This window comes from Xanthobacter sp. NM-59 (genome assembly GCF_021401125.1).
In the GTDB taxonomy this organism is placed as follows: domain Bacteria; phylum Pseudomonadota; class Alphaproteobacteria; order Rhizobiales; family Xanthobacteraceae; genus Xanthobacter.
The window spans coordinates 57,414-172,756 of sequence record NZ_JACBFQ010000006.1; the positions used below are offsets into that span (position 1 = coordinate 57,414).

The following is a 115,343-nucleotide window of genomic DNA, read 5'->3' on the forward strand; positions in this document are numbered from 1 at the left end:
ACCGCGCCGCAGGATCGTCGGTGCAACGGCAATGCTCTCGACATTATTGACCGTGGTCGGGCAGCCGTAGAGGCCCATGTTCGCCGGGAACGGCGGCTTCAGCCGCGGCATCCCCTTCTTGCCCTCAAGGCTCTCCAACAGCGCGGTTTCCTCGCCACAGATGTAGGCGCCGGCACCATGATGCACGTAAAGGTCGAACGGATAGTCGTGAACGTTGTTCTTGCCGAGCAGGCCGGCAGCGTAGCACTCGTCAATCGCCTGCTGCAGCCGCTTGCGCTCGTAGATGAACTCGCCGCGGACATAAATGTAGGCCGCGTGCGCACCCATGGCGAAGGACGCGATCAAGCAGCCCTCGATCAGCGTATGGGGGTCATTACGCAGGATCTCGCGATCCTTGCAGGTGCCGGGCTCGGACTCATCGGCGTTCACCACCAGATAATGGGGGCGCCCGTCCGACTGCTTCGGCATGAACGACCATTTGAGGCCAGTCGAGAAGCCTGCGCCGCCGCGGCCGCGCAAGCCCGAGGCCTTCATCTCATTGATGATCCAGTCGCGACCCTTCTCAAGGATGCCCTTGGTTCCGTCCCAATGGCCGCGCGCCATCGCGCCCTTCAGGCTGAAATCCTGCAGGCCGTAGAGGTTCGTAAAGATGCGGTCCTTGTCGGCGAGCATCGGCATCACTCCCCGGAGGTCGGTGCGGAGGTGGAGGACGCGTCCTCCTGCTTCGTGCGCGGCGCGTAGAGGCCGGGATCGGTCAACGCCACAGGGCCCCCGACCGGCTCGCAGCCATGACGGCCGTTCTGCGGACCGACTTTCACCGGCCGCCCGGCCGCCAGATCGTCGAGCAGCTTTTCAAGGCTCTCAGGGGTGAGATCCTCGAAAAAGTCGTCATTGATCTGAACCATCGGCGCGTTTGTGCAAGCACCAAGACACTCGACTTCCAGCCAGGAGAAATTCCCATCCGCCGAGACGTGGCTCTGTTCGCCGATCCTGCGCTGGCAAACGGACTTCAGGTCGTCCGAACCCCGCAGCATGCAGGGCGTGGTGCCACAAAGCTGCACGAAGAACTTACCGACCGGCGCCAAATTAAACATCGTGTAAAAGGTGGCGACCTCGAGAACCCGGATGTGCGCCATTCCGAGCCGGTCCGCGACGGCACGCAGAGCTGGCTCGGGAAGCCAGCCGCCGGCCACTTTTTGCGTTTCCCAAAGCAGTGGCACGACCGCAGAGGCCTGCCGGCCCTCCGGATACTTCGCGATCAACGCGTTCGCGATCTCCTCCAACTCGGGAGTGAAGGCGAAGCTTTCCGGCTGCTCGGCAGCGAGACGACGAACGGTCATTTCAGACCCCCTGTCCGACGGCGGAGCGTGCCGCATTGCGGCGCTCACGCATGGGGATGATGGCGAGGAGGCGACGCATCAGCGATCCACCTCGCCGAACACGATATCAAGCGAGCCGAGGATGGCGGACACGTCAGCCAGCATGTAGCCGCGCGAGAGGAAATCCATCGCCTGCAGATGGGCAAAGCCCGGAGCGCGGATCTTGCAGCGATACGGCTTGTTGGTGCCATCGGACACCACATAAACGCCGAACTCACCCTTCGGCGCTTCCACTGCCGCGTAAGCCTCACCTGCCGGAACGTGGAAGCCCTCGGTGTAAAGCTTAAAGTGATGGATGAGCGCCTCCATGGAGCGCTTCATCTCCCCGCGCTTCGGCGGAGCGACCTTGTGGTCCGACGTATGGACCGGGCCAGATTCCTTCAGCAGCCGCTCGACACACTGCTTCATGATCTTCGTGGCCTGCCGCATCTCTTCCATGCGCACCACGTAACGATCATAGCAGTCGCCATGAACGCCGATCGGGATATCGAAATCGAGTTCCGAATAGCACTCGTAGGGCTGAGCGCGGCGCAGGTCCCATGCCGCGCCGGAGCCGCGCACCATGACACCGGAGAAGCCCCAGGCCAGTGCGTCCTCCAGCGACACGACGCCGATATCAACCGTGCGCTGCTTGAAGATGCGGTTGCCAGTGACCAGCCGATCCAGATCATCCAGCACCTTCGGGAAGGTCTCGCAAAAGGCGCTGATATCCTCGACCAGCGCGCGCGGCAGATCCTGGTGCACACCGCCCGGCCGGAAATAGGCCGCATGCATGCGGCTCCCGGACGCGCGCTCATAGAACACCATGAGCTTTTCGCGCTCCTCGAAACCCCACAGCGGAGGAGTTAGGGCGCCCACGTCCATGGCGAAGGTGGTGACGTTAAGAATATGCGAGAGCAGCCGGCCGATCTCGGAGTACAGCACGCGGATGAGCTGCGCGCGCTTGGGCACCTCAATTCCGAGCAGCTTCTCCACCGCGAGGCAGTAAGCGTGCTCCTGGTTCATCGGCGCGCAATAATCGAGGCGATCGAAATATGGCACCGCCTGGACGTACGTCTTGGATTCGATGAGCTTCTCGGTGCCGCGGTGCAGCAGGCCGATATGCGGATCGACGCGCTCGACGACTTCGCCGTTCAGCTCAAGCACCATGCGCAGCACGCCATGGGCGGCGGGATGCTGCGGGCCGAAATTGATCTTGAAGTTGCGGACCTGATCGGCCGGCTTCAGCTCTTCGACGTCGGTTGCGAGTTCCTGTCCCATGTTCGCTCCCTCAGCCGGCCTTCGATGCCTTCTCGTCACCCGGCAGGACGTATTCCACGCCCTCCCACGGAGACAGGAAGTCGAAGTTGCGGAATTCCTGGGCGAGACGAACCGGCTCGTAAACCACGCGCTTCAGCTCGTCGTCGTAATGTACCTCGACGAAACCCGAGGTGGGGAAGTCCTTCCGGAGCGGATGGCCATCGAAGCCGTAGTCCGTCAAGAGGCGGCGCAGCTCCGGATGCCCCGTGAAAAGGATACCGTAAAGGTCGTAGGCCTCGCGCTCGAACCAGTTCGCGCCCGGGAACACTCCACAGATGGAGGGCACCGGCGTCTCTTCGTCGGTCTCGATCTTGAGGCGGATACGCACGTTCTGCTTCAGCGACAGCAGGTGGTAGACCACATCGAAGCGCTTCTCACGCTCCGGATAATCCACCCCGCACACATCCACGATGCACTGAAAGAGGCACGCCGGGTCGTCCCGCAGGAAGGTGGTCACCTTCACGATCTGCCCCGGCTCCACCTCGAGGGTGAGCTCACCGAACGCCACCTTCCAGCTCTTCACCGCGCCCGCGAGGACACCGGTGATGTGAGCGGCCAGATCTGTCAGCGTCTCGTCCATCTCAACAATCCCGTCCTGGGCCCAAAGGCCTCAGCGCTCGATGGTGCCGATTCGGCGAATCTTCTTCTGCAGCAGCAGCACGCCATAGAGCAGCGCTTCAGCAGTAGGCGGACAGCCGGGCACGTAGATATCCACCGGCACCACGCGATCACAGCCACGCACGACCGCGTAGGAGTAGTGGTAATAGCCACCACCGTTCGCGCAGGAACCCATGGAGATCACGTAGCGCGGCTCCGGCATCTGGTCGTAGACCTTGCGGAGCGCGGGCGCCATCTTGTTGGTCAGCGTGCCAGCCACGATCATCACGTCCGACTGGCGCGGCGAGGCGCGCGGCGCGAAGCCGAAGCGCTCCACATCGTAGCGCGGCATCGAGACCTGCATCATCTCCACGGCGCAGCAAGCCAGACCGAAAGTCATCCACATGAGCGAGCCCGTGCGCGCCCAGGTGATGAGATCGTCGGCGGTGGTCAGCAGGAAGCCCTTGTCGGCGAGCTCCGCGTTGACTTCCTTGAAGAAGGGATCAGTCGCGCCCACCGGCTTGCCGGTCGAGGGGTCAATGATGCCCTTGGGGGCCGGAGCGATCTCCGGCCGCGCCGCAGAAGGGGTCAGTCCCATTCCAGAGCTCCCTTGCGCCACTCGTAGATGAAGCCGACCGTCAGCACGCCCAGGAAAATCATCATGGACCAGAAGCCGAGATCGCCGAGCCCCCCGAAGCTGACCGCCCAGGGGAAGAGGAACGCCACTTCAAGGTCGAAAATGATGAACAGAATCGACACCAGATAGAAGCGCACGTCGAAGGTCATGCGGGCATCGTCGAATGCATTGAAACCGCATTCGTAGGCCGACAGCTTCTCCGGATCGGGATTGCGGTAGGCCACGATGAAGGGAGACACGAGCAGCGCGAGCCCGATCACCAACGACACGCCGATGAAGATCACCACCGGCAGATAATCCATGAGCAAGGCGTTCATGTTGCCCGCACCTCGGGACGCATGGGCGATACGCTCGAAAGCGCTATCGCACCGGCCTCGGTTGGAGAAGTTCGAAACGACGCCGCAGCCTTATCTCAGCCCCTGGTGGGTGGCAAGTGCGCGGTTAGGTCAAGATCAGGCTCGGCGGCCGCCCGTGACGGCAGGAGAGTCGTTGGAAATGAAGGGGCGGACTGGCCTTTGGGGCGAGCGGTACAGTGTTGCGCATGGGCAACAAAAAACGGGTTCCACAACCGGAAACCGGGCTCTGAAAAAGACCGGCCGGCACCATAGGGGCCGGCCGGTCACACTTTAGACAGAGACTCGATTCTCAGCAGCGCCGCACCGCCCTAACGGAAGCGGTGGCGCGGCGGAGCCGTACTGGCGCCCTCACAGAAGACGCCTCCAGCCCGCCGCTCCCATCATCGGCGCCGGACGGGGGCGTGCCGGCCCCCGCCGCCGCGCGGCGTCACCTTGGCGCCGCCCCGCGACGGCGCCCGCATCTGCGCCGGGCGCGACCGCGATGGCGCGTGCATGGCGGGAGATCTGCCCTTTGGCGCCCGCATCTGCTGCGGCTTGCCCACATTCGGCGGCCGCACATTCGGCTTCTTCATGCCTTGCGGGTGGCTCTGGGGCTTTTTGACCTGCGGCTTCTTCACAAAGCCGGGGCCCTGCCCCGCTCCCCCGGTCATGCCGGGACGTCCAGGAGTACCGGGCTTACCGGGGCCAACCGGATGCACGGGCCCGCCCGCGCCACCAGGGCGACCGGGACCACCGGGCCCGGGCTTGCCGGGGCCGATGGGGGCCACGGGTCCTCCCGGGCGGCCGGCGCCACCCGCACCTCCCGGTCCGATCGGCTGCACCGGGCCACCGGGGCGACCGGGGCCTCCCGGTCCGATGGGATGCACCGGACCGCCTGGACCGCCAGGGCCCACCGGACGGCCAGGGCCGCCCGGCCCAATGGGATGCACCGGACCACCCGGGCCACCTGGACCGCCAGGGCCGCCAGGAACGCCCGGACGGCCGGGACCACCTGGCCCGATGGGATGTATGGGACCACCAGGCCCCCCGGGGCCACCGGGACGGCCGGGACCGCCCGGATAGCCGGGACGACCTGGGCCCGGATGCGGACGCCAGGGCTTCAGCCCACCCCCGGGACCGGGGATCGGCGCCGGACCTGGAACCGGAGGACGCGGGCCGGGGCCCGGCCAGGGACCAGGACCTGGCGGACGCGGACCGGGGCCCGGCCAGGGGCCAGGGCCTGGCGGACGCGGACCGGGGCCGGGCCAGGGGCCAGGGCGCGGCGGCGGCGGGCGCCAGCCCGGATAGCCGGGCCATACCGGCGGATAGACCCATCCGCCCCCCCAGTTCCACGAATTGTTCCAGGCGCTGCCCACCAGCACGCCCGCGCCGAAGCCCAGGAGGCCCACGCCGGCCGCAGTGTAGATGGACGAGTAGTCGTACTGCGGCACGTACACCACATCCGGCTGGGCCGGGGTGATGTAGATGGTGCTCGCCCCGCCGCTGGAACCGCGCTGGGTTGTCACCACCTGCTGCGGCGTGGTCTTCAGGTTGCCGGCCGCTTCCGCCTTTGCGCGCAGGGCCTGGATGGCCACGGCGACGTCCTCAGGCTGGTTGGCGAAGGCATAGCCGATGGCGGTGGTCGATTCGAGGTTCTGGTCCAGCTGGCGGACCACATCGGGAAAGCGCGCGAGCGCCTTCACCGTGGGGTCCCACTTCTTGCTGTCGATCCCGGAGAAGTCGCCCTTCGCCACGGCCTTCTTGTGCGCGTCCAGCCAGCGGGCGGCCTCCACGATCTGCAGCGGGAAGGTGGTCGCCGGAAGCATCTGCGAGAGCAGCGTATCCGGGTAGAGCGCGTAGGGGGCGAGGAACTGTTCCAGCTCGCTCACGGTATACAGATTCGCGGCGGGAGCCGCGGCGGTTCCGTTTGCCGGCGTGATGTCGGCGGCGGCCGGAGGCGGAGCCTGCTCGCCGGCAGGAACCGGGCCAGGCTGTGCAACCGGAGGTGCCACAGCGGAGGCGGCCGGTTCAGGCGGAGGTGAAGCGCTGGCCGCCGGAGCAACCGCCCCCGCTTCCGCAGGCGCGACAGCCGGCGCGGCGCCATCGGCAGGCGGAGCGGCGGCCGCGGGCGGCGCAACCTCGGGCGAGGCGGTGGAGACCCCAGCCGCGGGGGTTTCGGAGGTCGTTGTTCCCGTCGTCGGCGCGCCTTGCGCGAAAACCGGTCCGACGGTGGATGACCAGCCGAACACCAGAGCCACGGCAAGCCGTGACCAGCCAGCCGGCCCGTCACTTTTGAGCGGCGGCCCCGCCGCCCCGCCTTTGTGCTTGCGCTGCCTCATCTGCCGCCTCCCAATTTCCCCAACCGCATGGAGATTAGAAGAAGTTGCAGCGGATTTGGACAGCAAATTGCTGGCTGCGTGGCAGTTTTCAGGCACCTCCGCCAGCCGGACGCAAAAGCGCCCCGCCGGCGGCACCGGAACGCGCCGCGCGCGCCCTCACTCCCCTCCGCGCAGGGCGGTGTTGACGGCCGCCACCAGCTGCTTCAGCGAGAACGGCTTCGGCAGGAAGGCGAAGTGCTCGGAGGGCGGAAGGTTGCGCGCGAAGGCCTCCTCCGCATAGCCCGAGATGAAGATCACCTTCATACCCGGATCGCGGGCCCGCAGCTCCTTCAGCAGGCTCGGGCCGTCCATCTCCGGCATCACCACGTCGGAGATCACCAGATCGACAGGACGCGCGCCGGACTGCTCGCCCTTTTCCAGCAGCTCGAGGGCCTCGACGCCGCTGGCGGCGGTGAGCACCTCATATCCCCGGGCGGAGAGGGCGCGGCTGGCGAAGGCGCGCACCGCATCCTCGTCCTCCACCAGCAGGATGCGGCCCTGCCCGGTGGAATCACCCATCTTCACCTCGGGCTCGGCGGGCCGCTGGGGCTCCGGCTCGGCGGAGGGCACATAGCGCGGCAGGAACACGCGGAACACGGTGCCCTTGCCCATCTCGCTGGCGGCGAGAATGGTGCCGCCGGTCTGCTGGACGATGCCATAGACGGTGGACAGGCCGAGCCCGGTGCCCTTGCCCACTTCCTTGGTGGAGAAGAAGGGCTCGAAGATCTTGTCGATGATTTCGGGCGGGATTCCGGTGCCGGTATCCTCCACCTCCACCACCACATAATCGGCCGGCGTGAGGTTGCCGGCGCCATAGGCCGCGCAGGCGCTTTCCGGAACATTGGCGGTGCGCAGGGTCAGCGTGCCCCCGTCCGGCATGGCGTCGCGGGCGTTCACCACCAGGTTCACGATCACCTGCTCGAACTGGTTCACGTCGACCTTCACCGGCCACAGGTCACGGGCGTGCTGCACGTCGAGGGTGATGCGCTCGCCGATGAGACGGCGCAGCAGCTCCGACACGTCGGAGATCACGTCGGTGAGCTCCACCGCCTGGGGCCGCAGCGTCTGGCGCCGGGAGAAGGCGAGCAGCTGGCGCACCAGGGCCGCCGCCCGGTTTGCGTTCTGCTTGATCTGCATGATGTCCGGGAAGGACGGATCGCTCGGCCGGTGCTTGGCCAGCAGCAGGTCGCAATAGCCGATGATGGCGGTGAGCACGTTGTTGAAATCGTGCGCCACACCGCCGGCGAGGTGCCCCACCGCCTGCAGCCGCTGGGATTGGGCGAATTGCGCCTCCAGCGCCTTCTGCTCAGAGGTATCGATGGCGCACAGCGCGATATCGCCACCGCTCGCGTCAGCGCCGCCGAGCGGTGCCGCGTAGAGGCGGGCAGAGCGGCCGCCCGCGCCGGTCGCCGTGACGTCACAGGGGCCCGAGGGCTGGGTGCCCGAGCGCGCCGCGCCCAGGAAGCCGTCCACAGCCGCCGCGTCGCGCTCGGAAATCACCGCGCGCAACGGCTGGCCGGCGGTGGCCGCCTCGGCGCCGAACAGCCGGGCGAAAGCCGCGTTGGCGGCCCGGATGCGGCCTTGGGCATCCAGCAGCGCCAGAGCCACCGGAGCGCGCAGGAAGAAACGATCCACATCGGCGCGGGCCGGCGCCTGCCCCGGCGCGGCGGCGGCCGGCTGCGGCGACGCCTCCCCAACTTCCGCAGACCGCACGACCGGCGCCGGCGCGACGCGCGCGGCAGCGGCCGGCGCGGCGGCTCCCGCCGAAGGAGCGGCAACACCGACGGTGGGCAGTACCGTACGGGGAAGAATGACCGCCGTCGCCTCGCCGGCGGCGTCGCTGACGCCCAGGCGCAGGAAGACCGCCAGCGGACGCCCGTCCTTGCGGGTGAGGTCCAGCTCAAGGCTCGCCGCCCCCCGTCCGGGGCCGAGCGCGCCGCGCAGATCAGGCACATAGGCCGGAGCGATGACCTCCTGCAGCGCCATGCCCTCGGCCGGCCATTCGGCCAGGCCGTAGCCGAGCAGGCGGCAGAGGCTGGCATTGGCCAGCACCACCCGATCACGTCCGAAGCGGGCGACACCGGCCGGCGCGCGCTCCCACGCCTCCAGCAGCGCGGAAGCCGTCTTGTCGTCCAGGGCCGCGAGCGGGGCGAGCTCGGCGACCGCCTCCACGGTCGGCAGCACCGACGCTACCGGCGCGGGGGCGGGCGGCGCCTCGATCACGCGCAGCGACCACAGGACGCGTCGCCGGCTCTTGAGCGGCTGAACGGAGATTTCAAGCTGACGGCCGCCGCTTCCCGAATCGAAGCTGATGCGCCGCGTGAAGGCCTTGCCGTCCGCGACCGCGCCGAGCAGCTCGGACATGGCTGCCTGGGTGCCGGGCACCCGCGACAGGAACCGTTCGGGGCTGGGCGGCTCGCGCCCCTCGCTGCGGCACAGGGACAAATAAGCGGGGTTGGACTCAACCACCCGCTCCCCATCCTCGACCACCGCCATGGCATCGGGCGAGGCCTCCAGCACGACCGGCCCGCTGGCTTCCACCGGCGCGGGCTCGCCACGGAACGAGCGCCAGACCATGGAGGCGGCCCAGAAGGCGCCGAACGCCGCGAACCCCCCGATGATGCCGGACAGGAACGAGCCGGACGCCCCCGCGAACAGCAGGGTGGCCACGATACCGCCGACCAAGGCCATCGCGGCCACGGCCACCATGCGCAAGGGGTCGCCCCCAAGCCCCCGGGACATGGACCGCGGCGCGCGCGCTGCCGCATTCGTCTTGCTCATCGCAAACCCTTCCTGCTTCCGCGTCGCAACGACCGGTCACCGTCCCGGCGACGGCTCATGCATACGCGCAGATTCGTCACCGACTGAAATCCTGCCATGATTATCAACAAAAGCTTAAGGGGTGACCCCTAACATGCAGACGCAGAGTCATCCGCCCGCTATGACTCGATACCCGTAGGCTGCGCGACGGAGGCGTGATGTTACAGCAGTTGTTTGGCGCGGAGCTCGATCTTCCGGTTCGGTTGGCGATCTCCCTGATCGTCATCGCCGCCTTGCTCGGCGTCACCATCCTGGTGATGCGCAAGCTGAGCGGGGGCATGCCGGGACGAGCTTCCGGGCGAGGCCGCGCCGGACCTCGCCTCGCGATCGTCGACGCCATCAGCATCGACCCCCGCCGCCGCCTCGTGCTGGTGCGGCGCGACGATGTGGAGCACCTTGTGCTCACCGGCGGCAACAACGACGTGGTGGTCGAGCAGAACATCACCGGCAGCTACGTCGCTGCCACCGGCCTGCGTCCCGCCATGCCCATGGAGCGCGAAGCGCAGCACGGCGGGCAGGCCCCCGCCGCCCGGCAGCCGATCGCCGCGCCGCGCGCGGAGAGCCCGCAGCTTCCCCCCACGCCGCCTCGCCCGGAGGCACTCGCCGCCAGCGCAGTCGCGGCGGCGCTCGGCGCCCCTGTGGACGACGCTCAAGCGGCGCGCTATGCTCCGCCGCCCCGACCGGCCCCGGAAGCCCCGCCCGTCGCCCCGGCTCGCCCCACGCCGGCGCCGGTCAAGGCAGCCCCAGCAGTCAAGGAACTTCCTCCCGCGCCTCCTCGCCCGCAGCAGCCGGCATCGGCCGCCCCCGAGGAGCCCGAGTCGCCGCCCAGCCGCCTCGGCGAGCTCACGGAAGCCCTGGCGCGCAGCAAGGCACAGAGCGCGACCCTGCGTAAGCGCCTTCCCTCCGTGCCGGAGGACAGGAAGGAGGCCGCGCTTCAGAGCATTCGGCGTGTCGAGCATCGAGTTGACCGTCTGCAGCGCGAAATCGAGCGGCTGATGGAGGAAGAGGAGCCGGCGGCTGACGGCGCAGCCCGCAAGGAGCCGCAGCGCTCCGACGACGCGGCGCAGCGCGGACTTGCCCTTCTGCTCGGCAGCGACCGGGAGAGCCGCGCCACCGCCGCGCCAGCGCAGATCACCCAGGACGCCGGAAAGCCTGATTCCGTCACCCGCGCTCAGCAAAACGCTCCGGCGGCCGAGAAAGCCGCCCCCGAAAAGGCGGCCGCCCAAAAGGCTGCAGCGGAACGCGCGGCGGCTGAGAAGGCGGCCGCGGAGAAGGCTGCGACCCAGAAGGCTGCGGCCCAGAAAGCTGCGGCGGAGCGTGCCGCAGCCGAGAAAGCCGCAGCGGACAAGGCCGCTGCTGAAAAGGCGGCAGCTCAGAAGCTAGCCGCAGAGAAGGCTGCCGCTGAAAAGGCCGCGACTGAGAAGGCGGCCGCCCAGAGGGCCGCAGCGGAACGCGCAGCCGTAGAGAAGGCCGCTGCGGAGAAGGCAGCAGCCCAGAAGGCCGCCGCCGAGCGCGCGGCCGCCGAGAAGGCAGCTGCGGAGGAAGCCGCAGCCCGGAAGGCAGCTGCGGAAGAAGCCGCGGCCCGGAAGGCCGCAGCTGAGCGCGCGGCTGCCGAGAAGGCTGCTGCGGAGGAAGCCGCAGCCCGGAAGGCCGCAGCTGAGCGCGCGGCTGCCGAGAAGGCAGCTGCCGAGCAGGAGCTGGCCGACCAGATCGCAGCGGAGATGGCGGCCGCGCTGCAGGAGCATGAGCTGGCCGCCCCCCCGGCGCCTGCTGAGGCGCCGCCGGCGCGCGCGCCCCGCGCGCCTGCCGCGCGCACGGCGGGTGGCGAAAGCGCCCATCCGGCTCCCGTGGAGCCCAGGCTTCGCGAGATGGCACAGCGGCTCGATGCCGCCCTCTCGCGCCCCTCCGATGACAGCCTGCGCCTCTCCCTTTCCGACCTGCTGGAGGACATTGAGGGCACCACTGCGGAAGTCAGCGTTCCGGTCGAGCCTGAGCGGCCGCGGCTGCCGCTGTCTCCCCGCCAGCCGGTGGAGCCCGTCGTTCCGCGCGCCGATCCGAAGGCCCGCTCCCTGAAGCCGGCTGACTATGCCCGCTTCATCTCCGACGCCCCCACGGACTCGGCTCCGGCGACGGAATCGGCGGCGCGCACCCAGGCGAAGGAGCTTTTTGCCGATGGCTGGATGCGTGCCACCCGGCGCAGTGAACAACGCACCGTGGAGCCTCCGCCCGCCGCCCCCGAGGTCGCAGCGAACCGCGCGGCCCGCACTTCCGAGCCGGCCGCGCCGACCAAGCGTGAGCCGCTTCTCAGCGCCCGTCGGACCGAGGCTGCGCCTTTGGTGAACGTGCTTCCGAAGATGGAGCCCGAGGTCAAGGCGCCTCAACCCGAACCGGAATCGCCGATCAACATGGACGACTCATTTCTCGATGAGTTCGATGCGGAGATGGCGACCCTTCTGGGACGCAAGCCGTCCCGCTGAGCATGAACGGGGGAGGCGCATCGCCGCCTTCCCCGCCGCGCAGCCGAGCGAGCAAAGAAAAAGGCCGACCCTCGAAAAGGGCCGGCCTTTTTCAATTCCCGTCCGATGGACGATGCCCACCGAACCTGCCCGGAAGCATCCGGAACCCGGATGGACCGCCGGACGGCGCTTAATCGTCGCGATAAACCCGCTCGCGGCGCTCGTGGCGCTCCTGCGCCTCGACCGAAAGGGTCGCGATGGGGCGAGCCTCCAGCCGCTTCAGCGAGATGGGATCACCCGTATCCTCGCAATAGCCGTAGCTCCCGTCCTCGATCCGCTGAAGGGCGGCATCGATTTTCGAGATCAGCTTGCGCTGACGGTCACGGGCCCGAAGCTCAATGGAGCGATCGGTCTCCGACGACGCGCGGTCGGCAAGGTCGGGATGGTTCTGATTCTCGTCTTGAAGGTGCTGCAGGGTTTCACGCGCTTCCCGCAGGATGTCGTCCTTCCACTTCAACAGCTTCAGCCGGAAATATTCCCGCTGCCTGTCATTCATGAAAGGCTCGTCCTCGCGGGGCCGATAGTCATCGTCGAGTTGGATCGACATCAGCCGTGTCCTCAAAAAAGCGTCGTTGATCCCCGCGGTGCAGGATCCGCCGCCCGGCCTCCGGCGGATGCGGCCTCGCCTGCCCCGTCGACGAACTGGAGCGGCCTCCCACCATCGAGCGCGGCGAGGCGACCTTTCCCGGCAGGAATGACGCTCCAAGGTCGCCGCGCTTATATCCACGCTCTCCGCCGTCGACAACCACCATTGGCGGTTCCGATGACGGTTCCGCGCTTCCGCGGGACTTGACGAAGGGGCTGCGGGTGTCGACCCTACCGCGACGCAGCAGCCGCCGCAGGGCACTCGGGTTGACACGGGCTGCGCCCGATAGCCGCAACCCATGGCTGAAGCGCGCAGGGTGCGGCAACGCACGGGAACCCTGTCGTCGGCCGAAGAAGGAAGTGAGCATCCATGCGTTTCGAGGGCACCGACAGCTATGTCGCAACCGATGATCTCAAGATCGCGGTCAACGCCGCCATCGTCCTGGAGCGCCCGCTGCTGGTGAAGGGCGAGCCCGGCACCGGCAAGACCGTGCTGGCCCAGGAGGTGGCGCAGGCGCTCGGTGCCCCGCTCATCGAATGGCATGTGAAAAGCACCACAAAGGCCCAGCAGGGCCTTTATGAATATGACGCCGTGGCCCGCCTGCGCGACAGCCAGCTGGGCGACCCGAAGGTGCACGACATCGCCAACTACATCCGCAAGGGCAAGCTGTGGACCGCCTTCTCCGCCGAACAGCGGCCGGTGCTGCTCATCGACGAAGTGGACAAGGCCGACATCGAGTTTCCCAACGACCTGCTGCAGGAACTCGACCGCATGGAGTTCCACGTCTACGAGACCGGAGAGCAGGTGAAGGCGCGCCAGCGGCCCGTGGTGATCATTACCTCCAACAACGAGAAGGAGTTGCCGGATGCCTTCCTGCGCCGCTGCTTCTTCCACTACATCCGCTTCCCCGATGCCGCGACCATGCGCGCCATCGTCGAGGTCCACTTTCCCGGCATCAAGCAGCGGCTGGTGAGTGAGGCGCTGCGGCTCTTCTACGACCTGCGGGACGTGCCCGGCCTGAAGAAGAAGCCGTCCACCTCTGAGCTTATCGACTGGCTCAAGCTGCTGCTGGCCGAGGACGTGGAGGCCGACACGCTGCGCGAGCAGGACCTGCGCAAGTCCATCCCGCCGCTCCACGGCGCGCTCCTGAAGAACGAGCAGGACGTGCACCTGTTCGAGCGACTGGCCTTCCTGGCACGCCGCGAGGCCCGCTGATCGTGGACGTTTCCATCATTCTGCCGCTGCTGGTCGCGCTGGTGCCCATCGCGCTGTTCTTCGCCTTGGTGCACCGTCGTCGCGCGCCGGACCGGCGCGAGGCTGTGGCTTCCGTAAAGCCGGCGATACCTCCGGCGAGTTCCGAGCCCCCTTCGGATTTCGGGCTGGCCCGAGAAATCGATTCGGGCGAGGCCCCCGCCTCCGCCGAAGCGGCCAGCAGCAGCGCGGGCGCTGCTGCGGCCGCAGGCGGCGCCATCATCCTCGGCTATGGAGCCGCCCACCGTGGTGAGCGCGACGGCGATAACGCACCAGACGGTGACGGCGCCTCGGGCCAACGGGGCAGCTAGAGCCCGCCCGCGCCAAGGGGAAGCCGGCCCGCGCGGACACGGCACGTGAGCTCAATGAACTGAAGGAGGGGGAGGCCCCTCGTCCTTCCGCCTCGCCCTCCCCCCTCGCCTTGGCTCGCAGCCGCAATTGGCTCGCCGCGGTCTTTGGATCGCAGACAGCTTCCAGCGGAACGTAGAGCGTTTCCTCCGCTCCATGGCGAAAGGGAAGGCATATGCTTTGCTGATTTAGCGCGGCTTCTTCGTGCGAATCGGTTTCCGATCGCTGAAAGGCCCCCACCGGTCGCGGCCGGTCTTCAGGCATCCACTGGGCCAGCGCCCTTGCCGCGGGGCCTGAGCCCACCGGGTGCGGGTGAGCAGCCGAATCTGGACGCGGGCGCCGGCTGCGCCTTACAGCGCAAGCGTCCGCCCCATCCACGCTCCATCGCCCGGCCCATCAAAAACGGCCGGCCTTGAGACAGCCGTCCGGATACCGTCCGCCGACCGTCAAGCCCGGAGTGAAGTCTCTCCACGCGGGAGAACAGTCACCACCAGGACTTGCCGATGTTGAAGGTGTAGCTCAGCGAAATGCCGGTGCGGAACTGGTTCTTGTCGCTGGTCAGCGGCGAGGATGCGGCATCGCCCAGCAGGTAGCCGTAGCCGCCATACACGCCGGCCTCGAAGCCGTTGCGGAAGTTATAGGTGAGCTGGCCCGTCACCCCCACCAGATCGAATCCCGCGCCCGCGTCATAGACCGGCAGCGGATTGCCCAGCAGCGTCGCGGTGAGCGACTGGACCGGCGTGATACCGAAATAGCTGCTCATATAGCCGGAGCCGGCATAGGAAAGGCGCGGGCCCACGGCGAAGCGCCAGCGGTCCATGGTGTAGATGGCGTCCGCCGCCAAATCGCCGGTGAAGCCGGAAAAGCCGCCGACGCCATAGCGCAGCTCGGCGCGCAGGCGCAGCCAGTCGAACGGATACCACTCGGCGAAGCCGCCCCCCTCCACGCCCATGCCGATGTCGCCGAGACCGGTCAGGCGATCGGAGGCGTCTTCGTCGCGCCCCCAATCCAGCTTGCCCACGGCACCGATGCGGAACGCGCCGGTATCGAAGAACGCGATGGAGGGGTTGTCGTCCACACTCCGGAAAACGTTGAGCTGGCTCGCCTTGGCGATGGAGAAGATGCCGCGCGGCCTGATGGCATAACTGTCGGCGCCCGGATAATCCGGCTCGACCCGCCCGGAAATGCCGATGGTGACGTACCAATCCTCAGTGGTGGCGGGCTGCGCCGTTCCATTCCCGATCGTCACATCCGCCGCCATGGCCCCGCTCGCGCACCCGAGCGCGACCGACGCAAGACATGCCGTGAGAAGACCCCGCCCCAACGCCACCATGGAACACCTCGACGAGACCTTCGCACCGCGGTCCATCCGTGACCGTCGCGCCCCTCGGGGGCTGCCGTCGGTTTCCGTCTCGAATGGGACCGGGACGCGCCCGAATCAACTGATCCCCCACAAGAGCATGGGGGTTATAAAATTTAGCCGCGCCGGGCCCTCCGGTGGTGGCAAAAATGCCACTCCAGCGCGGCGCCACGCGAGCTGGAAGGCGCAGCGCCTCATCACCACCGCGCGAGCGCGCGACGGCGCCCCTTGACCCCGACACGCGATGGTCTTCCATGCTGCAGTTATCTGGAAGTACAGTTGGACGTTCAGATTCGCGAAAGCCTATCGGGAGCCTCTAAAAATCGCTGGGGACCGCGCAAATGATCGAAATTCCTACGGCAAGGCTCTTCCGGCCACCCGCCTCTGCGGCAGCGCTCTTCATTGTTCGGTACAATAAAACCTCCACAAGCCGGAACAGCGGCGCGCAATACCGCATTGCCGCATCGCGGATGCTTGACATGCCGTAAAGCGGACGTCGTGCGGATGCTCCAGGATGAACGTGCAGTGCTTTGTTCACCTTGCGTCAGAAGGATCATGTCATGACCGCAGCAGCCCCCGAGCAGCATGCCACTCTGGGCGACGAAAGCTTCATGTCGGCCGATGACTTGCGGACCTACATGCAGGAGCTGGAGCAGGCGAAGCTCAGCAAGGAGCTCGCCGCCATGGATCGCGAAGAGCAGGCGCGCGCCGCGCTGGTGAAGACGCTGTCCACGCCCCTCGACCTCAACCCCGAGGTGCTGCACGCCATCGCCGAGAGCCTCATCAGCAAGATGAAGATCGCCGCCCAGCGGGGCGAGACCGAGATCATGGTGATGCGCTTTCCCAACACCCTGTGCACCGACAAGGGGCGCGCCATCAACAATGCGGAGGAAGGCTGGCCCGACACCCTCACCGGCCGGCCGCGCCAGGCGTTCGAGCTGTGGCGGGACCATCTGCGGCCCGCGCATTACAAGCTGAAGGCGATGATCGTGGATTGGCCGAACGGCATGCCCGGCGACGTGGGCTTCTTCCTCAGCTGGGCCTGACAGCGCGCGACCACGAAGCCCCCGGCCGGCACCGCTGGCCGGGGCGTGTTTCCATCAGGCATCGGCGCGGGAGGCACCGTCATGGGCAAGAAGAACAAAAGCGGCGGCCACAAGGCCGACAGAGCGGCGGCGGACCTCGCCAGTCCCGCCCCCGAAATGTCCGAGGACGGCGCGGCTACCCCCATGAAACGCAAGGCCTATGAGGCCCGGCTGAAGGAGCTCCACGCGGAGCTGGTGAAGCTTCAGCTGTGGGCGAAGCAGACGGGCGCGAAGGTCTGCGTCGTCTTCGAGGGACGCGATGGCGCCGGCAAGGGCGGCGTCATCAAGGCCATCATGGAGCGTGTCAGCCCGCGCATCTTCCGCGTGATCGCCCTGCCCCCGCCCACCGAGCGGGAAAAATCCCAGATGTTCATCCAGCGCTATGTCCCCTACTTCCCTGCAGCGGGCGAGATCATGATCTTCGACCGTTCCTGGTACAATCGCGCCGGGGTCGAGCGGGTGATGGGCTTCTGCACCGAAGAGCAGGCGCAGAAATTCCTCATGGGCACGCCGCTGGTGGAAAAGGCCATGGTCGAATCCGGCATCATCCTGCTGAAATACTGGCTGGAGGTGTCGGAGGAGGAGCAGACCCGGCGCATGGAGAGCCGCATCGACGACCCGCGCAAGGTCTGGAAGCTCTCGCCCATGGATCTGGAATCCTATTCCCGCTGGTATGAATATTCCCGCGCCCGCGACGAGATGTTCGCCGCCACCGATACGGAATGGGCACCCTGGTACGTGGTGCAATCGGACGACAAGAAGCGGACCCGGCTGAACATCATCTCCCACCTGCTGTCGAAGATTCCCTATGAGGAACTCCCGCGGGAGACGGTGAAGCTACCCAAGCGCGACAAGCCCCACGGCTACGCGCCCTCCGACCGCCCCATGCGCGTGGTTCCGGAGCGCTTCTGAGGCGCGGCCCACTGGCCGCCGCCGTGGTGGTGACGACGCGCGGCGGCATTGGCCTGCTTCCGCCCGGAGGCGCGTTATTCCGCTGCCGCGCGGGGCTTTGGCGGCAGGGCGCTGGCCTCGCGGGCCGCGTCCTCCGCCGCCTCCTCCTCCTGGTGGCGGCCGGAAATGGCGTAGTGCACCACCTGGTCCAGCCGGTCGAGATAGAGATAGACCACCGGCGTGATGAACAGGGTGAGCAGCTGGGACACCAGCAGGCCGCCCACCACCGCCACGCCCAAGGGCTGGCGCAGCTCCGAGCCCGCCCCTGCCCCGAGCGCGATGGGCAGCACACCGAAGATGGCGGCCAGCGTCGTCATCATGATGGGGCGGAAGCGCAGCAAAGCCGCAGTGCGGATGGCCTCCTGGGCCGGAAGCCCGGCGCGCCTGCGCTCCAGGGCCACGTCGATCATCATGATGGCATTCTTCTTCACGATGCCGACCAGCATGATGATGCCGATGATGGCGATGACCGAAAGCTCCATGCCCGCCACCATCAGGGTGATAAGCGCCCCAATGCCCGCCGACGGCAGGCCCGACAGGATGGTGAGTGGGTGCACGAAGCTCTCATAGAGCACCCCCAGCACCATGTAGATGACCAGCACCGCCGCCAGGATGAGCAGCACCTGATTGCCGACCGCGTCCTGGAACACCTGAGCCGTGCCCTGGAAGCCGGTGATGATGCTTGCGGGCAGCCCCGCCTCCTGGGTCGCCTTCTGGATTTCCGTCACCGCCTGCCCCAGCGAGGTGCCGGGCGCGAGATTGAAGGAGATGGTGACGGAAGGCTGCTGCTGCTGGTGGGCCACCTGGAGCGGCCCCACCGTGCGGCGAATGTCGGCTACCGTCTCCAGCGGCACCACCGTGCCCGAGGCGGTGCGCAGATAGACGCGGGACAGGTCGGCCGCATCCCTCTGGAAGCGCGGCTGCACCTCGGCGATGATCGCGTACTGGTTGGTATCGGTGTAGAGGGTGGCCACCTGGCGGGTGCCGAACTGGGTGTAGAGGGCATCGCGCAGCATCTGCTCGGTGATGCCGAGGGCGGCGGCCTTGTCCTTGTCCAGATCGATGGTGAGCTGGGGGCTGGTGATCTGCAGATCGCTGGTCACGTCGCGCAGACCCGGCAGCTTGGCGATGGCCGCCTCCATGCGCGGCGCCACCTCGTAGAGCGTCTTGGAGTCGGAACTCTGCAAGGTGAACTGATACTGGCTCTTGGACTGCACCCCGCCCACGGAAATGTTCTGCACCGGCTGGAAAAACACCCGCACGCCGGGCACCTGCGCCACCCGCTTGCGCAGCTCCTGGATGACGCCGTTGGCGGACAGGGTGCGCTCATCACGCGGCTTCAGCGCAATGAACAGGCGGCCCGTATTGGTGGTGCGGCTTGAGCCGGTCGCGCCCGCCGTGGAGACCAGATAGACCACGTTGGGGTCCGCCCGCACCGCCTCCGCCACCCGCTTCTGCCGCTCGACCATGGCGTCGAACGAGGTATCTGTGGCCGCCTCCACCGTGCCGGTGATGAAGCCGTTATCCTCCTGCGGAAAGAAGCCCTTGGGGATGATGACGTAGAGATAGGCGGAAAGGCCCACGGTGGCGAACGTCACCAGCAGCATCAGAAAACGGTGCCGCAGCACCGCATCCAGCGCCACCCGATAGGCCCCGAGCCAGGCCTCGAACATGCGCTCGGTCAGGCGGAAGAACAGGTTCGGCTGCCGCTCGTGATCGGGCGCCTGGAACACGCGGGCGCATAGCATGGGCGTGAGCGTGAGCGAGACGAAGCCGGAAACCAGGATGGCCACCGAGATGGTGACCGCGAATTCCCGGAAGATGCGCCCCACCACGCCGCCCATGAACAGCACCGGAATGAACACGGCCACCAGCGACAACGTCATGGAAATGATGGTGAATCCGATCTCCCGCGAGCCCAGTATGGCGGCGCGGAAGGGTGTCATGCCGCTCTCGATGTGGCGGTAGATGTTCTCCAGCACCACGATGGCGTCATCCACCACGAAGCCGACGCACAAGGTCAGCGCCAGCAGCGTCATGTTGTTGATGGAGAAGCCGAACAGCCACATGGCCGCGAAGGTGGCGATGATGGAAAGCGGCAGCGTCAACGACGGCACGATGGTGGCGCGCACATTCCGCAGGAACAGGAAGATTACGAGCACCACCAGCACGATGGCCTCGAACAGGGTCTTCTGCACATCCGCCACCGCCTCCCGGATGGAGACGGAACGGTCCATGAGCACATTGATGTCCACCGAGGCGGGCAGCTGCGCGCGGAAGGCCGGCAGGTGGGCCTTCACCTCGTCCACCACCGCCACCGTATTGGCGTCGGGCTGGCGCACCACGGCGACGATGATGGAGCGGTCGTCGTTGAACCAGCTCGCCACCCGCTCGTTCTCCACCCCGTCGGTGACGCGGGCGATCTCGTCGAGCCGCACCGGCGCGCCATTGCGCCAGGCCACCACCAGCCGGCGGAAATGGTCCGCGCTGGCGCTGGGCGTGCCCATGTCGATGGTGAAGGTCTGCTTGGGGCCGGAGAGCACACCGATGGGCGTGTTGGACGCCGCCGCCTGCACCGCCCCCTGGATATCCGCCGCCGAAATATTGCGCGCCGCCGCGGCTGCCGGGTCCACGCGGATCCGCACGGCATATTTCTGGCTGCCATAGATCTGCACCTGCGCCACGCCCGGCAGCTGGGAAATCTGCTGGCCAATCAGGGTGTCGGCATATTCATTCACCGCCGAGAGCGGCAGCGTGGCCGAGGAGATGGCCAGCAGGATCACCGGCGCATCGGCTGGATTGACCTTGCGGAAGCTCGGCGGCGTGGTCATCTCGTCCGGCAGCTGGCGCTGCGCCACCGAAAGGGCGGACTGCACGTCGAGGGCCGCATTGTCGATATCGCGGTTGAGGTCGAACTGAATGGTGATGGAGGTCGAGCCCTGGGTGCTCGACGAGGTGAGCGAGGAGATGCCCGCGATTGTGGCGAGCTGCCGTTCGATGGGCGTGGCCACCGCCGTCGCCATGGTTTCCGGGCTGGCGCCGGGCAGGGTCGCGGTGACGGTGATGGTGGGAAAGTCCACTCGGGGCAGCGCCGCCACGGGAAGCTGGCGATAGGCGAACAGGCCCGCCACCACCAGCGCCAGCATCATCAGCGTGGTCATCACCGGCCGGCGGATACACAGTTCGGCCAGCATCGCCTCAGCTCCCCGTGGCCGCGGTGGGCACGCTTTTGATGCTCACGGGCGTGCCATTGCGCAGAGCCAGCTGGCCATCGGTGACCACCGTCTCGCCGCCCTCGAGGCCCTTGGAAATCACCGCCTCCCCATCCACGGTGCGGGCCACCGCCACCGGCCGCACACGGGCGACGCCGTCTTCCACCAGGAACACGAAGGAGCCGTCCTGCCCCATCTGAATGGCCTCGCTGGGAATGGCCACCCGGTCGGCCTCCACGCGCAGGGTCACGGTGACGGCGCCAAGCGTGCCGGGCCACAGGCGCTCGTCCGCATTCTCGAATAGGGCGCGCACGGCGATGGTTCCCGTCTGCGGATCGACCGTATTGTCGATTACCGCCACCTTGCCGCCGGCAATGGTCTCGCCCGAGCCCTGAAGGGTGATGGCAACGCTGGCGTCCTTCTCCCGGCGCAGCTCGGCCAGATAGCGCTCGGGCAGGCCGAAGGTGACGTAGATGGGCTTGAGCTGGCGCACGGTGGCCAGGGTGTCGTCCACCTTGATGACCGCGCCGGCGCGCACCGCCGATACGCCGATGCGGCCGCTGACCGGCGAGCGGATCTCGTAATAGCCGCGCTGCACCTGGAGCGAATGCAGGTTCGCCTCGTCCTGGTCCACGGTCGCCTTCTGCATGTCGGCCGTGGTGCGGGCATCGTCCACCTGCACCTGGGACACCGCGTTGCGGGTGGCGAGGCCGGAATAGCGCTCCACGTCGCGCTGGACCTTCACCAGCTGGGCCTGGTCCTTCGCCAGCGTCGCCTCCGCCTGGCGGATCTGCGCATCGATGACGCGGGAATCGAGTTCGAACAGCAGGTCGCCGGCCGCCACCACCGCGCCGTCCGCGAAGCCCACCTTGTCCACCTCCGCCGCCACGCGGGAGCGGATGGGCACGGTCACCATGGCTTCCACGGTGCCGAGGGCCTCCACGCGCACGGGCATGGGCTTGCGCGCCGCCTTTGCCGCCAGCACCGCGGCCGCGCGGGGCTGCGCCTGCGCCGCGGCCGCCGGGGGCTTCGCGGCCCAAGGCTTCTGCTGCCACGCCCAGACCCCCGCACCGGCCGCCGCCAGGCAGGCGATGGCCACCACGACCCGCCCGCCGCGCCTTCGCCCTTCGCTCGTCATGCCATCCTCAATCTCGCCCGCCGCCGCGCCGGCCGTGAAGTCGCTGCGATGCAACGCCAGTTGCACCAGCGCGTCCAATTACGGTTTGGACAGATTTGAAGGCAAATGCGCGGCGTGACGCCGCCGCCACACCCTATCCTACCATCCGCCGCGAAATCAGGCCCTCAGGCGCAGATGCGAGAGCCGCTCCAGGGCCTTGTCCAGGGTCGCGTCATTCTTGGCGAAGCAGAAGCGCACCACGCTTTTCACCGCATCCTGCGCGTAGAAGGCCGAGACCGGAATGGCGGCCACCTTGTGGCTCTTCACCAGATCCAGGCAGAACGCCTCATCGTCGGGCGCATTGGTGTGGGCGGAAAGATCCACGGTGAGAAAGTAGGTGCCTGCCGCCGGCAGCACCCGGAAGCCGAGCTTGCTCAGCCCTTCCGTCAGCCGATCGCGGGAGCGCTGGAGGCCCGCCCGCATGGTGTTGAAATAGGCGTCGTCCTTGCCGAGCCCGTAGGCCACCGCCGCCTGGAGGTTGGGCGGCGTGGTGAAGGTGAGGAACTGATGGGCCTTGGACACCACCTTCATGAGCGCCGGGGCGGCGAACACCAGGCCCACCTTCCACCCCGTCATGCCGAAGATCTTGCCGGCGGAGGAGATCTTCACGGTGCGATCGCGCATGCCCTCCAGCGCCATCAGCGGCTCGAAGCGCAGGCCGTCGAACACGATGTGCTCCCACACCTCGTCGCACACCGCATAGGCGCCATAGCGCAGGCAGAAATCCGCCAGCAGCTGCAGCTCCTCGCGGGAATGCACGGTGCCGGTGGGGTTTTGCGGATTGTTGAGCAGCACCAGCTTGGTGCGGTTGGAGAAGGCCGCCTCCAGCTTCTCCTGGGTGATGGTCCAGTAAGGCGGCTCCAGGCGCACCAGCTTGGCGATGCCGCCCGCCCGCTGCACCAGCGGCAGGTAGGCATCATACAGCGGCTGGAACAGCACCACTTCGTCGCCCGGCTCGATGAGGGCGAAAAGGGCGGCCGCCAGCGCCTCGGTGGCGCCGGAGGTCACCATCACCTCGGTGTCCGGGTCGAGATCGAGGCCCTGCCAGTGCTTGAAATGGGCGGCGGCGGCCTGCCTCAGCTCCGGCAGGCCCATCATGGACGGATACTGGTTCCAGCCGTTCAACACGGCATCGGCCGCCTTCTCGCGCACGTCGAGGGGGCCGGGATCGTCCGGAAAGCCCTGGCCCAGATTCACCGCATCGTGGGTGCGGGCGAGCTGCGACATCACCTCGAAGATGGTGGTGGGCAGAGCCGAATAGATGGCGTTGAGCGGACGCAGCGGAACAGAAGAGGTCATGGAAGCATCGTCTTCAGAGGAACGGAGCCCCGGCGGCGCCGGCCGCATGCCGTTTAGACCCTTCACCGGGGCAACGAAAGGGCCTCGGCCATCGATCCGCCGCGCGGCGCGGCTCACTGCCCCCGTTCGGGGCCCTCCAGCGGCTTCAGCGCCGCCAGCAGCGCCTCTTCGGTCACCTGGGCCATGGGGCACAGCACCTTCGCCGCCTCGGTGCGCCGGCCGGGACGCATCACCAGCACCACCGTCTCGGCGCCGCCACAGGCCGGGTCCCCGCAGGAGATCTCGGAAACGGAAACGGTCGCCGCCTCCTCCAGCTGCAGCACCGCGCGCACCCGGTCCGCAAGGGCCCTCGCCGCGTCGCGCGTGGAATCCGCCTCGCCCCGCCGACGCATGAACAGTCGCATGGATCACCTCCCACCGTCACGGCGCCGTTCTGCCCGCGCCCCGCGGCGGCAAGATGGCCGCCACCGGCTTGCCGTTTCGCAAACGCGCCAGGCACCGCGGCCCCTCCCCGCGCCGGTTGGACAACACCTTGGCGTGAAGAGCGCCCGCAGCTTTAGTCGACGGTCGGAGCAGTCGCCTCAATCCTCCTCGGCCTCCTGCTCGGGCAGACCCAGCAGGCGGCGCAGCCAGCGCAGGCCACGCTTCAGCCGGCTGCTCTCCAGCCGCAGCACCGCCCAGGTGGCGCGCCCGTCATCCACGTCGCGCACCTCGATCACGGCCCGTCCATAGGTAATGTGCATGCCAGGGGCCACCCGGTCGCCGGCCCGATCCGCAAAAGCGTCGGCAATGGACAGATTCCATTCTTCCTGCGGCACCGGCAATCCATAGAGCCCCGCCAGGTCCCCGAGCCGCACCTCGCCGACAAAGGGGAAGGCGGCCACATTGCTCACCACCACCGCCTCGCGAGGCCGGAACAAGCGGTCGAGCCCGTGCACGCGCTGCGGCGGCGCCAGGACATAGGCATAGTCGCCCGCGCGCATGGCGCCCGCCGCCTCGGGGGTCAGCGTCTGCCCGCCGCGCACCACCATCATCAGCCGCGCCCAGGCGGGCAGCGTGCCGGGCGTGCTCACCGGCGCCCCCTCCGCCACCGGATAGGCCACCAGCTCCACGTCCATCTGCCCGGGAAGGTCGATCTCGAAACGTCGCGCCGACGGCACCGGATCGGACAGCGCCACGCCCGACCGTCGCGCGGCCACGACCATGGTCCAGCCGTGCAGCACCAGCGACACCAGCACCACGGCGAAGGCCACGTTGAAATAGACTTCCGCTTGGGGCAGGTGCGCCAGCATGGGAATGGTGGCAAGGAAGATGGACACCGCCCCGCGCAGCCCCGCCCAGGAGACGAACGCCTTCTCCTTCAGCGAAAAACGGAACGGCGTGAGGCACGCGAACACGGCCACCGGCCGGCCCACCAGGATGAGGAAGGCCGCAACCCCCAGCGCCGGCAGGGCATATTCCAGGATCTTCTGCGGCGAGACGAGCAGCCCGAGCATTACGAACATCACGATCTGGCAGACCCAGGTCACGGCATTCAGGAAGCTGGTGATGGGCGCGATGGCCCGCACCGGCCGGTTGCCCATGACGAAGCCCGCCAGGAACACGGCCAGGAAGCCCGAGCCGTGCAGCAGCGCGGTGAGCGCGAACAGCAGCACCGCAACCGCAACCGCCAACACCGGATGAAGCCCCGCCGGCAGATCCAGCCGGTTCATAAGCGCCGTCAGCAACAGCCCGCCGGCCACGCCGAAGGCCGTGCCCACGGCCAGCTCGCGCCCGACCCCCAGCAGCATCATGAAGCCCGGATCGGACAGGTTGGACGACAGCAGTTCAACCAGCAGCACCGTGAGGAACACGGCCGCGGGATCGTTGGTGGCCGATTCCAGCTCGATCACCGATCCCACGCGCCGGCCGAGATGCAGCCCCTGCGCATGCATGAGGAAGAACACGGCCGCGGCATCCGTTGAGGCCACGATGGCGCCCACCAGAAAGCCTTCCATGAGCGACAGGTTGAGCAGCGGAGCGGCCACCAGCCCCACCAGCGCCGCAGTCAGCACCACCCCCACCGTGGCAAGGGTCACCGCGGGCGCCACGGCGCCGCGCATCGCCCCCATGCGCATGCGCAGGCCGCCATCGAACAGGATCACGGCCAGCGCCGCCGACCCCACCATGTAGGTGGCCCAATAATCGTCGAAGTGGATGCCGCCGGGCCCGCCTTCCCCCGCCAGCACCCCCACCAGCAGGAACAGCAGCAGGATGGGCGCCCCGAAGCGTGCCGCGAGCAGGCTGGAAAGGGTGCCCGCCACGAGCAGCGCCGCCACCACCAGCAGCACCGCATTGGAAACGACTACAGCCCCCATACCGCCCCGTCGCCTCCGCCAACAACTCACGCGATGCCCACAAGCAACAGTAGCGCCTCCGGCATTCACCGCGTAAGGTCTTTCAGGTTGCGGAAATTCTCGGGCGGTTTTGGGGGCACGCCAAACGCGTTCGCAAGGATTCTGGAAATGCCGTGGCGCGGCAAAGCCTGTGCTTACCTCGTCGTCCCCTTCGCCCTCTCTGACGATGGGATGTGGGCGAGACAGGCGGAAACCATCTGCTTCGATCACGATCTAGCCGTCGACATCGCAGAGACGGAAAGTGAGCACGCAGCAGGGGTTGGCATCTATCCCCTGGGCGCTGACGGGTGCTATCTCACCTGTGCACCCATTGCCTGGTATGGTGCCATACAACCACCGATGGAAGCCGGCAATAGCACGGCCCTCGCGCTCTCCAGCACCATCAGGCTGGATTGCCTTGCCGCGTCGAGCCTCGGCGCCCTTCAGCTGCACTGACCCATGCCGCGACGACACGCCTCACACGGGGTCGGCCCCGTGGCGGCGGGGCGTGGCCGCTGGGCCGTATACCCTTACCAACCGGCAGGCCATAAGGGGCGTTTCTGGCGCGCAAGGGCCGCGGCCAACCGCCGCAGTTCGCGCGCGCTTTAGTGGAAATACTCGAATATACCCGCCACGGTTCAGTAATCCCACTGTGCGCCGATACCGACTGAAGTGTTGCCATCGGCGCCCGTGGCGCCCTGCAGGCGGATATTCTTGGTCACATCCACATCCACGGTCACCTGGCTGGAATTGGGCGTCGTGCCCTGGCGCACGCCCATATAGATGTTGTTGTTGATGCGGCGGCCAAGACCCACCTGCCCGCCGGTTCCCGCTGCGTTGGTGCCCACGTCCAGGCTGTCCATGCCGAGCGAACGGCGCATTTGGTCCAGCACGCTCCCGCCGCCGGAAAACTGGGCGATGGTCTGCGCGATCTGGAGCGACTGCGCGGCCGTAAGGGAGCCGGCGTTGCGGCCGAACAGCAGGCGCGCCAGCACCTCGTCCTGCGGCAGGGTCGGTTCCGAGGTGAACGTGATCTCCGGCTGCGAGGCGGGGCCCGTCACCAGAATGCGGGCAGTGATGTCGTTCGCCGTGGTCTCGGCGATGAAGTCGAGATCGGGATCGGTGTTGCCGGAAAAGGTGATTTTGCCCCGGGTGAAGGTAAGGCGCTTGCCCAGAATGTCGAACCGGCCGCGCCGCATGTCGAAGCCACCCTGGGTCACCGGCGCCCGGCTGGTGCCGCTCACATGCAGCTCTCCGCCAAGCTCGGCCTCCATGCCCATGCCGCGCACGAAAATGTTGTTCTGCGCCGCCACGGTGAGATCGAGGGTGATGCCGCCGCTCGCACCGCCCCGCTCACGCCGCGCGGGCGGCGGCGCCATGCGTGCGGCATCGCGGCCGCGCCGATCGTTCACATTGCGCACCGGCATGGACTGCACGCCGCCGGGCATGCGCTCGGCAATGTTGACGTCCATGGCGCGGATGTTGATGCGGCCCGTCACGTGGGGATCGTTGGTGAACTGGCCTTCAACCGCGATGCGCCCTTCGGTCACGAGGCGGATCAGCTCGCTGTTCACGAGGCCCGCATTCTCCATCGTCACCTCGACCCGGCCGGGGAAATTGGCCGCGGGGTCAAGGCCCACCGAGCCGCGCGCCGAAAGGCTGCCGCCATTGGGGGTGCGCGCGGTGAGGGAATTCACCGTCACCGAGCGATCCGTGCCGGCGATCACCCCTTCAATGCGGTCGAGGGTGATGCCGTTCACGCCGTCATTGTAACGGGCGCCACTGATGCGCACGCTGCCGCCGGCGCGCGGTGCGGCGGCGGTGCCGCGCACGGTGGCGTCGATGGCGGCATTGCCGGTGAGCTGGCTGCCCATGGCCGCAAGGGACGCATTGGCGATGCGCAGATCCACCCCACCCCGCAACGCAAGATCGAGGTCCCCCGCCCCCAGCGGCGCCGAGCCGGTGATGGCCACATTGGACAAATGCGTCCCGGAAATGGTGGTGCGCGTCGTCACCCGCCCACCGCCGAGCGCACCGGCGGAGCGGATATCGAACGGGCCCGCGCCCGCCTTCGCGAGGTCCGGCGTGCTGAGGCGCGAGACCTGGATGTCATAGGGCCCCTCGGGCCGATCGGCCGAACCGCGCACGCGGGCGGTGCCGCTTACGGTGCCGTTGAGGCCGAGCCCCGGCGCGGCCAGCTCCGCCAAAGCCAGCGGCAGGTTGCGCAAGTCGACACTGAGATCGAGGCTGCTGCCTGCGCGCCCGGACACGGCCACCGAGCCGCCTCGGCTCGCCAGCGCCAGCCGGTCGATGCTCACCTCACCGCCCTCGATGGCGATATTAGCCGGCGCGGAGGTGGCGAGCGTAGTGCCGCCACGGGCCACGCTGAAACGATCCAGCCGGACGCGGGAGGTGGAGCCCTGATGGTTGAGCTGAGCCGTCGCCGCGACATTCGCACCGTTTACCTGCGCATCCAGGGTCAGGGCGCTGCCCTGACCCGCACGGCGGGCCTGCAGCGAGGCGCGGGGAATGGAAACGCCCGCCTCCACATTGGTGAGGTTCACCGTGCCGTCGAGAACCGGCTGGCCCGTGGGGTCGGCGACCGTGAGGTTGATCCGCGCCCCGCCCACGCTCTGGCCGGCGGCGCGCACATTGTCGGCGGTGGCGTTCACCGCCACCGTCTGGCGCCCATCGGCCGTGCCGAGGTCGAGCCGGGCATCGAGCTTGCCGGCCAGCTCCGTCAGAGCCAGGGCCGAGAGGTCCGCAAGGTTGCCCGCCGCCACCGCCAGCTGGCCGCCGAAAAGGCCGTCCGCCTGGCGCGCCACATGGCCGCGCGCCGTCACGGAGCCGATGGCGAGGTCAAGATCATCCAGCCGCGCGGCGCCCTGGTCGGCCAGCGCGAAGGCGCCGCCACCGGTCGCGGGTTTGCCGGCCACGCGTCCGTCGAGCTTGAAGCTGCCGGAAGGAAGACCGGTGAGGTTCCGGGCATCGAGACCCAGGGTCAAGCCCTCAATCTTCTGACCCATGGCCGTTCCTTCGGGCACGGCGACACGCGCGGCCACCGCCAGCGCATCCAGGCTGCCGGAGAAGGCCGCCGAGCTTTCAAGCCGGCCCGACAGGCGCGGCTCTACCCGCTTCAGGTCGTCCAGGGTGAGCCCGGCCTTCAGATCCGCGAGCCGGGGCGAAAGGGTGCCGTCCACCTTCAGGTCGAGCCCGGTGGCGGCAAGCGTCAGGTTCTCCACCGTGAACGCCTTCTCCCCCGCCCGGCTGAGGGTACCGGCGAGCCGGCTGGTGGCGCCGAAGATGCCGTCCACGGCGGTGATTCCGGTCTTGATGCCCTCGGTGCCGCCGGAGAGCTTCAGCGTCAGCTTTCGGAAACCGTCAGCGCCCTGCACGTCGGCATCCAGCCGCGCGGTGCCGGCGAGGGGCTGGCCCACCAGCGGGCCAAACGCGGCAAGGTCGAGCCGCTCCAGTTGCAGGGTGCCCGCCGCAGCCGCCGCGCTGGCGGTGCCCGTGAAACGTGCGGAGAGGGCGGCAAGCTGGGCGGAAAAGCCGGTCAGGGCCGGGTCGCCGCGCGCCGGCACCAGAGCCGTGGCCGTCACCTGCGCGGTATCGCCCAGGGCGCTCTTCACCTTGGGGTCCGCCGCCGTCAGCCCCTTTGCATTGGCCTGCAGCGAGACATTGAGATTGCCGCCCTCGGGCGCGGTCTTCACCTCCGCCACCACGGAGCCGGCCCCGTAGCCGGCGCCGGACAGGCCCAGCGCGTCGAGGCGCGCGGAGACGGCGGGCGTGGCCAGCAGGCCCTTCAGGCTGCCTTCCAGCTTCACCGATTTCCAGGCCGCGCCAGGGGCCAGGGCGGCGAAGCGGTCGGGCTCGCCCGCCACCGCGCTGAAGGCGAGATCGGCGCTGGGCCCTTGCGGATCCACCTTACCCTTGGCCGCGAAGCCGAAACCTGCGGCGCGGACGCTGAAGGTCTCCACATCCACCGTGCCCGCCGGCTGGGCGAAGGCGATGGCCGAAAGCTCGGTGCGCTGCTCGAACATGGGCGCCACGGCCGGCGGCAGCAGCTTCGCCACGTCGGCATCGAGCGCGAGGTTGATGCGGTGGCCGCCATTGGCCGCGCGCACGCCTGCGGCGCCGGTCACATGGGCCACATCGCCGGCGGACAGGGAAAGCTGGCCGTCCCAGGCGTCGATCGGCCCCTTGCCGTTCACCCGCGCGTCGAGGGGCGGCAGGCCGTCCATGCCGGCGGCCCGAGCGACCAGCCCGCCGGCCGGCTCGCTGGCGGCGATGTCCACATCGAGGAAGCGGGTGTCCGGGGTGTAGTGCACCTTGCCCTTCACCGACCCCGGGGCGTCCTTGCGCTCCAGCGCGAAATCCGCCGAAAGGCCGGGCCCCGCCGCCATCAGATCCGCCGAGGCGGTGAGCGAGAGCTGCGCCGCATGGCCCAGCACCGGTTCGCCGATGACGATGTCATCCACCGCGAGGCGGCCAAGCCGCACCGGCATCATGAAGGACGAGCCGCCGCTCGTGGCGGGCGCGGGCTCCGAGGCCGGCAGCTCCGGCAGTCGGTTCACCGAGATGCGGCGCGCCTCGACGGCGTCCACGTTTACAACGCCGGACAGCAGGGAGAGCGGATGCCAGGCCAGGCGCAGCGCTTCCACCTCCGCCACTGGGCCCTTGGCATCCGCCACCGCGATGCGGCCGATGCCCATGTTCCACGGCACGCCGCCGCTGATCTCGGAGATCGAGACCGAAAGCCCCGACAGGGAGGCGAGTGAGGAGGCGACACGGGCGAGCATGGTCTTGCCCGGCCCGGTCTGCAGCGCCGCGAACAGCGCCACCAGAACCACAAGGACGCCCGCCAGGGTGTAGCCGAGGCCGCGCAGGATGAGGGAGAGGATGCCGCGCCCAGCCATCAGAACGCCTGCCCCAAGCTGACATACACGCCATAGGAGCCATCGTCCGGCCCCGGATTGAGCGGAATGGCCAAATCGAGCCGCAGCGGGCCGATGGCCGTGTAGTAGCGCAGGCCCAGGCCGGCGGAATATTTCATCACGCTGAAGTCCGGATATTCGGTGGCGTAGGCGGCGCCCATGTCCAGGAACGGCACGATGCCGATGGTGTCGGTAATCCGCACCCGCATCTCGGCCGAGGCCTCGAAATAGCTGAGGCCGCCGATGATGACCCCGAAGGCGTTGCGCGGGCTCACGGACTGGTAGTCATAGCCGCGCAGCGAGCCGCCGCCGCCCACATAGAAGCGCCGCTGCGCCGGCACGGCGGTGAGATCCGCACCGATATAGCCGCCGGTGGAAACCCGCCCCGCCAGGATGTAGCGCTTGTCCTCATCGAAGGCGTGGTAGGCGGACAGGGTGGCCTTGGCCATCACCGGCCCCGCCCCGTCGTCGCCCAGATAGGCGAACGGCTCCACGGTGGCCGCCAGGCGCATGCCGCGAGAGGGATCGAGCGGCGAATCCGTATTGTCGAAGTTGAAGTTCACCGGCACGCCGAAGATGAAGTAGTCGCCGGTGCCGTCCGCGTCCTGGACTGTGGAATCCTCGAGATCGACACCCAGCTGGGCGGAGAACTGGTCGTTGAACCGGCGCCGCACGCCGGCAACGAAGGTGCCACCCTCGCGCACATAGGCGTTCGTCACCTCGCGCAGGCCGGCGACCTCCGCCACCAGATCGTCATTGGCAGTGATGATGCCCGGCTTGGTGAAGCTGGCCGCCACCTTGTAGCCGAAGGGATCGGCATCGGGCACCGCCTCCGACTTCTGGCCGAACCAGGACACGCTGGCGTCGAGGCGCAGGGTCTCGCCGCCGCCGAACAGGTTGCGATGGCCCCAATAGCCGTTCAGCGAAGAGCCGTCGGTGTTGGAATATTTCGCGGAGAACCCCACATAGCGCGGCGCCCGCGCCGTCACCTCGATGGTGATGGGCAGTTCGCCGTTGGCGGTGAGATGGTCGGCCTCGCGGATCCGGATGCTGGAAATGGCCTCGATCTTGGAGAGCCGCGTGCGCAGCGCCGCCAGCCGCTGCGGCGAGAACGGCTCGCCCGGGCGGATCTCGATACGCTCCTCGATGAAGCCGGGCGGAAGGAAGTCCGCGCCCACGACCGTGAAGTCGCCGAACGTCGCCTGACGCCCGGTGGCGACATAAATGGTCACGTTCAGCTTGTTTGTGGCGTGATCGGCGACCACCTGCTTGTCGGCCACCTTGGCGAAGGGATAGCCCAGCTCCCGCAGATGGTTGGACAAGGTGGTCTCGGTCGCCACGATGGCGTCGGCACGGGCGGGCTCGCCGGACTCCATGCGCAGCGCGCGCAGGGAGGGCACGTCCGGCAACGGCTGGTGCGTGGTCGCATCGACGATGCGCACGGTGCCGAAGGTGAACTGGGGACCGGGGTTCACCACGATCTTCACCGGCACCGGGCCACGCTTGCGGCTCGCTTCCACGATGTCGAAGATATTGGGCGTATCGACGCGGTTGCCGGAGATGGTGATCTCCATGGTGCCGCCGTAAAAGCCGTTGGAATACAGCGCGGCGATGATGCGCTCGCGGTCGGTCGTCACCCGGCGCACCAGGCCCGCGGCCCCGGCGGGCGGCCGGTTCTTCAGGCTCTCCAGCGTGGAGGCGTCGAGCACGGCGTTGCGCACGCTGCGGTCCGCATCCACCACCTCGATATCGACGGTGTAGGGCACGGCGTCGATGACCGGCCCCTCGTCCTTCTCACGATTGGGATTGAAGAAATTCAGGATCGGGTCGAGCAGCCCCCCCTCGTCCGCCTGCGCCGGCAGCACCCCGAGCGCCGTCACCGCCGCGGCGATGGCGAACGGGCGCAAACAGGACATGCAGGAAAATCTCGCCGGGTTCGCCATATCCACTCGTGTCTCAGCTCAGCGCGTGTCTAACAAACGTTCCCCGCGCTGCGAAGGCAGAAGAGTGCAGGGCCCTGCGCCGACAAGATCGCCGGCTCTTGCATCTGACGGTAGGGGCCGACCGTAAATTTCGCCTTATGACACCTCCCGCGATGCCCCCGACTCCACCTCTGGCTGTCGCCGCGGAGTTTGGCATTCTTTGCTCGTGAAGGCGAGCTAAGCTGCTCACCCGCCAGGAGGATACACGCACCCCTGCGACATTCCCGCAAATCTCCCGGCAAGAGTCTGTTTACCATGATTGGCGGGTTTTTCCCCAGCGGCATGCGCGCGGACAGGCTCATGGGCCGGGCGGCTGCCCACCGGTTCCGCCGGCCAGCCGCGCCACCGCCCGCACCGCACCGCGAAATGCCGCCGCCACGGCGCCGAGGCCGCGTGGAGACGGAGCCGCGCCAGCATCAGCCTGCGGCCCTTCGCCCGCAGGACCGGCAGGCGAAGCCCCGGCCGGCAGCTCATCGGCCACATGTCGCCGCCAATAGCCCGCGATCGCGCTCAGGCGCGACACTGGCTTGGTGCCCGCCGGCTCCAGACCGAAAGCACTGAACAGGCGGATGCTGTCATCCCGGTCCAGAATCGCACGTCCGATCAGGTCCGCGCCCAGGATGCCGTGGGCCAGCTCGTCTCCCCCAAGGGTGACACAATACCACACCCCCTTTTCTCCCTCCTGGATGAGAGGCATGCGGCGCCGGGTGGGCGCGAGGGTGACGCCGTGGCTGCTTTCGGCAAGGGCCTCGCGAATGCCGGCCGCCACCGCGACGCCGTGGCGGCGCAGCACCCGCGCGGCGCCGCTGCGGCTGCGCACCCGCGTGGCCGTTTCTGCAGCGATGGCGAGGCGGTCCTTGTCCCAATGCCAGCGCAGGCCGGTGCCGCCCACTTCCTCCACCACGCCGGCATAGGCCACGTCGGCGCCGGAGACGTGGAAACGGCCGCTGACCCAGGGCGTGGGCACCAGGCTCGGCGCCAGCTCAGGAGCGAGGCGGGCCAGGGCCTCCGATCCGCTGAACACCACCTGGAAGGCGCGCACCTTCAGCTGCGGCGTCGTCACATATTTCCGCAGCCCGTGAACATCCGCCGCCAACGCCGTGGGCCGGGGCATGATGGTGAGCTCCCCCTCCCCCGCCGCGGCCGCGAGCGCATCACGGAAGGCGGCGGCATCCAGCCGGTGGGCGGGCACCAGCCCCAGCCCGGAAACGAAGGCCGGCGTGCCCAGCAAGGCGTGCAGGTCCTCCGCCCCCAGCAACACGCTCGAATCGGACACCAGGGTTTCGCGCGCCGCGTGTTCCGCGGCCATCCACCCCGCCTCGTGGGCGCGCGCAACCGCCATCCGCCCCTTGGGGCCGAGGGACAGGCCGGCCTCCTGCGCGATCAGCAGCCCGCGGCGAACCGCGTTAACGGAGAGCGCGTAAATCTCCGCGGCATCGGGCTGGCCCACCCGCGCGATGAGATCGAGGGCGGAAAGGCCGAAGCCCGGCGCCAGCGCCGCATCCAGCCCCAGCGCCCGCGTCTCGCCCGGGGTGGGGAAAAGCACCACCTCCTGCCCGCGTGCCGCGAGGTCGCAGGCCAGGAGCAGGCCCGCCGCATCGTCGCCGACGATGCACACATCGCAATCGCGCGTGGGCATGAGGGCGGCGGCCCGTCCCGGCTTGGATGCCGGCGACGCGGCGGCGGACTGCGGATCGGATCCCATCATGACACCTCGCGGATTCGGACCGTCAGGGAATCTTCGCCATCGGCGGACGTGCGCCCCCACAAGCGGGGTGGCGCAGACGCGGCGAGGGGCTCGAAGTCTGCCCCAATTCTCCCGCGACTGCCTTGAAAAACCCTTGCCGCCGCTTCGGAAAGGCGTGGATTGGCCGAGCGTTACCACAGTGCGGCACCGCGTGACGCTCGGGCGCGGGCGGCGTGGGTTGCGGTGCAACGGAAGGCCCGGCATAAGGGGCCCAGTCCAAAAGTCGCTGGTCGTCACATGCGCCGTCTCATCCTGCTGCGTCACGCGAAGTCCGACTGGCCCGACGGGGTCGCCGACCAGGAGCGCCCGCTGGCGGCGCGCGGCCGCAGCGCCGCGCCGCGCATGGGCCTCTACATGTCGCAGCAAGGCCTGGTCGCGGACCGGGTCCTCATTTCCCCCGCCCGACGCACCCGCGAAACCTGGGAGCTGGTGAGCGCGCAGATGCCGCCGGTGCCCACGGTGGCGAGCGAGCCGCGCATCTATGATGCCAGCGCCACCCGCCTGCTGGCCCTGGTGCGCGAGCAGCCCCGGCAGATCCACACCCTCATGCTGATCGGGCACAATCCCGGCCTCGAGGATCTGGCCGCCACCCTGGTGGCCAACGGCGCTTCGCCAGACATCGAGAAGCTGCGGGAGAAATTCCCCACCGGCGCCCTGGCTGTCATCGACCTGCCAGTGGATGACTGGGACGCCACCGCCCCCGGCAGCGGCCGGCTCGACCGCTTCATCATCCCCCGCGACATGTCGGGAGGCGCCTGACCCGATGCTGGGCCTCACCCGCGCCATCGAGGACGCACGCATCGCGCTCGCGACCCTGGCCGACCGGGTGGAGGGCCTCGCGCACCCCACGCTGCGCCTGGGCGTCACCGGCCTCTCGCGCTCGGGCAAGACCATCTTCACCACCGCTTTGGTCCACGCTTTGATGCATGGCGGGCGGCTGCCGGTGTTCGAGGCGCTGCAATCGGGCCGCATCGCCCGCGCCGCGCTGGAGCCGCAGCCCGACGATGCAGTGCCGCGCTTTGCCTACGAAGCCCACCTGTCCACCCTCTCCACGGATCGCGCCTGGCCCGCCTCGACCACGCGGGTGAGCGAGCTGCGCCTTGCGCTGCGCTATGCGCCGCCGCGCGGGGGGGAGCGCACTTTGACCCTGGATCTGGTGGACTATCCCGGCGAGTGGCTGCTGGACCTGCCGCTGCTCGACATGACCTATGCCGACTTCGCGCGCCAGAGCCTCGATCTGGCCCGCGCGCCCGCCCGTGCCAGCGTGGCCGGCCCCTTCCTGGCGGCGGTGGAAGCCAGCCGCGCCGATGCGGTGGCCGACGAGGCGCAGGCGCGTGAGCTGGCAGCGCGTTTCACAGCCTACCTTGCCGCCTGCCGCACTGAAAAGCTGGCCATGAGCCTTTTGCCCCCCGGCCGCTTCCTCATGCCCGGCGACCTTGAGGGCTCGCCGGCCCTCACCTTCGCGCCCGTGGACCCGCCGGCCCTCGGCACCATGGCCACCGGCTCCCTGGGCGCCATGATGGAGCGGCGCTTCGAGGCCTATAAGAACGCGGTGGTGCGGCCATTCTTCCGCAACCACTTCGCGCGGCTCGACCGGCAGATCGTGCTGGTGGACGCTCTTTCGGCGCTGAATGCCGGCCCGGCGGCGCTCGCGGACCTTGAGCGTGCGCTCGATGGAATCCTGGCGGCCTTCCGCACCGGCCGCAACAGCCTTGTCAGTGCCCTATTCCGGCCGCGCATCGAAAAGGTGCTGTTCGCCGCCACCAAGGCGGACCATCTCCACCATTCCAGCCACGACCGGCTGGAAGCCATCCTCTCGCGGCTCGTGGAGCGCGCGCGGGAGCGGGCGCACGAGCACGGCGCGGCCCTCGACGTGGTGGCCCTAGCCGCCATCCGCGCCACCCGCGAAGCCCGCGTGCGGCGCGATGGCGACGAGCTGGACGCCATTGTCGGCACCCCGGAGAAGGGGCAGGAGGTGGCGGGCCACGTGTTCGATGGCGAGGAAGAGGTGGCGGTTTTCCCCGGCGACCTGCCGGAAAACCCGGACACCCTCTTCGACCCCGCCGGCACCGGCTTTCGCGGACTCGCCTCCGCCCAAGTGGATGAGGCCGACTTCCGCTTCCTGAAGTTCCGCCCGCCGGCCGGCATTGGCGGCGGCGGCCCCATTCCCCATATTCGCCTGGACCGGGCGCTCGAATTCCTGCTGGGGGACCGACTGGCGTGACGGCCGGGAGCCGCGCCCCTTTCGCGACGCGCCGAGCCCAGAGGGAGAGGAAATGACCGACGAGAGCGCGAGCCCGCAACGTCCCCAGCGCAGGCCGCAGGTCTTCAAGCTCGACGACAATGCCACCCGCATCACCCTAGCCGCGCCCGAGCCGGAACCGGACAACGGCGCCACGGAGGGCCTGCCCGAGCCGGCGCGTGGCCCCGCCCGCCGCGCCTCCCGTTTCGGTATGAGCCTTGGCGGGCTGTTCTGGACCGCAGCCGGCGGCGTCGCGAGTCTCGCCCTCTATGCGGGCTTGAGCCGGCTGGTCAGCGATCTTTATGCGCAGTCGCCGGTGCTGGGCTATGTGGCCCTGGCCCTCGCGGTGGCGCTGGTGGCGGCGGGCACGGTCATCCTCGCGCGTGAAGGCATCGGCCTCGCGCGGCTGGCCCATCTCGACCGGGTGCGCGAGAAGGCGGCCGACGCGTTGGCCCGCGACGATCGGGCCCAGGCCGAAAGCGTCGCCCGTGACATGCTCCGCGTGACGGCCGGGCAGCCCACCCTGGCGCGCGCGCGAAACGAGCTGGAAGGCCATCTCGGCGGCATCATCGATGGTGCCGACCTGGTGCGCCTCACCGAGCGCACGCTTCTGCCCGCCCTCGACGCCCGCGCCCGGCAGATGGTGTCGGAGGCAGCCAAGAACGTCTCCGTGGTCACCGCCGTTTCGCCCCGCGCGCTGGTGGATCTCGCCTTCGTGCTGTTCACCGCGGTCTCGCTCATGCGGCGGCTGGCGCAGCTCTATGGCGGGCGGCCCGGAGCGCTGGGCATGGTGCGGCTGGTGCGCCACGTGCTCGGCCATCTCGCCATCACCGGCGGCATGGCGGCCGGGGACACGCTGGTTCAGCAGATCATTGGGCAAGGCTTGGCGGCGCGGCTCTCGGCCAAGCTGGGCGAAGGCGTGGTGAATGGACTGCTCACGGCGCGGCTGGGTCTTGCCGCCATCGCCGTCACACGCCCCCTGCCCTTCACCGCCCTGCCGGCCCCCCGCCTTGCAGACGTCGCCACGGGCCTGCTGCGCAAGGCGGAAGAGGAAGAACGCAAGGCCCAAGGGTAACCGCGCGGCTTTGCCTTGCCCGCGCCCCCCTCACGGACCTTGTCACAGATCAGCCAGTCGAAGCAGCAAGAGGGAAAGACCCCGGCGAGGCCGCCGCTCGCCGGCACCGCCGTTCCACACGCCGCCGGTCGGCGTCCCGCCAACGCCACGCCTTTGCGAAAGTGACTAAAGGCCGCTGCGCTGGGCGGGAGGCGAAGACCGCAAGACCCCAGTACATGGCGATGATGCCCCTTGCCGGCGCCGCCAGCCCGCGCCCGTCCCTTCAGCACCCTGCCGGCATCACGCCTTGCCGATGTGACCGCCGGCCTGCGGCGCAAAGCAAAAGAGGAGGGCACCAGGGTTGAATGCGACGCGGCGGCACCAGCATTGCCAATGCACGCCCGGGTGCTTCGCCGTCCCCTGTCGCGCGGAGCTGGCGACGAGCCGGATGCTTCAGGCGGAAGGCGAAGAATGCAAAGCTCGGGCACCGGCGCGAGGCCGGGGGCTTGCCATCACTGCCGTCAGCGCTCCTGCCGCCCGGCGCGCTGTCGACGCCCCGCCGCGCGAGGCAGGGGGAAGAGCGTTGAGCCCAGGGGAACGGCAGGACTGAAGCTTGCCGCCATCTCCGACACGCCGCGGCCCTTGGCCCACCGGACACTGCCACGAACCTCGACAGAGGCCGCAGCGCGAGACCAAAGGCCAGGTACCACGCTCAGGCATAACGACGCGGCCGGGGCCTACCGGCAGCGCCACTCCGCCTCGCACCGGCCCTCCGTCGTCATTTGGCGTGCGCGCCGAATACACTGCCACGCCCTGCAGATGCGGAAGCGTGAGGCCCCAGGGACGCTCCCTCCGGCGCCTTCGATGGCCGCAAAGCTGCGGGCGGGTTCGGCCGCTTGGAAACCAGCGGCCACGGATGCCATGGCGTGTGAGTTGGCGTCCTCATCGCGCGCGAGCCGGTGTCGCCTTCACTCGCAGCAGCTCGGCGGCCGTGCTCAAGCCAACGACGGCTCGCGGCGCACCCATCGGGCGGGGGGGCCATCAGCCCGGCAGCAGATGCGCCGGCAGCGCGTCGAGCCGGTAGCGCAGGGGGCGGTTGCGCACCAGCGTCTCCAGGGTGGGCCAGGCCACCACGACGGATAGCAGGCCGATGATTCCCGCCGTGCTCCATTGCCCCTGAAAGGCCGCGAAGCCGACCACCACCAGCAGGCCGACCGCCGCCACCAGCCCCAGCCCCACCATCAGCCCCCAGCGCAGAGGGCCATATCCGCCCCGGCACTCCACCGGAACCTTCGCCGCCTCGAGCGCCCCATGGAGCGCCCGCACGAAGCGGGTGTAATCGGGCCCCTGGTCCCGCACCGCCGTCAGCGAGGTCCGCGAGGCGGAAGCCGCCACCAGCCGCGAGCCCTCGCGCCCCAGAATCTCCAGCTCGAACGTGGCGCTGGCGAATTTGGCCGGCTGGAAGCGCAGGTTCAGCCGCGCGATATCCGCGAGCCGCAGCCGCCCCTCGCGCGGGCCAACCAGCCATTGCAGAGTATCATCCGCCAGCGTCAGCTGAACCCCAGCGCCACCGAGGCGGGGATGATAGGAATAGGTGGTGGGTTCGGACGACCCGCCGCACACATCACTCATGGCTTACTCACGCCCCTCCCTGTGCCGCCTGTTTCCGCGAATGGCGCCGTGAGCGCAAGGGCGGACCGAGGAAGATCCAGCCTGCCGCGCCGTTGCGCGACACCTCGGGCCAGGCGCTCCGGCGGGCAGCATGTCTTTCCGCGCGCCGCGCTGCCCCAGGGCGTGGCCAGGGCGACGGTTTGCGCGGTTCGCCTGCAATGGGAACCGCCCCGTTCGCAGCCGAATACCCCAGCGCAAGCCTGCTCTTTCGCGAAGGTCCAGGGGTTCCCGGAAACAAAAGCGCCGCGCCCCCGAGGGGAGCGCGGCGCGCGGGCTCGAAAGACGACGGGCCAGAGATCAGGAGCGTTCCTTCACATAGCGGCCCGGCGCGTCCTCGATGGCGGTGAGGCGGCCACCGCCGACCTCGCGGGCGGGAACCTCGTCCGGGTGCCAGGACGAGAACCAGTTCAGCCAATCCGGCCACCAGGAACCCTTATGCTCCTGCGCGCCCTCCATCCACAGGTCGAAATCGGGGCCGATGGGGCCGTCGGACCAGTATTGGTACTTGTTCTTCACCGGCGGGTTTACCACGCCGGCAATATGGCCCGAGCCCGCCAGCACATAGCGCACCGGACCGGACAGCAGGTTGGCCCCCACATAGACCGACTTCGGCGGCGCGATGTGGTCTTCGCGCGTCGCCAGCGAGTAGACCGGGATCGTCACCTTGTGCATGTCCAGCTTCACGCCCGCGAGCTCGGCCTTGCCCTTGGCGATGTTGTTGGAGAGGTAGCAGTTGCGCAGATAATAGGAATGGTTCGCCGCCGGCATGCGGGTGGAATCCGCATTCCAGTAGAGCAGATCGAACGGAAACGGCGCCTTGCCCTTCATGTAGTTGTTCACCACATAGGGCCAGATGAGGTCATTGGAGCGCAGCATGTTGAAGGCGGAGGCCATCTTGCTGCCCTCCAGGTAGCCCATCTGCTTCATCTTGCGTTCCATGACCGCAAGCTGATCCTCATCCACGAAAACCTTGAGATCGCCCGCATGGGTGAAGTCGATCTGGGTGGTCAGGAAGGTGGTGGAGGCGATGCGGTCGTCGCCCGTCTCGGCCATATAAGCGAGCGTGCAGGCCAGCAGCGTGCCGCCCACACAATAGCCCACGGTGTGCACACGCCGCTCGCCCGAGGCGATGGCGACCGTGTCCAGCGCGGCCATGATGCCGTCGCGCATGTAATCGTCGAAGCCCTTGGCCACGAGGCGGGCATCGGGATTGACCCAGGAGATGGTGAAGACCGTAACGCCGTGGTCCACCAGCCACTTGATGAGCGACTTCTCGGGATTGAGATCGAGAATGTAGAACTTGTTGATCCAGGGCGGCACGATCAGCACCGGCGTTTTCTTCACGCTGGCCGTCGTGGGCGAATACTGGATGAGCTGCATCAGCTCGTTTTCGAAGATCACCTTGCCGGGGGTGAGCGCCAGATTGCGCCCCACCTCGAAGGCGGTCATGTCGGTCTGGCGGATCTTCAAGGTGCCGCCACCCTCGTTGAGATCCTCCGCCAGGTTGCGCATGCCCTTCACCAGGTTTTCGCCGGAGGAGGACAGGGTTTCGCGGATCAGCTCGGGATTGGTCAGCACGAAGTTCGATGGCGAGACCGCGTTGGAGATCTGCTTGACCAGGAACTCGGCCTTGTGGCGCACATGGGGGTCGAGGCCCTCGGCCTCGTTCACCATGTCGTTGGCCCAGTTGGATGTCACGAGATAGGCCTGCTTCAGGGCGTCGAAAATGGGGCTCTCGCGCCAACCCTCGTCCTTGAAGCGCGCATCCTTGGGGTCGGGAGCCGCCACCGGCTGGGGCTCCTCGCCCGCCAGCTTCTTCATGGTGTTGGCCCACACCGACAGGTAGCCACCCATCAGGCGCGTCTGCGCCTCCACCACCCGCTGGGGATCGGCCATCCAATACTCGGCCACGTGGCCCACGGTCTTCAGCGCGTCGGCGATGTCGTCGGCGAGATCATCGGCGCGGCCGGCCTCGCGCGGGGCGAGATAGGCCGCCACCGCCTTGCCGCTCTCCTCCACCAGCTGGGCAAGGTTGTGGGCGAAGACCTCCACATTGAGGCTCTTCTCCCCCTCGCTCGCGGGGGCGGCGGGCTTCGCCGGCGGGGCCGCGGGCGCAACCTCCACCGGCGGCGCGGACGAGGCCGCGCCGGGAGCCGGCTCAGAAGGCGGTGCGGACGGGGCGGCTGAACTGGTCATGTCACGCTCCATGGGGCTGCATCCCTGAATTGCAACCATTGCGGGAGAGACGTGGAGGCCGGAACCCGGAGGCTCCGTTACGGCAATCGAATCCGCGCGCGCGCCTGTGGAAGGAGGCTCGCGGACCGGCGATATCTTGATTCTTGGTGTTCCCTCGCCTGCGGACATTCCTCCATCCCCTTATTGCGCTCCGCTTTTTTAGCGGACTTCGGTGTCGCGTGTTTCGCGTTTTGGATTTTTGCGCATATTAGCGGACGAACGGACCCGGATCGAGCCTCGCGGGACTACGGAGGCCAGCAACAACCCCAGGGATTCGCGTGCATTCATGTCCATGATGCGTCCCCGCAAGCGGACCTGCCCATCCCTTCGCTCCCCCGTGCGGCCGGCTTTCGGCCTTCTGGCGCGGAGCGCCTTCGCGGCGTCCATGCTGGCGGCGGCCGCCGGGCTGAGCGCCTGCTCCGGCGACTCGACGCTGACATTGCCTGTTCCGCCCCATCCGGACGTACCGGAAGTTGCCCATGATTCCTACCCCACCATCGGCGCCACGCCCCACACCGGAAGACCGGCCCTGAACGAGGCCCAGAGGGCCCGCCTGCAGGGCGACCTGGAGCGTGCCTCCAAGACCAACTCAGCCAAGGCGCAGGCCGCCGCGCAGGCGTCCACGCCCGCAGCCGAGCCCCAGCCCGCCACCAACTGACCCGACCCGATTTGACCCGACACGCGCATCTTCGCCCCGAAACCATCGCAATCATTGCTTCTTGATTTCGCGAAGAGTGCTAAAACACCCGTCCGCCGCGCCGGGAGACACATGCTGCGCGGCACCCTGGAGCCAATGAGATGACCACCGATTTCCACCGCATTCGCCGGCTGCCGCCCTACGTGTTCGAGCAAGTGAACCGTGTGAAGGCCGCCGCTCGCAATGCCGGGGTGGATATCATCGACCTCGGCATGGGCAATCCGGACCTCGAAGCGCCGGCGCACGTGATCGAGAAGCTCAAGGAAACCATCGGCAAGCCGCGCACCGATCGCTACTCTGCCTCCAAGGGCATTCCCGGGCTGCGCAAGGCGCAGGCCGCCTATTACGAGCGCCGGTTCGGCGTGAAGCTCAATCCCGATACCCAGGTGGTCGCCACGCTGGGCTCGAAGGAAGGCTTCGCCAACATGGCGCAGGCCATCACCGCGCCGGGCGACGTGATTCTCACGCCGAATCCCTCCTACCCCATTCACGCCTTCGGCTTCCTGATGGCGGGCGGCGTCATCCGCTCCGTGCCGGTGGAGCCGGGGCCGGAATTCTTCCACGCCATGGAACGGGCGGTGAAGCACTCCATCCCTAAGCCCATCGCCGTGGTGCTGTGCTATCCCTCCAACCCCACGGCGTGCGTGGCGGATCTGGAATTCTACAAGGACGTGGTGGCCTTCGCGAAGAAGAACGAGCTGATCGTTCTCTCCGACCTCGCCTATGCCGAGCTGTATTATGACGGCAACCCGCCTCCCTCCGTGCTGCAGGTGCCGGGCGCCATGGACGTGACGGTGGAGTTCACCTCCATGTCCAAGACCTATTCCATGGCCGGCTGGCGCATGGGCTTCGCGGTGGGCAATGAACGGCTCATCTCCGCGCTGTCGCGGGTGAAGTCCTATCTGGACTATGGCGCGTACACGCCGATCCAGGTGGCCGCCACCGCCGCCCTCAACGGCCCGCAGGAGTGCGTGGCCGAAATGCGCGAGACCTATAAGAAGCGCCGGGATGCGCTGGTGGATGCGTTCGGCCGGGCGGGCTTCCCCGTCCCCTCGCCGAAGGCCTCCATGTTCGCGTGGGCGCCCATTCCCGAACCGTTCCGGGCAATGGGCTCGGTGGAATTCGCCAAGCTGCTGATCGAGAAGGCGGAAGTGGCGGTAGCGCCGGGCGTGGGCTTCGGTGAGCACGGCGACGACTATGTGCGCATCGCGGTGGTGGAGAATGAGCAGCGCATCCGCCAGGCGGCGCGCAACATCCGCCGCTTCTTCGACCAGGCCGGCCACACCCTGCACAATGTGGTCCCGCTGAGCGCCGCGCTCTGAAAGAGCCCCCGCAGCCACTTATCCAGACATCACGCCCGCCTCGCGCGGGCGTCCTGTTCCCAGGAAAGAACCGGTCCGATCCATGAGCGATTTGAAAGTGGGCCTCGCCGGCCTTGGCACCGTCGGGGCCGCCGTCATCCGCATGCTCGAACGGCGCGCGGGTGACCTTTTCGCGCGCACCGGCCGCGGCATCAAGGTGGTGGCCGTCGCCGCGCGCGACCGGACCAAGGATCGCGGCGTCGATCTCTCCGGCGTGCGCTGGTACGAGGACCCGGTAGAACTGGCCCGCGATCCGGACATCGACGTGTTCGTGGAGCTCATGGGCGGGTCGGACGATCCGGCCAAGGCTGCGGTGATCGCGGCGCTGGAGTGCGGCCGTCCGGTGGTGACTGCCAACAAGGCCCTGCTCGCCAAATGGGGCGCCGACCTCGCCCGCATCGCGGAAGCCTCCGGCGCCAGCCTGCATTTCGAGGCGGCGGTGGCGGGCGGCATCCCGATCGTGAAAACCCTGCGCGAATCGCTCGCGGGCAATGTGGTGGAGCGGGTTTCCGGCATCCTCAACGGCACCTGCAACTACATGCTCACCCGCATGGCCGACGAGAAGATCTCGTTCCAGGACTGCCTGGCCGAGGCCCAGCGCCTGGGCTATGCGGAGGCCGACCCCACCTTCGACATTGACGGCTTCGACACCGCCCACAAGCTGGCCATCCTCACCTCGCTGGCCTTCGGCACCCAGGTGGACGCCGACGCCATCTATGTGGAGGGCATCCGCCAGCTTACGCTGGAGGACCTCGAGGCCGCCGACGACCTCGGCTACAAGGTGAAGCTGCTGGGTGTCGCCCTGCGCACAGAGACCGGCATCGAGCAGCGCGTGCATCCCACCATGGTCCCCAAGCACTGGCCCATCGCCCAAGTTTCCGGTGTCACCAACGCGGTGGCGGTGGACGCGGACGCGGTGAGCCTGACCCTGGTGGGCCCCGGCGCCGGCGGCGATGCCACCGCCTCGGCGGTGGTGGGCGATCTGGCCGATGTGGCCCGCGGCGTGGCCGGCTTCGTGTTCGGCATGCCGGTGGCGACCCTGATGAAGCCCGAGCGGGCGCCCATGCAGCGCCATGAAGGCGGCTATTACATCCGCCTCTCGGTGGTGAACAAGCCGGGCACCGCCGCCACCATCGCGCGCCGCATGGCCGACGAGGGCATTTCGCTCGAATCGATCGTGCAGCGCCGTCCTGAAGGACAGCAGGGTGAGGCCGCGCAGGGGACGGCGCGCGTCATCCTGATCACCTACGCAACGTCGGAAGAAGCCGTGCGGCGCGCCATCGCCGCCATCGAGGCGGATGGGGTGGTGAACGCACTGCCGCAAGTGATCCGCATCGAGAAGGATTGAGGCCAGAAGGACAACACCATGTGCGCCGCCCCCCTGCACGAGAGAATGCCTCAAGTCCTCGATCGCCGTCTGGCCCTCGACCTTGCCCAGATCACCGAGCGCTGCGCCGTCGCCGCCGCGCGCCTGCGTGGCCGCGGTGACGAACAGGAAGCCGACCTGGCGGCCATGGCGGCCTGCTGGCGCGAGCTGCAGACCGTTCCCGTCAACGGCACCGTCGTCATCGGCGAGGGCGCGAAGGGAGAGGTCGAGCACCTGTTCGTGGGTGAGACCTTCGGTGCTGGCGGCGAGGGCGACAACGCCACCGTGGACCTCGCGGTGGATGCGCTGGAAGGCTCCACCCTGTGCGCCAAGAACATGGAGGGCTCCATCTCGGTGCTCGCCATCGCGGAAGCGGATTCGCTGCTGAAGGTGCCGCCCGTCTATATGGAGAAGCTGGCCATCGGCCCCGGCTATCCCGACGGCATCGTCTCCCTCTCCCGCCCGCCCGAGGAGAATGTGCAGGCCCTGGCCGAGGCGAAGGGCGTGCCCACCTCGGAAATCACCGCGCTCATCCTCGACCGCCCCCGCCATGCGCCCCTCATCGAAGCGGTGCGCAAGACCGGCGCGGCCATCAAGCTCATCACCGACGGTGACGTCGCCGGCATCATCCACACCACCAATCCCGAGGAAAGCGGGGTGGATATCTATCTCGGCCTCGGAGGCGCGGCGGAAGGCGTGCTGGCGGCGGCGGCGCTGCGCTGCATCGGCGGCCAGATGCAGGGCCGGCTCGTGCTGGACACAGAGAGGAAGCGCGAGCAGGCCAAGGCGCTGGGCATCCGCGACGGCTCCAAGATCTATCACCTCGAGGAAATGGTGCGGGGCGATTGCCTCGTCTCCGCCACCGGCGTCACCGACGGCGCGCTCCTCAAGGGCGTGCGCTTCGACCGCGAGGTGATCGAGACCGACACCATCGTGCTGCGGGCCGCCACTGGCACCGTGCGCCGCATCACCACCGAGCATCGCGACTTCCGCAAGTTCCGCTTCGCGGAGTAGAAGCGAGCCCCGATACCGCCGGCCGGCGGGTGTCTTTTCCCTGATACGGGATGGGTGTAGAGACCGTCGCCGCACGAAAGCCGCCCCTACCGGGGCGCGCGGCGATGTCAGGAGAGGAAGATGGCGGACGCAAAGGCAAGGATCGCGGTTCTCGGTGCCTCTGGCTACACCGGTTCCGAGCTGGTGCGCCTGCTGCTGCGCCATCCGCGTGTGGAGATCGTCGCCCTGACCGCCGACCGCAAGGCCGGCCTGTCCATGGCCGACGTGTTCCCGCAGTTCGCGCCCTTCCCGCTGCCCAAGCTGGTCACCATTGATGCGGTGGACTTCAGCGCGGTGGATCTCGTCTTCTGCGCCCTGCCCCACGGCACGACGCAGGAAGTCATCAAGAAGGTGCTCGAAAGCTCCTCCACGGTGAAGGTGGTGGACCTGTCCGCCGACTTCCGCCTGAAGGACCCGGGCGCCTACGAGCAGTGGTACGGCCACCCCCACAGCGCCCTCGACCTGCAGCAGGAGGCGGTGTTCGGCCTCGTGGAGATCTATCGCGACGACATCCGCAAGGCGCGGCTGGTGGCCAATCCGGGCTGCCACACCACCACGTCGATCCTGCCGGTGGTGCCGCTCTTGGAAGCCGGCGCCATCGACCCCGAATCCATCGTGATCGATTCCAAGACCGGCATGTCCGGCGCCGGCCGCTCGGCCAAGGAAGCCATGCTGTTCTCCGAGGTGTCGGAGGGCATCCACGCCTATTCCGTGGGCTCACACCGGCACATGGCCGAGCTGGACCAGGAATATTCCAAGGCCGCCGGGCGGCAGGTGGTCCCCATGTTCGTGCCGGTGCTGGCACCCATGAACCGGGGCATCTACGCCACCATCTACGTGCGCACCACGGGCGCCACCGCCGAGGACCTGCACAAGCTCATCTCGGCCTATTACAAGGGCGAGACCTTCGTGCACGTGCTGCCCTTCGGCGCGGTACCACAGTCCCGCCACGTGCGCGGCTCCAACATGGTGTTCATCGGCGTGGTGGCCGACCGGGTGAGCGGGCGCGCTATCATCCTTTCCACCCTGGACAACCTGGTGAAGGGCGCCTCCGGCCAGGCGGTGCAGAACATGAACCTCGTTCTGGGCTTCCCCGAAGCCATGGGGCTGGAGCAGATTGCCCTCATGCCGTGAGTCTTCTCACGCATCTCTGACCTTACGACAACCGCCCGCGGCCATGCCGGGGCGGTTGTTTCGTCTTCAGCAGGCAATCCCAAGGGGCTCTTGCCGTGCGGAATCATTACCAAATCGTAAATATCCCGGTGGATATCCACCCAAAGCGAGTCGCTGCCCGATTTATGGCAGGGTAGCTTCCCCATGCTGGTGCATGCACTGGCATAGAGGTTCGACGTTCCCTCCATTCTTTTGCTGGATCCAACGCCGATGAGCTTCATCATCTGCCTTGCGGCGCTCTTCTTCCTGATGTTCGTGGCCTATCGCGGCTTCAGCGTCATCCTGTTTGCCCCGGTCGCCGCCATTGGCGCGGTGCTCCTGACGGACCCTGGTGCGGTTCCGGTCATCTTTTCCGGCCTGTTCATGGAAAAGATGGTGGGCTTCATCAAGCTCTACTTCCCCGTGTTCCTGCTCGGCGCCGTGTTCGGCAAGCTCATCGAGCTGTCGGGCTTCTCGCGGTCCATCGTGTCCGCCATCGTGAAGCTGCTGGGCCCCTCCCGCGCCATCCTGTCCATCGTGCTGGTGGGCGCGCTGCTCACCTATGGCGGCGTGTCGCTGTTCGTGGTGGTGTTCGCGGTCTATCCGTTCGGCGCGGAGATGTTCCGCCAGGTGGGCATTCCGAAGCGGCTCCTGCCGGCGGTGGTGGCGCTGGGCGCCTTCTCCTTCACCATGGATACGCTGCCGGGTACCCCGCAGATCCAGAACATCATCCCCACCACCTTCTTCAAGACCACCGCCTATGCGGCGCCGATCCTCGGCTTCGTGGGCACGGCCTTCATTTTGGTGGTCGGCCTCTCCTATCTGGAGTTCCGCCGCAAGCAGGCCCAGAAGAAGGGTGAGGGCTACGGCACCGGCCACATCAACGAAGTGGTGGTGGACGAGAGCGTGCCGCTGGTGTCCCCCTGGCTGGCGCTGCTGCCGCTGGTGGTGGTGGGCATCGCCAACCTGGTGTTCGCGCGCCTCATCCCCACCTGGTATGAGGCCACCGCCTCCGTCACCCTTACCGAGGGTGGCCATGCGGTGAGCGTGTCGACCGCCAGCTGGGCCGCCATCTGGTCGGTGCAGGCGGCATTGCTGCTGGGCATCGTCACGGTTCTGCTGTTCGCCTTCAAGCCCATCGCCGGCAAGTTCGCGGGCGGCTCGAAGGATGCCGTGGGCGGCGCGCTGCTCGCCAGCCTGAACACCGCCACGGAGTACGGCTTCGGCGCGGTCATCGCGGCGCTGCCGGGCTTCCTGGTCATCAAGAACGCGCTGTCCGCCATCCCGAACCCTCTCGTCAACGAGGCGATCACGGTCACCACCCTGGCCGGCATCACGGGTTCGGCCTCGGGCGGCCTGTCCATCGCGCTGGCGGCCATGTCGGAGCAGTTCATTGCCCAGGCCCATGCCTATGGCATTCCGCTGGAAGTGATGAGCCGCGTGGCCTCCATGGCCTCCGGCGGCATGGACACCCTGCCCCATAACGGAGCGGTCATCACCCTTCTGGCGGTGACGGGCCTCACCCACCGCCAGTCCTATGGCGACATCTTCGCCATCACCATCATCAAGACGCTGGCGGTGTTCTTCGTCATCGGCTTCTACTGGTTCACCGGCCTCTACTGAGCCTGCCGACCCCCCAAAAGGACCCCGCGCGCCACCCGGCCCGCGGGGTTTTTCTTTATCCGGCCGCCGCTTTCTCCCGATCCGCCGGCAGGCAAAAGATCTCCGCCACCGCCACCAAGGGCGGCACCAGCATGCACCACATGCCCACCATCAAATAAAGGAAGGCCGCGAGCCCGCACCCGCCCACGAAGCCGAGGAAATTGGCGCCGAACCGCCGCAGCCGCTCGCGGTGCACATGCCGCTCGGCGCCGGGATGGGGCCAGAGCAGATTGGAGCCGTCTACCAGCAGCTGGGTGACGGTGCCGGTGACCATGGTGGAGGGTGGCAGATCCTTCAGATGGGTGCGATGCAAAGCGTTCTGCACCGCCATGGCACTCACCAGAGTCATGCCCGTCATGAGGGCGCTCGGCGCACTGGGATCGGGAAACGGCCCGATCACGATGGCTACCAGGGCCGCATGGGCGAGCAGCACCAGCTTGCCCGCCATCAGAATGCGGAAATCGCTCTGCCCCCGCACGGCCATGGCCCGGCCCAGCAGATGCGCCGCCACCACGACGATGGCGAAGACCGGCATGGCGATGACCTTGCCCACCTCCGGCGCATGCCCCTGCGCCAGCGCCGCCGAGAAGGTGACGATATTGCCCGTGACATGGGCCGTGAACAGGCCACCCAGGGCGACGAAACCGGCCGTATCCACGAAGCCGGCATTGAAACACAACAGGATCGGCAACCACCGGCTCACGCTGGCATCCCCCGGGAATCGCATCACGGCGCATGATGCACGGCCGGCACGGGATACAAGCGACGATCTTTGGTGCCATCCCGCCGGAGGAGCCGGCAGCCGACCTCGGCCACGTCCTTGATCCATAACGAAACGCGTGCTTCGCCCGGTCAGGCCTCTGGCTCCAGGGAACAGGCCGCATGCAGCGGCCACCAGCAGAGCCCACCGCCGCCCTTCAGCCCTGCTCCGGGATGTCCGTGATGCGCAGGGAGACGCGGGTCTCGCCCTGCCAGGTCTCCGGCTCCAGGGAACCGACCACATGCAGTCCCGCCCGCGTGCCGCCAGCACGGCTCGGCGCAACAGCAGATTTTGGGATCATCCCGGAGGGCGGCGGACGCCCTGTGGCCCAGCTCCGGGACGTCATAGATATGCAGGGAAACGTGCGGCTCGCCCTGCCACAGGTTGCCGGTCTTTGGAGCGAGCGATATTAAAGTAGCGCCTGCCTGTCCCCCCCCCCCAGCAGAGCCCAGCCCAACGGCAGCTTTCGGCGCCATCCCGGCGCGTGGCAGGCCGGCAGCCGCCCTTCAGGCCACTTCCGCCACGTCCTTGATGCGCAGGGAGACGCGAGTCTCGCCCTGCCAGGTCTCCGGCTCCAGGGAACCGGCCACATGCAGCGGCCGCCCGCGGGCCGCCAGCAGGGCCCGGCCCAGCGGTTCGTCCGCCACGCGGAAGGCGATCGCCTTCAGGCTCGACCCATCGCCGGACATCAGCCGCGCCCGCACATGGCCGGCGCCGAAGCTCTCCACATAGGAGAGCTTATGGTTGGGAAAGGCGAACACCGGCTCCGGATTGCCAGCGCCGAACGGGCCGGCGCGGGCGACAGTTTCGGCCAACGCCGGCGTCGCCGCTGCGGCGGTCAGGGCACCGTCCACGGTCAGGGCCCCCTCGGCCCGCGAGCGCTCCACATCGGCACCGAGCCGCTCTTCCAGATGGGCGCGCAGATCGCCGAGCCGAGCGCGCTCCACCGTCAGGCCGGCTGCCATGGCGTGGCCGCCGCCCTTCACGAGAAGCCCCTTCTCCACCGCCTCGCGGACGGCGCGGCCGAGATCCACCCCGGGCACGGAGCGGCCCGAGCCGGTGCCGGTGGCGCCATTGAGGGCGATGGCGAAAGCGGGGCGCTGGAAACGCTCCTTCAGGCGCGAGGCGACGAGGCCCACCACGCCGGGGTGCCAGCCCTCCCCGCTCACCACCACCACGGGGCCCTCGTCGTGAAGGCCGAGGGCCGCCTGCGCTTCCGCCTCGGCGGCGGCGACGATGGCGCGCTCCACCTCCTGGCGCTCGCTATTCAGGCGGTTCAGCTCGGTGGCGATGGTCTTCGCCTCCATGGGATCCTGGGTGAGCAGCAGCCGCGCGCCAAGCGCCGCATCGCCGATGCGCCCGCCCGCATTGATGCGCGGGCCAAGGATGAAGCCGAGATGATAGGGCCGCGGCGGCCCATCCAGCCGCGCCACGTCCATCAGCGCGGTGAGGCCCAGCCGGCCACGTCGGCGCAGGGCGATAAGGCCCTTGGTGACAAACGCCCGGTTGAGGCCGGTGAGGGGCACCACGTCCGCCACCGTGGCCAGGGCCACGAGGTCCAGCGCCTCCAGCAGATCCGGCGCCGGCCGGTCGGTCCCGAAATGCCCGGCCTGCCGCAGCGCCCGCACCAGCCCCACGGCGGTGATGAAGGTGAGCCCCGCAGCGCACACATGGCCGAGACCGGAAAGGTCGTCCTCCCGGTTCGGATTCACGATGGCCTGGGCGGGCGGCAGCGCCTCGCTCGCCTGGTGATGGTCGATCACCACCACGTCCATGCCCAACCGGCGGGCGGCGGCCAGCGGCTCGATGGAGGTGGTGCCGCAATCCACCGTCACCAGCAGCTTCACGCCCTCGGCGGCCAGGGCCTCGATGGCCGGCACATTGGGGCCGTAGCCTTCATAGATGCGATCAGGAATATGAAAGAGCGGGTCGAGCCCCGCCTGCCGCAGCAGCCCCACCAGCAGCGCCGTGGAGCATGCGCCATCCACGTCATAGTCCCCGAACACCGCCACCTTCTCGCCGCGGGTGACGGCATAAGCGAGCCGCGCCACCGCGGGGGCCATGTCGGTGAGGGTATCGGGATCAGGCAGAAGGGTGCGCAAAGCGGGATCGAGATAGGTCTCGACGTCCTCCAGGGCGACGCCCCGCCCGGCGAGCACGCGGGCGAGCAGGTCGCTCACACCGTAGCGCTGGGCCATGGCGAGGGCCGTCTGTGCGCCGCGCACATCCAGCCGCTCCCGCCAGGCGCGGCCGGTGGCGGATTGGGAGACGTTGAGGAAGGGTCGATTCGTCAGGGCGATATTCACCGGCTCATGAAGCCAGAGCATCAGGGCGTCGTCGAGGCTTCAGGGCGCAAGCCCTCCATGCGCGAGCTCGGCAGCGCTCAGAACAGCCGCAGCGCCAGCAGCACCACAAGCGCGGCGAGCGCGGCGATGAGGGTGGCGACCGCGAAGCGCACCGTGAACGCCCGCGTGCCCCCGGCGGCCGCGAACAGCACGCGACCCACGCCATTCATGCCCAGGGCGATGAGGATGCACAGGGCCGCCCCTTCCATGGAAAGGCCATTGCCGGCGAGCCGCGTCGCGTTCAGGGACGGCACATCCACGTCCACGAGGCCAGCCACCGCGCTCACCAGATAGAGGCTGTCCGGCCCCACCGCCTTCAGCAGGAACCCGCTCAGCAGCGACACGGTGCCGAACAGGGCCGCGAACGCCGCCAGCGGGCCAATATCGATGGGATTGCCGAGATTGGCCTCGCCCCGCGCACCGGCGCCCCGCCGCATCATCACCGCCCCTGGAATGCCGAAGCCGGCGGCCGCCGCCAGGGCCGGCGGGCCCAGATGCAGCAGCAGTTCGGGGCGCACCACGGCGCAGATGACCAGCACACGCAGCACCGAGACCATGGCCGCCAGCGCCGCGCCTCCCGCCAGCAGACCCGAGGGCTCACCCGCCGTGGAGCGCCGCGCGAAGGCGATGGCAACCGCTGTGGATGACACCATGGCGCCGCCCACGGCGGAAAAGAGAATGCCCTTCTCGGGCCCCGCCACCTTCACCGCCACATAGCCCGCAAAGGAGATGGTGGCCGTGAGCACCATGAACAGCCAGATTTGGCGCGGGTTCAGGCTGTGGAAGGGGTCGATGGTGTGATCCGGCAGCAGCGGCAGCACGATGACGGTCATCACCAGCAGCAGCAGCGCGGAGCGCAGCTCGGGCCATGTCAGGCGCCGCACCAGGCGGTGCAGCCCCTCCCGCTCCGCCAGCAAGGCGGTGACGGCAATGGCGCCGGCGGCGGCCACCTCCGTATCGTCCACCACCGCGAGCGCGCCCAGCGCGAATACAAGGATGGCGGCGACGATGCCCGTGATGCTGTAATCGTTATCGCGCAGCATCTCGCGATATTTGAAGACCGCGAACAGCGTGCTGGCCGCGAGGCCCGCCACGATCAGCAGCGCCGGGCTCTCCAGCGCCTGGGACAAGGCCGCGCTGACGCCGCCGAGCAGGCCCACAAGCGCATAGGTGCGGATGCCGGCGGTGCGGCTGCCCTCCTCCTCCTTGCGCTCGCGCCACCCACGCTCGACCCCCACCAAGAGGCCGATGGCAAGGGAGACGGCGAGATGGAAAATCAGGTGGTCCATGGTGTCCGGCCCATTCGCGCGGCGACTCCGCCCGGCGCGATCCTAGAGAGTTTTCCGGCGAAGTGGACACCGGTTCACATGAAGAAAACGCGACAGCCCAATAAGCTAGGCCACGCCCACGCCCCGGGAACCGGGAAACGAGCCGGCCGCCTGCCCTGGCGCGGAAGGTCCGCCTCTCCGCCCTCATCGCACGCTGTTTCGCAGATGTGGCGGAGGCGGACATGTTGCCATTCTGTTCCCCTTCCGCTCCAGCTCTGGCAAGATGGGCCAATCCTGGCCGCGGGCCGCGCACGATTCGCGTGCGCGCTCGCTTATGCTCTGCTATCGACCATCCATGTCCGATACCGATGATCTCTTCGGCTCCGCCGGCCGTCCGCGCTCCTCGTCCAAGGCTTCCGGCCGGACGAAGGCCACCACCGTCCCCACCATGGCTTCCGACTACACCGCCGCCCACATCGAGGTGCTGGAGGGTCTGGAACCGGTGCGCCGGCGGCCGGGCATGTATATCGGCGGCACAGATTCCAAGGCGCTGCACCATCTGTTCGCCGAGGTGGTGGACAATTCCATGGACGAGGCGGTGGCCGGCCACGCCTCCTTCATCGAAGTGCAGCTCGCCACCGACGGCTACCTGACCGTGATCGACAACGGGCGCGGTATTCCGGTGGAGGACCACCCCAAGTTTCCCGGCAAGTCGGCGCTGGAGGTCATCATGACCACCCTGCATGCCGGCGGAAAGTTCGACAGCAAGGTCTACGAGACCTCCGGCGGCCTGCACGGCGTGGGCGTGTCGGTGGTGAACGCGCTCTCCGACCACCTCGAGGTGGAGGTGGCGCGCGACCAGACCCTTTATCGCCAGCGCTTCTCCAAGGGCGTGGCCGAAGGGCCGGTGGAGAAGGTCGGGCGCATCACCAACCGGCGCGGCACCAAGGTGCGCTTTCACCCTGACCCGGAAATCTTCGGCCCCGGCGCGCATTTTGATCCCGGCCGGGTGTTCCGCATGGCGCGCTCCAAGGCCTATCTGTTCGGCGGCGTGGAAATCCGCTGGTCGTGTGATCCGGAGCTGCTGAAGGGCGTCGATGGCGTTCCGGAAAAGACGGTGTTCCGCTTCCCCGGCGGCCTGCGCGACTACCTCGCCTCCGACCTTGAAGGCCAGACCCTGGTGCATCCGGACATCTTCTCCGGGCGCATCCAGAAGCCCGGCGGCCACGGTTCGGTGGAATGGGCGGTGGCCTGGGTGGCGGACGGCGACGGCTCCATCGCATCTTACTGTAATACCATCCCCACGCCGGACGGCGGCACCCATGAGAATGGCCTGCGCGCGGTGCTGCTCAAGGGCCTGAAGGACCATGCCGAGCGCTCCGGCCAGGGCAAGCGCGGCTCGGTCATCACCGGCGACGATGTGAGCACGGGCTGCGTCGCCATGCTCTCGGTGTTCGTGCGCGAGCCCGAATTCCAGGGCCAGACCAAGGACCGGCTTGCCACGACGGAAGCCGCCCGCATCGTGGAAAGCGCGCTGCGCGACCCCTTCGACCACTGGCTGGCGGCCAATCCGAACCAGGCGAGCCGGCTGCTCGAGCACGTCATCGACCGGGCAGAGGAACGCCTGCGCCGCAAGCAGGAGCGGGAGATTTCCCGCAAGACCGCGGTGCGCAAGCTGCGCCTGCCCGGCAAGCTGGCCGACTGCTCCAACACCGAGGCAGCGGGTTCCGAACTGTTCATCGTGGAGGGCGATTCGGCCGGCGGCTCCGCCAAGCAGGCGCGCGACCGCAAGACGCAGGCAGTGCTGCCCCTGCGCGGCAAGATCCTGAACGTGGCCAGCGCCGGCCGCGACAAGCTGGCCCAGAACCAGCAGATTTCGGACCTCACCCAGGCGCTGGGCTGCGGCACAACATCAACTTACCGTGATACCGACCTGCGCTATGAGAAGGTCATCATCATGACGGACGCAGACGTGGACGGGGCGCATATCGCCTCCCTTCTCGTCACCTATTTCTTCCGGCAGATGCCGAAATTGATCGAAGGCGGCCATCTTTATCTTGCGGTGCCGCCGCTCTACCGCATCACCCAGGGCGCCAAGACCCTTTATGCGCGCGACGATGCCCACAAGGAAAAGCTGCTGAAGAAGGAGTTTACCGGCAAGGGCAAGGTGGAGGTGGGCCGCTTCAAGGGCCTGGGCGAAATGATGCCGGCCCAGCTCAAGGAAACCACCATGGACCCCAAGACGCGCACGCTCCAGCGCGTCAGGATCGAGGACGCCGAGCGCGCCGCCACCGTCGACATCGTGGAACGGCTGATGGGCAACAAGCCGGAGGCCCGCTTCACCTTCATTTCCGAGCACGCCGCCTTCGCCGACGAGGACCTGCTCGACATTTGAGGGCGCCGACGCGCCGCGCCACGCCCGCCGCCACGCCTCACGCAAACGTAAGGCAGACGTATACATTGACATGTCGGCGGTTTTACATATGTTGCTGATCGTCGTCCGAGTTATGTCGAATCCAAGCGCGCCGACCGACGACCACTCGTCTGAGCCCGTACGGCACGGGACGTTCGATCAGCGGCGCGCCGCCGCATCCAAAAGATGCAATGTCATTTTCCGAACTCGGCCTGAGCGAGAAGGTTCTCGCGGCTGTCGCCGACACGGGCTACACAAAGCCCACACCCATTCAGGCCCAGGCCATTCCCGAGGTTCTGGCGCGCCGAGATGTGCTCGGTATTGCGCAGACGGGCACCGGCAAGACTGCGGCCTTCACCCTTCCCATGCTGACGCTCCTCGAACAGGGCCGCGCTCGGGCACGCATGCCCCGCACCCTGATCCTCGAGCCGACGCGAGAGCTTGCCGCACAGGTCGAAGAGAACTTCACCCGCTACGGCAAGAACCACAAGCTGAACGTGGCGCTGCTCATCGGCGGCGTTTCGTTCGGCGACCAGGACTCCAAGCTCCTGCGCGGCGTTGACGTGCTCATCGCCACCCCCGGCCGCCTGCTCGATCATGTGGAGCGCGGCCGGCTCCTGCTCTCCGGCATCGAGGTGCTCGTCATCGACGAGGCCGACCGCATGCTGGACATGGGCTTCATCCCGGACATCGAGCGCATCTGCAAGCTCGTGCCCTTCACCCGCCAGACCCTGTTCTTCTCGGCCACCATGCCGCCGGAGATCCAGCGGCTGGTCGACCAGTTCCTGTCGAGCCCGGTGCGCATCGAGGTGGCCAAGCCCTCCTCCACCGCCTCCACGGTGACACAGCTCCTGGTCGCCTCCGGCAAGGAGGATTGGGAGAAGCGCGACGTGCTGCGCGGCCTCATCCGCGGCAGCGAAAACCTGCAGAACGGCATCATCTTCTGCAATCGCAAGCGCGATGTGGCGGTGCTGCATCGCTCGCTGCAGAAGCACGGCTTCAATGCCGTGGCACTGCACGGCGACATGGACCAGCACGCCCGCATCAAGGCCCTCGACTCCTTCCGCAACGGCGAAGCCACCTTGCTGGTGGCATCCGACGTGGCGGCGCGCGGCCTGGATATTCCCGCGGTGGGCCACGTCTTCAATTATGACGTGCCCCACCATGCCGAAGATTATGTCCACCGCATCGGCCGTACCGGCCGCGCCGGGCGCTCCGGCGTCGCCTATACGCTGGTGACCCACTCGGACGCCAAGTCGCTGGCCGCCATCGAGAAGCTCATCGGCAATTCCATTCCCTGGCAGGGCGAGCCCCTGGGCGAAGCCCCGCCGCGGGAAAAGCGGGAGAGCCGCGAGCGTGAGGACGGCCGCCTGCGTGGCAAGCGCAAGGTGGAAAAGGAAGGCCGCAGCTCTCCCCGTCGCGAACGCGAGAGGGAGCCGCGGGCGGACAAGGAACCGCGCGTCGAGGAGCAGCCTCGCGCCGAGCGTCCGCGCCGGCCCCAGCGTGAAGAGGCCACCGAGGCCCGCCCGCCGCGCCGCGAACGCGCGCCGGCGAACGAACCGGCGGACATGTCCCACCTGCCCGCCTTCCTCCTGCGCCCGGTGCGCGTGAAGGCGAGCTGAACGCACTCCGCCCCGCCGTGCTCCCTCGGGCCATGGCGGGGTTTTCCATTCCGGCCCCGCCGCACCTCACGACCTGCCCCGGGCACACATCGGGACTGGCGGCGACAGGAGGAGCGCCATGGGGCAACAGCTTTTCCGCGCCTTCGCCGTAGCGCTGCTGCTCGGCCTGTCGCTCCTCTCCCCTGCCCGCGCCGAGATGACGTTCACAGAACGCGAACTGGCCAACGGCCCATTGCGCGGCACACTCACCCTGCCCTCGCAGGGCGAGGTCACGGCCGCCGCCCTGGTCCTCTCGGGGTCGGGCCCTGTCGATCGTGACGGCAACCTTCCCCACGCCCGCAATGACAGCCTGAAGGCCCTGGCCCGGGGGCTTGCGGCCCATGGCATCGCCACCTTGCGGGTCGACAAGCGCGGCATTGGCGCCAGCGCCAGCGGCGTGACGCGGGAAGACGAGCTGCGCTTTGCAACCTATGTGTCCGATGCCCAGTCCTGGCTGGCGATCCTGAAGGCGCTGCAATGGCCGGCGGGCCATGCGCCTCCGCTCTTCCTCATCGGCCACAGCGAGGGCGCCCTGGTGGCCACCCTCGCGGCCCAGGGCACGTCGGTGGCGGGCCTGGTGCTGATCGCCGGGGCCGGAGAGCCGGCCGGTGCCCTGCTCGAACGACAGCTCGCCGCAGCGGAACTGCCGCAGGCGCTCCACGCCCAGTCCCACCGCATCTTGGAAAGCCTGCTCCGCCAGTCGCCGGTGGCGGATGTGCCGCCGGAGCTGTTCACGCTCTATCGGCCCAGCGTGCAGGGCTATCTCATGTCCTGGCTGCCGCTTGACCCGGCGGCGGAGCTTGCGAAGGTCAGCGCGCCGGTGCTTGTGGTTCAAGGCACCACCGACCTCCAGGTTTCACCCGAGGACGCCGATCGCCTCACGGCAGCCCGGCCGGGCGCGCGACAGGCGCGGATCGAAGGTATGAACCATGTGCTGAAGCTTGCCCCGCCCGACCGTGGCGCAAACCTCGCCACCTATGCGATGCCCGATCTGCCGCTGGCCCCCGGCCTCATCCCCGCCATCGTGACGTTCATGGGCGCACCCTAAGGCGCGCACGGCGCCCAGTGAGCCGCCGCCGGGCCGCGCTTCCACGGCACGCTCTCCGCTCACGCCAACGCCCCGTATGCCAGCTGCCTCCAGCGGATGGCCTGTGTTCGGGCCTCGGCTGGCCATCTACACATCCGGCTCGCCTAGGCGCACGGCTCCGCCCCCGCTGCGCGGCCTTGTTCGCCCCCCTGTCCGAAGCGGCGGCAAACGATGTCCCGCGCGTGGGCGAATGCGCATCCCCTGCATAAAATCGGCCAATGTCCGACGCATTGAGCTGACGTGCGCTCTTGGCACGGATGGAACGCTATCCCGTCCGAAAGGGCCTCTACCGAGCGGCACGCTCCCGCGCGGCCACCCGGGCGGCGTCCAGAGCGCGGCGGGCCAGGGCCGCGAGATCATCCGCATCATCCAGAGCTGCTTCCGGCACACGCCAGAAGCTGGCCATGGTGCGCGGACCGGTCTTCGCCACATAGCGAAAGGGCTCGGAGCCGCGCGCGGCGAGGTCCGCGGCGAAGGCGGCATCGGCCTTGAGATAGAGCAGCCCGTCCGCTTCAAGCGCGAACATCACCCCATCCGCATAGACGCCGGCGCCACCGAACATGCGGCGCAGGCGTACCGGGCCAAACGCGCTGAACAGATCGGAAATGGTATCCAGATCCACTACACACCTCGGTCCTCGGCCAAGCTCCGCCCGCTCAGGTCACCCGGCGAGCTGCCGCAGCTCGTTCAGGAGGAAGTTGCCGACACGCTTGCCGCGATTGCGGAAGGCGAGCATGGGCGTGTTGTCCACGAAGTAGGTGTGCAAAATGGTATCGCGGCTCACCACTTCCGGCCCCAGCTGATCCACGGAATGCCAGGTATCCGACCCCACGGCGAAGGCATAGCCGGTGTTCGGCGCAAAGGTCATGCGCTGGGCCATGTCGAAGCCGCCATCGGCCCGCCGCCGGTCGAAGCGGGTGCCCACATGGGAGATGCTCTCATCTTCCGGCAGGTAGAACTGGATGGTGATGCCCTTCCAGCGCGTGTCGGTGTGCGGGGGAATCTGGTAGCCGGCCACGTCGCGGGTGAGCATGGGCACGGGGAACATGCCCGTTTCCATGTATTGAGGCCCGAAGCGTCGGCTCAGGCCCGGCTCAAGCCGCCGCATGAACACCGCCTTCACCGCCTCATCGCACAGCGCCTGCCCGACGAGGGCCCACACATCCCGCTTCTCTGCGGGGAGATGCCGGATGTATTCGGGATAAAGATCGATCTTCACCCGGGTCGCCGAGCCGTCGGCCTGGATATTGTAATTGTTGCGCCCCTTCAGCGCGCGATATTCCCGCGCCTCCGGCATGGCCACGCGCATAGCGCGGTACAGCTCCGGCGGGAACACGCCCGCAAGCTCCAGGTGCCAGAAAGGCTCATCCACCAGCGGCGCGCGCTCGACGGCATCCACGATGTGGGCGACCACGGTGGAAAGGGGCGGAAGCGCGGATGTCATGCTGCAGATCTCCAAAGATGCGCGACGCATCGGCCTTCGGCGTCGATGCGGGGCGACCCCGCTCTCGGTCGTCGCCATCGGGGCCTGGGGCGCCGGGCTGGCGCAGCCAGGGCCCTCATCGTCGCCGCGATTGTAAATCGAGCCCCCACATCTCCGCCACGCGGGGAGCCCGGTGACCATACAATCAATGCCAGCCTTGGCAATCCCGAATATGGCAGAAATGGGCCCCACCACCGGGACCGTGTGGGGGAAAATGCCCATCGCCGCGGCAGGATGCGCCGGGCCCGGTTGCCAAGGCGGGTGGGCGCACGCAATCTGGCGCCCCGCCGACCACGAGGGGCTGCAGTGATTCCCGGATGACGACCGCCTCGTTCCAATTTCTCCACGCCGCCGACCTGCATCTGGACAGCCCCCTGCGCGGCCTTGCGCGGCGCGGGCCCGAGGCCGCGGCCTTCACCGATGCCTCCCGCCGGGCGCTGGAAAACCTGGTGTCGGCCGCGCTGGCGGAAAAGGTGGCCTTCCTGGTCATCGCCGGCGACATCTATGATGGCGACTGGAAGGATTTCGCCACCGGCCATTTCTTCGTGCGGCAGATGGGCCGGCTGGCGCGGGAAGCCATCCCGGTCTTCATCCTGCGCGGCAATCACGATGCCGCCTCGGTCATCACCAGCGAGCTGCCGCTGCCGCAGAATGTGCGCTCCTTCTCGGTGAACGAGGTCGAGACCGTGACCTTGCCCGAATTGAAGGTGGCCCTGCACGGTCGCGGCTTCGCCCAGCGCCATGTGGCGCAGAATCTGGCCCTCACTTATCCGGCCGCCGTGCCGGGCCATTTCAATATCGGCGTGCTGCACACCTCCCTCACCGGGCGGGAGGGGCACGAGGTCTATGCGCCCTGCACCGTGGCCGACCTCGAGCGCGCCGGGTATGATTACTGGGCCCTGGGCCACATCCATCAGCGCGAGGTGGTGGCGCAGAGCCCCGCCATCGTCTTCCCCGGCAACCTGCAAGGGCGCCACGCGCGGGAAACCGGCCCCAAGGGCGCGACCCTGGTGCGGGTTGAGGACGGGCGCATCACCGCGCTCGAAGCCCTGGCGCTGGATGCCGCGCGGTTCGAGGCCCTGAGCGTCGAGCTCACCGGCGCCGACAGCCGCGAAACGGTGCTCGAGCGCGCCCGCGCCGCCCTGGCGGAAGCGGTGGACCAGGCGGAAGGGCGCCCGCTTGCGGTGCGCGTCACCCTCACCGGCCGCAGCCTCATGGCGGCAGCCTTGCGAGCTGATCCAGTGCAGATCCGGGAGGACATGGTTGCCCTCGCGGCGGAGGTCAGCGAGGCCGTGCTCATCGAGAAGGTCTCGATCCAGGTGGAAGGGCCACGCCCCGCCGCCGCGCCCCTGCTGGCCGATTTCGAGCAGATCCTGGCGGACGTGGCCGACGATCCCGCCGCCCAGTCGGACCTTCGAGAAACCCTGCGCAGACTCTATGAACGCGCGCCGCGGCCGGCGCTGAAAGCCCTGGGTCAGGATGATCCCGATCTCGACGCGCTGCTCGCGGCAGCGGTTGGCGAGGCCCGGGACGCCATCCTCGCGCGGCTTGCCGATCCGGACGAGACCACCCCATGAAGTTCCTCAGCCTGGGCCTGGACCGCTACGGCCGCTTCACCGATCGCCGGCTCGATTTCGACCCCGCCGCCCGCGTGGTGGTGGTGCTGGGCGCCAACGAAGCCGGCAAGACCACTGCGCTCGCCGCCGCCTGCGATGTGCTGTTCGGCATCGAGGAGCGCTCGCGCTTCAACTTCCTGCATGACTACAAATCCATGCGGCTTTCGGCGACCATCGCCGACGGGTCCGGTCGCACCCTGTCCTTCGCCCGGCTGAAGCGGCGGCAGTCCACGCTCGTGGACGCGGACAAGGACACACCCTTGCCGGACGATGTGCTGGCCTCCTTCCTGGGCGCCCACAACAAGGCGGCGTTCCGCGCCATCTTCGGGCTGGATCAGGAACGGCTGCGCGAAGGCGGCGCCAAGCTGCTGGCGGGTGGCGGCGATCTCGCTGATACGCTGATCGCGGCGGCGCCGGGCCTGAGCCGGGTGGCCGCCCTGCGGGACCAGATGAAGGCCAGCGCGGCGGAGCTGTTCAATCCCGACCGGGCCAGCTCCCGCCTCACCTTCTACGCCGCCGTGGGCCGCTACAGGGAGGCCGACAAGGCCCGCCAGGAGAGCGAGCTGCGCGCCGATGCCGTGCGCCAGGCCCGCGCGACGGTGGAAGAGACCGCCCTCGACCGCAAGGCCGCTGAGCAGGCGGAGACCGAGGCCGCCCGCGTCGCCGGCCGGGCCCAATCCCTGCGCGGGGCGGCCAAGGAGCTGCGCGCCATCGCCGCCGCCGAAGCCGCCCGCGCGACCCTCGGCCCCCTGCCGGAGGTCGAAGCCGGCTTCCCCGCCCTCGCGCGCGAGCGCCTGGCGGCACGCAACCGTGCCGTGGAGGCGGCTGCCGAAGCGCAGGTGGCGGAGGATCAGGCCCGCGCCGCCCGCCAGGCGATCACCGTCGACGAGGCCCTTCTTGCGGAGGCCGACGACATCGCCCGCCGCGACGAGGAGCGGGCCCAGGTGGGCAAGGAGCTGGAGAGCCTGCCCAACCGCCGCCGCGAGGCCGACGGCGCGCGGGCGGAGCTGGCGCGCATCGCGTCCGGCCTGGAGCTGGACGGTGTGGAGACGCTGCGGGCGCGCCTCCCCGGCCGCCCTCTGCTGACGCGTGCGGAAAAGCTGGTGGACCGCCTGCGCGACCACACCACCCGGCTCGATGCCCTGGCGAAGGACACGGAGGCGCTGTCGCGTCGCCGCCGCGAGACGGAGGCCAAAGCGGGCGCGGAGGTTCCGTCCGCCAACCCAGCGCCGCTGAAGCGTCAGCTCGACGCCCTTGATGGCGCTGAGACGCGCGCGACCAATGCCGCCGCCCACGCACGCAAGCTGGCCACCGCCCGCGAAGCCTTGTCCGCACGCATTTCGCGCCTGCCTTACGGCCCCTGGCGGGCCGAGGATCTGGTGCAAAGGCCATTGCCGGATCGCGCGGTCGCGGAAGCGGCGTTCGCCCGCCTCAATGCCCTTGCGGATGCCCATGCGCGGCAGACAGAGCAGCGGGACGAGCTCTCCGACAAGGTGGAACAACTCAAGGCGCGGCGCACCGTGCTCGATGCGGCGGGCACGGCGCCCACCGCCCAGGCCATCACCACGCGGCGCGAGGCGCGCGATGCCCTATGGCGCGCGCTGCGCCCGGTTCTGCTCGCCCAGCGCCCGGTGGCCCCCCAGGACGCAATGCACTCGGAAGAGTTCGAGCGCGCCCTCGCCGCCGCCGACCGGCTGGCCGATGATCGCCAGAGCGAGAGCCAGCGTGTTGCCGACCTCGCCCGCACCGATCTCGACCTGGCCGACGGGCAAACCCGGCTGCGCCAGGCCCAGGACCGCGTGGATGCCTCCGGGGTCGAGCTGCACACCGCGCGCGCGGCATGGGAAGGGCTGTGGCGCGAGAGCCGCCTGCCCCCGGATGAAGGCTCCATCGCGGTCTTGAAGGAAGTGGAGGCGATCCGCGCCGCCGCTGACGAATTGCTGGACCAGAAAGCCGAGGCCGAGCAGCTCAAGGCCGCGGTGGACTGGGACCGCGTGCGGGCGGAAGAGCTGCGGGGCGCCCTTGGCCTGCCGCCGCTCGGAGCCGCGCCGCTCGCTATGGCCGAGCTGCGCGCCGCCGTCGATGCGCTGACCGCCACGTTCCAACGCCAGCGTGACCGGCAGCGCGACCAATCGCGGCACGATCTCGACGCGGCCGACCTCGCCAGCCGCAAGGTCGCGCTCGACATGCAGGGCGCCGAGCTTGTCGCGGAGGTGGGGCAGGTCTTCCCTCCCCTGTGCATCCGCCTGGAGGCGGACCCGGACGAGGCGCGCGCGGCCCTCGGCCTGTGGAACGAGGCCCTGGCGGTGGTTGAGAAACTCGTCACCGCCGAACGCCGCATCGCCGGCATCGAGCAGGACGAGGCGCGCTTTGTTCAGGCGGTCGAAGGGCTTCTCGGCCGGCTGGGCCAGCAGGCATCTGGCGACCTGTTCGCCACCGTCCGCGCCTTGCGCCAGCGGGTGGAAAGCGCGCGCCAAGCCCGGGCGCGCGCCGAAGCCGCTGACGAGCAGCTGGCCGCGCGCACCGCTGCCGCCACGGCCGCGCGCGCGGCCCAGGAACGGGCGGAGGAGAAGCTGGCGGAGGTGCTCGCCCGCGCCGGTGTCGGCGATGCGGCGGAACTGCCCCAGCAGGTGGACCGCCTGGAGCAGGCGGCACGCTGCGCCGCAGATCTTGCCGCGGCCAACCTCCGCCTTGATGATTTGCGCGGCGGCCGCGACCTGGAAGAGATCCGCGCGGAAATCGCGGATCGGGACGACGATGCTTTGGCCCGCCACGCCGCCGAGGCGGCCGAGGCCCATGCGGCGGCCCGGGCCGAACGCGATGCCGCCATTGTCCGCCACACCCAGGCCGAAGCCGCCCAGGAGGCCCTAAGCCAGAAGGATGGGGCCGCCCACGCGGCGCAGGAGATGCAGGACGCCATTGCCGACATGGGCGCGGCCATGGAGCGCTTCACCCGCGAGCATGTGGCCGCCCGCCTGCTCTCCTTCGCCATCGAGCGCTATCGCGAGGCACATCAGAGCCCCATCGTCACCCGCGCCGCCAGCGCCTTCGCCACCCTGACCGGCGGACGCTGGAGCGGTATCGACATCGACTACGACCAGGACCCGCCGCGCCTTGGTGCCGTGCGGGATGGTCGGCTCCATGGTGTCGAGGCCCTGTCGGAGGGCACCGGCGACCAGCTCTTCCTGGCCCTCAGGGTAGCCGCCATCGAGGAGCATGCGCGGCGGGCGACGCCCCTGCCCTTCCTTGCCGACGACCTGTTCGTGACCTTCGATGAAGGCCGCACGGAAGCGGGCATGCGGCTTCTGGCCGAGCTTGGCGCCATCACGCAGGTGATCGTCTTCACCCACCACGCTTATGTGGCCGAATGCGCCACGCGGGCCCTGGGGCCGGCCGCCTCCATCATCACGCTGTGAGGTGCGGCCGGGCACGGCGATGCCGCCGGGGCGCATCGCATTCCAGGAACAGGGGTGGGGAGGAACGCGCTTGTCCTCCCGTTTGCCGGGAAGCGAGGAGCTTGACGACCCGCTTGGCCTATCGCCATTCAGCGCGCGTGGTGCGGCTTGCACTTTGTTACCACCGCGTTCCTCACGGTGCCGCCCACCTCCCGCTTGCGTCGAGGACCGGGGTGCAGGCAAAACGCTGGCAACGTAGCGCCGGCAGCGCGGCGAAGGGCAACGCCTCGAAAATCTCAAAAAGTCTTGAATCCTAGGGCTCCATGCCGGTGAGGTGGTCCTGCCCTAAGTGGTCCTGCCCTAAGTGGTCCTGCCCTAAGTGGTCCTGCCCTAAGTGGTCCTGCCCTAAGTGGTCCTGCCCTAAGTGGTCCTGCCCCCTCCCCAGCCCTCCGCCGCAAGCGGAGGGGAACGAGCCCCCCGGCAAACCGTGCCTCTCAAACGTCGGCCGAACCTAGGGCGCGGCAGAGCGGCATTCAGGCGTCGCGACGTTCCAAGGCGTCGCCCTTCGGCTCGCGGCCGCGTCCGCCGTCCAACCTTTGGCCCCGCGCGAGCGAGGAGGCCATAGCCGGCGGAACCTCCTGCGGGCGGGCATGAACTGTTCGCGGCGCACGACATGTCGGCTGTCGCCAGACGGTTTCAGGGGTTCCAGGAAGCGCGAGGGCGGTCGATCCTCTTGTTTTTGCGCGCTTCCACACGCGAGCGGATCCCTCTCCACTTGAACGTGTTTGCGGTGACGCGCGCGCGGAAGTGGCCCCCTCTGCGGCCTGACCTGGTTCAAGCCGCGCCGGCCCCCATCGCGGGCCGGATGCAGGTCGCGGCGGGAAGGAACGGCGTCCGGGGCGGGCCAAGCCGATCGCGCACGGTGGCTCTTCCCATACGCTCGCGCCTCTCGCACCTGCATCGCGCGCCGTCCACGGCGCGACGCGACTGGCGCAACGAAGGAGCCCCGCAGGCGAAGGCCCCACCTGCCAAAGGCCCCACCTGCCATGAGCAGTGGCAAGCCCGGCTCGCGCGACCCGCGCGCATGCTGCCCGAAAGGGCCGATGGTCGAGACGGCTCAGCGCCGGCCGGGGCGCCCGCCACGGGCGAGGCGGCCCCACCCTCCGCCGCGCGCGGCCGGGGACCGGGGCGCGGCCGCCGGGGTGGCCGGTTGGGTCAGGCGGATGATGTGGCGCACCTCGCCGCGGCGCTGCGTCTGCACCGCGCGCACCTCATCGCCGAGCACCTGCTGATCGAGCCGGTCCAGCAGCCGTTTGCGTTTCACGCGCCGGCTGGCGATGCGGGCGGCCGGGCGGCGCAGCAGGCGGCGCAGCAGCCGGCGCCGGCGCAGTCGCTCTTGCCGATCCCAGGGATCATCGCCGGCCGAAAAGAAAATTTGCTGAAGAACCACGGCATCGAGATCCGCCGTCGCGCCCGGCGCCGGCTCCGGAACAGGACGCCCCACCTTCCCTCTCACCCTCTTCATCCGGACTCTTCCGATTTCGACTTCATCACCCCGATGATCTTTGCCCCGCACCGGGCCGAAACGGATGAGCACAGCGTCCCGCGCCTGTTCGCGCCATCCCAAAGGTGGAGCGCCAGCGCTCCGACATTGGTCGCAGATGTTATTATATTACCTTCACTTCAGATGCTGCGTTTGGTGCCGCCGGCCACCGCCGCTATAGAGGGCGGCGCGGCCCATTGCAGCGGCCAAGGAAGCGGAAGGGGTGGGATGATGTTCGGCTGGCTCTGGCGATGGGCACGGCGGGCGGGCATCGCGCTCCTCATCGTCCTGGCGACCGTCTTCACCGTGCGGGCCGTGGATGCCTGGCGGGGGCCGCCGCTGGAGCCCTGGCACACCTTCGTGCCGAAGGAGATGAGCCGCGCCGAGCTGGCCACCGCGGATCTCGCCACCTACCAGGCGGCCGAGGATAAATTGTTCGCCTCGGTGCGCGAGAATGTGACCGACCAGCTGCCACCGCGCGACCGCGAGCGCTTCAACCGTTATTTCGCACAGAGCCCCGTCTATCCGGGCCACTTCGCGCAGGATTTCAACCGCACCTTCGTGCTGGAGCCGGAAGGCGAGGCGGTGGGCGCCGCCGTGTTCCTGCACGGCCTCACCGATTCCCCCTACAGCCTGCGCCATCTCGCCCGGCGCTACGCCGCGCGCGGCTTCGTCTCCATCGCACTGCGCCTGCCAGGGCACGGCACCGTGCCGGGAGCGCTGACGGCGGCGCATTATGAGGACTGGATTGCCGCCACCCGCCTCGCCATGCGCGAGGCGCGCCGGCGGATGGGACCGGACAAGCCGGTGCACATCATCGGCTATTCCAATGGCGGCGCGCTCGCGCTGATGCACGCCCTCGACGCCCTTGATGACCCCAAGCTGGTGGCCCCCTCGAAGATCGTGCTGCTTTCGCCCATGGTGGGGGTGACGGAATTCGCGCGCTTTTCCGGCATTGCCGGGTGGCCGGCCATCTTCCCCGCCTTCGCGAAGGCGGCGTGGCTTTCCATCATCCCGGAATTCAACCCCTTCAAATACAATTCGTTTCCGGTGCAGGCCGCGCGCCAGTCCTTCCTTTTGACCCAGGCGCTACAGGCCAACATCCAGCGCCACCTGCGCGCCGGCCGGCTGGCGGGGCTGGCGCCGGTGCTCACCTTCCAATCGGTGCTGGACCACACCGTAAGCACCCGTGCCGTGATCGATGCCCTCCACACCCATCTGGAGGACAATGGCAGCGAGCTGGTGCTGTTCGACATCAATCGAAACACCCATTTCGAGCAATTGCTCAACGCCCGCGCAGAGACCGCCCTTTCCCGGCTGCTGCCACCGGCGCCGCGCACGTTCCGCTCCTCGGTGGTCACCAATGTGAGCGCCACGTCCGATCAGATGGAAGCGCGCGTGACCCCGGCCGGAGCCACCGAGGATGAGGTGACGCCGCTGGCCCTCGCCTATCCGCCCGACGTCTATTCCCTCTCCCATGTGGCGGTGCCGTTTCCGCTCACGGACGGGCTCTACGGCCTCACGCCGGACCCGGCGGACAATTTCGGCGTGCGCCTGGGCGACATCGCCGCGCGGGGGGAATATGGCGCGCTGATCGTGAATGTGGACATGCTGGTGCGCATGTCGTCCAACCCCTTCTTCCCCTATCTGCTGGAGCGGCTGGACGCTGGCCTGCCGCCGCGCCCGTGAGCGCGGGCGGCAGACTGGCGCCAATCACGCGGCGGCGTCCCCCTGCCCCGGGGCGGGATGCAGCGCCTCCACATGCGCCGGCTGGCCGGAGAGCACGTCGGCGATGGCGCGTGTCGCCGGGTGGTGCGCGCACAGGGTGAGGGCCGCGATCAGGATCGGCACGCCGATGAAGGCCCCCGGCACGCCCCACAGGAACGCCCAGAAGAACACCGCGAACAGCACCAGGAACGGCGACACCGCCGTCGCCTTGCCGGCAATGCGCGGCTCGATATAGCTGCCCGAGAGGAACTGGATCAGGTTGAGACACACGAACACGAATGCCGCCATTTCCCAGGATTCGAACTGGGCCAGGGCGAACAGGGTGGGCAGCAGGGTGGCGATGAACGGGCCGATGAAGGGAATATAATTGAACGCGAAGGCGAGCGCGCCCCAGGCCAACGCCAACTCCAACCCCGCCGTGAGGGTGAACACCCACACCACCGCGCCGGTGGCCACGCTCATCAGCGTGCGCACGGCCATGTAGGTCTGCAGCTTGCGGGCGATATCGGCCCCGGCGGTGAGCAGGAACGCGCCCTTGCCCTTGCGCTCCAGCGCCTTCAGCTGGCTCACCAGGGCCTCGACCTCCAGCAGGCCGAGCAGCACATAGACAAAGGTGAAGACCAGGAAGCTCGCCAGCCCCTGGAGGCGGCCCGAAACATCCTGGAACAGGCGCAGCAGCCAGCGCACGTCGAAATGGTCGGCCACCACGCTGGCGAGGATGAAGCCATGGCCTTCCAGCCATTCACCAAGCTGGGCATAAAGGGCCTGGAAGCGGGCGGCATTGGCAAACACCCACTGGCCCACATGGCCAAAGCCCCACACCACTACCGAGGTAACGGCCCCCACCACCGCGAGCGTCACCACCAGGGTGAGCAGCACCGCCGCCATCTTCGGCAGGCGAGCCTCCAGCCGCCGCTGCAGCGGCCACACCACGGCGATCACGAACAGCGCGAACGCCACGGGCGCGAACAGATTTTCCGCCACATAGAGCGCGCAGCCCACGGCAACCGCCGCCACCAGAGCGATCAACACCCGCATCGTTCCCCCCTCCCGGCAAGCCCGACGCCGGCCTCAAGCCAATTTGTGATCGAAAGCGAAGTCGAGCCGCATGGACTTGATCTTCTCATACAGCCGGATGTCCTGCGCATTGGGCCACCACGCATAAAGCAGCAGCTCCAGCGGATGCCACAGCCCCACCCATCCGGCGATGATGAAGCCTTCCACCAACACTTGCCCCACCAGGCTTTCAGACCCGATCAAGGCTTCCGTTCCGGCCGAGAGCGCAAGGCAGACAAAGAGAAACAAGGCCCCCATGCGCAAGGCATGGCGCCCTTCAAGACGCAGTTCGGCAATCTTGCGGCGGTTATATTGAATCTGCTTGTCGCAATACCGTTCGATATATTTCGGCATGTTCGCCAGGCGAGAATCCCCAGCGGCGTCCGACGGCAGATGAACGATGGCGTGCAGACTTTTCCGCTTCCAGCCGGACTGGGCCTTCAGCGCATCCATCAATTGATCGATACCGGAAACATCAAGGTCATCGCCCGCGAAGGGATCGATCTCTGGCACCTGAAAGAAATTCTTGACGTCGCTCAGGTGGAGATGGATCTCATTTGTCGTCCCACTCATGGAAAAGCCGCCTTCCGTGCCGCGTGACGCTGCAATAGCAGAGGCTTGGAGCCATGACGAGGCAGCAGGAAGTCTCACGCGACCGGTGGATCAGGCTCGCCCGCGACGGAACGACATGGGCCGCACACCGGGCGCTTACCTTATCATCCGCACAACCCGCCCTTCCGCCACGAGATCATTCTCATTTCGCCCGCGATACACTATGAGGAAGGCTGACCACACGCGCAGGACACCCCTCCCCACAATGGCACGCACCACCGGCAGCCTCTTCTTCCGCGCAGGACGCGTGCTGGCGCTGGCCGCCGTCTGCGCGGCGCCCGTGTCGCTTTCCGGCTGCGCGCGGCCGGAAGGGGTGCTTCTTCCGGTGGCCGTGGGCGCCGAGGTGGGCGACAAGGTAGACATGCTGGTGGCCACCACCCGCGCGCCCTCAGAAACGGAAGGCGTGGTCTTCAGCGGGGAGCGCGGCGACACCCTCTCCTTCGCGAATATCGTGGTGAGCATTCCGCCCAATCGCGAGCCGGGCTCCATCCAGTGGCCGACCCGGGTGCCGGGCGATCCTTCCCGCGAATTCGTGGTGACGCAGGTGGATCCCCTGGCACGCAAGCAGGTGCTGCCCTGGTTCCAGCGCCTGCCCAACAACAAGAGGCGGGTGCTGGTGTTCGTGCACGGCTTCAACACGCCGTTCGATGCCGCCGTGTTCCGCTTCGCCCAGTTCGTACACGACACCAATTCCAATCTGGCCCCCGTGCTGTTCTCCTGGCCCTCCCGCGGGCGGGTGACGAGCTATCTCTATGATCGCGAGAGCGCCAATTTCTCCCGCTCCGATCTGGCCTATGTGCTCGCCGAGGCAGCCCGCAGCCCCCACGTGGACGAAGTGGTGGTGCTCGCCCACTCCATGGGGGCGTGGCTGGCGGTGGAAGCGTTGCGCCAGCTCGCGCTGCAGGACGGCCGCGTGCCGGCCAAGATCAAGAATGTGATCCTGGCCTCCCCCGATCTCGACATAGACGTGTTCGAGCGGCAGGTGCGGGACATGGGGCCGAAGCGGCCCAGCATGACCATCTTCGTGTCTCGCAACGACCATGCCCTGAGCCTCTCGCGCACCCTTTCGGGCGACGTGCAGCGCGTGGGCGCCGTGGACCTCTCCAACCCCGATTACGCGGCCCGCCTGGAGCGGGGCGAGGGCGTCACCGTGCTCGACCTCACAGCGCTGGAGGGGGGCGACGCGCTGAACCACACCAAGTTCGCCACCCAGCCGGAAATGGTCCGTCTCATCGGTGACCAGCTGGTGGCCGGCCAGGAGATTTCCGACGGCGTAACCGGGCCGGCGAATGCCGTGGACAAGGTGGGCGGCGCCGTGGGCGCGGTCATCACCGCCCCCATCCAGGTGTTCCGGGCCGGCATGGCGCGATAGGCCGGCCGCAGCACCTCCCTGCGCGGCGGAACCGCGCTCAAAAGATCACATGCACAAGAGCGGGTCCGCGTGCGGCCACGCTCGCACCATATTCACAGGGAACATCCCGGCCGCTTGCTTCGCGTGTGCCATGGGCGAACCATGCGAGGGTGGGCGATCCGCCTTCCCCCTTTGTCATTCACGCGCGCACTCGAAGATGGCCTCTTTCATCCCCCCGAAATCCTCCACCGGCGCCGCGGCTCCATGGGCAGCCGCTCCGGCCGCCACGATTTCCGCGCCGGGTGCCGCCCCTCTCGCCACATCCCTGGCTACCCCGCTGGCCGCCCCCGTGGCCGCCCCCCTGGCGCTGCCTCACCGCTTCAGCACGCACGCCCTCCCGCCGGCGGACCAGTTCGCGGCCTGGCGGGACTTCACGGCTCCGGCGGTGAATCTGGACCTGGTGCAGGCCCCCGATACCAGCTTTGCCGCTGCGCAGGAGGTGTGGGACCTGGGCAGCATGGCCCTCACCGTCGCGACCATGCCGGGCGCGGGTTATGTGCGATCGTGGCAGCATTGGCGCCGGCCCGCACTGGACCATTGGTGCCTGGTGCTCTGCCCGCCGGGCCCCAACGGCGCGGCCGCCTTCGGCCTGCGCTCGCTCGCCACGCCGTTCCAGGGCGGAGGCTCGGACGAGCGCGTCATCAGCCTGTTCATCCCGCGCGACCTCTTCCCCCACCTCGCGCCGCAGCTGGACGGCGCGCCCACGGACCTGCCGCTTGAGGGATTGGGCGGCATTCTGGCGGACCATCTGTCGAGCCTGACCCGACAGCTCCCCCTGACTGCCGCCTGCGATGTGCCAGGCCTCGCCACCGCCACCCAGGCCCTGCTGGCCGCCACCCTCGCGCCCCGGTCCGACCTTGCGGCCGGCGCGACGGATCTCGTGGCCCAGACCCTGAGGGAGCGCGCCCGGCGCATCATCCGGCAGAACATCGCCTCGCCCACCCTCTCGCCGGACATGCTCTGCCGCGCCCTGGGCGTCTCGCGCTCCCGGCTTTACCGGCTGTTCGAGGAGCTTGGCGGCGTGTCGCGCTACATCCAGCGCCAGCGGCTGCGGGCGGCATTCACCCTGCTCAACGACCCGAATGAACGTCGCGCGGTGTCGCAGATCGCCGAAGAGCTGGGGTTCTGCGATCATTCCGGATTCAGCCGCGCATTCAAGGCTGAGTTCGGCCTCTCGCCCAGCGCCGCGCGGGCGGCCAGCGGCGCCCCACAGCCCATCCGCCTGCCCCATGCCCCACCCGCCAACCTGCTGGCCTCCACCCCGCTGCGGGACCTCGGCGACATCCTGGGCCGCCTCCAGCCCTAACATGGCACCTCCACCCTTCGGAAAGCCCGTGCTCAAGAGATCGTGAGCCCCTTTCGGTGGGAGAAAAGGCTCCCCAATTGATCCGGAGCAAGGTCCCGCTTGCCAACGGGGGCTCTCATCGCTTTCCTAAATGCCGCCCTTGCCGGCATCCGGCACAATTGAAGGAGGGAGGCTCCCATGTGGTCCCTCGTCCCGCTCGCATTCCTCGCATCTCTCGGCGCCCTGGCCCTGCATTTCGGCACCGCGCGCCAGCCGGCGCCGCAGCCTGTGCGCGTGCGGGCGCGCCGGCGGCCGTGAAGGAGCTGCCGCTCGGCGAGGTTTATCAGCTCCTGGAACCGGGGCCGGTGGTGCTGCTCACCACCAGCCGCCGGGGCCATGCGAACGTGATGACCATGTCGTGGCACATGATGGTGGAATTCACGCCCCCGCTGGTCGCCTGCGTGGTGAGCGAGGGTGATTTCAGCCACGCCGCGCTGAAGGCCACGAAGCAATGCGTGATCGCCGTTCCCGCCGTGGAATTGGCGCACAAGGTGGTGGGCATCGGCAATTGCTCGGGAGCCGACACCGACAAGTTCGAGATGTTCGAGCTCACCCCCAAGCCGGCGGAGACGGTTGAGGCGCCTTTGATCGCCGAATGCTTCGCGAACCTCGAATGCAAGGTGGTTAATACACGGCTGGTGAACAGCCTCAACCTGTTCATCCTGGAAGTGGTGAAGGCGTGGCACGACCCGTCGTACAAAGCCGCAAAGACGATCCACCACCGCGGCTTCGGCCGGTTCGCCGTGGATGGCGAGATCATCAGCATCCCCTCACGGATGCCGTAGCGCTTTGATTCGAAGCGTTTTCTTCACGCGCACCGGAATCCACTTGGCGGCAAGGCGCGCGAGCGCATCCTCAGCCGGTACGGGAGTTGATTCGCTCAGCTTTGGCCGTGCCCATGAGGAGGGGAGAGGGTGAGCGCGCCCGGGGACGCCATCGAGATCCGCCTGGAGAAGGTCTCCCAGCTCTTCAACATGCTGGACCCCTTTCCGTTTCGGGAGCGGGATCTCGACGCCGATGCGGAGGAATTCATTGTCGGCTGGGCGCGGGAACTGCCGGCTCGCCAGCCCATCCGCATCGTCATCCACCTGCCGGACGAGGAAATGCAGCGCCCGGAGGCGCGGGGCGTCGGCGAGGCGATCCACAACTTCTTCCAGGACCGCGCGGATGCGGTCTCGCGCGAGCTGCGCGAACTGTTCCGCATCGGCCAGCGCATGCTGGTCATCGGTGGCGCGGTGCTGGCTCTGTGCCTGTTCCTGGCGCGCACGGCCACCCGCGCCTTCGGCAGCGGAACCTTCGGCAGCTTCGTGGTGGAGAGCCTGATCATCCTCGGCTGGGTGGCCAATTCGCGACCGCTGGAAATCTTCCTCTACGAATGGTGGCCACTGGTGCGCAGGCGCAATCTGTTTCAGCGGCTGGCTCAGGCGGACGTCACAATGGTCGCCACCGCTGCGCCGCGCACGGCGGGCCCCATCGCCGATTGACCCCGCTCAACGCCGATGGACCCCCAACGCAGCAAAATGCGTTGTAAGATTGCGAGCGGCGCATTACCGCTGACGCGAACGCTGCGAGGAGATGCACCATGGCCGAAGCGCCCGATCTGAACATTCCCGTCGAAAAAGTGTGCTTCCTCGTCCAGCTTGCGCGCGAGTTCGACGTCAAGGACGTGGTGACGGAACCCGATCCCGGCTCCAACTCCGCCGATGACGCCATGCTCTCGGTGCTGGAAGACCACCCCGACGACCCGGTGCGCGGGGAAATCGTGAGCTTCATCCGCGGCCTGAACGAGGATGAGCAGATCGACCTCGTGACCCTCGCCTGGATGGGGCGCGGCGATGGCGAGACCTCCAGCTGGGACGAGCTGCGCGCTGAAGCCTCGCGGGCGCACAATAATCGCACCGCCAGCTACCTTCTGGGCATGCCGTTGCTGTCCGATTACCTTGAGGAAGCCCTGTCTCAGCTCGGCTATTCCTGCGAGGATCTTGAATCCGAGGAGTGATGCCGCCGGCGCCGTGCAGAGCGGGGAGCCCCCATGCCATATCGCAGCAATGCCGACCTGCCGGCATCGGTGCGGGAGCATCTGCCGGCGCATGCCTGCGACATCTACCGCGCCGCATTCAATGCCGCCTATGCCGCGCACGCGGATGACCCGCGGCGCGAGGAAGCCGCCCACCGGATCGCGTGGGCGGCGGTGAAGCGCAAGTACATCAAAGAAGAGGGCCGCTGGATTTCCGTTCCGGACTGAAATCCCCATTGCCGGACGGTCGTGAGCCTGCCATGGAATTCGGCCCACGGATCGTTGACTCGGACCTGCGGCGCGAGTGCCCTCGCAGCCACGGCCACGGAGCAAACCTATGCGCCTGTTCTCCTCGGCCTTCGCCAATGGCGAGCCCCTGCCCCGTCGCTTCACCTGCGACGGCGAAAACCTGTCGCCGCCTTTGCAGTGGGCCGGCGTACCCGCCGCCACCCGCAGCTTCGCCCTGGTCTGCTCCGATCCGGATGCGCCGCGCGGCACCTTTCACCATTGGGCCATGTTCGATCTGCCGCCCACGCTCACGGCGCTGGCGGAGGGCCAGACGCCCCTCGGCATTCGCGGCGCGCTCAATGATTTCGGCAAGCAAGGCTATGCCGGCCCCTGCCCTCCGCGTGGCCATGGCTCCCATCACTATGTGTTCGAGCTGTTCGCCGTCACCGTCCAGCGGCTCGAATGCGGGTTGCAACCCACCGGCGCGGACGTGGCCCGGGCGGCGCGTCGCGCCTCCTGCGACATCGCTCGCCTCACCGGCCTTTACGCACGCTGATCGGCCTCCGGCACCGGGCAGCGGGCCAATGCGGTCTCAACCTCGGCGTCGGAAACCTGGCTGAAATCGTCGTAAAAGCAGCCGATGGCCTCGAACACCTCCGGCGTCAGCGGGCAAATGATGGCGTCCACCTGCGGCCGCAGCTCCGCGAGGGTCTGCGGCGGCGCCACGGGAACCGCGAGAACCAGCTCCTGCGGCCCGCGCGCGCGAATGGCCTGAAGCGCGGCCTTCACCGTGGCACCGGTGGCAATGCCGTCATCCACCACGATGACGACGCGGCCGGAAATGGGCGCCCGCCGCCGCGCGCCGATATAGAGCGCGCGCCGCCGCTCGATCTCCTTCAGCTCCCGCTGGCAAACGGACTGGAAGGTGGCTTCGTCCACCCGGTCGAAGGCCAGGATGTCGGCATTACGCACCACGATGGGTTCCGCCCCGTCCACCACCGCGCCCATGGCCAGCTCGGGCTGGGCCGGCAGGCCGATCTTGCGCACGAGCACCAGATCAAGCGGGGCATGCAACGCGGTGGCGATCTCGGCCCCCACCGGAACCCCGCCGCGCGGCAGGGCCAGCACCACCGCATCGCGTCCCGCATAGCTCGAAAGCGCCGCGGCGAGCCGCCGGCCCGCCTCGATCCGATCCCGAAAGCGCTTCATGGGTCCCTCCCCTCCGGATCGCCGCACAAATGATGCCGGAACCAGGCCGAAGCGCGAAGCGCCACCTCCTCCAGCGTGCCGGGCTCCTCGAACAGATGGCTGGCGCCGGGCACCACATCCAGCGCCACCGGCCCGCCGAAACGGGCAAGAGCGCGCCGATTCAGCTCCAGCACCTCCGCATCCGCCCCGCCCACCAGCAGAAGGGTGGGCGCGCGCACCCGGCTCAGCTCCGTCATCACCAGATCAGGCCGCCCGCCACGCGCCACGATCGCCCCCACCCGATCAGGCCGCCTGCTGGCCGCCGCGAGGGCCACCGCCGCCCCGGTGCTGGAGCCGAAGAGCCCCAGCGGCCGCGCGCCGGGCGCCCCCTGAGCGGCCGCCCAATCGAACACCTGAATCAAACGGTCCGACAGGAGCCGGACATCGAAGCGCTTCCACGCCTCATCCGCCTCCCGGGGCAGCAAAAGGTCGAACAGCAGGGTGGCGAGGCCATCGGCTTGAAGATGCGCGGCCACCGCCCGGTTGCGCGGGCTGTTGCGACCCGATCCGCTGCCATGGGCGAACACCACCAGCCCCCGCGCGCCGACGGGCTCGCAGAGCTCCCCGGCAAGGCCGAGCGGAGGGAGGGCAACTTCGCGCTCGGCGACGGAAACGGACGACATGGCCTTCTCCTGAAGGAACGATGCCCACCGGGAACACGCCCGCGGCGCCGATGTTCCCTGCGGCCGATTGCCTGATTCTCGACGCCCCGGCGGGCGATATCATTGATCCGCCGCAACCTCAGGGCGCAGCATCGCCAGCGGGCCGCGCGGGTGCGCCCCGCCAGTGGCCCCCCGCCATCATCTCGCCGTCCGCTTTCCGAGCTATGCTGTAGCATCCGCAGGTTGAACGATGGCCGCCGCGATGACTGACGCCTGGTCCTCCCCGCTCCCCGACCTTCTGGCCGCCCTGGACGCGACGCCCGAGGGGCTTTCCCCGGCGCAGGCCGACCAGCGGCGGCGCGAGCATGGCCCCAACCGGCTCACCCCCAGCCGCCGCGCCGGCGCCCTGCGACTGCTGGCGCGGCAATATCGCAGCCCGCTCGTGCTGATCCTGGTGTTCGGCGCCGTCATCTCGGCCGTGGTGCGGGACTGGACCGACGCCGGAATCATCATGGCCATCGTACTCGGCTCCACGCTGATGGGTTTCTTCCAGGAGTATCGCGCCTCGCAGGCGGTCGCGGCGCTGCGGGCGAAGCTGGCGCTGCGGACCACCGCGCGGCGCGCCGGCAAGCCGGTGACCATCGCCGCCGAAGACCTCGTGCCGGGCGATGTGGTGGAGCTTTCCGCCGGCAATCTCGTGCCCGCCGACGGGCGGGTGATTACGGCGCGCGACTTCCTCGTCTCCCAGGCCGCGCTCACGGGCGAGACCTTTCCCGTGGAAAAATCCCCGGAGCCGGTGGCCGCCGATGCCGCTTTGGCGGGACGCACCAACATGGTGTTCCTGGGCACCTCCGTGCAGAGCGGCACGGCGCGCGTCCTCATCACCCGCACCGGCGGCGATACCGAGATCGGCCAGATCGCCGGCCATGTGGCGGATGCCAACGGCGACACCGAATTCCAGCGTGGCATTCGCGGTTTCGGCTACCTGCTGACGGAGGTGATGACGGGTATCGTCATCTTCGTCTTCACGGTGAACCTGCTGCTGCACCGGCCGGTCATCGAATCGCTCCTGTTCTCGGTGGCGCTGGCGGTGGGGCTCTCGCCGGAGCTGCTGCCGGCCATCGTCTCCATCACCCTGGCGGCGGGCGCGCGGGGCATGGCGCAGCGCGGCGTCATCGTGCGGCGGCTGGAGGCCATCGAGAATCTCGGCTCGGTGGATGTGCTGTGCACGGACAAGACGGGAACCCTCACCAAGGGCGTGGTGGAGTTCAACGCCGCGCTCGATCCTTCAGGCGCGGAAAGCGCCGCCGTGTTTGGGCTGGCGGCCGTGAATGCGCGGCTTGAAAGCGGCATCGCCAATCCGCTCGACGCAGCCATCGTCAAGGCGGCGGAGCAGCGCGCATGTCCCTGCCCCGGCGGCGCCAAGGTGGATGAGATCCCCTATGATTTCGTGCGCAAGCGCCTCACCATCGTGGTGGAGGAGGAGGCCCGCCACCTGATGGTGACCAAGGGCGCCTTCGAGCCGGTGCTGGAGTGCTGCCGCACCGTTGCCTCGCCCTCCGGCCCCCTCCCCCTCGATGCTGTTGCTCGCGAGCGGCTCGAAGCCTTTTTCCGTGCCCGGGGCGAAGAGGGGTTCCGCGTGCTGGGCCTTGCCAGCCGGCGCCTCGCGCCCCAGGCGCGCTATGGCCGCGCCGATGAAGCGGGCATGGTGTTCGAGGGGTTCCTGCTGTTCTTCGATCCGCTGAAGGAGGGGATCGAAGAAACCGTCAGGGAGATCGAGAAGCTAGGCATCGCGGTGAAGATCCTCACCGGCGACAACCGGCACGTGGCCGCCCATGTGGCCGCCGCGGTGGGGCTCGACACGCGGCGCGTCATCACCGGCCGGCAGATGAATGAAATGCGCGATGAGGCCTTGTGGCACCTGGCCGAGCACACCGCATTGTTCGCCGAGCTGGACCCCCAGCAGAAAGAGCGCATCATCCGCGCCCTTCAGCATCGCGGGCACGCGGTGGCCTATCTGGGCGACGGGGTCAACGACGCGCCCGCGCTGCACGTGGCCGATGCCGGCGTGTCCGTCGACCAAGCGGTGGATGTTGCGCGCGAAACCGCCGACATCGTGCTTTTGCAGCAGGATCTCAATGTGCTGCGCCAGGGCGTGGTGGACGGGCGGCGCACCTTCGCCAACACGCTGAAATACATCTCCATCGCCACCAGCGGCAATTTCGGCAACATGGTCTCCATGGCGTTCGCCTCGGTGGCGGTGCCGTTTCTGCCGCTGCTGGCCAAGCAGATCCTGCTCAACAATTTCCTCTCCGACATTCCGGCCATGGCCATCTCCACGGACAATGTGGATGAGGACGCGCTGAAGGCGCCGCAGCGCTGGAACATCCGCGCCATCGGCATTTTCATGCTGGTGTTCGGGCTTTCCAGCACGCTGTTCGATTTTCTCACCTTCGCTTTGCTGCTGCTGGTGTTCCACGCCGATGAGGCGCTGTTCCAGAGCACCTGGTTCACCCTCTCCGTGGTCACAGAGCTGGCGGTGATGCTGGTGCTGCGCACCCACATGCCATTCTGGCGCAGCCGGCCCAGCCCCTTCCTCATGGGCGCGGTGGCCCTGGTGGCCGTGGTCACCATCGCGCTGCCCTTCATCGCCCCGTTGGCGCGGGCCTTCGGCTTCGTTCCGCTGCCGGCGAGCCTGCTGGCGCTCGGCGCGGGCATCGCCGTGCTGTACGTGGCAGGCGTCGAGATCACCAAGAAGCTCTTTTATTCCGGCGCCCATGTCTGGCATCGCCAGCACCAGGCCAAGTCATTCAGGAAGCGCCAACTTTTTCGACCCCGATGAGCCCACGCCCCAGCACCCAAAATGCACGCCAGCAAGGCGCCGCAGCCGCACGCGAAGGCCAATGGGCTGGAAGAGGATTGATGTACTTATTATGTATCATCAATGCTTTACGTATTTCATTTCTTCAAAAATGAATTCATAACACTTATATCAGTCTCATTTTTTGATGGATTTGAAAATCTGCGCGAAGTTATCGGCATCTCCACCATTCTGCCCGCAAATAGACAAGGCCACACCCACTTCCGCAGCTTGGAGATTTGACAATTCTCCCATGTTGCATATATGATACATTCAGTGATCCACAGAGGAATAGGGCTTCTTCGGGAGCCTTGCGGGGCAATTCTTGCCCCGTCGCCACCCGCTTCATGCGGCGCGCGGCACGCCCTTGCAACACAGGGGGGTCCATGACCGACTTCAAAACGCTGTTCGAGCAGCCCCGCCGGCCGGCCACCGAGCCGCTGCCTTCCGTACCACGGCCCTATGGCACCCTGGCCGTTTTCGGCGGCGGCGCCTGGGGCACCGCCCTCGCCATCGTGGCCGCCCGCGCCGGATGCTCCGTGCGCCTGTGGATGCGCGACGAGGCCCGTGCGCGGGAGATCGCCCGCACCCGCCGCAACACCGCGCGCCTGGGTGACATTCCCCTTCCCGACGGGGTGACGCCCACCGCCGATTTCGCCGCCGCCCTCGATGGCGCGGAGGCGGCGCTGCTGGTGACGCCCTCGCCCACCATCCGCGAGATGGCGGCGCGCATCGGCGCCTATGCGGCGCCCGAAGTGCCCCTGTTCGTCAGCGCCAAGGGCATCGAGGCGCAGACCGGCCTTATGATGTCCGCCGTGGCGGAGCAGGCGGCGCCCGGCCGCGTCATCGGCGTGGTGTCGGGACCGACCTTCGCCGACGAGACGGCCCTGGGCCACCCCACCGCCGCCACCGTCGCCTGCACCGGAGCGGCGGACGTGCCGCCCTATGCCCGTGCCGGCGCCCGCATGGCCGCGAGCCTCACCTGCGACAGCTTCCGCCCCTACGTTTCCGACGACATGGCCGGCGTGGAGGTGGGTGGCGCGGTGAAGAACGTCATCGCCATCGCCTGCGGCATGCTGGCCGGGGCTGGGTTTGGCGAGAACACCCGCGCCGCGCTCATCACCCGCGGCCTGGACGAGATGAAGGAACTGGCGGTGTGCCTGGGCGGCCGGCGCGAGACGGTCACCGGCCTTTCGGGCATGGGCGACCTGATGCTCACCTGCTCCAGCCAGAAGTCGCGCAACTTCCGCTACGGCTTTGCCCGTGGCGAGGGCCGCACCGATGCCGAAGTGTTCGGCGGCGCGCCGGTGCTGGTGGAAGGCCGGCACAATGCCATCACGGTCACCGACCTCGCCCGCAAGCTGAGCCTCCATATGCCCATCTGCGAGATGGTGCGCTCCGTGGTGGCGGACGCGCGACCGATCGGCGAGGCCTTCGCCGCCTTCTGGGCGGCGCCCATCCAGGCCGAGCCGCGCGCTTTGGACCTCGCTTTTCCCCATCCGGCGGAAGCGGAAGTGACGCGCCGGTTCGAGGCCCTGCTGCCATGAGCGCTGTTGTCGACCTTCCCGCCGCCCCTCAGGCATCGACGGGTGCGGCGCCGAACTGGCGCTTCGTGCTCGCCACCGATCTCGACGGCACCTTCCTGGGCGGCTCGCCGGAGATGCGCGCCGCGCTCTATGACTGGCTGAAACGCCACCGGGACGATGTGGGCCTCATCTTCGTCACCGGCCGCGATCCCGGCTTCATCCGGGCCCTGTGCGCCGGTGAGGTGGACCATGCGCCCAACGTGCCCGTGCCCGATTATGTGGTGGCCGACGTGGGCACCACCGTGGCCCGCATGGAGATGGGGTGTGAGGGCCCGGCCCTCTCCTTCCTCAAGGAGCTGGAAGGGCCGATCTCCACCGCGTGGGGCGAGCGCTCCGCCTTCGTGCGGGAGACCCTTTTTGAGGCGCCGGGCCTCGTGCCCCAGGACACGGCGTTCCGCCACCGCATGTCCTACCACTACGACCCCGCCGGCTATGACCCGGCCGTGGTGCGGCCGCTGGAGGAAGCGGGGCTGGATATCCTCATCTCCGCCAACTGCTTCCTCGATGTGCTGCCGGGTGGCGTGAACAAGGGCTCCACCCTGCTCGCCCTCATCGCGCATCTCGGTCTCTCGCGGGATGCGGTCCTGGTGGCGGGCGACACGCTGAACGATCTGTCCATGTTCCACACCGGCCTGCACGGCGCGGTGGTGGGCGGCGCGGAAGCCGCGCTGCTGGACGCCACCCGGGAGCTTCCCCGCACCCGGCATTGCCGCGCGCCCGGCGCGGGCGGCATCGCGGAGGCCATCGCGGCCTTCGGCCTTCACCCTGAGCCTCCGGAGGGCAGCATATGAAATCCGATCTCGTGATCGTCTATCACCGGGCACCTTACGAGGAGGTGGTGGAGGATGGCGGGATTGTCCTGAAGGAACACAAGAGCCCCAACGGCATCGTTCCCACCCTGAAGGCCCTCATCGGCCGCATCGATCGCGCCGCCTGGGTGGCCTGGAAGGAGGCGGAGGACCCGGCCAATCCGCCCTTCGAGCGGGTGGTGGAGATCTCAGACAGCTTCGGTACCTACACCGTCAGCCGCCTGCCCCTGACCGCCGAGCAGGTGAAGAGCTTCTACCATGTGACCTCCAAGGAAGCCTTCTGGCCCATCCTCCACGGCTTCAAGGAGCGCTATAATTACGATCCGGTGGACTGGCCCACCTTCCGCGCCGTGAACTGGGCGTTCGCCGAAGCGGCTGCGCAGGAGGCCAGCGACGATGCCGTGGTGTGGGTGCACGACTACAATCTGTGGCTCGTGCCGGGCTATCTGCGGCAGCTGAAGCCATCGGTGAAGATCGCCTTCTTCCACCACACGCCCTTCCCCGGCTCCGACATGTTCAACGTGCTGCCCTGGCGCAAGGAGATCGTGGACAGCCTGCTGTCCTGCGACGCGGTGGGCTTCCATGTACCGCGCTATGCCCAGAATTTCGCTGCCGTGGCCCATTCGGTGGCCGGCGCGCGGCAGATCAGCGACATGAAAACGGACCCGCTGATGGCCAGCGAGGGCACCGCGCTCAACGAGCTGTTCACCCCGCTCGCCCTCGCGATGGACGGGCGCACCGTGCGCATCGACACCAATCCGGTGGGCGTGAACTTGAGCTATATCGAGGAGCTGGCCGCCGCCCCGGCCGTGGCGGAGAAGGTGGAGGCCATCCGCGCCGAGCTCGGCGGGCGCAAGCTGGTGCTGTCGGTGTCGCGCACCGACTACACCAAGGGCAACATCCAGCAGCTGGAAGCCTTCGAGCGGCTGCTGAACCGGCGCCCGGAGCTGCACAATCAGGTGCGCCTCATGCTGGTGTCGGTGGGCGCCAACCGGGGCATGAGCGTCTATGAGGATGTGCAGCAGCGCATCGAGGAGCTCACGGGGCGCATCAACGGCACCTTCGGCAGCTTTGAATGGCAGCCGGTGTCGCTCATCTCCACCGCCATCCCCCTGGCCGAGCTGGTTGCGTATTACCGTGCGGCGGATGTCGCCTCCATCACCCCGCTGGCGGACGGGCTGAACCTGGTGGCGAGCGAGTTCTGCGCGGCGCAGGGGGAGGATGGACGCGGCGTGCTCATCTTATCGGAATTCGCCGGTGCCTCGGTGCTGCTGGAAGGAGCCATTCCGGTGAACCCCTTCTCCAACGCCCATATGGACAAGGCCCTCGACCAGGCGCTTGCCATGGCGGAAGCCGACGCGAAGGGCCGCATGAGCCTGCTGCGCGCCTCCGCCCGCCGCTTCACCCTGGAGGACTGGGCGCAGACCACCCTGCGCGGGTTCGAGGAGCTGAAGACGCCCCTCGCACCTCTGGCCACCGCGCCGGCGGCCTGAGGGCCGTGCCGCCGGCATCGCCCCCTCAGGCGTGGACGATGGCACATTCTGGCTGGCGCGCCGGCTGGCGCGCCGGTATATGAGGGACAGGTCCCCGTAGCTCAGCAGGATAGAGCACAGGTTTCCTAGAAAATTGGGCACCCGTGGCGGAAACGTCCGGTGTGAATCCGCTCAAAGTCGGGGAAAGCTTCGGCCCGGAATGTCGCTTCCGGCCATGCCAATCCCGAGCCAAGCCTTCCGGCCCGGCCTCGCGCCGGCTCCGCGAAGGAAGGTGTAGAGACTAGACGGGCGGCGCCTAAAGCCTTGCATGTGCGGGCCATGGCGAAGGGATAGTCCAGACCACGAACGCCGGTGCCAATGGCCCGGCGGCGGCGAAAGCCGAGGTGGGATGAAACCTGGTGTCGCGTGTTCGAGTCACGCCGGGGACACCAAACCATTCGACTCACGCACGCGGGGACTCGGGCTCCGCTCGCGTCCATGGCCCGGGCACGCCCCCCGGGGCGGGTGTGCGCGTGGCGGACCTCGGCCCACGACTGTGTCGCCGGGGGCGGGGCAGCTTCAATTTTCACCGAGACGCAGAGGCAGCCTCGCCTCTTGTTTTCGCGCGCGTCCCTCGCGCAAGCCCGTTCCCGCTTCACGCGGAAACGCTCCGGCGCACCTGCTGGGAAGCATCTGCCGCGTCCGGCCCATCACACATGAAGGCCAATCGACGTCCCCTGCTGAGGCGCCATCCAACGGCCCAAGGCATTCGGGATGCTGCGATATTCAGGTGCCGCGAGCATGACGGCGAAACGGTGAAGCGCGCTCGCGACCAGCTGGGCCGGGCGCCCTTCCCGCGTCACTTTCCCCGCTTATCCGGCCAATCCGCGCGCCCTCCCGAGGCCAAAGGGGGCATTTCGCACATGCCTAAGCCCAAAGGCGAAGCACACAGCGCCCCAGCAAACACTATCGACGAGGTCAACGCAGGATGATGACAGATGCGCCGACCATGGACCGTCGCCCGGCGCCCTCGCGCCGCGTCATGGCGACGGGCCTGCTCGCCTTGGTTCTGACCGGGCTATCATTGCTCGCCTCCCCCGCGCGAGCTGACGACTTTGCAGCATCGCTGAGCGCCATCGAAAAGCGCGCCGGTGGACGGCTGGGCGTGATGATCCTTGAGCCGGGCGGCAACCGCAGCTGGGCCTACCGCGCCGACGAGCGCTTCGCCATGAACAGCACCTTCAAGGCCTTCGCCTGCGCGGCCCTGCTGGCACGCGTCGATACCGGTGCGGAAAAGCTGGAGACGCAGATCCCCATCACCTCCGCCGACCTGGTACCCCACGCGCCGGTGACACAGCAGCATGTGGGCGCGAGCATGAGCCTCGATGCCCTTTGCGCGGCGGCGACAAGGCTGAGCGATAACACCGCCGCGAACCTCATTTTGGCGCGGATCGGCGGGCCAAAGGGGCTCACCGCCTTCATGCGCACCCTCGGCGATAAGACCACGCGGCTCGACCGCCTGGAGCCGGCCCTCAACGAAGCGGCGCCCGGCGACCCGCGGGACACAACCACCCCGGCCGCCGCCGCGCGGAGCCTTGAAACCCTGGTGCTGGGTGACGCTCTTTCCGCTGGCTCGCGCCGCCGGCTCACCGATTGGCTGGAGGCGGACGCCGTGGCCGACGGGCTGCTGAGAGCCGCGCTGCCCGCTGGCTGGCGCATCGCGGATCGCACGGGCGCCGGGGGCCACGGTTCGCGGGGCATCATCGCGGTCATCTGGCCGCCCGGCCGCGCCCCGGTGGTCGCCGCCATCTATCTCGGCGAAACCTCCCTCTCCCTGGCGGAACGGGATGCCGTCATCGCCCAGGTCGGGCGGGCGTTGGTGACGGCCCTACAGTAGGGGGAGCTCAGGGCTTCCGCTTGCGGAACACCAGGGAGAGATTATTGGCGGGCATCGCCACCATCTCGGCGAGGTCGAGGCCCTGCGCGGCGGCGCACGCCTCCACATCCTCCAGCATCCTCAGGCCCCAGCGCGGATCGCGGCGGCGCAGGTCGCGATCGAACGCCGCGTTGCTCTCCACCGTGGGCACCCCGGCCCGGTGGAATGCGCCATAGATATAAAGCGGCCCGCCCGACGGCAGATGGCGCCCGGCGCCGCGCATCAGCCCCTCGGTCGCCGCCCAAGGGCTGATGTGGAGCATGTTGATGCACACCATGGCGTCCACCGGTCCCACGGGCCATTCATCCGCGCTGGCATCCAGCGCCAGGGGGGCGCCCACGTTGGAAAGACCTTCCGCGGTAACCCAGGCGGCAATGGAGGCGCGCGCCTCGGGCGTGGGGTCGGAGGGCTGCCAGACCACATCCGGCCGCTTGCGCGCCATGAAAATCGCGTGCTCCCCCGAGCCGCTGGCGACCTCCAGCACCCGGGCCGATGGCGCCAGCAGCGGATCCAGCACCGCGAAGATGGGCTCGCGGTTGCGCGCCACCGAGGGCGCGGACAAGCGCGCCTGAGCATCGAAACCGGACACCAACACCCTCCCCTCGCCGCAAGCGCGGCCGCCCACCCGGCGACAAGCGCGGGCACCATGTTGCCTGAGCTGCCCCGCCGCCTCAACCGGCCGGCAACGGACAGTAAGAAAGGGTGAACACGCAGGGTGGGCCTGAACCTTCAACCCCGACGCCCGATGCGGTACCTTATGCCCATGCCTCTGTCCGTCCCGAAACGCCTTGCAAGGCGCGCGCGTGCGACCGCCAGCGGCCGAAACGGCAGCCTCGCGCACACCGGCTCAAGGGTGTCGGCCAGCGCGCGGATGTGCCGCCTCGGCGCCCTGTTCGGTGCTGTGCTGACCTCGGGATTATCCCCCGCGGCGAATGCCCATGCCGCATCACCAAAGGCCACCACCTGCGCCCTCGCCCCGCGCCCCGCCGCCGGGGACACGGCCCACGTCACCGGCCTGGGCGCGGATGGCAGCCTCACCCTCGACGACGGACGGCATTTCGCACCCGACCGGATCGCATTGCCCACACGCCTGGAACCCTCCCGCAAGGTGATCGAGGCGGCCGGCGGCGCCGTCACGGCGACCCTGGGAGGGAGGACCATCACATTCTCGCGTGCGCAAACCGATCGCCATGGGCGCCTGGCGGGCGAGGCCGTGATGACCGACGGGCCGGACGCGGGCTCGGACATCGCCACGATTCTCGTGGCGGCGGGTGCCGCCTTCACCGATGCCCAGGGGCCCTGCGCCGCCGCGCTGCTTTCGGCCGAGGCCCAGGCCCGCGAGGCCCGGCGGGGCCTGTGGGCCGCGCCCGGCGCCATTGCTTCCGCAACGGACGAAGCGGAAATGTCGCGCCGCCTGGGCCTTTATACCGTTACGGAAGGTCGAATTTTGTCTGTTGGCGTCCGCCGCGAGCGTACCTATCTGAATTTCGGTGAAAGCTGGCGGCGAGATTTCACACTTATGGTGCCGACCAGGGATTTCGCCATAATCTTGGGGCAAGGCCAAGATCCCGTTATACTGCGCGGTGCACGGATACGTGCGCGCGGCGTGGTGCGGGAACAGGGCGGCCCGGCGATCATGATCCGGTCGCAAGCCGACATCGAGCGGCTGAGCGACCGAACGGGAAGCGAGGATTGAAGTTGAGCGAAAAGGCCCGAAACGCGAGCATGCTCCGGCGGGATGCGCCGCGGCGTTGGCCGCGAACGGCTCTTTTTGCCCTCGCCTTGCCCCTGGCGCTGATGCTGGCCGACTGTTCGTCCGCGGATCTCGACCAGGCGAGCCTGCCGCTCTCCAGCGCCTCTTCCGCGTCCGAATATGCCGACATGACGCCGGCCCAGCGGCGGGAGCATGAGCGGCTGGTGGCGAGCTATGGCGGGGCCTACAACGATCCCGAGCTGAAGGCGCTCATCCAGCAGGTGGTCGAGCGCCTGGTGGCCGCGTCCGAGCGGCCCGACCTGAAGTACCGCGTGACGGTGCTGAACTCGCCCGCCATCAACGCCTTCGCGCTGCCCGACGGATCGCTCTACGTCACCCGCGGGCTGCTGGCGCTGGCCAACGACACCTCCGAGATGTCCTCGGTGCTCTCCCATGAGATGGCGCACGTCATCGCCCGCCATGCCAATATCCGCGAGGATCAGGTGAAGCAGGCGGTGCTGGTGAGCCGCGTCATCTCCGACGTGGTGAACGACCCGGACCTGGGCGCCCTCGCCATGCAGAAGAGCCAGCGCACGCTGGCCTCGTTCTCCCGCGGGCAGGAGCTGGAGGCGGACGCCATCGGCGTGGGCATCGCCTCCCGCGCGGGGTTCGACCCCTATGGCGCCTCGCGCTTCCTCACCGACATGGGCCGCTCCTCCGAGATGAAGTCCACCGGCCTCGGCGGCTCCAGCACCACGCCGGACATGGACTTCCTTTCCTCCCATCCGGCAACGCCCGAGCGCATCTCCATCGCCATCGCCAATGCCCGCCAATATGCCGCCCCGGGCAATGGCGAGCGCGACCGCACCGCCTACCTCTCGGCCATCGACGGCATGGTCTATGGCGACGACCCCAAGGAAGGCTTCGTGCGCGGGCGCAAGTTCTTCCACCCCAAGCTGGGCTTCACCTTCACCGCGCCCGAGGGCTTCTCGCTGGAGAACACCTCCCAGGCCGTGCTGGGCGCTACCGGCTCCGGCCGCGAGGCGCTGCGGCTCGACGCGGTGCGGGTGAGCCCCGACCAGTCGCTGGCTCAGTATCTCTCCTCCGGCTGGATCGACGGGGTGGAGATCAACACGGTGGAAACCCTCACCGTCAACGGCTTTACCGCCGCCACCGCCATCGCGCGGGGCGACCAGTGGTCGTTCCGCATGTTCGCCATCCGCTTCGGATCGGATGTCTACCGCCTCATCTTCGCCGCCCGTGATTTGACGCCGGAGCTGGACCAGCGCTTCCGCGCCGCCGCCAGCACCTTCCGTCGCGTCTCATCCGGCGAGGCCGAATCGGTGAAGCCGCTGCGGGTGCGCGTGGTCACCGTCGGCTTCGGCGACACGGCCGACAAGCTCGCGGCCCGCATGCAGGTGCCCGACCAGCACATGGAACGCTTCCTGGTGCTGAACGGTCTGGATGCCGGCGCCAAGCTGAAGTATGGCGACAAGGTCAAGATCATCTCCGAATGACCGGCACGTCCCCGTGCCTTCGCCAGCCGGAAAACTCGTGAGCCACCTTGCGATCCACGACGCGGCGTGGATAATGCGCGCCACGGCCTGGGGTGCCGCGCGCCAACGCGGCTGAGATCATACCCATCGAACCTGTCTGGATCATGCCAGCGTAGGGAGGTGCCGATGAGCGAGAGCTCGTCGCCTGTTTCGTCATCATCCGTCTCGCGCCCGCTCAAGGCGCAAGCGCGCGTCGCCATCGTCGGTGGCGGCGTCATGGGCCTGTCGCTGGGCTGGCGGCTTGCGCAGGCCGGCTGCTCGGTCGACATTTATGAGGCCGGAACCGCCGGGCACGGCGCCAGCCATGCCGCCGCCGGCATGCTTGCCGCCTGCGCGGAGGCCGAGCCCGGCGAGGATGCCCTGCTCGCCCTCAACCGCGCCAGCCAGGCCCTTTGGCCCGCGTTCGCTACCGAGCTGGAAGCAGAGGCCGGCATCAGCGTGGACCTGCGCACCGAAGGCACGCTCACCATCGGCCTCACGGCCGACGATGCCGCCCGCCTGCGCCACCTGTTCCAGCTGCAGACCTCCCTCGGCCTGCCGGTGGAATGGCTCACCGCCGCCGCCGTGCGCCGCCTGGAGCCGCATCTGGCCGGCCAGCTTTCCGGCGCCATCCGCAGCGCCGAGGACCATCAGGTGGACAACCGCAAGGTGGTCGCCGCCCTGCTCACCGCCACCGCCCGCGCGGGCGTTCGTCTGCATGAGAACAGCCCCGTCAGCCGGGTCGCCACCCAGGCTGGCAAGGCACTGGGCGTGGTGGTCCGCGAGGAGCTGAAGCCGGCCGACATCGTCATCCTGGCCGCCGGGGCCTGGAGCCGGGGCGTGGACATTACCCCCGCCGCGCCGCTGCCCGTGCGCCCGGTGAAGGGGCAGATGCTGGCCCTGCGCATGAACCCGGCCGCGCCGCTGGTGAACCATGTGATATGGGCGCCCCACTCCTACATCGTGCCACGCCGCGATGGCCGCCTGATTCTGGGCGCCACCACGGAGGAGAAGGGCTTCGACACCTCCCTGACCGCCGGCGGGCAGCTCGCTTTGCTCACCTATGCCTGGCGTGCCTTGCCGACGCTGGAGGAACTGCCCATCGAGGAACAATGGGTGGGCTTCCGCCCCGGCAGCCGTGACGATGCCCCCATCCTCGGCCCCGCCGATGAGGTGGAGGGGCTCATTTATGCCACCGGCCACCATCGCAATGGCATTCTGCTGCTGGCGGTCACGGCAAAGGTGATTTCCGATTTTCTCCTGGACGGCCGCATGGCCGAGGTTGCCGAGCCCTTCCGCGCGAGCCGCTTCGCGCCCCGGGCGGCGGCGGAGTGAGCCCTATGGATGCGCCCCCGCTTGACCTGAAGGTGAACGGCGCCGACGAGGCGCTCGCCATTGCCACCGTCGCGGATCTTCTCGACGCCAAGGGACTTGACGTGGAGCGCAAGGGCATTGCCGTGGCGCTGAACGGGGCGGTGGTGCCGCGCCGCGCCTGGGCCGACACTCGCCTGGCCTCCGGCGACGCCGTGGAAATCATCACCGCCAAGCAGGGCGGCTGACCGGCCGGGAGAGGAGACGAGAAAAACCATGACCACCACTGCCGATCCCCTCGTCATCGCCGGGCGCAGCTTTAAGTCCCGCCTGTTTTTGGGCACCGCCGGCTATCCCAACCAGCAGGTGTTCCTCAATGCGCTGGAGGCCTCCGGCGCGGAGATGGCCACCGCCTCCATCCGCCGCATCAGCTTGGCCGGCTATGAGGAGAGCCTGACGGACCTGCTCACCGGCCGCGTGCACATTCTGCCCAACACCGCCGGCTGCCAAACCGCCAAGGACGCCGTGCTTACCGCCGAGCTCGCCCGCGAGGCGCTGGAAACGGACTGGGTGAAGCTGGAGGTGATCGGCGATCGCGAGCTGCTCTACCCCAATGTGGAAGAGCTGCTGAAGGCGACCGAAGAGCTGGTGAACCGGGGCTTTGTGGTGCTTCCCTACTGCAACGACGACCCCGTCACCTGCCAGAAGCTGGCGGACCTGGGTGCGGCCACGGTGATGCCGCTCGGCTCCATGATCGGCTCTGGTCTCGGCATCGCTAACCCGCACATGATTGAGCTCATCTGCTCGCGCTCGCCGGTGCCGGTGGTGCTGGACGCGGGGCTGGGCACCGCCTCCGACGCCGCGCTGGCCATGGAGCTGGGCTGCTCGGCGGTGCTGCTCAACACGGCGGTCTCGAAGGCCCTCGACCCGGTGCGTATGGCAGCCGCCTTCCGTTCTGCCGTCGAAGGCGGCCGGCTGGCCCGCATCGCCGGGCGCATTCCAAAGAAGCTGCACGCCGAAGCGTCCAGCCCCGAATTCGGCCTCGTCGGAAGCTGACGCCATGCTTCCCGCCCCGCCCGTCCTCCTCATCACCGACCGCCGGCAGGTGCAGGGCGATGTGGTGGAGGTGGTGGGGGCCGCCTGCGCCGGCGGCTGCCGCTGGGTGAGCCTGCGGGAAAAAGACCTGCCGCCGGAAGACCAACTCGCTCTTTTCGCCCGGCTGCGGACGGCCACCAGCCCCTTCGGCGCCGTGCTGATGCTCCACGGCACGCCGGAGCTGGCCTGGGCGGCCCGCGCCGATGGCGTGCACCTGCCCGATGGCGCGGATCCGCGATGGGCACGCACGGTGCTGGGCGGCTCCGCCCTCGTGGGCCTTTCCACCCACCGGCCGGCCGATCCGGCGGCGGCGCCTGCCGTGACGGATTATATCACCGCGAGCCCCATTTTCTCGACGCCCTCCAAGCCCGGCTACGGCCCGGCGCTGGGCACTGCGGGCCTGCGTGCCTTTGTCGAGCAATCGGCGGTGCCGGTGATTGCCCTCGGCGGCATTGAAGTCGGCAATGCCAAAAGCTGTCGCGAGGCGGGAGCGGGCGGGCTCGCCGTCATGGGTGGCGTGATGCGCGCGACAGACCCGCGGGCCGAGATAGCCGCCCTGATCGACGCCTTCGCACGCCACGGCGCTTAAGACCCAACAGCCCCTCACGAAATTGGGAGAGACGCAAGGCATCTTGCAGGCGCGCGGGACATCGTACCGCAACGCTGCGCGTGGTAGCGTGGCCCTGGAGCCCATGGGCCGCCGAAGGGTCAGCCCCGGGTCCCGCTGAACGCGGGCCAATCCGCGCTCCGACACCCAACGGGGGGATCAATGCTCAATCGCCGCACCTTGCTCGCCGCCTTCGCCCTTTGCCCCACCTGCGCCAGCCTGGCGCGTGCGGACAGCGTCCATTGGAGTTATGAGGGTTCCGGGGCGCCGGAGCATTGGGGCTCTCTGGAGAAGGGCTTCCAGGCCTGCTCCATTGGCACCCAGCAATCGCCGGTCAACCTCAAAGGCAGCGTCCGGGCAGAAACCGCCGGGCCGAAGCTTGCGTGGAAAAGTGCGCCCTTCAAGGTGGTCAATAACGGCCACACCATCCAGCTGGATGCCACCGGCGACGCCGGCACCGCCGAGATGAACGGCAAGACCTACAGCCTGCGCCAGTTCCATTTCCATACGCCCAGCGAACACGCCTTGGACGGCAAGCGCACCGCCATGGAGGCCCATTTCGTTCATGCGGCCGAGGATGGCGGCCTGCTGGTGGTGGGTGTGTTCATGGTTCCCGGCGGGAAAAATGACGCTTTCTCCGCCGTGATGGCCGCCGCGCCGAAAAAGCAGGGCTTTGCTCCCCTGCCCTCGCCCATGGACCCCACCGCCTTCCTGCCGGATGCTCGGGGCCTCTACCGCTACGAAGGCTCCCTGACCACGCCGCCCTGCTCGGAGGTGGTGGACTGGAACGTCTATGCCGCCCCCATCAGCGTGGCTGAAGGGGATATCGAAGCCTTCCGCTCCATCTTCCCCATGAACTCGCGCCCGCTCCAGGCCATCAACCGCCGCTTCCTGCTCCAGCTCAATTGAGCGTGGGCGGATTTCCGCCGGGCAACTACCGGCGGGCAGCTGACGACACATCTCCTCCGCCTGACCCGGCGGCAGGACGCCGCTGCCTGCACCTCCCCCCCCCAGGTAGGGGAGGTGCACGCGCGGGCATCGCTCGGACGGAGAAGGACTGCACATCCGGGAGGTGAGGCGGAGCGGGGGCGGAACCGCCCTGCCCGCCTTGCTCCTTGGCGTTCCGACTTCCGGCGCGAACACCGCCAGAATCCGGCAAGCATGTGAGTGCCGCCGTTTGGGAGCAGCAACAGTTCCACCGGGCTCCGCGCAAAAGAAAAGGGCCGGCTCGCGCCGGCCCTCTCCATATTACAAACCCTTGGAAGATCAGTCTTCCTTGGCTTCCTCGGCGCGCTGCTTGAGGGCGGCGCCCAGGATGTCGCCGAGCGAAGCGCCCGAATCCTGCGAACCGTACTGAGCCACGGCCTCCTTCTCCTCGGCGATTTCCATCGCCTTGACGGAGACCTGCACCTTGCGCGCCTTGCGGTCGAACAGGGTGACGCGGGCATCCAGCTTGTCGCCAACCGAGAAGCGCTCGGGGCGCTGGTCGTTGCGGTCGCGAGCGAGCTCGGAACGCTTGATGAAGGCCGACAGATCGGTGCCGGTGAGCTTCACCTCGATGCCGCCATCCTTCACGTCGGTGACTTCGCAGGTCACGACAGCGCCCTTGCGGACATCGCCGGCCTCGGCGAAGGGATCGCCGGCAAGCTGCTTGATGCCGAGCGAGATGCGCTCCTTCTCGACGTCCACGTCGAGCACCACGGCCTTGACCATGTCGCCCTTGCGGTACTCGTCGATGACCTGCTCGCCCGGACGGTTCCAGTCGAGGTCGGACAGATGCACCATGCCGTCCACGTCGCCGTCGAGACCCAGGAACAGACCGAACTCGGTCTTGTTCTTGACCTCGCCTTCGACCACCGCGCCGGGCGCATACTTCTCGGCGAAGGCCTCCCAGGGATTCTGGAGGGTCTGCTTGAGGCCGAGGGAGATGCGGCGCTTGGCCGAATCGACTTCCAGCACCTGCACTTCCACTTCCTGGGAGGTGGAAACGATCTTGCCGGGGTGAACGTTCTTCTTGGTCCACGACATTTCGGAGACGTGGATCAGGCCTTCGATGCCCGGCTCCAGTTCCACGAACGCGCCGTAGTCGGTGATGTTGGTGACGCGACCCTTGAAGCGGGCGTCCACCGGATACTTGGCCTCGATGCCCTCCCAGGGATCGCCCAGGAGCTGCTTCATGCCGAGCGAGATGCGGTGGGTCTCGTGATTGATCTTGATGATCTTCACCTTGACCGTCTGGCCGATGGACAGCACCTCGGTCGGGTGGTTCACGCGGCGCCAGGCGATGTCGGTGACATGCAGCAGGCCGTCAATGCCGCCAAGATCAACGAACGCACCGTAGTCGGTGATGTTCTTGACCACGCCCTCGATGGCCTGACCCTCTTCGAGGTTCTGCACCAGCTCGTGACGCTGCTCGGCGCGGGTCTCTTCCAGCACGGTGCGGCGGGAGACCACGATGTTGCCGCGACGGCGATCCATCTTGAGGATCTGGAAGGGCTGCTGATTGTGCATCAGCGGGGCTACGTCGCGAATCGGGCGGATGTCGACCTGGGAGCGCGGCAGGAACGCCACGGCGCCGTCGAGATCCACGGTGAAGCCACCCTTCACCTGGTTGAAGATCACGCCGAAGACCTTCTCGTTGGCGTTGAACGCCTTCTCGAGCTTGACCCAGCTCTCCTCGCGGCGCGCCTTGTCGCGCGAGAGGACGGCCTCGCCCATGGCGTTCTCGACGCGCTCGAGATAGACCTCGACCTCGTCGCCAACCTTGAGGGTGTTCTCACGGCCCGGACCGGCGAACTCGCGCAGGGCCACGCGGCCCTCGGTCTTCAGGCCGATGTCGATGATCGCCAGATCCTTCTCGATGGCGACCACGATGCCCTTGACGACGGCACCTTCGCTGACGTCGGCGCGGCCGAAGCTCTCGTCGAGCAGGGCGGCGAAATCTTCACGGGTGGTTTCTACGGCGGACATTCACACTCCAGAAATCTTGCGCCGGCGTCTCGCGTTGCGAGGCCCGAACCGAACGGGTGTTCCGGCATTCTCCCGCGGGATGAACGCCAAAACGGCCGCCGACGTTCCATCGGCGGGCCGGCGCTGAGGCCGAACGGCACGGACAATGATGTGATGACGGCCCATCCGGGCCCAGGACCGAAGCGCGCTCAGCGAAAGCCTGGATGGGGAGCCTCCGACGATCAGGGCGCGTATCCCGCGAACCCTGTCCCACCCTAGTAGCTCCCAGCTTTTCGGGAGCGCAGCCTCGAATTTGGCTCAGATAATCGAAAACCCGCTTCAGCGCAAGGCTCCGGCGCAAGACTTCGCGCGCAGCCAGCTGAAAAAGAACAAGCCGCCGCGCCCGGGAAGGACGCGGCGGCTCAAAACCGAAGACGGCGGAACAGATCAGCCGCCGCAGGCTTCCAGCACGTCGTCGAAGGTGCGCAGCCCCGCGCGGGGCGCATTCACCAGCACCGCCATGTTGCCGGGGGCGTGCTTGTTCTGCCACATCTTCGTGTGCGCCTCGGGGATGCGATCCCACGGGAACACTTCCGACATGCAGGGGTCCACGCGCCGGTCGACGATGAACTCGTTGGCGGCGGAGGCCTGCTTCAGATGAGCGAAGTGCGAGCCCTGGATGCGCTTCTGGCGCATCCACACATAGCGGGCGTCGAAGGTGATGTTGAAGCCGGTGGTGCCGGCGCAGAACACGATCATGCCGCCGCGCTTGCCCACCAGGGTCGACACCGGGAAAGTGGTCTCGCCCGGATGCTCGAACACGATGTCCACGTCACGCTTGCCGGTGATGTCCCAGATGGCCTTGCCGAACTTACGGGCTTCCTTCAGCCACTCATTGTATTCCGGCGAGTTCACCTTGGGCAGCTGGCCCCAGCACTTGAACTCCTTGCGGTTGATGACGCCCTTGGCGCCGAGGCCCAGCACATAGTCGCGCTTGGACTCATCGGAAATGACGCCGATCACGTGCGCGCCGGAAGCAGCGGCCAGCTGCACGCCGAACACGCCGAGGCCGCCCGAGGCGCCCCACACCAGCACATAGTCACCCGGCTTCACGGTGTGCGGCGGGTGACCGAACAGCATGCGGTAGGCGGTGGCGAGGGTGAGCGTGTAGCAGGCGCTCTCCTCCCAGGTCAGGTGCTTGGGGCGGCGCATGAGCTGGCGCGCCTGCACCCGGCAGAACTGGGCGAAGGAGCCATCCGGCGTCTCATAGCCCCAGATGCGCTGGCTGGGGGAGAACATCGGGTCGCCGCCGTTGCACTCCTCGTCGTCGCCGTCGTCCTGGTTACAGTGCACGACCACTTCGTCGCCCACCTTCCAGCGCTTCACCTTGGAGCCCACCGCCCAGACGATGCCCGAGGCATCGGAACCGGCAATGTGGTAGGGCTCCTTGTGCACGTCAAACACGGAGATGGGCTCGCCGAGGCCGGCCCAGATGCCGTTATAGTTCACGCCGGCGGCCATCACGAGCACGAGCACGTCATTCTCGCCCAGCTCCCAGGTGGGCACCACCTCGAGCTGGAACGACTGTTCCGGAGGCCCGTGCCGCTCGCGGCGAATGGCCCAGGCATACATCTTCGCGGGCACGTGCCCGAGCGGGGGAATCTCACCCAGCTCGTAAAGATCTTTCAACGCCGCACCGTCCGCAGCCGTCTGGCCCATAGCGTCCCGTCCTCTCTCTAACGAACCCCTGGCGGACTCTCCGGTCGCGTCCAGCGGCACCCCTATCGCGGTGCAAACTAGCAGAGAAGGATTTCAAGTCGATAGTCCTTGCGGCTGAACATTATGCCAATCTGTTGCCATATTGTGCCGCGCGGGAGGGCCCGTATTCGCCATATGCCACTGGACAAGGCCAGCGCGAGGCCCCATGCGTTGAAGCCCGAGCGGGGCCGCCCGCGAGGACCGAAGAGAGGGTGAGGGATATGGGCATCTTGTGGATGATCATCATCGGCGCCATCGCCGGCTTCCTGGCGGGGCAGGTCTTCCGCGGCTACGGCTTCGGCTTCGTGGGCAATGTGGCGGTGGGCATCGTGGGCGCGCTCATCGGCGGCTTTCTGTTCGGCAATGTGTTCCTGGTGGGCGGGCTCGTCGGGCAAATCATCAGTGCCACCGTCGGCGCGGTGATCCTGCTGTTCGTCATCTCGCTGGTGAAGCGCTGAGCCGGCTTCGCCGTCCATTGCCCATCAATGCATCAGGCCGGCCACTTCTGGTGGGGAAAATTTCCCGTCGACGCGCCGGTCTTCGCGACGCACAATCGTGCGAGACATCAAGAAACGAACAACGGGGATTTCGGATGGCGGACCGCGACAGGCCTTGGCTTTTCCGCACCTATGCGGGGCATTCCACGGCGTCGGAGTCGAACAAGCTCTATCGCTCGAATCTCGCCAAGGGCCAGACGGGCTTGTCCGTGGCCTTCGACCTGCCGACCCAGACCGGCTACGACAGCGACCATCCCCTCGCCCGTGGTGAAGTGGGCAAGGTGGGCGTGCCCATCTCCCATCTGGGCGACATGCGCACCCTGTTCGAGGGCATTCCGCTCGCGAACATGAACACGTCCATGACCATCAATGCCTGCGCGGCGTGGCTGCTCTCGCTCTACATCGCCACCGCTGACGAGCAGGGCGCCGACCGCACCAAGCTGCAGGGCACCACCCAGAACGACATCATCAAGGAATATCTTTCGCGCGGAACCTATGTGTTCCCGCCCGCGCCCTCCATGCGCCTGACCAAGGACACCATCATCTTCACCACCGGCAACCTGCCCAAGTGGAACCCGATGAATGTGTGCTCCTACCACCTGCAGGAAGCCGGAGCGACGCCGGTGCAGGAGCTGGCCTTCGCGCTGGCCAACGCCATCGCCATTCTCGACACGGTGAAGAAGTCCGGCGAGGCGGAAGGCCCCGTGTTTGGCGAGGTGGTGGGCCGCATCTCCTTCTTCGTGAATGCGGGCATGCGCTTCATCACCGAGATGTGCAAGATGCGCGCATTCGTCGATCTGTGGGACGAGATCTGCGTCAACCGCTACGGCATCACCGACGCCAAGCAGAAGCTGTTCCGCTATGGCGTGCAGGTGAACTCCCTGGGGCTCACCGAGCAGCAGCCGGAGAACAACGTCTACCGCATCCTCATCGAGATGCTGGCGGTGACGCTCTCCAAGAAGGCCCGCGCCCGCGCGGTGCAGCTTCCCGCCTGGAACGAGGCGCTGGGCCTGCCGCGCTCGTTCGACCAGCAGTGGTCGCTGCGCATGCAGCAGGTCGTGGCCTATGAGACCGACCTGCTCGAATATGGCGACATCTTCGACGGCTCGGTGGAGATCGCCCGCAAGGTCGAGGAGCTGAAGGAAGAGGCGCGCGCCGAGCTCGCCCGGATCGAGGCCATGGGCGGCGCCGTCGCGGCCATCGAGAATTCCTACATGAAGCAGGCTCTCGTGGAGTCCAACACCCGCCGGCTGGAGGCCATCGAGCGTGGCGACCAGGTGGTGGTGGGCGTGAACCGCTGGACCGAGAGTGAGCCCTCTCCGCTCACCACCGGCGAAGGCGCCATCCTCACCGTGCCGGAAGGCGTGGAGGCCGAGCAGGTCGCACGTCTCCAGGCCTGGCGCGAGGCCCGCGACGGCAAGGCCGTGGCGGCCGCCCTGGCGGACCTGAAGAGTGCGGCCCAGGAAGGCCGCAACATCATGGATCCCTCCATCGCCTGCGCCAAGGCCGGCGTCACCACCGGCGAGTGGGGCACCTGCCTGCGCGAGGTGTTCGGCGAATATCGCGCGCCCACGGGCGTCGGCCGCGCCGCCCGCGTGGACACCCAGGGTCTGGAGGACGTGCGCAAGGGCGTCGATGCCGTCTCCGAGAAGCTGGGCCGCCGGCTCAAGTTCCTGGTGGGCAAGCCGGGCCTCGACGGCCATTCCAATGGCGCCGAGCAGATCGCCGTGCGCGCCCGCGATTGCGGCATGGAAGTGGTCTATGAGGGCATCCGCCTGACCCCGGCCGAGATCGTGAACGCCGCTCTGGAAGAAAGCGTGCACGTGGTCGGCCTTTCCATCCTCTCCGGTTCCCACGTGCCGCTGGTGCGTGACGTGATGGAACGGATGCGGGCCGAGGGCCTTTCTGACATCCCGGTGGTGGTGGGCGGCATCATCCCGCCTGAGGATGAGGCCCAGCTCAAGAGCTTCGGGGTGGCGGCGGTCTATACGCCGAAGAACTTCGAGCTCAACCGCATCATGGCCGACATCGTCTCCATCGTGGATGGCGAGACCAAAAAGGCGGCCTGATCCGCCCTTCCCCGGACGATCCCAGCGCCCGCCCCTCCCGGCGGGCGCTTTTCTTTGTGTGCCGGCGACGCGCGACCTCCAGACACGCGACCTCCTTGGGATCGGCGCGAAAGACTACGGGTCCCGGACCTCGCTCGACGGTCCATAAAAATGTCTCGTAGCGACCGCTCGCTGACGTAAACGGATAAGCGACAAAACCTGATCGGTGCCAAGCTCCGCGAATCTTTCCTTCGCGAGAACTCACATGGGCTTCCTGATCCAATTGGCCAATGCCAGCGTGCCGGCCGTCATCCTTCTTATATTTGCTGTTCAGTTGGTCGCGCGCGAGGTGGGATTGTGGGTCGGCAACCGCCAGCACCGCCTCAATCCCGCTGAGCAGGAGACTGCCGGCGTGCTCGTCGGCAGCATGCTCGCGCTCCTGGCCTTCGTCCTGGCCCTGACATTGTCCTTCGCCAATGGCCGGTTCCAGGAGCGCCGCGAACACATCGGGCGCGAAGCCAACGCCATCGGCTCATCCTGGACGGCAGCGCAGGCCATCGGCTCCCCTCAGAGCCTTGAGATTGCGCGCCTGCTGGTTGACTATGGCGAGCAGCGCAAGAACTATGTGGAAGCTCCCCCGAACGCCACCGTGCTGGACGCGATCACCCGCCGCAGCGATGCGATCCAGGCCCGGATCATGGACCAGCTCTCCCTCATGGTGCGCGAGCGGCCCGATGCGATCAGCGCCTCCATGATGAACAGCCTGAACGACACCTTCAGCGCCTCCACCGGGACGCGCTTCGCCTTCAGCTCCCATATGCCGGAGGAACTGTTCTGGCTGCTGATCGGCATGTCGGTGGTAAGCATGGCGGCGCTGGGCTACCAGATCGGCATCCGTGGCCAGAAGGCACGCGCCCTCTCTCTGCTTCTGACGGCCATGTGGACCATGGTCATCGTGGACATTCTCGATCTCAGCTCGGCGCGCGTGGGCAACGTGCACAACGATACCAGCGTGTTCAACTGGACGCTGGATTCACTCCGGCCCGAGGCGCCCAGCCCCCCGCAGCCGCCCGCCCACTGAGCGGCAAGCTACACGCCTGCCGGGCGTCCGCTCACCACCGTGCGGATGGCGAAAGACGACTGGATGCGCGCCACCCCCGGCAGGCGTGAGAGCACTTCCTTGTGCAGGCGCTCATAATCGGCGGCGTTCTTCACCTCGATTTTCACGATGTAGTCGGCAAGGCCGGTCATCAGATAGCAGTCGGTCACTTCCGGGCAACGCCGCACCGCCGCCTCGAACCGGTTCAGGAACTCTTCGGTCTGCCGGTCGAGGGTGATCTGGGTGATGACCACCAGCTTGTCGTCGGCACCATTGGTATTCAGCAGCGCCGTATAGCCCCGAATGACGCCCGTGCGCTCCAGATGGCGCATGCGGCGCAGGCAGGCGGAGGGCGAAAGGCCGACCTCCGCCGCGAGATCCGCATTGGAGATGCGTCCATCGCGCCGCAAGACCCGGATAATGCGCTCGTCCACGTCGTCGAGGGTCGGCATGAGCAGGATCTTTCGCAGTCCGGCAGAAAATTGCAACCACCCCGCCGGCCGGTTCAGCTTGTGTCGTCGAATCGTCTGAAATGCCGCAGGCCCCGGCGTAAACTTTTACCAGATCAGCAATTTGCACCGGTGGGCCATTATGCGGATTCTCATTCTCGGCAGCGGTGTGGTGGGTGTCACATCCGCTTACTATCTCGCCCGCAAGGGCCACGAGGTGACGGTGCTCGACCGCCAGCCGGCGGCCGGCATGGAAACCTCCTTCGCCAATGCCGGCCAAGTCTCGCCCGGCTACTCGGCCCCCTGGGCCGGACCCGGCATTCCCATCAAGGCCATGAAGTGGCTGATGATGCACCACCGGCCTTTGGTGGTTTGGCCGAGCCTCGACACCAAGCTCTATTTCTGGCTGGCGAAGATGCTCGCCAACTGCACGGAAGATGCCTACCGGCGCAACAAGGCGCGCATGGTGCGCCTCGCCGAGTTCAGCCGCGACGCCCTGAAAGAGCTGCGCGCCGAAACCGGCATCACCTATGACGATCGCGCCAAGGGCACGCTCCAGCTGTTCCGCACCCAGAAGCAGCTCCACCATGTGGGCGACGACACTGTGGTGCTGGACGCCCACAACGTGCCCTATGAGGTGCTGGACGTGGCCGGCTGCGTGGCCGTGGAGCCGGCGCTGGCGCGCGTGCGCGAGAAGTTCGTGGGCGGGCTGCGCCTGCCCGGCGACGAAACCGGCGACGCCCATCTGTTCACCCAGCGTCTGGCCACCATCGCCGAAAAGCGCGGCGTGGCATTCCGCTATGACAGCTCCGTCGAGCGCCTCGAAACTGATGGCAGGCGCGTGACCGCCGTGGCCCTGAAGGGCGGGGAGAGGCTGACCGCCGACCTCTACGTGGTGGCCATGGGCAGCTACAGCCCGGCTTTGCTGCGGCCGCTGGGCATCGACCTGCCCATCTATCCGGTGAAGGGCTACTCGCTCACTTTGCCCATCACCAACCCCGATGCCGCGCCCGAATCCACAGTGATGGACGAAACCTACAAGATTGCCATCACCCGCCTGGGCGACCGCATCCGCGTGGGCGGCACGGCGGAATTGGCGGGCTTCAACCTGGACCTGCGTGAGCCGCGCCGGGCCACACTAGCCTTCTCCGTCGGCGATCTCTTCCCCGATGGCGGCGATATCTCGAAGGCCACCTTCTGGACGGGCCTGCGCCCCATGACGCCGGATGGCACACCTATTGTCGGCGCAACGGCTTACGGCAATCTCTACACTAATACCGGGCATGGCACCTTGGGCTGGACCATGGCCTGCGGTTCCGGCCGGGTGTTGGCGGACCTCATCGGCGGGCAGGAGCCGGATATTGCGTCCGACGACTTCGCCATCTCCCGCTACGCGGTGGCGGCCTGAGGCCATCCCGCATCGCCCCGGCCGTTCCTCGCCCGCGTGTAAGCGACGAAGGCGACCGCCGGGGCAATCACCAGATGACCGCCCCCACAGGCGTCAGCGAACTTCAAGCCCGCCGGAACCCGGGCCCAGGCCCCAGTCTGGCGCCGAGGCCCCCGATTGTTCCAGCTCTATGGCGAAATCCACGGCGCGGGCGATGATCTGGTCGACCCGGTCGACACCGCTCACCTGAATAGCGACATTGGGCACCACCTCCGCCAGGAGCGCGCCGGCCAGCATCTCGCGCGGCGGCCGCACGAGACCCCTCAGGCGTCCATCGCAGGGCGCCACCACCAAAGCAGTTCCCACAAGGCCGATCATCTCGCCCGCGCGCACCACCTCCCCGATCACCTTTTCACTGCGAAAGACACCTGATGCCGGCGCCCGCACCGCGGTGTCGAAGCGCGAAAAAGCGCGGGTGCCGCCCTTTGCGCAGCCCGCCCGCAGCACGGCGCCGGGGTCCGGGCCGCCCACCTCGATGACAAGGTCGCAATCCTCGCCCGCGCTGGCGCCAGGGCCCAGGACGATCGTCAATTCCGTATCGCAGCGCTCGCCCCCGCCCTCGCGGGCGTCCACCACCACATCCCAAGGCCAGCGGGCAACCGCCGCAAGGTCCGCCTGGCACAATACGGGCACGAACATGCCGCTGGTGAGCCCGGAAAGGAGCTCCGCATCACGACCAACCCGCCGCGCTTCCACGCCGCCGAGGGTCGCCACACCATCCCACCAGGCATCGGCAAACGACATCTTTCGCCGCAGCACCGCTTCCGGCGCGCTTTGATGAAGAGCTACGGCGTGACCGGACAGGAGAAGAGTGCGGGCCACGGCGGAGGCCAGCTCGTTCACGCCCAGAACCAGGACACTGCTTTTGTCTGGCATCGCCCTCCCCTTCCCGCGCCCGGCCGCAGTGAACATGTCCGTCCTTCGCGCCAACGGCGTCAACCGCGATCTCCGCAACGGGCAATGAAGCCGGCGCTTGCGCAGCACACTGCACGCACGCGCCCACAGCCCCGCAAACGGAAACGGCCGGCCGCTGCGACCCGGCCGACCGTCCCGCCAAGGCAAGGCGTTTTCAGATCAGGCGGTGAGTTCGGACGCCGTCTTGCCAACCTGCGTTTCGTCGACGGCCTTCATGATGCCGTGCTCCATGAGCAGGTCTTCGAGCTCGTCCATGGTGATCGGGGTCGGGATGATGCCATTGCCGACATTCGCATGGACCTTGGAAGCCAGGTTGCGATAGTGCTGGGCCTGCCCGCTTTCGGGGGCATATTCCACCACGGTCATGCGGCGCAGTTCTGCGTGCTGCACGATGTTGTCGCGCGGTACGAAGTAGATGAGCTGGGTGCCGAGGCGCTTGGCCAGGGATTCCGCCAGCTCATATTCCTTGTCGGTCTGGCGCTCATTGCACACCAGGCCGCCCAGGCGCACGCCGCCGGAGTTCGCATACTTCAGAATGCCCTTGGAAATATTGTTGGCCGCATACATGGCCATCATCTCACCGGACATGACGATGTAGATTTCCTGGGCCTTGTTCTCGCGGATGGGCATGGCGAAGCCGCCGCACACCACGTCGCCGAGCACGTCATAGGACACGTAGTCGATGTCCTCATACGCGCCGTTCTCTTCCAGGAAGTTGATGGAGGTGATCACGCCGCGGCCGGCGCAGCCCACGCCCGGCTCCGGGCCGCCGGACTCCACGCAGCGGATGTCCATGAAGCCAACCTTCATCACGTCCTCGAGCTCGAGGTCTTCCACCGAGCCAGCGTTCGCGGCCAGCGACAGGATGGTGTCCTGGGCCTTGGCGTGCAGGATGAGGCGGGTGGAATCGGCCTTGGGGTCGCAGCCGACGATGAGGATCTTGTGCCCCATCTGCGCCAGAGCGGCCAGCGTGTTCTGGGAGGTCGTGGACTTACCGATGCCGCCCTTCCCATAGAAAGCGATCTGCCTCAGGCCCATGTTCATCTCCTGATCAAGAGCATCCGCCGCTGCCGGCCAGGCTGGCCAGAACAAGGGCATGACACGACGAAATGCTGGAACTACTCCCAGCAAAAGCAATGCCAATTCATTGCGCCAGGCATCGAACACGCCCATTTGGGAAATGGAGCGCGATATTTATCATTTTCCTACAGCCTGTTACGCCTCACCTCTCGCCAACCGCGCTCGCTATGATGTGCGATTATATGACGTTGGCGACACAAGGGTGCAGGAGCGACTGAGCAGCTGCATCACATTCAATTGAAATATCGCCTTCTTTTTTACTCCACACGTCCGCGCGCGGCCACTCAAGCGGGCGCCGCGCCAGAGGGGAAACCTGGAATGTGACGATGGAACAGCGGGACTGTCCGAAAGCTCACATCGCTGTCACAAAGCACACAGCGCACGAATACGTCAGATTTCGACACTCACCAGAGTCTTCATGCGTCATATGTAATCTCATTATATCGCGCCGGTGGTGGCGCTGCCGCGCGACGAGCGATGCCCCCAGCGCGCGGAATATGATAGCTTTCGCAAAGGCTGCCGGAACGGATGGGACTGGGGACAGGGGATGGGTTCTGCCACCAAGATCGATGCCATGCTTGCGCTGCGCTCCGAAGGGCGCTTCCTTGTAGGGCGCGACCGCATCGCCATTCTGGAGGCCGTCGCGCAGCACGGCAGCATCACCGAGGCGGCCAAAGCCCTCGGCTTCAGCTACAAGACCGCCTGGGACGCGGTGGCGGCCATCAATAACCTGATGCCGCGCCCCGTGCTCATCACCAAGGCCGGCGGCAAGCGTGGCGGCGGCGCCACGCTGACCGAGGAGGGGCACCGCCTCATCACCGCTTTCCGCCGCCTGGAAGACAAGCTGGCGCGCATCTCCACCCTGATCGCGGAAGAAGGGCTGGACGGGCCCACCGATTTGTTGTTTTGGAGCGTGGCCATGAAAACCAGCGCCCGAAACGTCTTCCACTGCATCGTCACCGACGTGCGCCGCGCGCCGGTGAATGTCGAGGTCGTCCTGAAGGTCTCGGAAGCGCACTCCATCGTGGCCGTCATCACCAATGAAAGCGCCGATGACCTCGGCCTCACGGTGGGGCGGGAGGTGATGGCCCTGGTGAAGGCCTCCTTCGTCATGCTGGCCCGGCCGGAGCCCCAGTTGCGCCTTTCCACCACCAACCTCATCTGCGGCAAGGTGCTGGAGCGCATCGACGGCGGCGTGAACAGCGAGATCGTCGTCGACCTGGGAGACGGCAAGACGCTGACATCCATCATCACAAAGTCTGGCGCCGACGAGCTGGAGCTGCATCTGGGCGCGGAGGTCTGCGCTTTCTTCAATACGTCTCAAGTCATTCTGGCGGTGGACTGAGCTTTACCGCATCCACACCACGCCGAAACGCATGTACGACGGACGACGCTGCCGCCGCCCGCCGCACATCCGAGGCCAGAACCCAGCTGAGCCGCACTCCACCTGCCACAACCACCAAGACCCGAGCTGGAGAGCAAGGATCGCCCGGACCTCCGGCAGATGCGACGGCGTTGAAGTAAAGCCCGGCCTGCTCCAGCCCGGTTTCCGCCGCCCCGCTCTCAAGCCAATGCAAGCCCCGACCGCGGCGGATCGTCGAAGCTTTCCGGCGCCGCGGAGGTCAGGCCGCGACGCTGGTCATCAGCTCATCGAACACAGGGCGAGGGATGCGGAAGAAGCCCCGGCCATTGGCGCGGGTCTCATAGTATTGGGTGTAGCCCATATAGAGCTTATTATACCATTCGCGCGGAGAGAGACTCTCGGGCTTGGCATCGATCGTGAAGATTTCGGCACTGGGCCAGAAGCGCACATGAATCATCACCTCTTCGGACGGATTACCGAGGGCGACGGTAGGCTCAACAATCTGCGCAAGGACGGTCATCGCACTACTCCGGAAGGCTTATCATTATATGAGTACGCTATGAATTTCGTTATATAATTTTTTTAAATAACGAGTCAAGCGACGAATTCATGCGCGTTCAAAATTCATCTACCGACTGCGGGAATGAAGACGCCGCGGCGACCACGACAGTGGAGCACTGTGAGACCTTCGATTCCGGCATTCATTGAACGAGATCAATTTTCGGCAACTTTGGTCGTCGACCGCCCGTCATTGCGGCCAGCGGCGGCAGGCGCGACGACCCGCGCGCCTCAGCCGCGATACCGAAGCGCCTCCACCAGCAGGGCGAATGCTGCGGAAGGCTGATGCCGGCTCGGATAATAAAGATAGTAGCCCGGAAAGCGCGGGCACCAGTCCTCCAGCACCCGGATGAGGCGCCCGTCCGCCAGGTGATCCTGCACCTGGTCTTCGATGGCAAGGCCAATGCCGAACCCCGCAATGGCCGCCTGCACAGTCAGCTGCACCGTGTCGAAGATGAGTTGGCCCTCCACGCGCACGCGCACTTCCCGCCCCTCTTTCTCCAGCTCCCAGGCATAAAGGCCGCCGGAGGTAAGCTGCCGCAGGTTGATGCAGCGGTGCTCCGCAAGGTCCTGGGGCGTACGCGGAATGGGATGGTTGGCGAAATATGCGGGGGAGCCCACCAGAGCCATGCGCAGATCCGGGCCGATCCGCACCGCGACCATGTCCTTCGCCAGCGCCTCCCCCAGCCGCACGCCGGCATCGAACCGCTCCGCCACGATGTCGGTGAAGCGCGCGTCGATCCGCAGCTCCACGTGAATGTCCGGATAGTCCGGCAGCAGTTTTTGCAGCGCCGGCCACAGGATGGTGTGGGTGGCGTGGTCCGATGCGGTAATGCGGATGTTCCCGGCCGGCCTGTCCCGCAGGGCACTTAGTGAATCGAGCTGCGCGCCAATGCTCTCCAACGCCGGCCGCAGGGTACGCAGCAGCTGCTCCCCCGCCTCGGTGGAGGCGACGCTGCGGGTGGTGCGCGTCAGAAGGCGCACGCCGAGCTGCGCTTCCAGGCGGCGAATGGTGTGGCTCAAGGCGGATTGCGACGTGCCCAGCTTCGCCGCCGCGCGGGTGAAGCTGCGCTCTTCCGCCACCACGAGAAAGGCGTTGAGGTCCACCAGATCCTGGCGCCGCACTTATGAACTCCAGATATGACTGCATGCCATTTATATCGGCTAATCAGCCAAATGCCCAACCTTTAGGGTTCCGGCGGCTGGGGATCGGCATGATCCCACGGTCGTTGGAGGTGTGAGAATGGAGATCAGACGCCCCGGCACGCAGCCCTCTGTGCGGGGGCCGGATGCGTATTTCACCGGCAGCGTGCGCATCGACGCGCCGTTCGCCGGCAGCGGCGCCCTGAGCGCCGCCACCGTGACCTTCGAGCCCGGCGCCCGCACCGCCTGGCACACCCATCCACTGGGCCAGACGCTGCTGGTGATTGCCGGGCTCGGCCGCGTGCAGAAAGCGGGTGGGCCGGTGGAGGAGATCCGCCCCGGTGACATCGTCTGGATCGAAAGCGGCGAGAAGCATTGGCACGGCGCGGCACCGGACTGCGCGATGACCCACATCGCCATCGCCGAGATGAAGGACGGCTCCGCCGTGACCTGGATGGAAAAGGTTGCGGATGGGGACTATCTGCAAGTGCCCGATAGCCCGAAAATCACCATCGCGCCCTGAGACCCTCGCCGGTTCGCGCGAGCATCCCTGCTGAAAGGCCCCGCCTTCCAGCCTCATCACAGCAGAGACGGATGAACATGAAGACAGTTGGATTTGCCTGCACCGCGGTGAACGAGCCCCTGGCGCGCTTCACCTTCGACCGCCGCGCGCCGCGCCCCAACGACGTGGTGATGGAGATCCTCTATTGCGGCGTCTGCCACTCGGACCTGCATTGGTCGCGCAATGATTGGGGCTGGACCGTGTTTCCCGCCATTCCCGGCCACGAGATCGTCGGCCGCGTCGTGGATGTGGGCGCGGACGTGACACGCCACAAGGTGGGCGACCACGTGGCCGTGGGCTGCATGGTCGACAGCTGCCAGGAGTGCGACCAGTGCCGAAAGGGTGAAGAACAGCTCTGCCGCAAGGGCAATTCGGGTACCTATGGCGGCTTCGACCCGGTGACCAAGGAGCACAATCTCGGCGGCTACTCCAAGCACATCGTGGTGCGTGAGGAGTTCGTGCTGCGGGTGCCCTCCTCGTTGGATCTCGCCAAGGCTGCGCCGCTGCTGTGCGCCGGAATCACCACCTATTCGCCGCTGCGCACCTGGAATGTGGGCCCTGGCAGCCGGGTGGGCGTGATCGGCCTGGGTGGCCTTGGCCACATGGCGGTGAAGCTCGCGGCCGGCATGGGCGCGGACGTGACGGTGATGAGCCGGACCAGCGACAAGGAGGCGGATGCGCTCGCCCTCGGCGCCGATCGCCTGCTCGTGTCCTCCGACCCCGAAGCCATGGCGAACGCCGCCAGCAGCTTCGACCTCATCATCGACACCGTGCCGGTGAAGCACGATCTCAACCCCTATGTGCCGCTGCTGGATGTGGATGGCACGCTTGTCATCGTCGGCCAGATCGGCCCGGTGGTCGAGCCGTCGACGGTGCCGATGGTTCTGGGCCGCCGGCGCATCGCGGGCTCGCCCATCGGCGGCATCCGCGAGACCCAGGAGATGCTCGACTTCTGCGCCAAGAAGAACATCCTGCCCGAGGTGGAGATGATCCGCATGGACGAGATCAATGCCGCCTTCGAACGCATGGAAAAGGCCGACGTGCGCTACCGCTTCGTGATCGACATGGCGACGCTGCCGGCGGTCGCCTGACCAGCACCATCCCGTGGACTTCCCGGCTCACGCCGGGGAGTCCACGGGACCTTCACTCGGTGAAACGCCTAGAACACCTGCAGCAGCCGCACGGTGCCCCGGAAGGCTTCCGGGAAGCCGCCCGAGGTGGACACGTCCCGCTGCACGAGGCCGAGCACCTGGAACGTGGGCGTGATGAACTTGGACAGCTCCAGGCGAACCTGCGAGCGCTCGGTCTCATTGTCCGTCGGCACCCCGGCGAGATATTCGGTGCCGCCCCAGAACTGGGAATAGCCCACCGCCGCCGACCATGTGGGCGCAAAGGCGTAGGACAGCCACGCCTGGAACTGATAGGTGGGGTCCTGGCTCAGGGTCTGGTTACCATTACCCGCCTTCGTGTTGTCGCCATACCAGGTCACGTCGCCGGTGAGCTGCAGGGCGAGCCCGTTCGTGAGGCCCTGGTACCAACCCGCCTGCAGGTCCAGCTTCCAGCGGTTCTCGCCAAGGTTCAGCGCCTCACCCGCGCTGTATTGGCCAAGGGGCAGGAACAGATAGGGCATGATGCCCACATAGGTCTGCGTGGCCTTATTGTTAACCACCCACACTGTGGCCGCGAGGATCGGGTCTCCGACGCCCGCAGCCGAATCCAGCCCGGCGCCGGCGACGCGCCCGTTATAGAGGGTGCCGGCAGGGATGAGCACCTGCGGCGCCACAGTGAAGCCCGCAACGTCGAAGTAATGCACGTAACGCAGAATATCGACATAGGAATCAAGGCCGGTGTCATTGGAGAATGTCTTCCCCGACGCCGTCGTATATTCGTTGCGGGTGGCATACTGGCTGTAGAACACCAAGAGATTGGTACCCGCGGGCGCGGGAAGATAATCGCTGGAATTGACGTCGGCGGCATCGGCGGCGCCTGCCGCCAGGCACGCGCAGACGGCCCCGAGGATGCTCCCCCTGAGCAAGGGTTTCATGTTTCCTCCCGGATTTTCTTGATTTCGCCGGCGGCCTTGGCGGACCGTTCCGGCCATCGGAGCGCGGGCGCCGGCGCCGCCTGGGTGGAAAGCCAGGGACGGCGCCGGCGGCGTTGGTCAGGCCCTCAGCCGCGAGAGCTGCTGGAGCACGGATTCCGGCTCCGCCCCTTCGGGGATCTCAGCGAAGTAGAATTGCCCCGCTCCCAGCTCCGCGACCGGCGCGCCGCTCCACAGCTCCTGGCTCACGTCCAGGCCCTGGGCGAGGTCGCCGCCCGCGACCGGCGCGGCACCGATGAGGCTATCCAGCTCGTCGCTGCCGGCCGCCGCCTGCCCGCGCAGCGCGAGGCCCCAGCGATAATGACGGGCCACGTTCACCAGCGGCCGGGTGGCTTCCAGGTCACCATCGCTGGCGGCCTCGTCCTCCTCCAACAACAGCCCGCCGATGGGCAGCGCGCCGACCACGCGCACGAAGTCCGCCATGTACATGGCCGCGCTTTCCACCGCGTCCGTATCGACCGTCACGGCAGTCCGCCCCGCGAAGCCAGCGGTCTCGGTCAGCCAGCGCCGGGGCGCGGGCAGCGCGAGCACCAGCGGCGTCTGGCCACGAAGGCTTGCCGCCACCGCTTCCACCACCTCGGTCAGCAGCTTGCGCGGCCCCTCCTCCTCAAGCATGCGCTTGAGCGGGAAGGCGACGCGGGATTTCGCCGCCATCTCGGCCTTCAAGGCGGGATGGCGCGCGACCCAGGAGCGATAGAGGTCGCCCACGTCCACCACCGCCACGTCCGGCCGCAGCAGGCCGTGGGCCTGGGTGAAGAAGGAGAGAAAGCGCGGGGCGCTTTCCCAGGGGTCGCCCGCCTCGCCCAGAAGAAGGCGCCGGGCATAGCCCGACGACTTCAACCAAACGCGCAGGCCCGGCACGCCCGAGGGGCGCGGCAGGTCGTCCACAAGGCGCGCGCTCATTGCTTCTCGCCCCCCATGGCGCCGAGAGCCGCCAGGCGCGCTTCCAGCTCAGCAATGCGCACGTCCTTGGGGTGGGTCATGTAATTGGGGCGCGGGGTCGCCGCCTCGCGGGTCTTCTGGGGCGAGCCCATGTACAGCACCGAGACGTCGTCGCCCCACGCGCCGAAATAGGGCAGATGGGCCGGCGGAGTAGGCTTGCTCCACGCCTTCACGAACTCGGAATAGGGCTTGGAGCGGGCGATGCGCGCCTTGCGCTCGGCGGCGCGGGCGGCCTCGGTCGCGGCTTCGTCGATGGCGAGGGTTTCCGGATCGAACACAACCTTATAAAGGCGCGCCGCCACCGCCGGAGACATGAGCCCTTCCTCAATGTCCTTGATGACGCCCTTGGGATCGCGCTCCAACAGGTCACCATAGCCTGCGCCGGCGCCCTGGGAGATCATGAAGAGCTCGCCGCGCTTGGAGATCTCGAAGCCCATGCCCATGTGATGGGTGGTGTAGCTCGCCCCCTCGAACGGCTGCTCGTTCATGATCTCCTCGATGGAGTGCTTGAACTTCTCCGGCGTGTTCATGAGCACGTCGTAGACATCCACGCCCTGGACCTTGGAGAGCGGATAGGTGCCGCAGGCATAGCCGCCGAACAGGCCCTGGAGCGGTGGGATCTTGGCGCCCTGGGCAGTGGTCATGAAGCCCCACTGCTCACTATCCTTGGTGGCCACCATCATGGTGTAGCCCTGGCCGCCGCGATACTTACCGGGGGCAACGGCATCACGCGTCATCTTCTTGGACACGAGCTGGAGGAAGGGCACTTCCTCTTCGTTCAGCTCCTGCTCGCCGATATCCGCCATGGTGGCGAAGATGGGGGCAAGGGCGTGCTCGCCGTCGCGGTCCACGGTGGCGCCGGCGCCCATGCCGTTGAGGTCGGCGCACAGGTTGCCCAGGGTCTCGCCATGCTGCGACACGCCGCCCCAGATGAAGGTGTTGATCATGTTGAAGGTCGGGGCGTGGACCTTGGTGAACTTCTCCGGGCAGGAATAGAGGAACTTCGCCACCGCGTGCTGGCCCGCCGTGAAGCCGGTGAAGATGGACATCAGGCTCTGCGAATTCGGCGCGTCATAGGAGCAGTTGACGATGGAATGGGGGTCGGTGATCACCTCGATGGGGGCGAAGGCCGCCTGGCCGCGCGGCAGGTCCGGCCACACGTAACACAGGAACACCTGCGCCAGCATGCCCTTGAGGCCGGCGACAATGGTATTGGTGGCACGATTGGTGAATTCCGGCGCCGAGCCACGGAAATCGAAGATCAGCCGATCACCGGTCTTGGTGAGCTTGCAGTTGATCTTGACGACACAGTTTTCGCGCAGGGTCGAGTCCTGGATGATGTAGGTGCGCACCGTCATGTCCGGCCATTCGGAAATGCGGCGCTTCACCTCCGCGCGCACGTTCTCCATGGTCAGGCGCAGGGTGGAAACCAGCGCATCCGGCCCATCGGTGTTCAGCGTCTCCTCGATGCGCTGCTTGATGCGCAGGCAAGCGAACAGCTTCACCTTCATGTCTTCATACTGAAGCTTCGGCTCGCGCACCGAATTCTGCAGGAAGGTGAGGATGTCGCGCTTGATCTGGTAGTTTTCGACCACCTTGAACGGCGACATCTTCAGCCCCTCGTCGGAAGGGCTCTCCGCCATGGAGGGCATGCCGCCGGGCTCAATGGCGCCGTTCTCGCCCTCGTGCACGGTGGAGGCCACCCAGCACACCAGCCGCCCCTTGTGAAAGATGGGCAGGATCATCGACTGGTCGGTGTTGTGCACGTTGCCGTAGCGCGAGTCGTTGTGGATGAAGCCGTCGCCTTCGCGCACGCCCACGGTGGGGTCATTCATCCAGTTCTTGATGATGAACTTGATGGGGTGGTGCACCAGGGCCGAGAAGATCAGCACGCCACCGGCGGAGGCGATGGCAAGATCACCCGAAGCTGAATACACGCCGGTGATGACATCGCCCCACTTGGCGCCGGGCGCCGCCCCCATCTGCTCCACCATCTCATAGCCTTCGTCGCAACCGGACTGGATGCGATCGCGGATCTTGGCGATGGTGTGGGCGTCGGAGGCGTTGGCGATGGCGGCTTCCTCATCCGCGCTGCGCGGCATGAGGTCGTGGTTCTGCATGATCTCGGGGTCGGGGCCGAGGAACAGGGTGGTGTCGTTCAGGAACTTCTTGATAAGGGCCATGTCCTCGGCGCTGGGCAGCTTGCCGCGACCGCTATTGCTCATATCGTTCATGGGGTTTCCTCCCGGAATATCTTGATGGCTTTTCGCGCCAGGGCGCGTGTCCCCCCGCCGAGGCGGGGGGAAGAGGCGTCAGTGGGTGATTTCCGGCGTCTTGGCGCGCAGGAACCAGGAGGCGCCCTGCTTGGCGGCGACGAAGGTCCAGCCCGGATTGACCAGGAAGGTCGTCACCTCGGAAGCGACGATGGCCGGCCCCTCGATGGCGACGCCCGGCGCGATGGCGGCGCGACTCCACACCGGCGTTTCCACCGGCCCGTCCTGGCCCACGAAGTGGCACACGCGGACGGAAGCGGGCGGCGGCGGCGCCTTGCGCTGATCCTCCGGCACCGGCTTGATGTCCTCGAACTGCACCGTCTCGTGGTGCACATAGGCAGCCACGCGGATGGTGTTGATGCGGATGCCCGCCTCCGGCGCCTGCGAGCCCTCGCCGAAGCGCTTGCCGTAATCCGCCGAGAACTGGGAGATGATGGAGAGCACGTCCGCCGGCCCCTGCACATCATGCTTGTCGATCACCGCCGTGGTCTGCACCAGCTGGTTGCCGTAGCGCATGTCCAACTCGAGGTTGTGGCGGATGTCGGCCAGCGGCACGCCCTGGCGCAGCAGGTCCTGGGTGCCGCGCTCCTTCAGGTCGGCGACGATGGCGTTGAAGCGGTCATAGTCGTCGAACAGAGCGCGGGTGTTGGAGTCGTACAGCACCATGTAGAGCGACTGCTCATGGATATGGAGCTGGTGCATGTTGCCGGCGCCCACCGCCGAGAAGACGGAGGAGAGCGGCGGGGCCAGGATGCGGTCGATATTGAGGTTCTGGGCGATGCCGCAGCAGTGCAGCGGGCCGTTGCCGCCATAGGCGAGCATGGTGAAGTCCTTGGGGTCGTAGCCCCGGGCGCGCAGCTCGGTGAAGAGCCCGTTGGCCATGTTGTCGTCCACCTTCTCGCGGATCAGCAGCGCGGCCTCGATCACCGAGCAGTCGAGCTCGTCGCACAGCGTGTCCTCAATGGCCGCCTTGGCCCGGCGCGGATTGAGCGGAATGGATCCGCCCGCGTAATTCTCCGCGTCGAGATAGCCGAGCAGCAAGTCAGCATCGGTCACGGTGGGGCGCATGCCGCCGCGGTCGTAGCAAGCCGGGCCGGGATCGGAGCCGGCGCTTTCGGGGCCGCACTTCACGGTCTTGTACATACGGTCATAGGAGGCGATGGAGCCGCCGCCAGCACCCAGCGTCACCAGATGCACCATGGGCACCGAGACCAGCCAGCGGTCGATGACCGGGTTGAAGTCGTAATGCTTCACCCCGCCATCCACCACGATGCCGATGTCGTAGCTGGTGCCGCCCATGTCGGTGGCCACCACATTGCCGAGGCCCGTGAGCATGGCCAGATGCTCGGACGCGCCGATGCCGGAGACGGGGCCGGAATGGATGGTCTGCAGTGCATCGGTGGAATTGAGCTGCGCCATGCCGCCGGAATTGTGGATCACCAGCATGGGCTTCTCATAGCGATGGGCCCGCAGGTTCTGCTCCAGCGCCGAAAGCGCGTGATACATGGTGGAATGCAGGTAGCCGTCCACGATGGCCGAGGTCGCCCGCACATACTCGCCTTTGCGCCCCGCCACCTGGTGGGACAGGATGACCGGAATGGCGCCGAGCAGGTGGGAGGGATATTCCTCCAGCAGGATCTCCTCGATGCGCTGCTCGTGAGCGGGGTTCACCACCGCGTTCACCAGCGCCACCACGATGATCTGCGCGCCGCGATTGACCAGCTCGCGGATCTGGGCGCGCACGTCCTCTTCGTCCAGCGGCATGACGAGCTTGCCCTGGAAGTCCACGCGCTCGCGGATGCCGCGGATCATGTGGGCTTCCACCAGCGGGTCCGGCCGCTGAGCATTGGGCATGTCCTGCTGGCCGAGATTGTCCAGCCCCTCGCCGTAGCCGCGGGCGCGGCTGAGCGGCACGGTGGCCTCATAGCCGGCGGTCACCAGCATGCCGATCTTGGGGCCCTTGTGCTCGATGAGCGCGTTGGTGCCCAGCGTGGTGGCGTAGCGCACGCTGTCCACCGCGCCGAGGATCTCTTCCAGCTGCAGGCCCAGCACGTTGCAGGCCTTGCCCAGGGCCTCGTTGAAGCCCATGGCCAGGTTGTGGTGGGTGGTGAGCGCCTTGGCCTCGATATACTGCTTGTCCCACACCACGAAGCAGTCGGTGAAGGTGCCACCGATGTCGACGGAAACGCGTTTCATGGATCCTCCCTGAGGAATGATGGGCGCCGGGCGCTGCTGTCTCGGTCGCCATTGTTCTGGTGCGTGCCGCGCGGCGCAGGCCCCTGCCCCCGCGGGGGGAGCGGGCCGGGTGGCCGCGCGGACGGGCTCAGTGGCCGTGGCCGTCCTCGCGAACCACGGCGGGGCCTGCATAGGGAATGGCGGCTTCGCCACGGGCGGCCCACTGGGCCTTCAGCGCGTCGAGATCCACTTCCATGTCGTAGAGCGGGGGATGGCCGGGAACGGCGTATTCCGTCTCCACCTGGGTGCCGCAATGGGGGCAGCAGAATTCCAGGATGCGCACCCACTCCGGATCCGGGCTGAAAGTGAAGCGGTACTTCTCGGGGTCGATGATGGGCGGATGAATTTCGGTGGGGTCGCGGTCGTAGACCAGCAGCCCTTCCTTGTAGTTTCCGCGCGCGGATGCGATCTCATGATCACACACCCGGCACTCCCACT

The 115,343-nt window shown here is 67.8% G+C and carries 90 protein-coding genes and 1 riboswitch (2 of these 91 cut by a window edge); of the genes, 47 read left to right on the forward strand and 43 right to left on the reverse strand.

Annotation, left to right across the window (positions count from 1 at the left end; translation table 11 throughout):
• The 8 genes from nuoF to L0966_RS12550 form a co-directional block, all read right to left on the reverse strand.
• Positions 1 to 672: the 5' portion of an NADH-quinone oxidoreductase subunit NuoF gene (nuoF, locus tag L0966_RS12515; protein ID WP_234052274.1), read on the reverse strand. Its footprint begins 624 nt before the window's first position; the window shows 672 of its 1,296 coding nt (coding positions 1–672); its start codon is at positions 670 to 672; the stop codon falls past the left edge of the window.
• Positions 673 to 677: 5 nt separating this feature from the next.
• A complete protein-coding gene (nuoE, locus tag L0966_RS12520) occupies positions 678 to 1,340 on the reverse strand; it encodes an NADH-quinone oxidoreductase subunit NuoE (protein WP_234052275.1) in 663 nt (220 codons plus the stop codon).
• A gap of 78 nt (positions 1,341 to 1,418) precedes the next feature.
• Positions 1,419 to 2,639: an NADH-quinone oxidoreductase subunit D gene (locus L0966_RS12525; protein WP_234052276.1), complete on the reverse strand. Its 1,221-nt coding sequence runs from the start codon at positions 2,637 to 2,639 to the stop codon at positions 1,419 to 1,421.
• Between the two features lie 10 nt (positions 2,640 to 2,649).
• Positions 2,650 to 3,258 carry an NADH-quinone oxidoreductase subunit C gene (locus tag L0966_RS12530; protein ID WP_234052277.1) on the reverse strand — a complete coding sequence of 203 codons (609 nt, stop codon included), beginning with the start codon at positions 3,256 to 3,258 and terminating at the stop codon, positions 2,650 to 2,652.
• A gap of 30 nt (positions 3,259 to 3,288) precedes the next feature.
• Complete coding sequence (locus tag L0966_RS12535; protein ID WP_234052278.1) at positions 3,289 to 3,873, reverse strand: NADH-quinone oxidoreductase subunit B family protein; 585 nt, start codon at positions 3,871 to 3,873, stop codon at positions 3,289 to 3,291.
• A complete protein-coding gene (locus tag L0966_RS12540) occupies positions 3,864 to 4,229 on the reverse strand; it encodes an NADH-quinone oxidoreductase subunit A (RefSeq protein ID WP_234052279.1) in 366 nt (121 codons plus the stop codon). The genes L0966_RS12535 and L0966_RS12540 overlap by 10 nt, the downstream gene beginning before the upstream one ends.
• Positions 4,230 to 4,648: 419 nt before the next feature.
• The gene (locus tag L0966_RS12545) at positions 4,649 to 6,136 is read right to left on the reverse strand and encodes a DUF3300 domain-containing protein (RefSeq protein WP_234052280.1); all 1,488 of its coding nucleotides are present in this window, start codon (positions 6,134 to 6,136) and stop codon (positions 4,649 to 4,651) included.
• Positions 6,137 to 6,742: 606 nt separating this feature from the next.
• Positions 6,743 to 9,406 carry an ATP-binding protein gene (locus tag L0966_RS12550; RefSeq protein WP_234052281.1) on the reverse strand — a complete coding sequence of 888 codons (2,664 nt, stop codon included), beginning with the start codon at positions 9,404 to 9,406 and terminating at the stop codon, positions 6,743 to 6,745.
• 197 nt (positions 9,407 to 9,603) lie between these two features.
• On the opposite strand from L0966_RS12550, the gene L0966_RS12555 reads away from it, so the two are divergent.
• Complete coding sequence (locus L0966_RS12555) at positions 9,604 to 11,922, forward strand: flagellar biosynthetic protein FliO (protein WP_234052282.1); 2,319 nt, start codon at positions 9,604 to 9,606, stop codon at positions 11,920 to 11,922.
• Between the two features lie 169 nt (positions 11,923 to 12,091).
• Here the strand turns inward: L0966_RS12555 and dksA are convergent, their stop codons facing one another.
• Entirely contained in the window at positions 12,092 to 12,508 is a 417-nt protein-coding gene (gene dksA / locus L0966_RS12560) for an RNA polymerase-binding protein DksA (protein ID WP_234052283.1), read from the reverse strand.
• 408 nt (positions 12,509 to 12,916) lie between these two features.
• Between dksA and L0966_RS12565 the strand changes: the two genes are divergently transcribed.
• Together L0966_RS12565 and L0966_RS12570 are read left to right on the forward strand one after the other, a co-directional pair.
• Positions 12,917 to 13,762 carry a MoxR family ATPase gene (locus tag L0966_RS12565; RefSeq protein WP_234052284.1) on the forward strand — a complete coding sequence of 282 codons (846 nt, stop codon included), beginning with the start codon at positions 12,917 to 12,919 and terminating at the stop codon, positions 13,760 to 13,762.
• A 2-nt stretch (positions 13,763 to 13,764) separates the two neighbouring features.
• On the forward strand, positions 13,765 to 14,109 hold the full coding sequence (locus tag L0966_RS12570; protein WP_234052285.1) for a hypothetical protein: 345 nt from the start codon (positions 13,765 to 13,767) through the stop codon (positions 14,107 to 14,109).
• Between the two features lie 521 nt (positions 14,110 to 14,630).
• On the opposite strand, the gene L0966_RS12575 is transcribed toward L0966_RS12570, so the two are convergent.
• Positions 14,631 to 15,395, reverse strand: coding sequence for a MipA/OmpV family protein (locus L0966_RS12575; protein WP_234052286.1), 765 nt, complete (start codon positions 15,393 to 15,395; stop codon positions 14,631 to 14,633).
• Positions 15,396 to 16,066: 671 nt separating this feature from the next.
• Between L0966_RS12575 and L0966_RS12580 the strand changes: the two genes are divergently transcribed.
• Positions 16,067 to 16,552, forward strand: coding sequence for a hypothetical protein (locus tag L0966_RS12580; RefSeq protein WP_234052287.1), 486 nt, complete (start codon positions 16,067 to 16,069; stop codon positions 16,550 to 16,552).
• A 156-nt stretch (positions 16,553 to 16,708) separates the two neighbouring features.
• Positions 16,709 to 17,503, forward strand: a complete 795-nt coding sequence (gene ppk2, locus L0966_RS12585; protein WP_234052437.1) for a polyphosphate kinase 2 — start codon at positions 16,709 to 16,711, stop codon at positions 17,501 to 17,503.
• 74 nt (positions 17,504 to 17,577) lie between these two features.
• Here ppk2 and L0966_RS12590 read toward each other — a convergent pair whose 3' ends face one another.
• The 5 genes from L0966_RS12590 to L0966_RS12610 form a co-directional block, all read right to left on the reverse strand.
• Complete coding sequence (locus L0966_RS12590) at positions 17,578 to 20,736, reverse strand: efflux RND transporter permease subunit (RefSeq protein ID WP_234052288.1); 3,159 nt, start codon at positions 20,734 to 20,736, stop codon at positions 17,578 to 17,580.
• A gap of 4 nt (positions 20,737 to 20,740) precedes the next feature.
• The gene (locus tag L0966_RS12595; protein WP_234052289.1) at positions 20,741 to 21,958 is read right to left on the reverse strand and encodes an efflux RND transporter periplasmic adaptor subunit; all 1,218 of its coding nucleotides are present in this window, start codon (positions 21,956 to 21,958) and stop codon (positions 20,741 to 20,743) included.
• A gap of 90 nt (positions 21,959 to 22,048) precedes the next feature.
• A complete protein-coding gene (locus tag L0966_RS12600; RefSeq protein ID WP_234052290.1) occupies positions 22,049 to 23,230 on the reverse strand; it encodes an aminotransferase in 1,182 nt (393 codons plus the stop codon).
• A gap of 113 nt (positions 23,231 to 23,343) precedes the next feature.
• The gene (locus L0966_RS12605) at positions 23,344 to 23,634 is read right to left on the reverse strand and encodes a hypothetical protein (RefSeq protein WP_234052291.1); all 291 of its coding nucleotides are present in this window, start codon (positions 23,632 to 23,634) and stop codon (positions 23,344 to 23,346) included.
• Positions 23,635 to 23,811: 177 nt separating this feature from the next.
• Positions 23,812 to 25,587, reverse strand: coding sequence for a potassium/proton antiporter (locus L0966_RS12610; protein ID WP_234052292.1), 1,776 nt, complete (start codon positions 25,585 to 25,587; stop codon positions 23,812 to 23,814).
• Between the two features lie 147 nt (positions 25,588 to 25,734).
• Here L0966_RS12610 and L0966_RS12615 point away from each other — a divergent pair, with 147 nt between their 5' ends.
• Positions 25,735 to 26,061: a hypothetical protein gene (locus L0966_RS12615; protein ID WP_234052293.1), complete on the forward strand. Its 327-nt coding sequence runs from the start codon at positions 25,735 to 25,737 to the stop codon at positions 26,059 to 26,061.
• A gap of 182 nt (positions 26,062 to 26,243) precedes the next feature.
• Here the strand turns inward: L0966_RS12615 and L0966_RS12620 are convergent, their stop codons facing one another.
• The 3 genes from L0966_RS12620 to L0966_RS12630 all read right to left on the reverse strand — a co-directional run bounded on the left by L0966_RS12620 (position 26,244) and on the right by L0966_RS12630 (position 34,232).
• Positions 26,244 to 30,524: a translocation/assembly module TamB domain-containing protein gene (locus tag L0966_RS12620; RefSeq protein ID WP_234052294.1), complete on the reverse strand. Its 4,281-nt coding sequence runs from the start codon at positions 30,522 to 30,524 to the stop codon at positions 26,244 to 26,246.
• Positions 30,524 to 32,458, reverse strand: coding sequence for an autotransporter assembly complex family protein (locus L0966_RS12625; RefSeq protein ID WP_234052295.1), 1,935 nt, complete (start codon positions 32,456 to 32,458; stop codon positions 30,524 to 30,526). The genes L0966_RS12620 and L0966_RS12625 overlap by 1 nt, the downstream gene beginning before the upstream one ends.
• A gap of 364 nt (positions 32,459 to 32,822) precedes the next feature.
• Positions 32,823 to 34,232, reverse strand: coding sequence for a hypothetical protein (locus L0966_RS12630; protein WP_234052296.1), 1,410 nt, complete (start codon positions 34,230 to 34,232; stop codon positions 32,823 to 32,825).
• A gap of 276 nt (positions 34,233 to 34,508) precedes the next feature.
• Here L0966_RS12630 and L0966_RS12635 point away from each other — a divergent pair, with 276 nt between their 5' ends.
• The 3 genes from L0966_RS12635 to L0966_RS12645 are packed head-to-tail and all read left to right on the forward strand — an operon-like array spanning position 34,509 to position 37,588.
• Complete coding sequence (locus tag L0966_RS12635; protein WP_234052297.1) at positions 34,509 to 35,030, forward strand: histidine phosphatase family protein; 522 nt, start codon at positions 34,509 to 34,511, stop codon at positions 35,028 to 35,030.
• Positions 35,031 to 35,034: 4 nt separating this feature from the next.
• Entirely contained in the window at positions 35,035 to 36,495 is a 1,461-nt protein-coding gene (locus tag L0966_RS12640) for a YcjX family protein (protein ID WP_234052298.1), read from the forward strand.
• A gap of 52 nt (positions 36,496 to 36,547) precedes the next feature.
• Positions 36,548 to 37,588: a YcjF family protein gene (locus L0966_RS12645; protein WP_234052299.1), complete on the forward strand. Its 1,041-nt coding sequence runs from the start codon at positions 36,548 to 36,550 to the stop codon at positions 37,586 to 37,588.
• Positions 37,589 to 38,608: 1,020 nt separating this feature from the next.
• On the opposite strand, the gene L0966_RS12650 is transcribed toward L0966_RS12645, so the two are convergent.
• A complete protein-coding gene (locus L0966_RS12650) occupies positions 38,609 to 39,199 on the reverse strand; it encodes a hypothetical protein (RefSeq protein ID WP_234052300.1) in 591 nt (196 codons plus the stop codon).
• A 336-nt stretch (positions 39,200 to 39,535) separates the two neighbouring features.
• Entirely contained in the window at positions 39,536 to 41,434 is a 1,899-nt protein-coding gene (gene phaC, locus L0966_RS12655) for a class I poly(R)-hydroxyalkanoic acid synthase (RefSeq protein ID WP_234052301.1), read from the reverse strand.
• Positions 41,435 to 41,759: 325 nt separating this feature from the next.
• Between phaC and L0966_RS12660 the strand changes: the two genes are divergently transcribed.
• From L0966_RS12660 to L0966_RS12685, 6 genes are all read left to right on the forward strand, one after another.
• A complete protein-coding gene (locus L0966_RS12660; RefSeq protein ID WP_234052302.1) occupies positions 41,760 to 42,131 on the forward strand; it encodes a hypothetical protein in 372 nt (123 codons plus the stop codon).
• 140 nt (positions 42,132 to 42,271) lie between these two features.
• Positions 42,272 to 43,492, forward strand: a complete 1,221-nt coding sequence (locus L0966_RS12665; RefSeq protein WP_234052303.1) for an LL-diaminopimelate aminotransferase — start codon at positions 42,272 to 42,274, stop codon at positions 43,490 to 43,492.
• 82 nt (positions 43,493 to 43,574) lie between these two features.
• Entirely contained in the window at positions 43,575 to 44,879 is a 1,305-nt protein-coding gene (locus tag L0966_RS12670; RefSeq protein ID WP_234052304.1) for a homoserine dehydrogenase, read from the forward strand.
• Positions 44,880 to 44,897: 18 nt separating this feature from the next.
• A complete protein-coding gene (gene glpX / locus L0966_RS12675; protein ID WP_234052305.1) occupies positions 44,898 to 45,911 on the forward strand; it encodes a class II fructose-bisphosphatase in 1,014 nt (337 codons plus the stop codon).
• A 120-nt stretch (positions 45,912 to 46,031) separates the two neighbouring features.
• Complete coding sequence (argC, locus tag L0966_RS12680; RefSeq protein ID WP_234052306.1) at positions 46,032 to 47,084, forward strand: N-acetyl-gamma-glutamyl-phosphate reductase; 1,053 nt, start codon at positions 46,032 to 46,034, stop codon at positions 47,082 to 47,084.
• A gap of 249 nt (positions 47,085 to 47,333) precedes the next feature.
• Complete coding sequence (locus L0966_RS12685; protein ID WP_234052307.1) at positions 47,334 to 48,725, forward strand: GntP family permease; 1,392 nt, start codon at positions 47,334 to 47,336, stop codon at positions 48,723 to 48,725.
• 55 nt (positions 48,726 to 48,780) lie between these two features.
• Here the strand turns inward: L0966_RS12685 and L0966_RS12690 are convergent, their stop codons facing one another.
• The 3 genes from L0966_RS12690 to L0966_RS12700 form a co-directional block, all read right to left on the reverse strand.
• Positions 48,781 to 49,467 carry a YoaK family protein gene (locus tag L0966_RS12690; protein ID WP_234052308.1) on the reverse strand — a complete coding sequence of 229 codons (687 nt, stop codon included), beginning with the start codon at positions 49,465 to 49,467 and terminating at the stop codon, positions 48,781 to 48,783.
• A 563-nt stretch (positions 49,468 to 50,030) separates the two neighbouring features.
• Positions 50,031 to 51,851, reverse strand: coding sequence for a single-stranded-DNA-specific exonuclease RecJ (gene recJ, locus L0966_RS12695; protein ID WP_234052309.1), 1,821 nt, complete (start codon positions 51,849 to 51,851; stop codon positions 50,031 to 50,033).
• 56 nt (positions 51,852 to 51,907) lie between these two features.
• A complete protein-coding gene (locus L0966_RS12700; protein ID WP_234052310.1) occupies positions 51,908 to 53,158 on the reverse strand; it encodes a DUF4010 domain-containing protein in 1,251 nt (416 codons plus the stop codon).
• A gap of 334 nt (positions 53,159 to 53,492) precedes the next feature.
• On the opposite strand from L0966_RS12700, the gene parE reads away from it, so the two are divergent.
• From parE to L0966_RS12715, 3 genes are all read left to right on the forward strand, one after another.
• On the forward strand, positions 53,493 to 55,532 hold the full coding sequence (parE, locus tag L0966_RS12705) for a DNA topoisomerase IV subunit B (RefSeq protein WP_234052311.1): 2,040 nt from the start codon (positions 53,493 to 53,495) through the stop codon (positions 55,530 to 55,532).
• 209 nt (positions 55,533 to 55,741) lie between these two features.
• Entirely contained in the window at positions 55,742 to 57,172 is a 1,431-nt protein-coding gene (locus tag L0966_RS12710; RefSeq protein WP_234052312.1) for a DEAD/DEAH box helicase, read from the forward strand.
• Between the two features lie 118 nt (positions 57,173 to 57,290).
• On the forward strand, positions 57,291 to 58,259 hold the full coding sequence (locus tag L0966_RS12715) for an alpha/beta hydrolase (RefSeq protein WP_234052313.1): 969 nt from the start codon (positions 57,291 to 57,293) through the stop codon (positions 58,257 to 58,259).
• Positions 58,260 to 58,584: 325 nt separating this feature from the next.
• On the opposite strand, the gene L0966_RS12720 is transcribed toward L0966_RS12715, so the two are convergent.
• Positions 58,585 to 58,920, reverse strand: coding sequence for a TfoX/Sxy family protein (locus L0966_RS12720; RefSeq protein ID WP_234052314.1), 336 nt, complete (start codon positions 58,918 to 58,920; stop codon positions 58,585 to 58,587).
• 39 nt (positions 58,921 to 58,959) lie between these two features.
• Complete coding sequence (locus tag L0966_RS12725) at positions 58,960 to 59,742, reverse strand: hypothetical protein (RefSeq protein WP_234052315.1); 783 nt, start codon at positions 59,740 to 59,742, stop codon at positions 58,960 to 58,962.
• Between the two features lie 356 nt (positions 59,743 to 60,098).
• Between L0966_RS12725 and L0966_RS12730 the strand changes: the two genes are divergently transcribed.
• Both L0966_RS12730 and L0966_RS12735 read left to right on the forward strand, forming a co-directional pair.
• On the forward strand, positions 60,099 to 61,358 hold the full coding sequence (locus tag L0966_RS12730; RefSeq protein ID WP_234052316.1) for a DNA repair exonuclease: 1,260 nt from the start codon (positions 60,099 to 60,101) through the stop codon (positions 61,356 to 61,358).
• Complete coding sequence (locus tag L0966_RS12735; RefSeq protein ID WP_234052317.1) at positions 61,355 to 64,813, forward strand: YhaN family protein; 3,459 nt, start codon at positions 61,355 to 61,357, stop codon at positions 64,811 to 64,813. The genes L0966_RS12730 and L0966_RS12735 overlap by 4 nt, the downstream gene beginning before the upstream one ends.
• A 1,096-nt stretch (positions 64,814 to 65,909) precedes the next feature.
• On the opposite strand, the gene L0966_RS12740 is transcribed toward L0966_RS12735, so the two are convergent.
• Positions 65,910 to 66,389 (reverse strand): hypothetical protein, encoded by a 480-nt coding sequence (locus L0966_RS12740; protein ID WP_234052318.1) that lies wholly within the window; start codon positions 66,387 to 66,389, stop codon positions 65,910 to 65,912.
• A gap of 177 nt (positions 66,390 to 66,566) precedes the next feature.
• Here L0966_RS12740 and L0966_RS12745 point away from each other — a divergent pair, with 177 nt between their 5' ends.
• Entirely contained in the window at positions 66,567 to 68,024 is a 1,458-nt protein-coding gene (locus L0966_RS12745; RefSeq protein ID WP_234052438.1) for a carboxylesterase, read from the forward strand.
• A gap of 24 nt (positions 68,025 to 68,048) precedes the next feature.
• Here the strand turns inward: L0966_RS12745 and L0966_RS12750 are convergent, their stop codons facing one another.
• Together L0966_RS12750 and L0966_RS12755 are read right to left on the reverse strand one after the other, a co-directional pair.
• A complete protein-coding gene (locus tag L0966_RS12750) occupies positions 68,049 to 69,101 on the reverse strand; it encodes an AI-2E family transporter (protein WP_234052319.1) in 1,053 nt (350 codons plus the stop codon).
• A gap of 33 nt (positions 69,102 to 69,134) precedes the next feature.
• Complete coding sequence (locus tag L0966_RS12755; RefSeq protein ID WP_234052320.1) at positions 69,135 to 69,632, reverse strand: hypothetical protein; 498 nt, start codon at positions 69,630 to 69,632, stop codon at positions 69,135 to 69,137.
• Positions 69,633 to 69,936: 304 nt separating this feature from the next.
• Here L0966_RS12755 and L0966_RS12760 point away from each other — a divergent pair, with 304 nt between their 5' ends.
• The 7 genes from L0966_RS12760 to L0966_RS12790 all read left to right on the forward strand — a co-directional run bounded on the left by L0966_RS12760 (position 69,937) and on the right by L0966_RS12790 (position 75,288).
• Positions 69,937 to 71,103: an alpha/beta hydrolase gene (locus tag L0966_RS12760; RefSeq protein ID WP_234052321.1), complete on the forward strand. Its 1,167-nt coding sequence runs from the start codon at positions 69,937 to 69,939 to the stop codon at positions 71,101 to 71,103.
• A 196-nt stretch (positions 71,104 to 71,299) separates the two neighbouring features.
• On the forward strand, positions 71,300 to 72,448 hold the full coding sequence (locus tag L0966_RS12765; protein WP_234052322.1) for an AraC family transcriptional regulator: 1,149 nt from the start codon (positions 71,300 to 71,302) through the stop codon (positions 72,446 to 72,448).
• A 293-nt stretch (positions 72,449 to 72,741) separates the two neighbouring features.
• Positions 72,742 to 73,272 carry a flavin reductase gene (locus tag L0966_RS12770; protein ID WP_234052323.1) on the forward strand — a complete coding sequence of 177 codons (531 nt, stop codon included), beginning with the start codon at positions 72,742 to 72,744 and terminating at the stop codon, positions 73,270 to 73,272.
• Positions 73,273 to 73,401: 129 nt separating this feature from the next.
• Positions 73,402 to 73,971 carry a hypothetical protein gene (locus L0966_RS12775; RefSeq protein WP_234052324.1) on the forward strand — a complete coding sequence of 190 codons (570 nt, stop codon included), beginning with the start codon at positions 73,402 to 73,404 and terminating at the stop codon, positions 73,969 to 73,971.
• A gap of 98 nt (positions 73,972 to 74,069) precedes the next feature.
• Positions 74,070 to 74,486, forward strand: coding sequence for a DUF3775 domain-containing protein (locus L0966_RS12780; RefSeq protein WP_234052325.1), 417 nt, complete (start codon positions 74,070 to 74,072; stop codon positions 74,484 to 74,486).
• Positions 74,487 to 74,519: 33 nt separating this feature from the next.
• Positions 74,520 to 74,732 carry a ChaB family protein gene (locus tag L0966_RS12785; protein ID WP_234052326.1) on the forward strand — a complete coding sequence of 71 codons (213 nt, stop codon included), beginning with the start codon at positions 74,520 to 74,522 and terminating at the stop codon, positions 74,730 to 74,732.
• A 109-nt stretch (positions 74,733 to 74,841) separates the two neighbouring features.
• Positions 74,842 to 75,288, forward strand: coding sequence for a YbhB/YbcL family Raf kinase inhibitor-like protein (locus L0966_RS12790; protein WP_234052327.1), 447 nt, complete (start codon positions 74,842 to 74,844; stop codon positions 75,286 to 75,288).
• On the opposite strand, the gene L0966_RS12795 is transcribed toward L0966_RS12790, so the two are convergent.
• Both L0966_RS12795 and L0966_RS12800 read right to left on the reverse strand, forming a co-directional pair.
• Positions 75,276 to 75,941 carry a phosphoribosyltransferase gene (locus tag L0966_RS12795; RefSeq protein ID WP_234052328.1) on the reverse strand — a complete coding sequence of 222 codons (666 nt, stop codon included), beginning with the start codon at positions 75,939 to 75,941 and terminating at the stop codon, positions 75,276 to 75,278. The two genes, L0966_RS12790 and L0966_RS12795, sit on opposite strands and share 13 nt — an antisense overlap.
• A complete protein-coding gene (locus L0966_RS12800) occupies positions 75,938 to 76,603 on the reverse strand; it encodes a dienelactone hydrolase family protein (RefSeq protein WP_234052329.1) in 666 nt (221 codons plus the stop codon). The genes L0966_RS12795 and L0966_RS12800 overlap by 4 nt, the downstream gene beginning before the upstream one ends.
• 241 nt (positions 76,604 to 76,844) lie before the next feature.
• Between L0966_RS12800 and mgtA the strand changes: the two genes are divergently transcribed.
• The 5 genes from mgtA (at position 76,845) to bla (ending at position 85,206) form a co-directional block, all read left to right on the forward strand.
• Positions 76,845 to 79,424 (forward strand): magnesium-translocating P-type ATPase, encoded by a 2,580-nt coding sequence (gene mgtA / locus L0966_RS12805; protein ID WP_234052330.1) that lies wholly within the window; start codon positions 76,845 to 76,847, stop codon positions 79,422 to 79,424.
• 404 nt (positions 79,425 to 79,828) lie between these two features.
• On the forward strand, positions 79,829 to 80,989 hold the full coding sequence (locus L0966_RS12810; RefSeq protein WP_234052331.1) for an NAD(P)H-dependent glycerol-3-phosphate dehydrogenase: 1,161 nt from the start codon (positions 79,829 to 79,831) through the stop codon (positions 80,987 to 80,989).
• Positions 80,986 to 81,819: an HAD family hydrolase gene (locus L0966_RS12815; protein ID WP_234052332.1), complete on the forward strand. Its 834-nt coding sequence runs from the start codon at positions 80,986 to 80,988 to the stop codon at positions 81,817 to 81,819. Before L0966_RS12810 ends, L0966_RS12815 begins: the two co-directional genes overlap by 4 nt.
• Positions 81,816 to 83,330, forward strand: coding sequence for a glucosylglycerol-phosphate synthase (gene ggpS / locus L0966_RS12820; RefSeq protein WP_234052333.1), 1,515 nt, complete (start codon positions 81,816 to 81,818; stop codon positions 83,328 to 83,330). The genes L0966_RS12815 and ggpS overlap by 4 nt, the downstream gene beginning before the upstream one ends.
• A 1,021-nt stretch (positions 83,331 to 84,351) precedes the next feature.
• Positions 84,352 to 85,206, forward strand: coding sequence for a class A beta-lactamase (bla, locus tag L0966_RS12825; RefSeq protein ID WP_370640737.1), 855 nt, complete (start codon positions 84,352 to 84,354; stop codon positions 85,204 to 85,206).
• Between the two features lie 7 nt (positions 85,207 to 85,213).
• Here the strand turns inward: bla and L0966_RS12830 are convergent, their stop codons facing one another.
• A complete protein-coding gene (locus L0966_RS12830; protein ID WP_234052335.1) occupies positions 85,214 to 85,834 on the reverse strand; it encodes a DUF938 domain-containing protein in 621 nt (206 codons plus the stop codon).
• A gap of 519 nt (positions 85,835 to 86,353) precedes the next feature.
• Here L0966_RS12830 and L0966_RS12835 point away from each other — a divergent pair.
• The 7 genes from L0966_RS12835 (at position 86,354) to L0966_RS12865 (ending at position 92,395) form a co-directional block, all read left to right on the forward strand.
• Positions 86,354 to 86,941: a thermonuclease family protein gene (locus L0966_RS12835; RefSeq protein ID WP_234052336.1), complete on the forward strand. Its 588-nt coding sequence runs from the start codon at positions 86,354 to 86,356 to the stop codon at positions 86,939 to 86,941.
• Positions 86,942 to 87,042: 101 nt separating this feature from the next.
• Complete coding sequence (locus L0966_RS12840; RefSeq protein ID WP_234052337.1) at positions 87,043 to 88,455, forward strand: M48 family metalloprotease; 1,413 nt, start codon at positions 87,043 to 87,045, stop codon at positions 88,453 to 88,455.
• Between the two features lie 78 nt (positions 88,456 to 88,533).
• Positions 88,534 to 88,630: riboswitch (TPP riboswitch) on the forward strand.
• Complete coding sequence (gene thiO / locus L0966_RS12845) at positions 88,621 to 89,808, forward strand: glycine oxidase ThiO (protein ID WP_234052338.1); 1,188 nt, start codon at positions 88,621 to 88,623, stop codon at positions 89,806 to 89,808. Its footprint overlaps the riboswitch before it by 10 nt.
• 5 nt (positions 89,809 to 89,813) lie before the next feature.
• Positions 89,814 to 90,032, forward strand: a complete 219-nt coding sequence (gene thiS, locus L0966_RS12850; protein WP_234052339.1) for a sulfur carrier protein ThiS — start codon at positions 89,814 to 89,816, stop codon at positions 90,030 to 90,032.
• Between the two features lie 28 nt (positions 90,033 to 90,060).
• Positions 90,061 to 90,840: a thiazole synthase gene (locus L0966_RS12855; RefSeq protein ID WP_234052340.1), complete on the forward strand. Its 780-nt coding sequence runs from the start codon at positions 90,061 to 90,063 to the stop codon at positions 90,838 to 90,840.
• A gap of 4 nt (positions 90,841 to 90,844) precedes the next feature.
• Positions 90,845 to 91,468, forward strand: coding sequence for a thiamine phosphate synthase (locus L0966_RS12860; RefSeq protein ID WP_234052341.1), 624 nt, complete (start codon positions 90,845 to 90,847; stop codon positions 91,466 to 91,468).
• 180 nt (positions 91,469 to 91,648) lie between these two features.
• The gene (locus L0966_RS12865) at positions 91,649 to 92,395 is read left to right on the forward strand and encodes a carbonic anhydrase (RefSeq protein ID WP_234052342.1); all 747 of its coding nucleotides are present in this window, start codon (positions 91,649 to 91,651) and stop codon (positions 92,393 to 92,395) included.
• Between the two features lie 357 nt (positions 92,396 to 92,752).
• On the opposite strand, the gene rpsA is transcribed toward L0966_RS12865, so the two are convergent.
• Entirely contained in the window at positions 92,753 to 94,456 is a 1,704-nt protein-coding gene (rpsA, locus tag L0966_RS12870; protein WP_234052343.1) for a 30S ribosomal protein S1, read from the reverse strand.
• Positions 94,457 to 94,882: 426 nt separating this feature from the next.
• A complete protein-coding gene (gene ccrA, locus L0966_RS12875; RefSeq protein WP_234052344.1) occupies positions 94,883 to 96,154 on the reverse strand; it encodes a crotonyl-CoA carboxylase/reductase in 1,272 nt (423 codons plus the stop codon).
• A 260-nt stretch (positions 96,155 to 96,414) separates the two neighbouring features.
• Between ccrA and L0966_RS12880 the strand changes: the two genes are divergently transcribed.
• The 3 genes from L0966_RS12880 to L0966_RS12890 all read left to right on the forward strand — a co-directional run bounded on the left by L0966_RS12880 (position 96,415) and on the right by L0966_RS12890 (position 99,819).
• Positions 96,415 to 96,651 (forward strand): GlsB/YeaQ/YmgE family stress response membrane protein, encoded by a 237-nt coding sequence (locus L0966_RS12880; RefSeq protein WP_234052345.1) that lies wholly within the window; start codon positions 96,415 to 96,417, stop codon positions 96,649 to 96,651.
• A 134-nt stretch (positions 96,652 to 96,785) separates the two neighbouring features.
• Positions 96,786 to 98,759 (forward strand): protein meaA, encoded by a 1,974-nt coding sequence (locus tag L0966_RS12885; protein ID WP_234052346.1) that lies wholly within the window; start codon positions 96,786 to 96,788, stop codon positions 98,757 to 98,759.
• 244 nt (positions 98,760 to 99,003) lie between these two features.
• The gene (locus L0966_RS12890) at positions 99,004 to 99,819 is read left to right on the forward strand and encodes a hypothetical protein (protein WP_234052347.1); all 816 of its coding nucleotides are present in this window, start codon (positions 99,004 to 99,006) and stop codon (positions 99,817 to 99,819) included.
• 8 nt (positions 99,820 to 99,827) lie between these two features.
• Here L0966_RS12890 and L0966_RS12895 read toward each other — a convergent pair whose 3' ends face one another.
• Positions 99,828 to 100,289 carry an Lrp/AsnC family transcriptional regulator gene (locus L0966_RS12895; RefSeq protein ID WP_234052348.1) on the reverse strand — a complete coding sequence of 154 codons (462 nt, stop codon included), beginning with the start codon at positions 100,287 to 100,289 and terminating at the stop codon, positions 99,828 to 99,830.
• 139 nt (positions 100,290 to 100,428) lie between these two features.
• Between L0966_RS12895 and L0966_RS12900 the strand changes: the two genes are divergently transcribed.
• Positions 100,429 to 101,694, forward strand: coding sequence for a D-amino acid dehydrogenase (locus tag L0966_RS12900; protein WP_234052349.1), 1,266 nt, complete (start codon positions 100,429 to 100,431; stop codon positions 101,692 to 101,694).
• 93 nt (positions 101,695 to 101,787) lie between these two features.
• Here L0966_RS12900 and L0966_RS12905 read toward each other — a convergent pair whose 3' ends face one another.
• Positions 101,788 to 102,609, reverse strand: a complete 822-nt coding sequence (locus tag L0966_RS12905) for a hypothetical protein (protein ID WP_234052350.1) — start codon at positions 102,607 to 102,609, stop codon at positions 101,788 to 101,790.
• Positions 102,610 to 102,807: 198 nt separating this feature from the next.
• Positions 102,808 to 103,686 carry a nitrogenase iron protein gene (gene nifH, locus L0966_RS12910; RefSeq protein WP_234052351.1) on the reverse strand — a complete coding sequence of 293 codons (879 nt, stop codon included), beginning with the start codon at positions 103,684 to 103,686 and terminating at the stop codon, positions 102,808 to 102,810.
• A 589-nt stretch (positions 103,687 to 104,275) separates the two neighbouring features.
• Between nifH and L0966_RS12915 the strand changes: the two genes are divergently transcribed.
• Entirely contained in the window at positions 104,276 to 105,073 is a 798-nt protein-coding gene (locus L0966_RS12915; protein ID WP_234052352.1) for a TOBE domain-containing protein, read from the forward strand.
• Positions 105,074 to 105,350: 277 nt separating this feature from the next.
• Here the strand turns inward: L0966_RS12915 and L0966_RS12920 are convergent, their stop codons facing one another.
• Complete coding sequence (locus tag L0966_RS12920) at positions 105,351 to 105,611, reverse strand: hypothetical protein (RefSeq protein ID WP_234052353.1); 261 nt, start codon at positions 105,609 to 105,611, stop codon at positions 105,351 to 105,353.
• A 269-nt stretch (positions 105,612 to 105,880) separates the two neighbouring features.
• On the reverse strand, positions 105,881 to 106,774 hold the full coding sequence (locus L0966_RS12925; RefSeq protein WP_234052354.1) for a LysR family transcriptional regulator: 894 nt from the start codon (positions 106,772 to 106,774) through the stop codon (positions 105,881 to 105,883).
• A gap of 118 nt (positions 106,775 to 106,892) precedes the next feature.
• Between L0966_RS12925 and L0966_RS12930 the strand changes: the two genes are divergently transcribed.
• Positions 106,893 to 107,315 carry a cupin domain-containing protein gene (locus L0966_RS12930; protein ID WP_234052355.1) on the forward strand — a complete coding sequence of 141 codons (423 nt, stop codon included), beginning with the start codon at positions 106,893 to 106,895 and terminating at the stop codon, positions 107,313 to 107,315.
• Between the two features lie 77 nt (positions 107,316 to 107,392).
• Positions 107,393 to 108,445 (forward strand): NAD(P)-dependent alcohol dehydrogenase, encoded by a 1,053-nt coding sequence (locus L0966_RS12935; protein WP_234052356.1) that lies wholly within the window; start codon positions 107,393 to 107,395, stop codon positions 108,443 to 108,445.
• A 68-nt stretch (positions 108,446 to 108,513) separates the two neighbouring features.
• On the opposite strand, the gene L0966_RS12940 is transcribed toward L0966_RS12935, so the two are convergent.
• The 5 genes from L0966_RS12940 to L0966_RS12960 form a co-directional block, all read right to left on the reverse strand.
• Positions 108,514 to 109,398 carry a transporter gene (locus L0966_RS12940; RefSeq protein WP_234052357.1) on the reverse strand — a complete coding sequence of 295 codons (885 nt, stop codon included), beginning with the start codon at positions 109,396 to 109,398 and terminating at the stop codon, positions 108,514 to 108,516.
• A gap of 117 nt (positions 109,399 to 109,515) precedes the next feature.
• A complete protein-coding gene (locus tag L0966_RS12945) occupies positions 109,516 to 110,358 on the reverse strand; it encodes a hypothetical protein (protein ID WP_234052358.1) in 843 nt (280 codons plus the stop codon).
• A complete protein-coding gene (locus L0966_RS12950; RefSeq protein WP_234052359.1) occupies positions 110,355 to 112,631 on the reverse strand; it encodes a hydantoinase B/oxoprolinase family protein in 2,277 nt (758 codons plus the stop codon). Before L0966_RS12950 ends, L0966_RS12945 begins: the two co-directional genes overlap by 4 nt.
• Before the next feature lie 78 nt (positions 112,632 to 112,709).
• Entirely contained in the window at positions 112,710 to 114,866 is a 2,157-nt protein-coding gene (locus L0966_RS12955) for a hydantoinase/oxoprolinase family protein (RefSeq protein WP_234052360.1), read from the reverse strand.
• A gap of 127 nt (positions 114,867 to 114,993) precedes the next feature.
• On the reverse strand, positions 114,994 to 115,343 hold the 3' portion of the coding sequence (locus L0966_RS12960; protein WP_234052361.1) for an acetone carboxylase subunit gamma. 37 nt of this gene lie beyond the right edge of the window; only the last 350 of its 387 coding nucleotides appear in the window; its start codon lies off the right edge, out of view — the gene reads right to left on this strand; it ends in the stop codon at positions 114,994 to 114,996.

Bases quoted from the DNA above. Each gene is read 5' to 3' on its own strand.
- L0966_RS12890 (WP_234052347.1), top strand. From the start codon at position 99,004: ATGGGCTTCCTGATCCAATTGGCCAATGCCAGCGTGCCGGCCGTCATC.
- thiS (WP_234052339.1), top strand. From the start codon at position 89,814: ATGGATGCGCCCCCGCTTGACCTGAAGGTGAACGGCGCCGACGAGGCG.
- L0966_RS12670 (WP_234052304.1), top strand. From the start codon at position 43,575: ATGAGCGATTTGAAAGTGGGCCTCGCCGGCCTTGGCACCGTCGGGGCC.
- L0966_RS12650 (WP_234052300.1), bottom strand. From the start codon at position 39,199: ATGAGTGATGTGTGCGGCGGGTCGTCCGAACCCACCACCTATTCCTAT.
- L0966_RS12790 (WP_234052327.1), top strand. From the start codon at position 74,842: ATGCGCCTGTTCTCCTCGGCCTTCGCCAATGGCGAGCCCCTGCCCCGT.
- L0966_RS12610 (WP_234052292.1), bottom strand. From the start codon at position 25,587: ATGGGGGCTGTAGTCGTTTCCAATGCGGTGCTGCTGGTGGTGGCGGCG.
- L0966_RS12625 (WP_234052295.1), bottom strand. From the start codon at position 32,458: ATGTCCTGTTTGCGCCCGTTCGCCATCGCCGCGGCGGTGACGGCGCTC.
- L0966_RS12860 (WP_234052341.1), top strand. From the start codon at position 90,845: ATGCTTCCCGCCCCGCCCGTCCTCCTCATCACCGACCGCCGGCAGGTG.
- L0966_RS12900 (WP_234052349.1), top strand. From the start codon at position 100,429: ATGCGGATTCTCATTCTCGGCAGCGGTGTGGTGGGTGTCACATCCGCT.
- L0966_RS12865 (WP_234052342.1), top strand. From the start codon at position 91,649: ATGCTCAATCGCCGCACCTTGCTCGCCGCCTTCGCCCTTTGCCCCACC.
- L0966_RS12950 (WP_234052359.1), bottom strand. From the start codon at position 112,631: ATGAACGATATGAGCAATAGCGGTCGCGGCAAGCTGCCCAGCGCCGAG.
- L0966_RS12915 (WP_234052352.1), top strand. From the start codon at position 104,276: ATGGGTTCTGCCACCAAGATCGATGCCATGCTTGCGCTGCGCTCCGAA.
- ccrA (WP_234052344.1), bottom strand. From the start codon at position 96,154: ATGGGCCAGACGGCTGCGGACGGTGCGGCGTTGAAAGATCTTTACGAG.
- L0966_RS12635 (WP_234052297.1), top strand. From the start codon at position 34,509: ATGCGCCGTCTCATCCTGCTGCGTCACGCGAAGTCCGACTGGCCCGAC.
- L0966_RS12565 (WP_234052284.1), top strand. From the start codon at position 12,917: ATGCGTTTCGAGGGCACCGACAGCTATGTCGCAACCGATGATCTCAAG.
- ppk2 (WP_234052437.1), top strand. From the start codon at position 16,709: ATGTCCGAGGACGGCGCGGCTACCCCCATGAAACGCAAGGCCTATGAG.
- L0966_RS12660 (WP_234052302.1), top strand. From the start codon at position 41,760: ATGTCCATGATGCGTCCCCGCAAGCGGACCTGCCCATCCCTTCGCTCC.
- nuoE (WP_234052275.1), bottom strand. From the start codon at position 1,340: ATGACCGTTCGTCGTCTCGCTGCCGAGCAGCCGGAAAGCTTCGCCTTC.
- ggpS (WP_234052333.1), top strand. From the start codon at position 81,816: ATGAAATCCGATCTCGTGATCGTCTATCACCGGGCACCTTACGAGGAG.
- L0966_RS12600 (WP_234052290.1), bottom strand. From the start codon at position 23,230: ATGACCTCTTCTGTTCCGCTGCGTCCGCTCAACGCCATCTATTCGGCT.
- L0966_RS12645 (WP_234052299.1), top strand. From the start codon at position 36,548: ATGACCGACGAGAGCGCGAGCCCGCAACGTCCCCAGCGCAGGCCGCAG.
- L0966_RS12905 (WP_234052350.1), bottom strand. From the start codon at position 102,609: ATGCCAGACAAAAGCAGTGTCCTGGTTCTGGGCGTGAACGAGCTGGCC.
- L0966_RS12710 (WP_234052312.1), top strand. From the start codon at position 55,742: ATGTCATTTTCCGAACTCGGCCTGAGCGAGAAGGTTCTCGCGGCTGTC.
- L0966_RS12685 (WP_234052307.1), top strand. From the start codon at position 47,334: ATGAGCTTCATCATCTGCCTTGCGGCGCTCTTCTTCCTGATGTTCGTG.
- L0966_RS12620 (WP_234052294.1), bottom strand. From the start codon at position 30,524: ATGGCTGGGCGCGGCATCCTCTCCCTCATCCTGCGCGGCCTCGGCTAC.
- L0966_RS12855 (WP_234052340.1), top strand. From the start codon at position 90,061: ATGACCACCACTGCCGATCCCCTCGTCATCGCCGGGCGCAGCTTTAAG.
- L0966_RS12535 (WP_234052278.1), bottom strand. From the start codon at position 3,873: ATGGGACTGACCCCTTCTGCGGCGCGGCCGGAGATCGCTCCGGCCCCC.
- L0966_RS12815 (WP_234052332.1), top strand. From the start codon at position 80,986: ATGAGCGCTGTTGTCGACCTTCCCGCCGCCCCTCAGGCATCGACGGGT.
- L0966_RS12700 (WP_234052310.1), bottom strand. From the start codon at position 53,158: ATGGACCACCTGATTTTCCATCTCGCCGTCTCCCTTGCCATCGGCCTC.
- L0966_RS12895 (WP_234052348.1), bottom strand. From the start codon at position 100,289: ATGCCGACCCTCGACGACGTGGACGAGCGCATTATCCGGGTCTTGCGG.
- L0966_RS12810 (WP_234052331.1), top strand. From the start codon at position 79,829: ATGACCGACTTCAAAACGCTGTTCGAGCAGCCCCGCCGGCCGGCCACC.
- L0966_RS12730 (WP_234052316.1), top strand. From the start codon at position 60,099: ATGACGACCGCCTCGTTCCAATTTCTCCACGCCGCCGACCTGCATCTG.
- L0966_RS12590 (WP_234052288.1), bottom strand. From the start codon at position 20,736: ATGCTGGCCGAACTGTGTATCCGCCGGCCGGTGATGACCACGCTGATG.
- L0966_RS12555 (WP_234052282.1), top strand. From the start codon at position 9,604: ATGTTACAGCAGTTGTTTGGCGCGGAGCTCGATCTTCCGGTTCGGTTG.
- L0966_RS12630 (WP_234052296.1), bottom strand. From the start codon at position 34,232: ATGATGGGATCCGATCCGCAGTCCGCCGCCGCGTCGCCGGCATCCAAG.
- L0966_RS12765 (WP_234052322.1), top strand. From the start codon at position 71,300: ATGGCCTCTTTCATCCCCCCGAAATCCTCCACCGGCGCCGCGGCTCCA.
- L0966_RS12920 (WP_234052353.1), bottom strand. From the start codon at position 105,611: ATGACCGTCCTTGCGCAGATTGTTGAGCCTACCGTCGCCCTCGGTAAT.
- L0966_RS12550 (WP_234052281.1), bottom strand. From the start codon at position 9,406: ATGAGCAAGACGAATGCGGCAGCGCGCGCGCCGCGGTCCATGTCCCGG.
- L0966_RS12715 (WP_234052313.1), top strand. From the start codon at position 57,291: ATGGGGCAACAGCTTTTCCGCGCCTTCGCCGTAGCGCTGCTGCTCGGC.
- bla (WP_370640737.1), top strand. From the start codon at position 84,352: ATGGCGACGGGCCTGCTCGCCTTGGTTCTGACCGGGCTATCATTGCTC.
- L0966_RS12525 (WP_234052276.1), bottom strand. From the start codon at position 2,639: ATGGGACAGGAACTCGCAACCGACGTCGAAGAGCTGAAGCCGGCCGAT.
- glpX (WP_234052305.1), top strand. From the start codon at position 44,898: ATGTGCGCCGCCCCCCTGCACGAGAGAATGCCTCAAGTCCTCGATCGC.
- parE (WP_234052311.1), top strand. From the start codon at position 53,493: ATGTCCGATACCGATGATCTCTTCGGCTCCGCCGGCCGTCCGCGCTCC.
- L0966_RS12580 (WP_234052287.1), top strand. From the start codon at position 16,067: ATGACCGCAGCAGCCCCCGAGCAGCATGCCACTCTGGGCGACGAAAGC.
- thiO (WP_234052338.1), top strand. From the start codon at position 88,621: ATGAGCGAGAGCTCGTCGCCTGTTTCGTCATCATCCGTCTCGCGCCCG.
- L0966_RS12930 (WP_234052355.1), top strand. From the start codon at position 106,893: ATGGAGATCAGACGCCCCGGCACGCAGCCCTCTGTGCGGGGGCCGGAT.
- L0966_RS12800 (WP_234052329.1), bottom strand. From the start codon at position 76,603: ATGTCGTCCGTTTCCGTCGCCGAGCGCGAAGTTGCCCTCCCTCCGCTC.
- L0966_RS12785 (WP_234052326.1), top strand. From the start codon at position 74,520: ATGCCATATCGCAGCAATGCCGACCTGCCGGCATCGGTGCGGGAGCAT.
- L0966_RS12955 (WP_234052360.1), bottom strand. From the start codon at position 114,866: ATGAAACGCGTTTCCGTCGACATCGGTGGCACCTTCACCGACTGCTTC.
- L0966_RS12540 (WP_234052279.1), bottom strand. From the start codon at position 4,229: ATGAACGCCTTGCTCATGGATTATCTGCCGGTGGTGATCTTCATCGGC.
- rpsA (WP_234052343.1), bottom strand. From the start codon at position 94,456: ATGTCCGCCGTAGAAACCACCCGTGAAGATTTCGCCGCCCTGCTCGAC.
- argC (WP_234052306.1), top strand. From the start codon at position 46,032: ATGGCGGACGCAAAGGCAAGGATCGCGGTTCTCGGTGCCTCTGGCTAC.
- L0966_RS12530 (WP_234052277.1), bottom strand. From the start codon at position 3,258: ATGGACGAGACGCTGACAGATCTGGCCGCTCACATCACCGGTGTCCTC.
- L0966_RS12725 (WP_234052315.1), bottom strand. From the start codon at position 59,742: ATGACATCCGCGCTTCCGCCCCTTTCCACCGTGGTCGCCCACATCGTG.
- L0966_RS12945 (WP_234052358.1), bottom strand. From the start codon at position 110,358: ATGAGCGCGCGCCTTGTGGACGACCTGCCGCGCCCCTCGGGCGTGCCG.
- L0966_RS12795 (WP_234052328.1), bottom strand. From the start codon at position 75,941: ATGAAGCGCTTTCGGGATCGGATCGAGGCGGGCCGGCGGCTCGCCGCG.
- L0966_RS12605 (WP_234052291.1), bottom strand. From the start codon at position 23,634: ATGCGACTGTTCATGCGTCGGCGGGGCGAGGCGGATTCCACGCGCGAC.
- L0966_RS12735 (WP_234052317.1), top strand. From the start codon at position 61,355: ATGAAGTTCCTCAGCCTGGGCCTGGACCGCTACGGCCGCTTCACCGAT.
- mgtA (WP_234052330.1), top strand. From the start codon at position 76,845: ATGACTGACGCCTGGTCCTCCCCGCTCCCCGACCTTCTGGCCGCCCTG.
- L0966_RS12665 (WP_234052303.1), top strand. From the start codon at position 42,272: ATGACCACCGATTTCCACCGCATTCGCCGGCTGCCGCCCTACGTGTTC.
- L0966_RS12940 (WP_234052357.1), bottom strand. From the start codon at position 109,398: ATGAAACCCTTGCTCAGGGGGAGCATCCTCGGGGCCGTCTGCGCGTGC.
- L0966_RS12615 (WP_234052293.1), top strand. From the start codon at position 25,735: ATGCCGTGGCGCGGCAAAGCCTGTGCTTACCTCGTCGTCCCCTTCGCC.
- L0966_RS12760 (WP_234052321.1), top strand. From the start codon at position 69,937: ATGGCACGCACCACCGGCAGCCTCTTCTTCCGCGCAGGACGCGTGCTG.
- L0966_RS12880 (WP_234052345.1), top strand. From the start codon at position 96,415: ATGGGCATCTTGTGGATGATCATCATCGGCGCCATCGCCGGCTTCCTG.
- recJ (WP_234052309.1), bottom strand. From the start codon at position 51,851: ATGCTCTGGCTTCATGAGCCGGTGAATATCGCCCTGACGAATCGACCC.
- phaC (WP_234052301.1), bottom strand. From the start codon at position 41,434: ATGACCAGTTCAGCCGCCCCGTCCGCACCGCCTTCTGAGCCGGCTCCC.
- L0966_RS12885 (WP_234052346.1), top strand. From the start codon at position 96,786: ATGGCGGACCGCGACAGGCCTTGGCTTTTCCGCACCTATGCGGGGCAT.
- L0966_RS12640 (WP_234052298.1), top strand. From the start codon at position 35,035: ATGCTGGGCCTCACCCGCGCCATCGAGGACGCACGCATCGCGCTCGCG.
- nifH (WP_234052351.1), bottom strand. From the start codon at position 103,686: ATGGGCCTGAGGCAGATCGCTTTCTATGGGAAGGGCGGCATCGGTAAG.
- L0966_RS12780 (WP_234052325.1), top strand. From the start codon at position 74,070: ATGGCCGAAGCGCCCGATCTGAACATTCCCGTCGAAAAAGTGTGCTTC.
- L0966_RS12750 (WP_234052319.1), bottom strand. From the start codon at position 69,101: ATGCGGGTGTTGATCGCTCTGGTGGCGGCGGTTGCCGTGGGCTGCGCG.
- L0966_RS12745 (WP_234052438.1), top strand. From the start codon at position 66,567: ATGTTCGGCTGGCTCTGGCGATGGGCACGGCGGGCGGGCATCGCGCTC.
- L0966_RS12935 (WP_234052356.1), top strand. From the start codon at position 107,393: ATGAAGACAGTTGGATTTGCCTGCACCGCGGTGAACGAGCCCCTGGCG.
- L0966_RS12840 (WP_234052337.1), top strand. From the start codon at position 87,043: ATGCTGGCCGACTGTTCGTCCGCGGATCTCGACCAGGCGAGCCTGCCG.
- dksA (WP_234052283.1), bottom strand. From the start codon at position 12,508: ATGTCGATCCAACTCGACGATGACTATCGGCCCCGCGAGGACGAGCCT.